The 115,343-nt window shown below is 61.2% G+C and carries 103 protein-coding genes (2 of these 103 only partly in view); 40 read left to right on the forward strand and 63 right to left on the reverse strand.

Annotated features, from left to right (window positions below; translation table 11 throughout):
* Both fdhD and ACWFVE_RS15730 read left to right on the forward strand, forming a co-directional pair.
* On the forward strand, positions 1-88 hold the final stretch of the coding sequence (gene fdhD, locus ACWFVE_RS15725; RefSeq protein ID WP_447530199.1) for a formate dehydrogenase accessory sulfurtransferase FdhD. Its footprint begins 764 nt before the window's first position; only the last 88 of its 852 coding nucleotides appear in the window; its start codon lies off the left edge, out of view; its stop codon occupies positions 86-88.
* Positions 64-306 carry a formate dehydrogenase subunit delta gene (locus ACWFVE_RS15730; RefSeq protein WP_447530200.1) on the forward strand — a complete coding sequence of 81 codons (243 nt, stop codon included), beginning with the start codon at positions 64-66 and terminating at the stop codon, positions 304-306. Before fdhD ends, ACWFVE_RS15730 begins: the two co-directional genes overlap by 25 nt.
* Positions 307-587: 281 nt before the next feature.
* Here ACWFVE_RS15730 and ureG read toward each other — a convergent pair whose 3' ends face one another.
* From ureG to ACWFVE_RS15765, 7 genes are all read right to left on the reverse strand, one after another.
* The gene (gene ureG, locus ACWFVE_RS15735; RefSeq protein WP_447530201.1) at positions 588-1,220 is read right to left on the reverse strand and encodes an urease accessory protein UreG; all 633 of its coding nucleotides are present in this window, start codon (positions 1,218-1,220) and stop codon (positions 588-590) included.
* Between the two features lie 22 nt (positions 1,221-1,242).
* The gene (locus tag ACWFVE_RS15740) at positions 1,243-1,926 is read right to left on the reverse strand and encodes an urease accessory protein UreF (RefSeq protein ID WP_447530202.1); all 684 of its coding nucleotides are present in this window, start codon (positions 1,924-1,926) and stop codon (positions 1,243-1,245) included.
* Positions 1,916-2,431, reverse strand: a complete 516-nt coding sequence (ureE, locus tag ACWFVE_RS15745; protein WP_447530203.1) for an urease accessory protein UreE — start codon at positions 2,429-2,431, stop codon at positions 1,916-1,918. The genes ACWFVE_RS15740 and ureE overlap by 11 nt, the downstream gene beginning before the upstream one ends.
* A 148-nt stretch (positions 2,432-2,579) precedes the next feature.
* The gene (gene ureC, locus ACWFVE_RS15750; protein ID WP_447530204.1) at positions 2,580-4,292 is read right to left on the reverse strand and encodes an urease subunit alpha; all 1,713 of its coding nucleotides are present in this window, start codon (positions 4,290-4,292) and stop codon (positions 2,580-2,582) included.
* Positions 4,289-4,609 carry an urease subunit beta gene (locus tag ACWFVE_RS15755; protein WP_447530205.1) on the reverse strand — a complete coding sequence of 107 codons (321 nt, stop codon included), beginning with the start codon at positions 4,607-4,609 and terminating at the stop codon, positions 4,289-4,291. Before ACWFVE_RS15755 ends, ureC begins: the two co-directional genes overlap by 4 nt.
* A 108-nt stretch (positions 4,610-4,717) precedes the next feature.
* A complete protein-coding gene (locus ACWFVE_RS15760; protein ID WP_447530206.1) occupies positions 4,718-5,020 on the reverse strand; it encodes an urease subunit gamma in 303 nt (100 codons plus the stop codon).
* Between the two features lie 24 nt (positions 5,021-5,044).
* Entirely contained in the window at positions 5,045-5,929 is an 885-nt protein-coding gene (locus ACWFVE_RS15765; protein ID WP_447530207.1) for an urease accessory protein UreD, read from the reverse strand.
* A 372-nt stretch (positions 5,930-6,301) separates the two neighbouring features.
* Here ACWFVE_RS15765 and ACWFVE_RS15770 point away from each other — a divergent pair, with 372 nt between their 5' ends.
* The 3 genes from ACWFVE_RS15770 (at position 6,302) to ACWFVE_RS15780 (ending at position 8,681) form a co-directional block, all read left to right on the forward strand.
* Positions 6,302-6,640 carry a hypothetical protein gene (locus ACWFVE_RS15770; RefSeq protein WP_447530208.1) on the forward strand — a complete coding sequence of 113 codons (339 nt, stop codon included), beginning with the start codon at positions 6,302-6,304 and terminating at the stop codon, positions 6,638-6,640.
* Positions 6,641-6,807: 167 nt separating this feature from the next.
* A complete protein-coding gene (locus tag ACWFVE_RS15775) occupies positions 6,808-7,209 on the forward strand; it encodes a DUF2946 family protein (RefSeq protein ID WP_447530209.1) in 402 nt (133 codons plus the stop codon).
* A gap of 95 nt (positions 7,210-7,304) precedes the next feature.
* Positions 7,305-8,681, forward strand: a complete 1,377-nt coding sequence (locus tag ACWFVE_RS15780) for a PepSY-associated TM helix domain-containing protein (RefSeq protein ID WP_447530210.1) — start codon at positions 7,305-7,307, stop codon at positions 8,679-8,681.
* Between the two features lie 19 nt (positions 8,682-8,700).
* Here ACWFVE_RS15780 and ACWFVE_RS15785 read toward each other — a convergent pair whose 3' ends face one another.
* On the reverse strand, positions 8,701-10,071 hold the full coding sequence (locus ACWFVE_RS15785; protein ID WP_447530211.1) for a diguanylate cyclase: 1,371 nt from the start codon (positions 10,069-10,071) through the stop codon (positions 8,701-8,703).
* Positions 10,072-10,309: 238 nt separating this feature from the next.
* Here ACWFVE_RS15785 and ACWFVE_RS15790 point away from each other — a divergent pair, with 238 nt between their 5' ends.
* From ACWFVE_RS15790 to nadS, 8 genes are all read left to right on the forward strand, one after another.
* Entirely contained in the window at positions 10,310-11,281 is a 972-nt protein-coding gene (locus ACWFVE_RS15790; protein WP_447530212.1) for a metal ABC transporter solute-binding protein, Zn/Mn family, read from the forward strand.
* 63 nt (positions 11,282-11,344) lie between these two features.
* Positions 11,345-12,076 carry a metal ABC transporter ATP-binding protein gene (locus ACWFVE_RS15795; protein ID WP_447530213.1) on the forward strand — a complete coding sequence of 244 codons (732 nt, stop codon included), beginning with the start codon at positions 11,345-11,347 and terminating at the stop codon, positions 12,074-12,076.
* A gap of 3 nt (positions 12,077-12,079) precedes the next feature.
* Positions 12,080-13,171 carry a metal ABC transporter permease gene (locus ACWFVE_RS15800; protein WP_447530214.1) on the forward strand — a complete coding sequence of 364 codons (1,092 nt, stop codon included), beginning with the start codon at positions 12,080-12,082 and terminating at the stop codon, positions 13,169-13,171.
* Entirely contained in the window at positions 13,168-14,088 is a 921-nt protein-coding gene (locus tag ACWFVE_RS15805; RefSeq protein ID WP_447530215.1) for a metal ABC transporter permease, read from the forward strand. Before ACWFVE_RS15800 ends, ACWFVE_RS15805 begins: the two co-directional genes overlap by 4 nt.
* Positions 14,089-14,202: 114 nt before the next feature.
* Positions 14,203-14,652, forward strand: coding sequence for a type II RES/Xre toxin-antitoxin system antitoxin (parS, locus tag ACWFVE_RS15810; RefSeq protein WP_447530216.1), 450 nt, complete (start codon positions 14,203-14,205; stop codon positions 14,650-14,652).
* Positions 14,649-15,113 (forward strand): RES family NAD+ phosphorylase, encoded by a 465-nt coding sequence (locus tag ACWFVE_RS15815; protein ID WP_447530217.1) that lies wholly within the window; start codon positions 14,649-14,651, stop codon positions 15,111-15,113. Before parS ends, ACWFVE_RS15815 begins: the two co-directional genes overlap by 4 nt.
* Before the next feature lie 110 nt (positions 15,114-15,223).
* Positions 15,224-15,562 carry a type II toxin-antitoxin system RelE/ParE family toxin gene (locus ACWFVE_RS15820; protein WP_447530218.1) on the forward strand — a complete coding sequence of 113 codons (339 nt, stop codon included), beginning with the start codon at positions 15,224-15,226 and terminating at the stop codon, positions 15,560-15,562.
* Positions 15,559-15,843 (forward strand): NadS family protein, encoded by a 285-nt coding sequence (gene nadS, locus ACWFVE_RS15825; RefSeq protein ID WP_447530219.1) that lies wholly within the window; start codon positions 15,559-15,561, stop codon positions 15,841-15,843. The genes ACWFVE_RS15820 and nadS overlap by 4 nt, the downstream gene beginning before the upstream one ends.
* 73 nt (positions 15,844-15,916) lie before the next feature.
* Here the strand turns inward: nadS and urtE are convergent, their stop codons facing one another.
* The 10 genes from urtE to ACWFVE_RS15875 all read right to left on the reverse strand — a co-directional run bounded on the left by urtE (position 15,917) and on the right by ACWFVE_RS15875 (position 27,714).
* Positions 15,917-16,627, reverse strand: coding sequence for an urea ABC transporter ATP-binding subunit UrtE (gene urtE, locus ACWFVE_RS15830; protein ID WP_447530220.1), 711 nt, complete (start codon positions 16,625-16,627; stop codon positions 15,917-15,919).
* Positions 16,627-17,463, reverse strand: coding sequence for an urea ABC transporter ATP-binding protein UrtD (gene urtD / locus ACWFVE_RS15835; protein WP_447530221.1), 837 nt, complete (start codon positions 17,461-17,463; stop codon positions 16,627-16,629). Before urtD ends, urtE begins: the two co-directional genes overlap by 1 nt.
* Positions 17,460-18,608 (reverse strand): urea ABC transporter permease subunit UrtC, encoded by a 1,149-nt coding sequence (gene urtC / locus ACWFVE_RS15840; RefSeq protein WP_447530222.1) that lies wholly within the window; start codon positions 18,606-18,608, stop codon positions 17,460-17,462. The genes urtD and urtC overlap by 4 nt, the downstream gene beginning before the upstream one ends.
* Positions 18,609-18,611: 3 nt before the next feature.
* Positions 18,612-20,219, reverse strand: coding sequence for an urea ABC transporter permease subunit UrtB (gene urtB, locus ACWFVE_RS15845; protein ID WP_447530223.1), 1,608 nt, complete (start codon positions 20,217-20,219; stop codon positions 18,612-18,614).
* A 73-nt stretch (positions 20,220-20,292) separates the two neighbouring features.
* Positions 20,293-21,600, reverse strand: coding sequence for an urea ABC transporter substrate-binding protein (gene urtA, locus ACWFVE_RS15850; protein WP_447530556.1), 1,308 nt, complete (start codon positions 21,598-21,600; stop codon positions 20,293-20,295).
* 364 nt (positions 21,601-21,964) lie between these two features.
* Positions 21,965-23,452: a tripartite tricarboxylate transporter permease gene (locus ACWFVE_RS15855; RefSeq protein ID WP_447530224.1), complete on the reverse strand. Its 1,488-nt coding sequence runs from the start codon at positions 23,450-23,452 to the stop codon at positions 21,965-21,967.
* A gap of 38 nt (positions 23,453-23,490) precedes the next feature.
* A complete protein-coding gene (locus ACWFVE_RS15860) occupies positions 23,491-23,973 on the reverse strand; it encodes a tripartite tricarboxylate transporter TctB family protein (RefSeq protein WP_447530225.1) in 483 nt (160 codons plus the stop codon).
* 123 nt (positions 23,974-24,096) lie between these two features.
* A complete protein-coding gene (locus ACWFVE_RS15865) occupies positions 24,097-25,107 on the reverse strand; it encodes a tripartite tricarboxylate transporter substrate binding protein (protein ID WP_447530226.1) in 1,011 nt (336 codons plus the stop codon).
* Positions 25,108-25,272: 165 nt separating this feature from the next.
* Positions 25,273-25,992: a response regulator gene (locus ACWFVE_RS15870; RefSeq protein WP_447530227.1), complete on the reverse strand. Its 720-nt coding sequence runs from the start codon at positions 25,990-25,992 to the stop codon at positions 25,273-25,275.
* Between the two features lie 45 nt (positions 25,993-26,037).
* Positions 26,038-27,714 (reverse strand): ATP-binding protein, encoded by a 1,677-nt coding sequence (locus ACWFVE_RS15875; RefSeq protein ID WP_447530228.1) that lies wholly within the window; start codon positions 27,712-27,714, stop codon positions 26,038-26,040.
* Between the two features lie 184 nt (positions 27,715-27,898).
* On the opposite strand from ACWFVE_RS15875, the gene ACWFVE_RS15880 reads away from it, so the two are divergent.
* The gene (locus ACWFVE_RS15880) at positions 27,899-28,585 is read left to right on the forward strand and encodes a DUF481 domain-containing protein (protein ID WP_447530557.1); all 687 of its coding nucleotides are present in this window, start codon (positions 27,899-27,901) and stop codon (positions 28,583-28,585) included.
* Positions 28,586-28,627: 42 nt separating this feature from the next.
* On the opposite strand, the gene ACWFVE_RS15885 is transcribed toward ACWFVE_RS15880, so the two are convergent.
* Genes ACWFVE_RS15885 through ACWFVE_RS15895 form a run of 3 tightly spaced genes read right to left on the reverse strand, consistent with a single transcriptional unit; the run spans position 28,628 to position 31,242 of the window.
* A complete protein-coding gene (locus ACWFVE_RS15885; protein WP_447530229.1) occupies positions 28,628-29,392 on the reverse strand; it encodes an ABC transporter permease in 765 nt (254 codons plus the stop codon).
* A 9-nt stretch (positions 29,393-29,401) separates the two neighbouring features.
* Positions 29,402-30,184, reverse strand: a complete 783-nt coding sequence (locus tag ACWFVE_RS15890; protein ID WP_447530230.1) for an ABC transporter ATP-binding protein — start codon at positions 30,182-30,184, stop codon at positions 29,402-29,404.
* Positions 30,184-31,242, reverse strand: coding sequence for an ABC transporter substrate-binding protein (locus ACWFVE_RS15895; RefSeq protein ID WP_447530231.1), 1,059 nt, complete (start codon positions 31,240-31,242; stop codon positions 30,184-30,186). Before ACWFVE_RS15895 ends, ACWFVE_RS15890 begins: the two co-directional genes overlap by 1 nt.
* Positions 31,243-31,563: 321 nt before the next feature.
* Between ACWFVE_RS15895 and ACWFVE_RS15900 the strand changes: the two genes are divergently transcribed.
* Positions 31,564-33,117, forward strand: a complete 1,554-nt coding sequence (locus tag ACWFVE_RS15900) for a BCCT family transporter (protein ID WP_447530232.1) — start codon at positions 31,564-31,566, stop codon at positions 33,115-33,117.
* A 13-nt stretch (positions 33,118-33,130) separates the two neighbouring features.
* On the opposite strand, the gene hglS is transcribed toward ACWFVE_RS15900, so the two are convergent.
* The 5 genes from hglS to trhO all read right to left on the reverse strand — a co-directional run bounded on the left by hglS (position 33,131) and on the right by trhO (position 40,105).
* Positions 33,131-34,492 (reverse strand): 2-oxoadipate dioxygenase/decarboxylase HglS, encoded by a 1,362-nt coding sequence (hglS, locus tag ACWFVE_RS15905; RefSeq protein ID WP_447530233.1) that lies wholly within the window; start codon positions 34,490-34,492, stop codon positions 33,131-33,133.
* A 157-nt stretch (positions 34,493-34,649) separates the two neighbouring features.
* On the reverse strand, positions 34,650-35,474 hold the full coding sequence (locus ACWFVE_RS15910) for a flagellin N-terminal helical domain-containing protein (protein WP_447530234.1): 825 nt from the start codon (positions 35,472-35,474) through the stop codon (positions 34,650-34,652).
* A gap of 129 nt (positions 35,475-35,603) precedes the next feature.
* A complete protein-coding gene (gene ybiO / locus ACWFVE_RS15915) occupies positions 35,604-37,982 on the reverse strand; it encodes a mechanosensitive channel protein (RefSeq protein ID WP_447530235.1) in 2,379 nt (792 codons plus the stop codon).
* A 201-nt stretch (positions 37,983-38,183) separates the two neighbouring features.
* A complete protein-coding gene (locus ACWFVE_RS15920) occupies positions 38,184-39,008 on the reverse strand; it encodes an IclR family transcriptional regulator (protein WP_447530236.1) in 825 nt (274 codons plus the stop codon).
* A gap of 149 nt (positions 39,009-39,157) precedes the next feature.
* Complete coding sequence (gene trhO, locus ACWFVE_RS15925; protein WP_447530237.1) at positions 39,158-40,105, reverse strand: oxygen-dependent tRNA uridine(34) hydroxylase TrhO; 948 nt, start codon at positions 40,103-40,105, stop codon at positions 39,158-39,160.
* A gap of 226 nt (positions 40,106-40,331) precedes the next feature.
* Here trhO and ACWFVE_RS15930 point away from each other — a divergent pair, with 226 nt between their 5' ends.
* Positions 40,332-41,018 (forward strand): pirin family protein, encoded by a 687-nt coding sequence (locus tag ACWFVE_RS15930; RefSeq protein ID WP_447530238.1) that lies wholly within the window; start codon positions 40,332-40,334, stop codon positions 41,016-41,018.
* A 161-nt stretch (positions 41,019-41,179) separates the two neighbouring features.
* On the opposite strand, the gene serA is transcribed toward ACWFVE_RS15930, so the two are convergent.
* A complete protein-coding gene (gene serA, locus ACWFVE_RS15935; RefSeq protein ID WP_447530239.1) occupies positions 41,180-42,424 on the reverse strand; it encodes a phosphoglycerate dehydrogenase in 1,245 nt (414 codons plus the stop codon).
* A gap of 255 nt (positions 42,425-42,679) precedes the next feature.
* Here serA and ACWFVE_RS15940 point away from each other — a divergent pair, with 255 nt between their 5' ends.
* From ACWFVE_RS15940 to dxs, 3 genes are read left to right on the forward strand one after another with little or no spacing between them, the layout of a single operon-like run.
* On the forward strand, positions 42,680-42,976 hold the full coding sequence (locus ACWFVE_RS15940) for an exodeoxyribonuclease VII small subunit (protein ID WP_447530240.1): 297 nt from the start codon (positions 42,680-42,682) through the stop codon (positions 42,974-42,976).
* Positions 42,970-43,863: a farnesyl diphosphate synthase gene (locus ACWFVE_RS15945; protein WP_447530241.1), complete on the forward strand. Its 894-nt coding sequence runs from the start codon at positions 42,970-42,972 to the stop codon at positions 43,861-43,863. Before ACWFVE_RS15940 ends, ACWFVE_RS15945 begins: the two co-directional genes overlap by 7 nt.
* A gap of 31 nt (positions 43,864-43,894) precedes the next feature.
* Positions 43,895-45,826 carry a 1-deoxy-D-xylulose-5-phosphate synthase gene (gene dxs, locus ACWFVE_RS15950; protein WP_447530242.1) on the forward strand — a complete coding sequence of 644 codons (1,932 nt, stop codon included), beginning with the start codon at positions 43,895-43,897 and terminating at the stop codon, positions 45,824-45,826.
* Between the two features lie 28 nt (positions 45,827-45,854).
* On the opposite strand, the gene ACWFVE_RS15955 is transcribed toward dxs, so the two are convergent.
* The 4 genes from ACWFVE_RS15955 to ACWFVE_RS15970 form a co-directional block, all read right to left on the reverse strand.
* A complete protein-coding gene (locus ACWFVE_RS15955) occupies positions 45,855-46,133 on the reverse strand; it encodes a MarR family transcriptional regulator (protein WP_447530243.1) in 279 nt (92 codons plus the stop codon).
* A complete protein-coding gene (locus ACWFVE_RS15960; protein WP_447530244.1) occupies positions 46,126-48,450 on the reverse strand; it encodes an FdhF/YdeP family oxidoreductase in 2,325 nt (774 codons plus the stop codon). The genes ACWFVE_RS15955 and ACWFVE_RS15960 overlap by 8 nt, the downstream gene beginning before the upstream one ends.
* Positions 48,451-48,644: 194 nt before the next feature.
* Positions 48,645-49,184, reverse strand: coding sequence for a hypothetical protein (locus tag ACWFVE_RS15965; RefSeq protein ID WP_447530245.1), 540 nt, complete (start codon positions 49,182-49,184; stop codon positions 48,645-48,647).
* 20 nt (positions 49,185-49,204) lie between these two features.
* Positions 49,205-50,374, reverse strand: coding sequence for a zinc-dependent alcohol dehydrogenase (locus ACWFVE_RS15970; RefSeq protein ID WP_447530246.1), 1,170 nt, complete (start codon positions 50,372-50,374; stop codon positions 49,205-49,207).
* A gap of 281 nt (positions 50,375-50,655) precedes the next feature.
* On the opposite strand from ACWFVE_RS15970, the gene djlA reads away from it, so the two are divergent.
* Complete coding sequence (gene djlA, locus ACWFVE_RS15975; RefSeq protein ID WP_447530247.1) at positions 50,656-51,423, forward strand: co-chaperone DjlA; 768 nt, start codon at positions 50,656-50,658, stop codon at positions 51,421-51,423.
* Positions 51,424-51,437: 14 nt separating this feature from the next.
* On the opposite strand, the gene ACWFVE_RS15980 is transcribed toward djlA, so the two are convergent.
* The 6 genes from ACWFVE_RS15980 to ribA form a co-directional block, all read right to left on the reverse strand.
* Complete coding sequence (locus ACWFVE_RS15980; RefSeq protein ID WP_447530248.1) at positions 51,438-52,487, reverse strand: homocysteine S-methyltransferase family protein; 1,050 nt, start codon at positions 52,485-52,487, stop codon at positions 51,438-51,440.
* Positions 52,488-52,718: 231 nt separating this feature from the next.
* The gene (locus ACWFVE_RS15985; protein WP_447530249.1) at positions 52,719-53,147 is read right to left on the reverse strand and encodes a response regulator; all 429 of its coding nucleotides are present in this window, start codon (positions 53,145-53,147) and stop codon (positions 52,719-52,721) included.
* Complete coding sequence (locus ACWFVE_RS15990; protein WP_447530250.1) at positions 53,147-54,469, reverse strand: sensor histidine kinase; 1,323 nt, start codon at positions 54,467-54,469, stop codon at positions 53,147-53,149. The genes ACWFVE_RS15985 and ACWFVE_RS15990 overlap by 1 nt, the downstream gene beginning before the upstream one ends.
* Complete coding sequence (locus ACWFVE_RS15995) at positions 54,466-56,121, reverse strand: sensor histidine kinase (RefSeq protein ID WP_447530251.1); 1,656 nt, start codon at positions 56,119-56,121, stop codon at positions 54,466-54,468. The genes ACWFVE_RS15990 and ACWFVE_RS15995 overlap by 4 nt, the downstream gene beginning before the upstream one ends.
* Positions 56,114-57,445 (reverse strand): diguanylate cyclase, encoded by a 1,332-nt coding sequence (locus ACWFVE_RS16000; protein WP_447530252.1) that lies wholly within the window; start codon positions 57,443-57,445, stop codon positions 56,114-56,116. Before ACWFVE_RS16000 ends, ACWFVE_RS15995 begins: the two co-directional genes overlap by 8 nt.
* A gap of 71 nt (positions 57,446-57,516) precedes the next feature.
* Entirely contained in the window at positions 57,517-58,152 is a 636-nt protein-coding gene (gene ribA / locus ACWFVE_RS16005; protein WP_447530253.1) for a GTP cyclohydrolase II, read from the reverse strand.
* 221 nt (positions 58,153-58,373) lie between these two features.
* Here ribA and hemE point away from each other — a divergent pair, with 221 nt between their 5' ends.
* The 7 genes from hemE (at position 58,374) to ACWFVE_RS16040 (ending at position 65,966) form a co-directional block, all read left to right on the forward strand.
* On the forward strand, positions 58,374-59,492 hold the full coding sequence (gene hemE, locus ACWFVE_RS16010; protein ID WP_447530254.1) for a uroporphyrinogen decarboxylase: 1,119 nt from the start codon (positions 58,374-58,376) through the stop codon (positions 59,490-59,492).
* Entirely contained in the window at positions 59,489-60,349 is an 861-nt protein-coding gene (speE, locus tag ACWFVE_RS16015; RefSeq protein WP_447530255.1) for a polyamine aminopropyltransferase, read from the forward strand. The genes hemE and speE overlap by 4 nt, the downstream gene beginning before the upstream one ends.
* An 84-nt stretch (positions 60,350-60,433) precedes the next feature.
* Positions 60,434-61,507 carry an amino acid ABC transporter substrate-binding protein gene (locus ACWFVE_RS16020; RefSeq protein ID WP_447530256.1) on the forward strand — a complete coding sequence of 358 codons (1,074 nt, stop codon included), beginning with the start codon at positions 60,434-60,436 and terminating at the stop codon, positions 61,505-61,507.
* A gap of 251 nt (positions 61,508-61,758) precedes the next feature.
* A complete protein-coding gene (locus ACWFVE_RS16025) occupies positions 61,759-62,784 on the forward strand; it encodes an amino acid ABC transporter substrate-binding protein (RefSeq protein ID WP_447530257.1) in 1,026 nt (341 codons plus the stop codon).
* Between the two features lie 82 nt (positions 62,785-62,866).
* Entirely contained in the window at positions 62,867-64,057 is a 1,191-nt protein-coding gene (locus ACWFVE_RS16030) for an amino acid ABC transporter permease (RefSeq protein ID WP_447530258.1), read from the forward strand.
* 16 nt (positions 64,058-64,073) lie between these two features.
* Positions 64,074-65,174 (forward strand): amino acid ABC transporter permease, encoded by a 1,101-nt coding sequence (locus ACWFVE_RS16035; RefSeq protein ID WP_447530259.1) that lies wholly within the window; start codon positions 64,074-64,076, stop codon positions 65,172-65,174.
* Positions 65,175-65,237: 63 nt separating this feature from the next.
* Positions 65,238-65,966, forward strand: coding sequence for an amino acid ABC transporter ATP-binding protein (locus ACWFVE_RS16040; RefSeq protein WP_447530558.1), 729 nt, complete (start codon positions 65,238-65,240; stop codon positions 65,964-65,966).
* Here ACWFVE_RS16040 and ACWFVE_RS16045 read toward each other — a convergent pair.
* Complete coding sequence (locus ACWFVE_RS16045) at positions 65,963-66,571, reverse strand: histidine phosphatase family protein (protein WP_447530260.1); 609 nt, start codon at positions 66,569-66,571, stop codon at positions 65,963-65,965. The two genes, ACWFVE_RS16040 and ACWFVE_RS16045, sit on opposite strands and share 4 nt — an antisense overlap.
* A 98-nt stretch (positions 66,572-66,669) precedes the next feature.
* Between ACWFVE_RS16045 and ACWFVE_RS16050 the strand changes: the two genes are divergently transcribed.
* The 5 genes from ACWFVE_RS16050 to ACWFVE_RS16070 all read left to right on the forward strand — a co-directional run bounded on the left by ACWFVE_RS16050 (position 66,670) and on the right by ACWFVE_RS16070 (position 76,348).
* Positions 66,670-67,101 carry a host attachment protein gene (locus ACWFVE_RS16050; protein ID WP_447530261.1) on the forward strand — a complete coding sequence of 144 codons (432 nt, stop codon included), beginning with the start codon at positions 66,670-66,672 and terminating at the stop codon, positions 67,099-67,101.
* Positions 67,102-67,418: 317 nt separating this feature from the next.
* Complete coding sequence (locus tag ACWFVE_RS16055; RefSeq protein WP_447530262.1) at positions 67,419-69,530, forward strand: methyl-accepting chemotaxis protein; 2,112 nt, start codon at positions 67,419-67,421, stop codon at positions 69,528-69,530.
* Positions 69,531-69,801: 271 nt separating this feature from the next.
* Positions 69,802-71,907: a methyl-accepting chemotaxis protein gene (locus ACWFVE_RS16060; RefSeq protein ID WP_447530263.1), complete on the forward strand. Its 2,106-nt coding sequence runs from the start codon at positions 69,802-69,804 to the stop codon at positions 71,905-71,907.
* Positions 71,908-72,184: 277 nt separating this feature from the next.
* Complete coding sequence (locus ACWFVE_RS16065) at positions 72,185-74,296, forward strand: methyl-accepting chemotaxis protein (RefSeq protein WP_447530264.1); 2,112 nt, start codon at positions 72,185-72,187, stop codon at positions 74,294-74,296.
* Positions 74,297-74,488: 192 nt separating this feature from the next.
* On the forward strand, positions 74,489-76,348 hold the full coding sequence (locus ACWFVE_RS16070; RefSeq protein WP_447530265.1) for a methyl-accepting chemotaxis protein: 1,860 nt from the start codon (positions 74,489-74,491) through the stop codon (positions 76,346-76,348).
* Positions 76,349-76,370: 22 nt separating this feature from the next.
* Here the strand turns inward: ACWFVE_RS16070 and ACWFVE_RS16075 are convergent, their stop codons facing one another.
* Complete coding sequence (locus tag ACWFVE_RS16075) at positions 76,371-77,297, reverse strand: LysR family transcriptional regulator (RefSeq protein WP_447530266.1); 927 nt, start codon at positions 77,295-77,297, stop codon at positions 76,371-76,373.
* Between the two features lie 172 nt (positions 77,298-77,469).
* Here ACWFVE_RS16075 and ACWFVE_RS16080 point away from each other — a divergent pair, with 172 nt between their 5' ends.
* Positions 77,470-78,246: a ferredoxin--NADP reductase gene (locus ACWFVE_RS16080; RefSeq protein WP_447530267.1), complete on the forward strand. Its 777-nt coding sequence runs from the start codon at positions 77,470-77,472 to the stop codon at positions 78,244-78,246.
* A 191-nt stretch (positions 78,247-78,437) separates the two neighbouring features.
* On the opposite strand, the gene glnK is transcribed toward ACWFVE_RS16080, so the two are convergent.
* The 3 genes from glnK to ACWFVE_RS16095 all read right to left on the reverse strand — a co-directional run bounded on the left by glnK (position 78,438) and on the right by ACWFVE_RS16095 (position 80,628).
* On the reverse strand, positions 78,438-78,776 hold the full coding sequence (gene glnK, locus ACWFVE_RS16085) for a P-II family nitrogen regulator (protein WP_227389979.1): 339 nt from the start codon (positions 78,774-78,776) through the stop codon (positions 78,438-78,440).
* 188 nt (positions 78,777-78,964) lie between these two features.
* Positions 78,965-80,212 carry an ammonium transporter gene (locus ACWFVE_RS16090; protein WP_447530268.1) on the reverse strand — a complete coding sequence of 416 codons (1,248 nt, stop codon included), beginning with the start codon at positions 80,210-80,212 and terminating at the stop codon, positions 78,965-78,967.
* 77 nt (positions 80,213-80,289) lie between these two features.
* A complete protein-coding gene (locus ACWFVE_RS16095) occupies positions 80,290-80,628 on the reverse strand; it encodes a P-II family nitrogen regulator (protein ID WP_447530269.1) in 339 nt (112 codons plus the stop codon).
* A 335-nt stretch (positions 80,629-80,963) separates the two neighbouring features.
* Between ACWFVE_RS16095 and ACWFVE_RS16100 the strand changes: the two genes are divergently transcribed.
* From ACWFVE_RS16100 to ACWFVE_RS16115, 4 genes are all read left to right on the forward strand, one after another.
* Positions 80,964-81,356, forward strand: coding sequence for an accessory factor UbiK family protein (locus ACWFVE_RS16100; RefSeq protein ID WP_447530270.1), 393 nt, complete (start codon positions 80,964-80,966; stop codon positions 81,354-81,356).
* A 218-nt stretch (positions 81,357-81,574) separates the two neighbouring features.
* Entirely contained in the window at positions 81,575-83,704 is a 2,130-nt protein-coding gene (locus ACWFVE_RS16105) for a TonB-dependent receptor (RefSeq protein WP_447530271.1), read from the forward strand.
* Between the two features lie 127 nt (positions 83,705-83,831).
* A complete protein-coding gene (locus ACWFVE_RS16110) occupies positions 83,832-84,692 on the forward strand; it encodes an ABC transporter substrate-binding protein (RefSeq protein WP_447530272.1) in 861 nt (286 codons plus the stop codon).
* 145 nt (positions 84,693-84,837) lie between these two features.
* A complete protein-coding gene (locus ACWFVE_RS16115; protein ID WP_447530273.1) occupies positions 84,838-86,349 on the forward strand; it encodes a YifB family Mg chelatase-like AAA ATPase in 1,512 nt (503 codons plus the stop codon).
* A gap of 508 nt (positions 86,350-86,857) precedes the next feature.
* Here the strand turns inward: ACWFVE_RS16115 and ACWFVE_RS16120 are convergent.
* The 9 genes from ACWFVE_RS16120 to ACWFVE_RS16160 form a co-directional block, all read right to left on the reverse strand.
* Positions 86,858-87,496 carry an Imm43 family immunity protein gene (locus ACWFVE_RS16120; RefSeq protein WP_447530274.1) on the reverse strand — a complete coding sequence of 213 codons (639 nt, stop codon included), beginning with the start codon at positions 87,494-87,496 and terminating at the stop codon, positions 86,858-86,860.
* 443 nt (positions 87,497-87,939) lie between these two features.
* Entirely contained in the window at positions 87,940-88,785 is an 846-nt protein-coding gene (locus ACWFVE_RS16125) for a sulfurtransferase (RefSeq protein WP_447530275.1), read from the reverse strand.
* 187 nt (positions 88,786-88,972) lie between these two features.
* A complete protein-coding gene (locus tag ACWFVE_RS16130) occupies positions 88,973-90,046 on the reverse strand; it encodes a porin (protein WP_447530276.1) in 1,074 nt (357 codons plus the stop codon).
* Between the two features lie 171 nt (positions 90,047-90,217).
* On the reverse strand, positions 90,218-90,511 hold the full coding sequence (locus ACWFVE_RS16135; protein WP_447530277.1) for a hypothetical protein: 294 nt from the start codon (positions 90,509-90,511) through the stop codon (positions 90,218-90,220).
* Between the two features lie 163 nt (positions 90,512-90,674).
* Positions 90,675-92,279: an ABC transporter ATP-binding protein gene (locus tag ACWFVE_RS16140; protein WP_447530278.1), complete on the reverse strand. Its 1,605-nt coding sequence runs from the start codon at positions 92,277-92,279 to the stop codon at positions 90,675-90,677.
* Positions 92,280-92,288: 9 nt separating this feature from the next.
* A complete protein-coding gene (locus tag ACWFVE_RS16145) occupies positions 92,289-93,221 on the reverse strand; it encodes an ABC transporter permease (protein WP_447530279.1) in 933 nt (310 codons plus the stop codon).
* A 12-nt stretch (positions 93,222-93,233) separates the two neighbouring features.
* On the reverse strand, positions 93,234-94,160 hold the full coding sequence (gene oppB / locus ACWFVE_RS16150) for an oligopeptide ABC transporter permease OppB (RefSeq protein WP_447530280.1): 927 nt from the start codon (positions 94,158-94,160) through the stop codon (positions 93,234-93,236).
* A gap of 64 nt (positions 94,161-94,224) precedes the next feature.
* Positions 94,225-95,811 carry a peptide ABC transporter substrate-binding protein gene (locus tag ACWFVE_RS16155; RefSeq protein ID WP_447530281.1) on the reverse strand — a complete coding sequence of 529 codons (1,587 nt, stop codon included), beginning with the start codon at positions 95,809-95,811 and terminating at the stop codon, positions 94,225-94,227.
* Between the two features lie 137 nt (positions 95,812-95,948).
* The gene (locus ACWFVE_RS16160) at positions 95,949-97,439 is read right to left on the reverse strand and encodes a peptide ABC transporter substrate-binding protein (protein WP_447530559.1); all 1,491 of its coding nucleotides are present in this window, start codon (positions 97,437-97,439) and stop codon (positions 95,949-95,951) included.
* A 479-nt stretch (positions 97,440-97,918) separates the two neighbouring features.
* On the opposite strand from ACWFVE_RS16160, the gene ACWFVE_RS16165 reads away from it, so the two are divergent.
* Positions 97,919-99,088: an MFS transporter gene (locus ACWFVE_RS16165; protein WP_447530282.1), complete on the forward strand. Its 1,170-nt coding sequence runs from the start codon at positions 97,919-97,921 to the stop codon at positions 99,086-99,088.
* Positions 99,089-99,098: 10 nt separating this feature from the next.
* Here the strand turns inward: ACWFVE_RS16165 and ACWFVE_RS16170 are convergent, their stop codons facing one another.
* The 3 genes from ACWFVE_RS16170 to ACWFVE_RS16180 all read right to left on the reverse strand — a co-directional run bounded on the left by ACWFVE_RS16170 (position 99,099) and on the right by ACWFVE_RS16180 (position 102,214).
* Entirely contained in the window at positions 99,099-99,854 is a 756-nt protein-coding gene (locus ACWFVE_RS16170; protein WP_447530283.1) for a glutaredoxin family protein, read from the reverse strand.
* A gap of 102 nt (positions 99,855-99,956) precedes the next feature.
* The gene (locus ACWFVE_RS16175) at positions 99,957-101,114 is read right to left on the reverse strand and encodes an MFS transporter (protein ID WP_447530284.1); all 1,158 of its coding nucleotides are present in this window, start codon (positions 101,112-101,114) and stop codon (positions 99,957-99,959) included.
* Between the two features lie 59 nt (positions 101,115-101,173).
* Complete coding sequence (locus ACWFVE_RS16180; protein ID WP_447530285.1) at positions 101,174-102,214, reverse strand: alpha/beta hydrolase; 1,041 nt, start codon at positions 102,212-102,214, stop codon at positions 101,174-101,176.
* 193 nt (positions 102,215-102,407) lie between these two features.
* Between ACWFVE_RS16180 and ACWFVE_RS16185 the strand changes: the two genes are divergently transcribed.
* On the forward strand, positions 102,408-104,597 hold the full coding sequence (locus ACWFVE_RS16185; protein ID WP_447530286.1) for a malate synthase G: 2,190 nt from the start codon (positions 102,408-102,410) through the stop codon (positions 104,595-104,597).
* A gap of 86 nt (positions 104,598-104,683) precedes the next feature.
* On the opposite strand, the gene ACWFVE_RS16190 is transcribed toward ACWFVE_RS16185, so the two are convergent.
* The 6 genes from ACWFVE_RS16190 to ACWFVE_RS16215 are packed head-to-tail and all read right to left on the reverse strand — an operon-like array spanning position 104,684 to position 109,824.
* A complete protein-coding gene (locus tag ACWFVE_RS16190; RefSeq protein ID WP_447530287.1) occupies positions 104,684-105,430 on the reverse strand; it encodes an SDR family NAD(P)-dependent oxidoreductase in 747 nt (248 codons plus the stop codon).
* A 3-nt stretch (positions 105,431-105,433) separates the two neighbouring features.
* Positions 105,434-106,285, reverse strand: a complete 852-nt coding sequence (locus ACWFVE_RS16195) for a fumarylacetoacetate hydrolase family protein (protein WP_447530288.1) — start codon at positions 106,283-106,285, stop codon at positions 105,434-105,436.
* On the reverse strand, positions 106,282-107,280 hold the full coding sequence (locus ACWFVE_RS16200) for an aldo/keto reductase (RefSeq protein WP_447530289.1): 999 nt from the start codon (positions 107,278-107,280) through the stop codon (positions 106,282-106,284). The genes ACWFVE_RS16195 and ACWFVE_RS16200 overlap by 4 nt, the downstream gene beginning before the upstream one ends.
* Positions 107,277-108,071, reverse strand: a complete 795-nt coding sequence (locus ACWFVE_RS16205) for an amidohydrolase family protein (RefSeq protein ID WP_447530290.1) — start codon at positions 108,069-108,071, stop codon at positions 107,277-107,279. The genes ACWFVE_RS16200 and ACWFVE_RS16205 overlap by 4 nt, the downstream gene beginning before the upstream one ends.
* The gene (locus tag ACWFVE_RS16210; protein WP_447530291.1) at positions 108,071-108,505 is read right to left on the reverse strand and encodes an RbsD/FucU domain-containing protein; all 435 of its coding nucleotides are present in this window, start codon (positions 108,503-108,505) and stop codon (positions 108,071-108,073) included. The genes ACWFVE_RS16205 and ACWFVE_RS16210 overlap by 1 nt, the downstream gene beginning before the upstream one ends.
* Entirely contained in the window at positions 108,502-109,824 is a 1,323-nt protein-coding gene (locus ACWFVE_RS16215) for an enolase C-terminal domain-like protein (RefSeq protein WP_447530292.1), read from the reverse strand. The genes ACWFVE_RS16210 and ACWFVE_RS16215 overlap by 4 nt, the downstream gene beginning before the upstream one ends.
* A gap of 98 nt (positions 109,825-109,922) precedes the next feature.
* Here ACWFVE_RS16215 and ACWFVE_RS16220 point away from each other — a divergent pair, with 98 nt between their 5' ends.
* Positions 109,923-110,636 carry a FadR/GntR family transcriptional regulator gene (locus ACWFVE_RS16220; RefSeq protein WP_447530293.1) on the forward strand — a complete coding sequence of 238 codons (714 nt, stop codon included), beginning with the start codon at positions 109,923-109,925 and terminating at the stop codon, positions 110,634-110,636.
* Positions 110,637-110,652: 16 nt separating this feature from the next.
* Here ACWFVE_RS16220 and fucP read toward each other — a convergent pair whose 3' ends face one another.
* The 3 genes from fucP to ACWFVE_RS16235 form a co-directional block, all read right to left on the reverse strand.
* Positions 110,653-112,179, reverse strand: coding sequence for an L-fucose:H+ symporter permease (gene fucP, locus ACWFVE_RS16225; protein WP_447530294.1), 1,527 nt, complete (start codon positions 112,177-112,179; stop codon positions 110,653-110,655).
* Positions 112,180-112,650: 471 nt separating this feature from the next.
* The gene (gene paoC, locus ACWFVE_RS16230; protein ID WP_447530295.1) at positions 112,651-114,834 is read right to left on the reverse strand and encodes an aldehyde oxidoreductase molybdenum-binding subunit PaoC; all 2,184 of its coding nucleotides are present in this window, start codon (positions 114,832-114,834) and stop codon (positions 112,651-112,653) included.
* Positions 114,835-114,837: 3 nt separating this feature from the next.
* Positions 114,838-115,343: the 3' portion of an FAD binding domain-containing protein gene (locus tag ACWFVE_RS16235; protein ID WP_447530296.1), read on the reverse strand. 445 nt of this gene lie beyond the right edge of the window; 506 of the gene's 951 nt are visible here — the last part of the coding sequence; the start codon falls outside the window, past its right edge; its stop codon occupies positions 114,838-114,840.

The raw sequence follows: 115,343 nt of genomic DNA on the forward strand, positions 1-115,343 counted from the left end.
CCGCGGCAACCGCCATGTGATCTACCACCGCCCAAACGCGGCGCACCCTCAAGGAGACGCGTCATGTCGGCCAACGACGACAACCTGATTCATATGATCAACCAGATCGCCGCCAACCTGGGCGGCGGGCGCAACGAAGAGGCTACCGCAGAGGCCACCTGCCGCCATCTCGAAACCTTCTGGGCCCGCGCCATGAAAAAGCGCCTGGTGGAGAGCCTTCAACGAGAAGAGACCGGACTTTCACCGGCCGCTCACCGGGCGGCAACGTTATTGGCCGATCGGCTCGATAAGCGTCAGGCAAGCTGAAAATCTACTTTGAAACAACAACGTCAAAAAAGCTTCAAGCGCCATTTTTTTCTTTGTGAGCGACTATTTAGCCTCAAGAAACGACTAATTCCGGCGATAAAATACGCTTTATAACCTGGGTTAAGGTGATTGAGAGCCGTGGCGTCCACTGTGTGCGTGTGGTGGCCAAGGATGGCCCGTTTGGACAAGGACTGCACCACACGCTTTTAGGCCGCTCTGACCATTTAACCGCCTGGTCAGAGCGGCCTTTTTATTATGGGAGAAGCGGTATTGAAACCCGCTTACGCCGTGGCATTTTGGCCGCGGCGCTCCTCCAGCATCCCTTTATCGAGAATGAAGCGGATGATCTCCTCGAGACCTACGCCATCGTACAGGTTCGTGAACACGAAGGGCCGCTCGCCGCGCATCATCTTCGAGTCTTTCTCCATTACCTCAAGTGAGGCGTGCACCTGCTCGGCAATGTCGATCTTGTTGATGATCAGCAAGTCGGATTTGGTGATCCCCGGGCCGCCCTTGCGCGGAATCTTGTCGCCGGCGGAGACGTCGATCACGTAGAGCGTGAGATCGGAAAGCTCCGGGCTGAAGGTCGCGGACAAATTATCGCCGCCGGACTCCACCATCACCAGTTCAAGCCCCGGGTGGCGCGCCTGCAGGTCGTCGATCGCCGCGAGATTCATCGAGGCGTCCTCGCGAATCGCGGTGTGCGGGCAGCCGCCGGTCTCCACGCCCAGAATCCGGTCCGCCGGGAGCGCGTCGTGCTTGAGCAGAAAGTCCGCGTCTTCACGGGTGTAGATATCGTTGGTCACCACGGCGATGTCGTAGTGATCGCGCAGCGCCAGGCAGAGTTGCTTGAGTAGTGCGGTCTTGCCGGAGCCTACCGGGCCGCCGACCCCTACGCGTAAACAGTGTGTCATGTCGTTCTCCTCGATCGGTCCATCAGCTTCTAAAAAGCCGCGAATATTGGGTTTCGTGCAGGGCACTGGCCAGCGCCACGCCGGGCAGTATCGGCCCCAGTGCATCGTCATCGAGCACCAGCGCTGCGTCTACCGCTTCCACTAGCGCGGGGCGCAGCCGCTCGATGATGCGCTGGGCCGCGGTGTGGCCCAGGGGCAGCGCCTTGCAGGCCACCGCCAACTGATTTTCGAGCCACGCCCAGCCAAAGCCGATCAGCGCCCGGCGCGGGCTAACCCCGCGCCGGTGGGCGGTGTAGGTAAAGAGCGTCACGTAACCGGCCTGTTCGGGCAGAAGCCCGGCCTGGGGCAGCAGCTCGAGGCTTGCCAGCAGGCGCTTGAGTGACGCCCCCAAACGGCTATCCTCGGCGGCCAGCTCGAAGGTTTCCCGGGTGGCGGCGAGCCACGCGTCCCACTCGGCTATGGCGGTGCTGTCGTCTTCATCGAACGCCTTGAAAAGCCTGGCGATGACCGGCAGTTCGCAGCGGGTCAGGCCGTCTTCCAGCACGCCCTCCAGCCACGCGGCCAGGCTCGTCTCGTCGCTCACCCAGCCAAGCTCGAAGGCGCTTTCCAGCCCCTGCGAAAACGCGAAGGCCCCGATGGGCAGCGCCGGGCTTACCAGTTGCATCAACCCCAAAAGGGCCAGGTCGCTGTCGGCGTCAATGCTCATGGGCGTGATCGTGATGGTCGTGGCTGTGTCCGTGATCGTGCGAGTGGCCGTGGGAATGCCCGCCCACCTGATTGTAGGCGCCGGGCTCGGGGTCGAAGGTGGCCTCCCCGTGCTCGAGCGTCGCTCCGAGTAGCGTGGCCAGTTCCTCCAGCACGTGATCCGGCGGAAAGCGCACCCAGCCGCCCTGGGCGTCTTCACCGAGGGCCAACTGTACGTGGCGGTTGCCCAAGTGGTAGGCCAGCCGCGCCAAGGGGAGGTTTGGGGCAATGCGCGCGGTGACCACCGGCTCGATGGCGGCGCGCACGCGGATCACCTCGCCGCTTTCGGCTTTCAGCCCCTCGCCGCTACGCAGCACCGGGCCGCGGTCCAGAAACAGCCCCAAGGCCCGGCCGCCGTCGCTTTCTGCTTTCAGGCGACCGCGAATGCGCAGCTCGAAAGGCAGCGTCAGCGTGTCGGTGGCCGCGCTTTCTTCCACTGGGCCGAGGCGTTCTATCAGTTTGAGCATGCTCTTGTCCTTTCTCGATCCATGATGGCTGAGCCGGGGGTAGGTCGTAGAGAGGGTCTTTTGCCAGGGATGGCAAAAGTAGCGTACAGGGACGTATTTACAGCGCCCTCTCGTAGGCCTACCCCCGGCGCCCCACACGGCAGCCCATTCAAAACAAATGATACCGCTGGGCCAGCGGTAGCTCCGTGGCGGGCTCGCAGGTCAGGAGCTCGCCGTCGCAGCGCACTTCATAGGTTTGCGGGTCCACGCTGAGTTCCGGGCAGGCGTCGTTGAGCTTCATGTCCTTTTTACGAACGCCGCGCACGTTCTTGCACGGCGATAGCGCGCTTTGCAGCCCCAGGCGCTCCTTGATGCCCGCGTCGATCGAGGCCTGGCTTACGAAGTTGAACCGGGTCTGGCTCGCCGCGCGGCCAAAGGCGCCGAACATGGGGCGGTAGTGCACCGGCTGCGGCGTTGGGATCGAGGCGTTGGGGTCGCCCATGGGGGCGGCGGCGATCATGCCGCCTTTCAAGATCAGCGAAGGTTTCACGCCGAAAAATGCCGGTTTCCAGAGCACCAGATCCGCAAGCTTGCCGACCTCGATGGAGCCCACTTCATGCGCGATGCCGTGGGTGATCGCCGGGTTGATGGTGTACTTGGCGATATAGCGCTTGGCGCGCAGGTTATCGGCGCCAAGCTGCTCGTCTTCGGGAAGCAACCCGCGCTGGGTTTTCATCTTGTGGGCGGTCTGCCAGGTGCGGCACACCACTTCACCCACCCGGCCCATGGCCTGGGAGTCCGAGGCGATCATCGAGATCACGCCCAGGTCATGCAGAATGTCTTCAGCGGCGATGGTTTCCCGGCGAATGCGCGAGTCGGCGAAGGCGACGTCTTCCGGGATGTTCGGGTCCAGGTGGTGGCACACCATCAGCATATCCAGATGCTCGTCGATGGTGTTCACCGTGTAGGGGCGCGTCGGGTTGGTGGAGGACGGCAGCACGTACTCCTTGGCGCAGGCCGTCAGGATATCCGGCGCGTGGCCACCGCCCGCTCCTTCGGTGTGGTAGGTGTGAATGCCGCGCTCCTTGAACGCCGCGAGCGTATCCTCCACAAAGCCCGACTCGTTGAGCGTGTCGGTGTGAATCGCGATCTGCACATCGTACTTTTCGGCTACGCTCAGGCAGTTGTCGATCGATGCCGGCGTGGTGCCCCAGTCCTCGTGAAGCTTAAGGCCCATGGCCCCGGCTTCGAGCTGGGCTTCCAGGCCTTCCGGCAGGCTGGCGTTGCCCTTGCCGAGCAGGCCGATATTCATGGGCAGGTCGTCCACTGCCTGGAGCATCTTGCCGATGTGCCAGGCGCCGGGGGTGCAGGTGGTGGCGTTGGAGCCGGTGGCCGGACCGGTACCGCCGCCCAGCATAGTGGTCACGCCGCTCATCAGCGCCTCTTCCACCTGCTGGGGGCAGATGAAGTGGATGTGGGCATCGATGCCGCCGGCGGTGAGAATCTTGCCTTCCCCGGCGATCACTTCGGTGCCGGGGCCTACGACGATCTCGACGTCCGGCTGGGTGTCCGGGTTACCGGCCTTGCCGATGGCGGCGATGCGCCCGGCCTTCAAACCGACATCCGCCTTGACGATGCCCCACCAGTCGACAATCAATGCGTTGGTGATCACGGTGTCCATCACCGCCTCATCGACGCGCTGGCTCTGGCCCATGCCGTCGCGGATCACCTTGCCGCCGCCGAACTTTACTTCGTCGCCGTAGTGAGTCGCGTCGCGCTCGACCTCGATCCACAGCTCGGTGTCGCCCAGACGCACACGGTCGCCCACCGTGGGGCCGTACATATCGGCGTAGGCCTGCCGGCTAATCGTGTTGCTTGTCATTGTTTGTCTCCCTCCAGCGCGCCCATCACGTCTCCGCGAAAACCGTAGATCTCGCGCTTGCCAACGAACGGAATCAGCGTGACTTCCCGGGTCTGGCCCGGCTCGAAGCGAATGGCGGTGCCTGCCGCCACGTCCAGACGAAAACCGCGGGTCTTGTCGCGATCGAACACAAGCGCCGGATTGGCCTCGGCAAAGTGGTAGTGCGACCCCAGCTGCACTGGCCGGTCGCCGGTATTGGCGACCTCCACCGTGATGCGCTCGCGGCCCACGCACAGTTCGATATCGCCCTCTTTTAACTGATATTCGCCAGGAATCATGGCGCTCTCCTGTTTTTTGTGACAGGTGAGTAGTGAATGGTAAGTGGTGAGTGGTGGTATCAACCCCATGATTCACGCATACGCAAAGCACTACTCACGATTCACGATTCACACAATCGGCGTATGCACGGTCACGAGTTTCGTGCCATCGGGAAACGTGGCTTCGACCTGCACCTCGTCGACCATCTCGGCCACGCCTTCCATCACGTCCTCGCGGCTGAGGATCTCGCGGCCAAAACTCATCAGCTCCGCCACGCTCTTGCCGTCGCGGGCGCCTTCGATGATCTCGAAGCTTATTAGCGCCACCGCTTCCGGGTAGTTGAGCTTCAGGCCACGTGCGCGGCGCCGCTCGGCTAGCTGGGCGGCGGAAAACAGCAGCAGCTTGTCTTTGTCTCGTGGGGTCAATTCCATGGGGCGTCGTCCTTAAAAGAGAGATTACGTTAACCAAATACGCGGCGTATGGGCCTCGCGCTCGATCAGGCGCGGGCGCAAAAGCCGCCAGGCTTGCTCGCAAAGCGCCCAGGCTTCATTACGTGATTGGCCCAGAAAACGCAGCAGCAGCACATTGTGGCGCTGCGTGACCGCCCAGTGGGGGCTATCCGGGAGCGCCTCGCGCAGCGCCTCGACGGCTTGCTGATTATCATCGAGCCCCACCGCCCACAGCGTGGCCTGCACGGTGGCACCGCCCTGGCCCCAGCGGCCCACAAAGCGCGGATGTAATGGGTCCAGCGGCTGGCGCTCGAGCCATAGGGGCTTGCCGTCCTGGGTCAAACGAAAGTGCTGCTCGATACGCCCGGAAACGAACGGCAATTCGCTTGCCGGGCGGCCCAGCGCCATGACTTCCCAACCAAGGCATTTAGCACTGCCGTGAAGGGCGATATGGGTGTGCTGCCCGCCTTTCGAGCCATCAAAAGCAATGGTTTCCTGGGGCAGCCACTCGAGCACCGCGCCGTCGTCCACGGTGAGCTCGGTACGCTGGGTCCAGGCCACACCTTGGCTGTCCGCCTTATAGAGCTTGTTGGCCGCGGGCGTGGTCAAAAGCGCGTGGGCGCCGGGCTCAATATGGGCGCTAATGGTCAGCGCATCGCCGCTGACCAGGCCCCCGGGTGGGTGCAGCACGTACACGTGGCACGCCTGCCCGCGGCCTTCCGGGTAGAAGGGGCGCTGCACGCGAAGCGGGCCCTGATGGCGCGCCTGGACCAGACGCGTGGCGCCGTCGCGGTGGGCGAACACCAGGCCCAGTGAAGCCGCCCAACGGCGACTTTTATCGAAGCGGTGGCCGGAAGACGCGAGCGAAGGTGCGCTATCGCATAAGGTCATAGGAGCTGTCGCTTTTGTCCGTTAAACAATCCGTTCACCTGGAAATGCAATTAATGCGCCAAAATGGTGAAACGCCTCGGCACGTGCTCGAATCCAGCATTGGAACGCTATCTCAAGAATCGCGGCTATCTTCTCGCACCAAAAAAGAACAAATAAACACTATCGCGCACCAAAAAGTGGCAGCGCTGCTGGCGTGATGCACTGTTTGCATAACCCTTTTGACGCCAGGGCCGACTGTTTGCCCTGCGCATTCAATGTTGGGCACTCGCTAAAGTTACTAGACAACCTTTTCCTGTAGCGTTTATATAAGAAAGCTTGCCAAAAGCTAATCAAGCTTCGCCTTTAACCAGCCATCTTTAAAGAGTCTTATTCATGAAACTATCCACGTTGTTGACCGCTAGCCTGCTACTTGGCGTGATGAGCAGTTCCGTTGCTGCAGAGCCGCTGCCCGAAGGCGCCGTCCAGCCAGGCACCCTTGCCAACCAGCAGTTGATGCAAGATGCCATGACCGGCGTTGCCGCCAAGGTCGACATGATGGGCTGCGACACCCCCGAAGAGCTCTATCCTTATGTGATGGCCATGCCCGAGGGAAGTGAGGGCGCCCAGCAATGGAAGGAGCTTTGGATGGTGCAAGGCTGCGATAGCGAGTTTCCTGTCGAAATTCGCTTCAGTGAAGCGGGACCCAACGCCGCCGATTACGTGATTGAGTAACGCTATCGCCGCTGGCGCTTTCGATTCTTGACCAGTCGGCACGCACGCCGCCTGACGGCCATGTGACAAAAGACCACCTGGGCAATACTGTCCATTGGGCAACTTTGCGTTACGATCTAGCCACTCCCCCGCCAACGACCTCGTGGCTCATCAGGATAGATCGCTTCGTGCAGTTACAACGCTCAACAGGCAAGCACTGGTATCGCATAGCGCTTTGTATGGCGCTGGTTGCGATGCTGTTGCTGCTGGTGGGCCCGCTGATCTCACAGCTTCAAGCGCATGATCATGCCCACCACAGCGACCATCACGCGCATTCAGGGCTGGGTCACGAAGGCCATCACGCCCACCACGGGCAGCCGCCAGCCCCAACCGAGCCGATCTTCACCTGGTTTCACGAGTGCGGCTACTGCTCGATCTGGCAGCAGTTCCCCACTGCCCACGCGCTTTTGCCCACCATTGCCCGGCAGGCGTTCATTCACCAGGCCCCCTTGCCGCAAATGCCGTTGCAGGGGTTCGCCTCCCTCGATCACTACCGTCACGCACCTCCCCGCGCACCGCCGGCTGCCTAGCGACTCGTCTCTATTTCTGATCGCCTGACGGCTTTTGACCGCCAGGCGCTTGTCGCTATCAAAGCGCCCATTAATCGGGCGCTCGAGGATCCGTGATGTCATCCCACGCCACTACCCCGTCGGCGGCGAAAAAGCCGTTCGATATGTACCTCGCCGTCTGGCGCTGGCATTTCTATGCAGGCCTTCTGGTCCTGCCGTTTTTGATTATGCTGTCGATCACCGGCGCACTTTATCTCTTTCATCATGAGATCGACGCCATCGTTCACGCCGACGTCAAACGCGTGGAGGCTCGAGCGAGCACCGCTGCGCCCTCGGCGCTGGTGAGCGCCGCGCTTGAAGCACAGCCGGGCACCGCCCTGAAGTACACCGCCCCGGCCACTCCGGAAAGCTCGGCGGAAATCACCGTGCGCACCCCACAAGACGAGCGCCTGGCGGTGTATGTAAACCCCTACACCGCCAACGTGCTCGGCACGCTGGACGACCAGGGCACCCTCATGTGGACGGTGCGCACCCTACACAGCCTCAAGTTTTTCGGCGCCACGCCGCGCAAGCTTATTGAGATCACCGGCGGCTTTGCGATTCTGCTGGTGCTGACCGGCATTTATCTGTGGTGGCCACGGCGCCAGGCGAAAGGCGGTGTGGTCAGCGTGCGCGGCACGCCGAAAAAGCGGGTTTTCTGGCGCGATTTGCATGCGGTGACCGGGCTGTTCGTCGGCGGCTTCATCCTGTTTCTGGCGATCACCGGGATGCCCTGGTCCGGGGTGTGGGGCGGCCAGGTGAACCAGTGGGCCAATGGCAATAACTTTGGCTACCCCGCCGGCGTGCGGGTCGAGGTGCCGATGTCCGAGACGCGCCTGAGCGAGCAAACGCCCACCAGTTGGTCGATGGAGCAAGCGCGCATCCCCGAATCCAGCGCGACCACTCCAGCTGCGGCCCAAGCGAGTATCGGCCTGGACGAGGCCGTGGCGGCCTTCGAGAGGCTCGGCCTGCATGACGGCTTCGCAGTGAGCCTGCCGGGGAGCGCCACAGGCGTGTACACGGGCTCTGTCTACCCCAACGATTCAAGCCAGCAGCGCGTGGTACATCTCGACCGATACAGCGGCGAGCCGCTTCTGGACATGAGCTACAAAGACTACGGGCCGCTGGGCCGCTGGCTGGAGTTCGGCATCAGCGTCCACATGGGTCAGGAATTCGGCCTGGCGAACCAGCTGGTGTTTCTGGCGGTGTGTATCGCCATCATCGGGCTATGTGTGTCCGCCGGTGTGATGTGGTGGAAACGCCGCCCGAAAGGGGGCGTCGGCGTGCCGCCACTGCCTGCGGATAAACGCGCCTTTCGCGGCATCATCGCCATTCTGGTAATCGGCGGGGTGCTGTTTCCGCTGACCGGTGCGGCGATTGCCGTGATGCTGGTCATCGACTGGTTTTTGGTTCGCCCGTTGCAGGAGCGCCGTTTCACATCTCGCCAAGTGTGAAGGCGCCAGGACGTTCAGGCTAGCCGTTATCCGCCATCACGACCCGATTACGCCCGGTGTGTTTGGCTTTATAAAGCGCCTCGTCGGCGCGTTGGATCGTGCGCTGGTAGTCCGGGTGGCCATCGTACAAGGCGAGGCCGAAGCTTGCGGTGACGTTGAGCAGCGTGTCGGCGCCGACCAGCATGGACTCCTTGGCAATGGCCTGGCGCAGCCGCTCGGCGAACAGGCGGCTGCCCTCGGCGCAGCTATTGACCAGCACGATCAAAAACTCCTCGCCGCCCATGCGGAACACATAGTCGCCGCCGCGGGTGGAGCGCTCCATGATACTGGCCACATGCTGCAGCACGTGGTCGCCGGCTTCGTGACCAAAGCGGTCGTTGATCGACTTGAAGTGATCGATATCGAGCATCAACAAAACGAACTGCTTGCCGGATTGGCGGGCAAGCTCGATTTCGCGGCCAAGCACCACCGGCAGGAACTTGCGATTCAGTAGCAGCGTCAAGCTATCGCGCCCGGCCTCCAGCTGGGAGGCGCGCTTTAGCATGTCGTCCAGCAGCATCAAAATGCTGCGAATACCGTCACGAATACTGGCAAGCGCTGCCTGGCGCTGCTCCGCCTCCGGCCGGGCCAGCTCGGGCAGGGTTTGGTGGTCGATCCGCTCGATGCAGCCGGTGATACTCCCGATCTCGGGTACGCCTTCGAACACGTGGCTTGCCTTGTGAAAATACCAGAGCCCAAACTCGGAGCTCGCAAGAGGCAGCAGGGTTTGAACCGGCTGCTGCGAGGCCACGGCATACATCAGCGTATTCTCCCAATCGAGCAGCGCCGAACGCTGCCGCTCGCGCTCATCGCCAATATTTTGCGTGAGCGTAAAGAGCTTGTACGCCTCTTCGGTACGCGCGTTGCGCTCGCTGGCGACCGAGTAGGCGTAGCTCATGATCTCCATGGCCATATCGATCGTGTCAGAAACGTAAATAGCGGCGCGGCCCGCCGTGTGCGCTTCGCAAAGGTCCTCTTCGATGCGCTGATAAAAAGCCTGTTTTAGCTGGCGGGCACCGCCAAGAACGAGGTTGACCGGAATATCGACCCGGGCATGAATCTGGCCGATCTTCTCCTGCTGCTCTACCAATGCCAGTAAATCATCGTGCTCCTCGCTGAACATCGAAATCAGCCAGCGCTGCATCGAAGGATTCAAGCGCTGCTTGACCTGGTCATGGGACAGAAACAGCTTGGCGTGAGGGTCCTCCATCATGGTGTGGTAGAAATGGTGGGCGAACGGCTCATGATAGGCGTAGACCAGTTGAGCCACTGCCTGGCGTACCGACCTGGGCGTACGCTCTTGAAGCGTCTCCCACTGGGTCACTAGCTGGTACTTATCTTTATAGCGCATCGTCCACCCCGCCAATTAAGATTAATTAGACCAAACGATAACATTAACAAAAATTCGCCTGAGGTTTTTTTATCCACATCATGGTTTGCGCACATTTTTAGTTCGGTGAAGGACGCGGCGGCTTGACATAATTTTTGTAAGGCAAGAAACTTAGCAAAGGCTATACTTCTTACTGCATGTAAAATAAATTGCGCAGTGCAATGCACGGTTTCTTTTCATTCGATGCCCGGAGGTATCCATGGCACTAAAACGCGCGATCATGGCGTTGGGGCTTTTGCCGCTAAGCTCGCAGGCCCTGGCCGAGGAGCCGCTGAACGTGGTGGCGACCATCGGCATGATTGCCGATGTCGCCCAGCAGGTGGGCGGCGAGTGCGTTAGCGTCGAGGCCATGATGGGCCCGGGGGTCGACCCACATCTTTACCAGGCCAGCGCCAGCGATGTGGCGCTACTGCGCGGCGCCGAGCAGATTCTCTACTCCGGCTATTCGCTGGAAGGCCAGCTCGGCTCGGTGCTGGAGAACTTCTCCAAACGCACACCGACTTTGGCCGTGGCCCCGGCCTCGATCGGCGAGGACGCGTTGATCAGCGCCCAGGGGGCCTACGGCGTCGACCCGCACCTGTGGATGGATATCTCACTCTGGGCGCAGATCGTACCTACGCTGAGCGACACCTTGATAGAGGCGCGGCCTGAGTGTCGTGATGCCATCGAGGCCAACAGCGAGCGCTACCAGGGCGAGCTTTCGGCGCTTCACGAATGGGTCAAGGAGAGCATTGCCAGCATTCCCGAGCAGCAGCGCGTGCTGGTCACCGCCCACGATGCGTTTAGCTACTATGGCCGCGCCTACGACATCGAGGTCGAAGGCATTCAGGGTATCAGCACCGAAACCGAAACCGGCATTGCCGATATCCGCAGCATGGCCAATAGTGTGGTAGAGCGCGGCGTGCCGGCGGTGTTCGTCGAAAGCACGATCAACCCGCGCACGATTCAGGCGGTGATCGACGCAGCCAAACAGCGCGGCCACGAGGTGAGCGTGGGCGGCGAGCTTTATTCGGACGCCATGGGCGATACGGGCACCGTCGACGGCACCTATATGGGCATGCTTTACCGCAATACCCAGCATATCGTCGAGGCGCTGGGCGGTACCCTTGCCCCGCTGCCCGACACGCTGGATGAGTGGGCAAGCCAGTGGCAGCTCGACCAACAGGGATAAAAGGCACGCTTAATGGCAATACCCGCAAACGCTGAGCCGGCCCTCAGTATTAACAACTTGACCGTGAGCTACCACAATCAGCCCGTGCTTTGGGATATCGATCTGGATATCCCGGCGGGCGTGATGGCGGGCATCGTCGGCCCCAACGGGGCGGGTAAAAGCACCCTGATCAAAAGTCTTCTGGGGCTGGTGCCGTCGCTTTCCGGCGAGGTAAAGGTGCACGGCAAGCCCTATGCGGCTCAGCGCAAGCGGGTGGGCTACGTGCCCCAGCGCTCGAGCGTGGACTGGGACTTCCCCACCACCGCGCTGGATGTGGTGACCATGGGCCTTTACGGGCGCCTGGGCTGGTTCAAGCGCCCGGGCCGTAAAGAGCGCCAAGAGGCGATGGAGGCGCTCGAGATGGTGAGCATGAGCGAGCTTGCCCACCGCCAGATCAGCCAGCTCTCCGGCGGCCAGCAGCAGCGGGTGTTTCTGGCCCGGGCGCTGGTGCAACAGGCGGATGTCTACTTTCTGGACGAACCCATGGCCGGGGTGGACGCCACCACCGAGCGGGCGATCATCGATATCCTGCGCCGTTTGAGAGACGCGGGCAAAACCCTGATCGTCGTCCACCACGATCTGCAAACGGTAAGCAGCTACTTTGATTGGCTACTGCTTTTAAACGTGCGGGTGATCGCCGCCGGCCCGGCCGACGAGGTCTTCAAGATCGACCACCTGCGCCAGGCCTACGGCGGCCAGATCGCCCTGCTGGGCGACAGCGAATCATTGATGTTTCCCGCCTCGAAAGTGACCTGACCCATGGACTGGCTCGCGCTCTTATCGGACTACACCTTTCAAAACGTGGTGATCGGCGCCTCGCTCTTGGGCCTGATCAGCGGGCCGCTGGGCTGCTTTGCGGTACTGCGCCGCCAGAGCCTTTTGGGCGACGCCATCTCCCACGCGGCCCTGCCCGGCATATGCTTGAGTTTCATCATCACCGGCAGCCGTGACATCGGCGGCATCATGCTGGGCTCGCTTGCCACCGGCTCGCTCGCCGCGCTCATCATGCTGCTGCTCACCCGCAAAAGCAGCTTGAAAACCGACGCCGCCCTGGGCGTGTGCCTAAGCCTCTTTTTTGCCGTCGGCATCGTGCTGCTCACCTACATTCAGGGCACCAGCAATGCCTCCCAGGGCGGGCTCGAGGCCTTTCTCTTCGGCCAGGCCGCCGCCACGCTGCGCTCGGATCTTTGGGTGATGGGCGGCGTAACGCTGGCGACTCTCACGCTGCTCGCCGCCTTCTGGAAGCAGGCCAAGCTGGTCACCTTCGATGCCGAGTACGCCCGCACCCTGGGCATGCCCGCCACGGCCATCGAGGCCACGCTCACCGCCATGGTGGCACTCGCCGTGGTGGTCGGTTTGCAGATGGTCGGGGTGATTCTGATGGCGGCGATGATCGTCGCCCCGGCAGCGGCGGCAAGGCAATGGAGCCGCCACCTGGGCACGATGCTGGCGATTGCCGCGGGGGTGGGCATCGTCAGCGGCGTATCCGGGGCGACGATCAGCACGCTGTCCCGCGGGCTCGCCACCGGCCCGCTGATCGTACTGACCGCCACGACCATCGTGCTACTGTCGCTTGCGCTGGCCCCGGGCCGCGGTCTTTTGTGGGGAATGATGAAACACTACCGCCAGAAAACCGAGCTGCAACAGCAGCAGCTGCTCTACACGCTTTATAAACACCCGGCCAGACCCGCGCCACACCGTTTGTCCTTGAGCGCGTGGCTAACGCTTGCCCGGCTCAAGCGCCAAGGGTATCTGGCCCACTCGCAAGATGAGGCGGGCTGGGGGCTGACCGCTTCCGGCCAAGCCAAGGCCCGGCAGGTGGTCGCCACGTTCGAGGAGGTCGCTCCATGATCGAGGCGCTACTCGACAGCACCGCCCTGCCGATCATTCTGGTCGGCGCCATGGTGGGCATCGCCTCTTCGGCGGTGGGCACCTTTTTGGTGCTGCGTGGCAACAGCATGCTGTCGGATGCCATCAGCCACTCGATCGTGTTCGGCATCGTCATCGTCTGGATACTCACCAAGCAGCAAAGCGGGCCGGTGCAGCTCATCGGCGCCGCGCTGACCGGGCTTTTGACAGTATTTCTCACCGAGGCGCTCGCCAACACCAAACGCGTGAAGCAGGACGCCGCCATCGGGCTGGTGTTTCCGGCACTGTTCTCGATCGGCGTGCTGCTGCTCAATATCTACGCCCACGACGTGCACATCGACACCCACACGGTACTGCTGGGGGAGATCGGCTTCGTTTGGCTGGATACCGTCGACATGTTTGGGCTGCCCATTCCCCAGGCGCTGGTGTCGATGAGCGTGATGACGCTGCTCAATTATGCCTTTATCGGTGTTTTTTATAAGGAGCTGAAGCTCGCCACCTTCGATCCGGCGCTTGCCAAAACCTTTGGCTTCATGCCGACGATCCTGTTCTATGGTCTTTTGATGCTGACCAGCTCCACCGCCGTGGCCGCCTTCGACGCCGTCGGCGCGGTGCTGTTCATCGCCTTTGCGATCGTCCCCGCCTCCGCGGCGTACCTGCTCACCGACCGCCTGTGGATGATGTTCATCATCGGCGCGCTGATCTCGATTGCCTCGAGCATTGCAGGCTATTACCTGGCCGTGCATTTGAACGTGTCGATCGGCGGCATGATGGCGGTAATGACCGGCGTGTTCCTGATCCTCGCCTTTCTGGGCGGGCCGCGGTATGGGCTCGCCACCCAAGTGCTCAAACGCCGCCGGGCGCGCCAAGCGCCGGTGGAGCCGCCGCCGACCTCATAAAAGGCGGCAGGAACGTCAAGCGCCAGGCAGCGCGGTCAAAGCCTATCGCTTGACAGCAACGACGTTCGCGCCTATACCATTTGATAGCCCACAGACATATCAAGTGAAAATCCAATGAATACGTCCTTTACTCAATACCAGCCCCCCAAAGCGCTGGCTGCCGGTTTCTGGCAGCAGGTTGGCCTGCCCGCCCGTGGTCGCAAACTGCATGAGCTATTGCATGAAGGCGTGGAATACCGGGTTTACCCTCAGCTTGCCAGGGTATCGGGTATCGAGCAAAAGGCCCTGGCAGGCTATGTGGATATCCCCCCGGCCACGCTGAGCCGCCGTGCCAAATCGGGACGTTTCAAGATGGCGGAAAGCGACCGGCTTTACCGCTTCGCCGAACTCTTCAAGGCGGCGCTGGATCTGTTCGAAGGTGACGCCGAGAGCGCCCGCGCCTGGCTGCTCAAACCCAACGTGGGCCTGGGCGGGCGCAGGCCGGTGGAAATGAGCGCGACCTCCGCCGAGTATCAAACGGTGCTGAACCTGATTGGCCGGCTGGAGCACGGAGTGACCGCGTGAGCGAGGTTCAGGCGTACAGGCTGGTCAAGCGCAAGTACCAGGAGACCGCCTTCGATGGCGAGGGCGCACGGCTTTACGGCGGGCGTTGGAACAGCCCCGGCAACACCTGTGTGTATGTGGCAAGCTCCGAGTCGCTTGCGCTTCTCGAAAGCATGGTGCACCTGGAGAGCTATCGTCTGCTCAATGCCTATGCACTACTGCGCCTGACGCTACCCGCCGAGAGCATTCTACGCGTTGGTGTAGAAGACCTCCCCGACAACTGGCAAGAAGCACCGGCACCCGCAGAAACCGCGGAGCTGGGCGACGGCTGGCTGGCATCAAAACAAAGCCTGGTACTGGCGCTACCCAGCGTAATCGTACCGCGGGAACTCAACTACATGCTCAACCCGGCCCATCCACTATTCGATCAAATGACGACCACCGCCGAAGAACTCTCTTTTCAAGCCGATCCCAAGCTTTAAGTTATCAAGATCGCTACAGCATGGCTGTTGATCTACATCACTTCTGATAAAAACACTTCAAAGAGTGTACTTTGTACACTAAGATATTTGAGTAAATAAGGAGGGCCGGTGTGAGCCATGCGATCGACTTCATTGAAACTTCGTTATTCACTAAGCAAATTCGTGAGCTGGCGACGGATGATGAGCTGAAGGAGCTTCAAAGGGAGCTGATTGCACAACCAGATAAGGGTGATGTCATCCAGGGAACCGGCGGGCTCCGTAAAGTTCGCATGGCGATAGACGGGCAAGGTAAAAGTGGCAGCGTTCGGGTTATCTACTTTTTGGCTACGATCGAAGCGATCTACCTGGTACTTGCCTACCCTAAAAGCGCTAAAGACAGTCTAACGTCCTCCGAGAAAGCCGTTTTGAAAAAGCTGACAAAGCAGTTAAAAGAGGAGCGCGCCCCGTGAGTATTTTTAACGAACTCAAGGACTCCCTGGAAGAAGCCGTCCAGATCAAGGAGAAGCGATCCCCCGCGTCTCGCGTGACGCGTTTCGAGGTAGCGGATGTCAAACAGATCCGCACCGCGCTGGATGTGTCCCAAGCGGAGTTTGCCCAAGCGATGGGCACCAGTGTGGATACCGTCAAAAGCTGGGAGAGCAAGCGGCGCAACCCCACCGGGCTAGCAGCCAAGGTGCTGGCGACCATTCAGGAGAACCCGGCCTTTTATCAGGCACTGAAAGCCCACTGATTTTTCAACAACCACACGCCAGCCAAATGACAGCCGTGTGGTTGGTAGCACGCGCAAACCGGGTGTGGATAACTCAAACCGTCAGGTGCGTCTTGATCAGCTCCTGGGATAGCTCCCCGATCTCGCCTTTGGCCACCGGGCGGCCGCGGTCCATGATCACGAAGCGGTCGGCGTATTTGCGCGCAAACGGCAGTTTCTGCTCGACGAGCAGCACCGTGAGGCCATCCTCTTCGATCAGTTGGCGAATCACCTGGCCGATCTGGGCGACGATGTTGGGCTGAATGCCCTCCCCCGGCTCGTCGAGGATCAAGAGTTTGGGTTCGATCACCAGCGCCCGGCCGATGGCGAGCTGTTGCTGCTGGCCGCCGGAGAGATCGCCGCCGCGGCGGTGCTTCATCTCCTGGAGCACCGGGAAGAGTTCGAAAATCCGCGCGGGGATCTTCTTCAGCCCGTCGCCGCGGGCGGCCAGGCCCGTACGCAGGTTCTCTTCCACCGTCAGCATCGGGAAAATCTGCCGGCCCTGGGGCACGTAACCAATGCCCAGCCGGGAGCGCGCCTCGATCGCTTTTTTGGTCAGTTCGATCTCGCCGGTATCGCCGCCCTGGTAACGAAGCTGGCCACTTTTCACCGCGACCTCGCCCATGATGGCTTTCATCAGCGTGGTTTTGCCCACGCCGTTGCGGCCCATTACGCAGGTGCATTGCCCTTTGGGTACCTCGAGATCGAGATCCCAGAGCGTGTGGCTTTCGCCGTAGAACTGGTTGAGTTTGTCGATGGCGAGCATCAGGCGGCCTCCTCGTCGTCGGCACCCAGGTACACCTCGACCACTTTAGGGTCACTGGCGACCTGATCCATGCTGCCCTCGGCCAGCACGCTGCCCTGGTGCAGCACGGTCACCTGGCGGGCGATGGAGCGCACGAAGCCCATGTCGTGCTCGACCACCACCACCGACTGCTTGCCGGCAAGCCCGGTGAGAAGCTCGGCGGTGCGCTCCATCTCCTGCTCGGTCATCCCGGCCACGGGCTCGTCCACCAGCAGCAGGCGCGGGCGCTGCATCAAGAGCATGCCGATCTCGAGCCACTGTTTCTGGCCATGCGAGAGAATGCCCGCCGGCTGAAAACGAAGCTGAGTCAGGCCGATGGTCTCCAGCACTTCGTCGATGCGGTCCCGGATCTCGCCGGTCATGCGCGCGGTGAGCGTCGGTAGGATGCGCTTGTCCGCGGCCATGGCGAGCTCCAGGTTCTCGAATACGCTGAGCGCCTCGAACACCGTGGGCTTTTGAAACTTGCGCCCGATGCCGAGGCTCGCGATCTCCGGCTCGTTCATGTTCAAAAGGTTGTGGCGGCTGCCGAACCAGACGCTACCCTCGGTGGGCCGGGTCTTGCCGGTGATGATATCCATCATGGTGGTTTTGCCCGCCCCGTTGGGGCCGATGATGCAGCGAAGCTCGCCGTCGTCGATGGTCAGGTTCAGCTTGTCGATCGCCTTGAAGCCGTCGAAGCTGACCGTGACGTCTTCCATGTAGAGAATCGGGCCGTGACGCACGTCCACCTTCGAGGCCTGCGGCGTCATGAAATCGAACACCCGATCGCGGGCTTTCAGCGACTCTATAAAGCTCATGCGTTCGCCTCCCGGGGCTCACTGGATGAAGGGGTACGCCGCCGCGAAAGATGGGGCAGCAGCCCGGCCACGCCCTTGGGCAGCAGCACGGTGACCAGCACGAAGAGCCCACCGAGGGCAAAGAGCCAGGCGTCGGGCATCACGCCGGTGAACACGGTCTTGGCGTAGTTGACCAGAATGGCGCCAATCACCGCGCCATAGAGCGTGGCGCGGCCACCGAGGGCCACCCATAAAACGATCTCGATGGAAAACAGTGGCGCGAACTCGCTGGGGTTGATGATGCCCACCTGGGGCACGTAGAGCGCGCCGGCCACACCCGCGAGCATCGCCGAGACCACGAACACGAACAGCTGGAAGCGCTCGACCCGGTAGCCGATGAAGCGCGTACGCGCCTCGGCGTCCCGGGTCGCCACACACACCCGGCCCAGCTTACTGGTGACGATCGCCCGGCAGAGAATATAGCCCAGCGCCAGCGCCACCCCGGAGGCTATAAAGAGCCCGAGGCGCGTGTCAGAACTGCGCAGGTTGAAGCCGAGTATCTCGCGGAAATCCGTCAGGCCGTTGTTGCCGCCAAAGCCCATCTCGTTGCGGAAAAACGCCAGCATCAGCGCAAAGGTGAGCGCCTGGGTGATGATCGAGAGATACACGCCGGTGACCCGGGAGCGAAACGCCAGAAAGCCGAAGATCAGCGCCAGAAGCCCGGGCGCCAGCAGCACCATGGCGAAGGCGAACCAGGCCATGTCGAAGCCGTGCCAGTACCAGGGCAGGCTCTCCCAGTTGAGAAACACCATGAAGTCCGGCAGTACCGGGTCGCCGTAGGTGCCGCGCTCACCAATCTGGCGCATCAGGTACATGCCCATGGCGTAACCACCGATGGCGAAAAACGCCCCGTGGCCCAGGCTCAAAATGCCCAGATACCCCCAGACCAGATCCACCGCCACGGCGAGCAGCGCGTAGCTCAAGTACTTGCCGAACAGGTTCACCGTATAGGCGTTGATATGCAGCGCGCTGCCCTGGGGAACAGCCACGTGCAGCACGGTGACAATGATAAGTGCCGCCAGCAGCACGCCGAGGAAAATCTGCGTGGCGCGTTCGCCAAAGGGGCGGGGGAGCCAGAAGCGGCTCGAGGTTGAATGCAGGCTCATCGCTTAACCCTCCGCCGCGCGGCCCTTCTGCGGGAAGAGTCCCCGCGGGCGCTTTTGAATGAACAGGATAATGAACACGAGCACGATGATCTTGGCGAGTACCGCCCCGGCCCAGGGCTCGAGGACCTGATTGATGACACCCAGCGAGAGCCCGGCCACCAGCGTGCCCCAAAGATTCCCCACGCCGCCGAACACCACCACCATGAACGAATCGATAATGTAGTTCTGACCGAGGTTCGGCCCCACGTTGGTGAGCTGAGAAAGCGCCACGCCGGCAAGCCCAGCCACACCGGAGCCCAGCGCAAACGTCATGATATCGACTCGAGTGGCGCGAATGCCCATGGAGCGCGCCATGGCGCGGTTCTGCGTCACGGCGCGCACCTCTAACCCCAAGCGCGTGCGGCGCATGACCAGCATCAGCCCGGCAAATACCAACAGCGCAAAGCCCATGACGTAAAGGCGGTTGAGCGTGAGCGACAGCGCGTCGTTGATCACCAGCGAGCCACTCATCCACTCCGGGGTGATCACCGTGCGGTTGAGCGGCGATATCACCGTGCGCACCAGCTGCTGAAGAATCAGGCTGATACCGAAGGTGGCCAGCAGCGTTTCCAGCGGGCGGCCCTTCAAGAACTGGATCACGCTGCGCTCGATGGCAATGCCGGCAAGTGCGGCCACCAAAAAGCCCGCCGGTATCGAGAGAATCAGCGCAAGGCCGGGTTGTCCGGGCAACAGCTGCTGCATCATCCAGGTGGTGTAGGCGCCGAGCATCATCAGCTCGCCGTGGGCCATGTTGATCACGCCCATCACGCCAAAGGTGATCGCAAGCCCAATCGCCGCGAGTACCAGCACTGAGCCCAGGCTCAGGCCGAAGTAGAGCGTCTCGACGCCGCGGTTGATCTTGAGGCTCTGCTCGATGTTACCCAAGGCGTTGCGCGCTGCCTCGGCCACCGCCGGATTATCGCCGCTCGCGGCGCGGTTCAAGGCCACGCGAGCGCGGGGGTGCAGGCTGCCCGACAGCGTCTCGACGCCCTCCATCTCGCCGTTTTCTGCCTGGTAGATCGCCAGCGCCTGAGTCAGACGCCGACGCACGTACTCGTCTTCCGCGTCGTCGATCACCGGTGCGAGCGTGTCCAGAAGCTCGCTATCCACTTCCCCCAACAGGCGCTCGGCGGAGGAGCGCCGGCGCTCCACGTTGGGCGAGTAGAGATCCACCACGGCGATAGCGCTTCTAAGCTGGTTACGCAGCGCGTTGTTGATGCCGATGCGATCCAGCTCGCGACGCGACATTTCGCCGAGCGCCTCGCCGCTCAGGGCGTCTTCCACCGGCCAGTTGCGCCCGGTATTGTTCAGAACGACCACGAAGCGACCGTCGTCGGTGCGCTGCAGGCGGCCATCCAGAAGTGCCTGAAGCCACTCCCGCGCGCGCTCGTCGTCGCTTTGCAGGATGGCGGTAATCGCCTCGCCCTTGTCGCGGTAGGAGTCCACGTCCAGGGTTTCGAGCAGCGCGTAGCCGGGGTCGTCGTTGGGCGGAGTGGCGTTGGTTTGCGCCGAGGCACTCGGCAAAAAGCCGGCCAGCAGGCACAGCAGCGCCCAGAAAAGGAAACGCCTCATCGGGTTCTTCCTTTGAGTATGAGTAAGAGATGGCGTGCCCCGGGCCGCTTGCGCGACCCGGGTGAGGGGTGGGTTACTCGGCCAGCGCTTCTTCGGCTTCCTCGGAAGCGGTGCTGCCACCGCAGGAGCCGTTCACCACGTTGAAGTTGCCGCACTCCATGGGCTTGCGCCAGTCACTGATCAAATCGCGAGAACCGGGCAGGTAATCCGACCAGGCGTCGCCGGCCACCGTAGAGGGCGTCTGCCAGACGATGTCGAACTGGCCGTTGTCCTGCACCTCGCCGATCAGCACCGGCTTGGTGATGTGGTGGTTGGGCATCATCGCCGCATAGCCGCCGGAGAGATTCGGTACGGTGACGCCGATGATCGCGTCTTTCACCGTATCAACGTCGGTGGTGCCCGCCTTGCGCACGGCTTCCGCCCACATATTGAAGCCAATAAAATGCGCTTCCATCGGGTCGTTGGTCACCGACATCTCGTCGCCGGTGTGCTCGATCCAGGCGTCGATGAAGTCATAGTTCTCGTCGGTGTCCACGCTCATGAAGTAGTTCCACGCGGCCAGGTGGCCGACCAACGGGCCGGTGTCGATACCGGAAAGCTCCTGCTCGCCTACCGAAAAGGCGATGACCGGAATGTCGGCGGCGTCGATGCCCTGGTTGGCAAGCTCCCGATAAAACGGCACGTTAGCATCGCCGTTGATGGTGGAGACTACGGCGGTACGCTTGCCCTCTTCGCCGAAGCGGCGGATCTCGGAGACGATGTTTTGCCAGTCCGAATGGCCGAAGGGCGTGTAGTCGACCATGATATCTTCGTCCGCCACGTCGTGCTCATCCTTCAAGAAGGCTTCGAGAATACGGTTGGTGGTACGCGGGTAGACGTAGTCGGTGCCGATCAGCGCAAAGCGCTCGATGCCCACTTCATTGATCAGATATTCAACGGCGGGAATCGCCTGCTGGTTGGGGGCAGCACCGGTGTAGAAGACGTTTTCCGAGGACTCTTCGCCTTCGTACTGTACCGGGTAGAAGAGCAGGCCATTGAGCTCTTCTACCACCGGCAGCACCGCCTTGCGCGAAACGGAGGTCCAATTGCCGAAGATCACGTCCACCTCTTCCTGGGCGAGCAGCTCGCGGGCACGCTCGGCGAACAGCGGCCAGTTGGAAGCCGGGTCGACCACTACGGCCTCAAGATCCCGGCCCAGCAGCCCGCCCGCGTCGTTTTGCTGCTCGATGAGCATCTCGACAGTGTCTTTCAGCGTCGACTCGCTGATCGCCATGGTGCCGGAGAGCGAGTGCAGAATGCCGACCTTGATCGGGTCGTTATTTTCCTGAGCCACGGCCTGGGCGCCGGCGCCCATGACGGCGGCAGCCAGTAGCGAGGTCATGAAACGGCGAGAGAGAGGATGCGTTAGCTTGGCCACTTGGATCTCCTTGCGCCCTTTGGGGAGGGCTCGTTATTTGAGCGGCGGGCCTTGTGGTGAAAACCCGCGAGGTATCGCTTATAACGGCTGCAAGGTGTGCGCCAATGTGGGCCACGCCAACCAAAAAGCATTTATATCAAAGAGCTAAATACGACCAACCACGCTTCTGAGAGCGCGTTCGCACCAGCGCGGCGCGGCGTCGTTGAAAAACTGCACTCTCGATATGCACCAAAACGAGCGCCTGCACCACAAGGACTCAATGGGCCATGCCCCGAGAACACGCATAAAAAAAGCGCCCGAAGCGGGCGCTCAAAAGGGGAAAACTCGATTACGCCGCGCGCTTGCGGCGCTTTTTGAGTAGCGGCAGCAAAAGCGACAAAAGCGCGATGGCGAGCAGCGAGAGCGAAATGGGCTTCTCGACGAAGGTCATCCAGTCGCCGCCGGAGATCTGCAGCGCCCGACGCATGGACTCCTCCATGATATTGCCCAGAATCAGCGCAAGAATTAGTGGCGCGGCGGGAAAGCCGAACAGCCGCATGCCAAGACCCAGCAGGCCAAATCCGAGCAGCAGCAGTAGATCGAACACGCTGAAGCTCATGCCGTACACGCCGATCATGCAAAATATCAGAATCAGCGAGAGCAGCATCGCCCGGGGTAGATCGAGTATCTTGGCGATCAAGGGAATCAGCGGCAGGTTGAGCACCAGCAAGAAGATGTTGCCCACGTACATACTCGCCACCACGCCCCAGAACACGTCCGGGCGCTGTTCGAGCATCATCGGACCCGGAGTGACACCCATGACCAGAAGCGCGCCCAGCAGCACCGCCGTGGTGCCGGAGCCGGGGACACCCAGGGTCAAAAGCGGTACGAAGGAGCCGGTACAGGCGGCGTTGTTGGCCGCTTCCGGCGCGGCTACGCCCTTGATGTTGCCCTTGCCGAAGGTATCGCCGTCTTTGGCGATGCGTTTTTCCATGCTATAGCCCAGAAACGAGCCGATCGTGGCGCCCGCGCCCGGCAGCACGCCGGTGAAAAAGCCCAGCACCGAGCTTCGGCTAACCGGCCCGGCGATCTGCCCCACTTCCGAGCGGGTAAGCTTGAGCGAGCCGATGGCGTTACGCGGCGCTTCCTTGCCACCGCCGCCGCGCAGCAGCATGTAGAACACCTCGGCCAGGGCGAAGATACCCAGCGCCACCACCAGGAAATCGATGCCGTCGAGCAACTGCGCCGAGCCAAAGGTGAAGCGCTCGGTGCCGGTTTGCATGTCGATGCCCACGATCGAGATCATCACCCCCACCACGGCGGCGATCAGGCCTTTCACCAGGGATTTGTCCGAAAGCGAGACTACCGCGGTCAGCCCCAGCACCATCAGCGCGAAGTACTCCGCCGGGCCGAAGCTCACCGCCACTTTGGACAGAAGCGGCGCCACCAACATCAGAAAGACCACCGAGACCGTACCGCCCACGAACGACGAATAGGCGGCAATCGCCAGCGCCTTGCCCGCCAGCCCCTGCTTGGCCAAGGGGTAGCCATCGAAGGAGGTGGCCACGGTGCCCGCGACCCCCGGGGCGTTCAAGAGGATCGACGAGGTCGAGCCGCCGAAGATGGCGCCGTAGTACACCCCGGCCATCAGGATCAGCCCCGAGGAGGGTTCCATCGAGAAGGTGATCGGAATCATCAGCGCCAGCGCGCTGATCGGCCCCAGGCCCGGTAGCATGCCGATGATGGTACCGGCAAACACACCGGCGAAAACGTAGGCGATATTGATCGGCTCGAGCGCGATGCCAAAGCCGTACATGAGATTGTTCAAGGCATCCATGGGCGTGTCTCTCGTTAGCAGCGTTTAGACGACGGCGCTTAAATCGGCAGTATGCCGGTGGGCAGGTAGACGTCCATCACCCGCGTCATCAACAGATAAAGCCCCAGCACCACCGCCAGCGACACCGCCAAGTTCACCCCATGACGGCGGTAGCCGTAGTAGGCGGTTAGGCCCACGCACAAAAGCAGTGAGGCCACCACGAAACCCAGCGGCACGAGCAACAGCGCGTAGGCGGCGATCGCCACCGAGGTCACGATCACTCTGGCCCAGGGTTTCAGCAGCAACGGGCCTCGTTCGGCCTCTTCATCGATCTCGTCGCTGCCGGCAATCGGCGCCGGCTTTTCGAAAAACAGAAACCCGGCCAGCAGCAGCAGTGTCACGCCAAGCGCTTTGGGAAACAGGTCCGAGTCGACCGGGCGCGGCAACGGAAACGTCGGCACCTGCCAGGCCATGGCCAGATACGCTGCCGCGAACACGGCAAGCACGAGGGCCAGCCACTGATTGGTGTTTAATCGCGTCATGAGGAGTCTCTTTCAAAAGAAGGGCCGCGAAGGTAGGGCTAGCGCCCGCCTCTCAGGCCAGCGTTTCAGGCACACGACCCCGGCAGCCCATGCGGCCACCAGGGTCGTAACGCGACGGCCGTTTTACTGGCGCAGAAGGCCCAGGTCGCTTAGCACGCTGCTGAACTGCTCCTGCTGCGCGTCCAGGAAGTCACCGAACTCGTCGCTGTCCTGGTAGGCGTCGATCCAGCCGAGCTGATCCCGGGCTTCTTGCCAACCGTCGGTCTCGAGCATCTCGGCGAAGAGCTCTTCGTAGTAGGCGACCGCCTCTTCGGGCATATCCGGGGTACCCATCACGCCGCGCCAAATATCGAAGGTGTAGTCCACACCCTGTTCCTGGTAGGTGGGTACATCGGCAAGCCCGCCGCCCAGGCGCTCCGGCGAAGAAACGCCGAGGGCACGCAGTTGGCTGCCTTCACCCAGCTGGCCAACGGATTCGCCGGCACCGGTGATCACCGCTTCGACGTGACCGCCCATCAGGTTGGTCATGGCGTCGCCGCCGCCGGAAAAGGGGATGTAGTTGACGCTGGAGGCGTCGAGCCCCGCCGCCGAGGCCACGCCCGCCATGGAGATATGATCCATCGAGCCCGGCGCACTGCCGCCGCCCACACTCAGGTTGGGATTCTCTTCAAGCGCTGCGAACAGGTCGTTGAGGTCCTGATACTCGGAATCCTCGGCCACCAAAATGATCGAGTAGTCGGTGATCAGCCGCGCCACCGGGGTGAAGTCGGTGTGATCGTAGCGCGAGGCACCGGCCAGCGGCACCAAAATGATGGGCGGGCTGGTGGCGAAGAGCTTGTGGGGGTTGCCGTCGTCGCGGGCGATCTGCGCCCAGGCAACCGCCCCGCCGCCGCCGGGGACGTTGATAGCGGCGTAGTTCTCGTCCGCCAGGCCTTCCTGTTGGATGACGCGAGACACCGTACGTACCAGGGTATCCCAGCCGCCGCCCGGGTTGGCGGGGGCGATGAATTCGACGGATTTACTCGGCGTCCACTCCTGAGCCTGAGCGGAGGACCCCGCGGCGGCCAGCAGGGCAGCGGGCAGGGCCAGCAGAGCGAGACGCTTTAAGGGCGTGGCCTTTAAAAACAGAGTCATGGCGTTCTCCACGTGTCGGTGTTGTTATGATCTATACGTCGCGAACGTTAGAAGACCCAGGCGGGCCGAAACAAGCTTGTGGTCATAAACGCTAAAAAATTCTTTGTGGGCATTTTGTTCATTTTGTTCACGCCCGATAACCGATGCCTTGGAAGATGGACCGCTTCAGGATAGCGCGGTGGTATCCAGGAGCCGGTAGCGCCGCTCCGGGCGCCCCACATCGCCGTAGCCCAGCTCGGCGACGACGCGCTGCTCGGCGACCAGAAATTCCAGATAGCGCCGCGCCGTCGAGCGGCTAGCACCCAGGGCGTGGGCGACCTGCACCGCGGTCAGCGCCGAGGCATCCGCGGCCAGCGCGGCCACGACGCGATCCAGCGTCAACCGGTCGATGCCCTTGGGCAGCGCCTGGGGCTCGGCTTTATGAGCGCTTTCGGGCGTGAGCCTGGCCAGCACCTGGTCCAGCTCCCATTGGTTCATCTCCCCGCGGCTCGCCATGGCTTCACGCTCGCGGCGAAAGCGAGTCAGCATCCGGGTCATCCGCGAGGCCTCAATGGGTTTGATCAAATAGTCGAATACGCCGCCGCGCAGCGCCTCGGAAATCGTCTCCACCTCTTTGGCCGCGGTCACCATGACGATATCCACGCGGGTGTAGTGCCGGCGAATGGTCCATAGAAGCTCCAGCCCCTCGACATCGGGCAGGTAGGCATCCAATAGCACCAGATGAATCGAATCCGACCGGGCGTCGAGCAGCGCCTTCGCTTCCCGGGCCGTGCGCGCGGAGCCGGCCACGTAAAACCCGTCGCTCTGTTCGATGAAGGCCTGGTGGATATCGGCGATGCGAAAGTCGTCTTCGACGACCAGAATGCCGTACTGCGTATTAGTCATGCCGTGTCCCCTTCGGCGTTATCTTGTTATCACTCGACGCGCCCCTCAAGGCGCGGTACTGCAAAGCGAGCGATCCAGCACGGCGATAAAGCACGCCCCGCCCAGCTCGCTCTCTTCCAGCGTGACCGCTCCGCCGTTTTGGCGGCAAAGCCTGGCCACCAGGGCAAGCCCAATGCCCCGGTGGCTGCCGCTCTTGGTCGAAAAACCCTCATCAAAAATGGTGCTCGCGTGCTCGGGTGCCACACCGGCGCCGTTATCTTCCACCTCGATCAGTAACTGCTCGCCCAAATCCGTGAAAAAAAGCCGCACGGTCGGCGTACTCGCCAAGGGCCCATTGAGCGCGGCAAAGCAGGCGTTGTCGAGCAGATTGCCGACCACGCTCATCATCACTTCCTGGCCGCTTGGCGTAAGCGGCTGAGAGAGCGAGCTTTGCTCGTCGATTTCGAGCGCAACGCCAAGCTCGCGGGCCCGGGTCAGCTTGCCCAAAAGCGTACCGCTTAGCACCGTATCGGCGACATGGGCTATCAAAAAACTCATTTGCGCTTGCGCGCGCTCGGTCTCCTGATGAATCAGCTTGAGCGCCTCCTGGGTGCGTTCGAGCTGCAAGAGCCCGGAGATGGTATAGAGCTTGTTGGAGAACTCATGGGCCTGGGCGCGCAGCATGTCCACATCGCGGCTTGCCTGGGTCAGCGCCTGGGAAAGGTCGATGATTTCCCGCCGGCTTCTAAAGGTCGCCACCGCGCCTTCGATGTCGTCGCCGTCGAGAATCGGCACGCGATTGACCACCACCGGATGATCGCCAAGCCACATCTGCTGATCGAACTCCTGCTCGCCGTTTTTGAGCACTTCAAGAAGCCGGGAATTCGGGACGACTTCGCGAATCGGCTGGCCCAGCAGCACGTGGTCGTCGGGAAGCTTTAGAAAGCGGCGCGCCTGCTGGTTGACCAGCGTGATATGACCTTCCCGGTTGACCGCCAAAATGCCCTCGTGGATGGACTGCAGGATGGCCTCTTTTTCGATTGCGATGCGCGCAATCTCGTAGGGTTCGAGCCCCAAAATCACTTTTTTGAGATGCTGGGAAAGCCAGTAAGCACCGGCAAAGCCGAGCAAAATCATCAGCGCCACCAGCACCCAGCTCAGGATGGTATAGCGCGCGGCGTCCAGGGCCACTCGGTCGGTCATGAACCCCACCGACACCAGGCCGATGATATTGCCCTCATTATCCCAGATGGGCGCCTTGCCGCGCATCGCCGTGCCCAGCGTCCCCGTGGCTTCGGAAATATACGACTGCCCGTAGATCAGCGCCTGTTCGTTGTCGCCGCCGACCATGCGCTGGCCCAGGCGCTCGACCACCGGGTGGGAATAGCGAATCGAGCGGGCGTTGCCCACCACCACGTAGCGCGCGCCGGTCTCCTGGCGCACGCGCTCGGCCAGCGGCTGGATGATGCCCGCCGGGTCCGGCGCGGCGAAGGCCTCGACGATACTCGGCATCCCCGCCACGGTTTTCGCGACGGCCAGCGCCCGCTCGCCCATCTGCTGGGTGACGATATCGGTCTTGCGATGGTTGAGGTAGGCGCCCTGGGCCAGCAGCATCCCGGCCAGCAAAAACCCCACCAGCAGCATCACCTGCAGGCGGAAACTGCGTTTATACCAGCGGCGCCTGGAACGCGGCCGCCGGGCGGGATTGAGATCGGCAAGCGAGCGGGGCCGGGAAGTCGTCATAAGGGGAACTCAACGTGCGCGGTGGCGTCATTATGGCACGCAGCGCGAAGCCACGGTAACCTATGGCGCTTTTGCCTACCCGAGCGCTGGCTCGCTTTCGTCAATTTCAGGGAAAAAAGCTAACGTGCTTACTTTATTAAGAAGCAGTGTGCTGGTGAGTTGGCCGCTTTTTGCAGGCGTGGCGATGGCCAATCCGTTCTACGCCCCGCCGCCGCCGGAAGAGGCTTCGCCGAATTTCACCGGCGATGCCGAGCTTGGTTTCACCCATCTTTCGGGCAATACCGACAGCCAGACCCTGATCGGCAAGACGCGCCTGACCTGGCTGACCGGGGATCTGACCCATTCGCTGCGCGGCGAGGTGCGCAACGTCACCAAGGACGGCGAAACCAGCGCCGAGCAGTACCTGCTGGCCGGGCGCGAGCGCTTCGATTTCAACGGCCCGCACTATCTTTTTGGCTTTGCTCGCTGGGAGAAGGACCGCTTTGCCGGCTACGACCAGCAGCTCTCGGTGATCGGCGGCTACGGCCGCCAGCTGCTATCCGGCGAACCCCATTCGCTTTCGCTGGAGGCGGGGCCTGGCTACCGCGACGACCGGCTGCGCGACAACGATAACGAGCGCCTGGCAGTGGCCTACAGTGCGCTGGCCTACCGTTATGGGTTTTCCGAGTACACCGAGTTCGAGCAGGAGATGTCCGTCGAGTACACCGACTCCAACACCACCTCGCGCTCGTTTACCTCGCTGACCGCTCGGGTGAGTGCGCGCATCTCCATGCGCCTGTCCCACGAGATCAAACACAACTCAGAGCCGCCGGAAGATGCCAGCGAGCGCACCGACAACACCACCAGCGCCTCGCTTTTGTACCGCTGGTAGCGCTCTATCCTCCAAGAGCCGCTTCTACGGGCCACGACGGCCTTATTGACCGCGGTGCGCCCAGCCGGTCATACGCTTTTCAAGCACCGCGAAGAGCTCGTACATCACCATGGCCATGGCGCTGATCACGATCAAGCCCGCAAACACCAGCCCCATGCGCATCTGCGAGCCCGCGCTCATCATCAAGTAGCCGATCCCCTGGTTCGAGGCCACGGTTTCCGAGACCACCGTGCCCACGAAGGCCAGGGTAATCGCCACCTTCAGCGAGGCGAAAAAGTAGGGCAACGAGCGCGGCAGGCCGACTTTCAAGAGCACATCCATGCGCCGGGCGCCCAGCACCCGCAGCACGTCCTCCATTTCCGGCTCGAGCGTGGCAAGACCGGTGGCCACGTTGACCACGATGGGGAAAAAGCAGATCAAGAATGCGGTCAGAATCGCCGGCACGGAGCCGATGCCGAACCACACCACCAGGATAGGCACGAAGGCCACCTTGGGAATGGCGTTGAAGCCGACCAGCAGCGGGTAGCAGGCATTATACAAAAAGCGCGACGAGCCAATGATGAAGCCAAGCGCGAGCCCCACGGCCACCCCCAGGCCAAAGCCGATCAGGGTGGTCCAGAAGGTTTGCCAGGAGTGGACGCCGATGGGCCCGGCGTAGTCGATGAGCGCTTGGCCGGTGTCCAGGGCGCTGGGGAAGATGAAGCTCGGCACATCGAAAAGCCGTACGGTGACTTCCCACACCACAATCAGCACCAGCACGGCGATCCAGGGCGCCAGGCGTTCGGCGGTTTTACTCGGTCGTTTCATGAAAGAGCCTTAAGTTGCGCGCACATCGCCGATCCGGCCACGCAGTTCGTGCACCAGATCGATAAAGGGCTTCTCGTAAGTGGATTCGATCGAGCGCGGGCGAGGCAGATCGATCGCGCGTTTTTCGATCACCCGGCCCGGGCGCGGGCTCATCACGTACACCGTATCCGCCAGAAACGCCGCCTCACGCAGATCATGGGTGACCAGCACCACGGTGAAGCGCTGCGCCTCCCATAAATCGCGCAGTACGCACCAGAGCTCCTCCCGGGTGAAGGCGTCCAGCGCCCCGAAGGGCTCGTCGAGCATCAAAAGACGCGGCTGGTGAATCAGCGCCCGGCAAATCGAGGCGCGCTGCTGCATACCGCCGGAGAGCTGCCAGGGATATTGGTCCTCAAAATCGGCCAGGCCCACGGTATCGAGAAGCTTGCGCGCCCAGCCGACGAACTCCTCGCGGCGTTTGCGAAACTGGTGGCGGTAGGGTTTGACGATCTCCAGCGGCAGAAGCACGTTATCGAGCGTGGTGCGCCAGGGCAGCAGGTTGGCGTTTTGAAACGCCATGCCCGATATCTTGAGCGGCCCGGTCACGGCGCTGCCATCCACGCTTATCGCGCCGCTGGTGGGCGCGTGAAGGCCGGTACAGAGCTTCATGAAGGTCGATTTACCGCACCCCGATGGCCCCACGAAGGCGACGAACTCGCCCTCAGAGATATCCAGATCGATGGCTTCGATGGCGTTATCCACCCCGTCATAAGAGAGGCTGACGTCATCGAAACGGACGAACGCTTCCGACATTACTCGGCCTCCAGCCACATCCGCTCATCGACCGGCGGCAGGTAACGCGAGGTAAAGACCTGCTCATTGGTCGGCGTCGAGGGCAGCTCGAACGCCTCGGCGACCAGCGCAATGGCCTGCTCCAGACGCTCGCCGTCCACATCGCCGACGCCGTTTTCGCGGGCATCCGCCGTATCGACTACGCTATCGAGCGCCAGTTTTAGCCGACGCGTTTCCATCTCGACGTCGATCAAGCCGTCGCGGTTTTGCACGTATTGGATGGCCGCTTCCGGGTCGTCCATGGTTTCTTGCAGGGCGCGGTTGAAAGCGCGCAGAAAGCCCTCGACCGCCTCCGGGTGCTCCTCGGCGAACGCCTGGCTTGCGATGATGGCATTGCCGTAAAGCGGCACCCCGTACGCCGGGAAGGGCATGATGGTCAGCTCCTCCTCGGCCAGGCCGCGCTCCTCCAGGTTCAAGAGGCTGGTAAAGTAAAAGCCGGTGATCGCATCGACATCGCCCCGGGTGAGCAGCGTTTCCCGTAGGGTCGGGTCGACGTTTTGCCACTCGACCGCGTCAGACTCGAGGTCGTTGGCGCTGGCAAAGATCGGCCAGGCGCGGTAGCCGGTATCGAAGGCGGGGGCGGCGATGGTTTTACCGTCCAAATCCTTTGGTGTTTCGATGCCGCTGTCCTTGCGCGCGAAGACCGCCGCCGGAGTGCCGTCGTAGACGATATAGACGCCCTGAATGCCCGGGCCCTCCGGATTCTCGGCGAGAAATTCGATCAGCGCGTTGAGATCGCCAAAGCCCATTTCGTAGGCCCCGGAGGCGACCCGGTTGATCGCCCCGGCGGAACCGCTGCCCGAGTCGATCTGAACGTCCAAGCCTTCATCGGTGAAATAGCCCTTCTCCTCGGCCATCAAAAAAGGCGCCGCCGGGCCCTCGAAGCGCCAATCCAGTTGAAAGCGAATGGGCGTGTCGGCCATGACCGAGGCGGGCAGCAGCAAAAGCGCGGCAACGCCCGCCCAACGCGGCGAAAAAGCATCTTTGTGTGTCTGAAGGGGGAAGAAACAGCAAGCCATGGTGAGCACCTTGTATACAATCAAACGAGTCCTGAGCTCTGCAGCAACGCTGCCATTATTTGGCTTGCTCATTAAAATCAGGCAGTTAAACGAGGCCTTTCAAAAAGTCGCTCATCCTTATTGCACCAAAAAGGTGCTGATGAAATTATTTATCGCACCAATGCAAAACACGTTAGACTTTGGTCTACACCGCTTGTATACTAAGCGCTGTTTCCTGTCCTCGCGCCATTTCCCCAATGGCGCTTTTTTTTATCCAGATTTTGCCAACGTTCTACGCAAAACAAACGGCTTTCTCTCGTCCCACCAAAGGTGTTCTTCTTGATGAATAAACCGGCTCACGACGGTGAAAGCCGCAAGCGTTCTACGCTAGGCGATCCCATCGTATTAATCCTAAGCATCGGATTTATCGTGCTTTTTCTAGCGCTCTCGTTTTACGACCTGGACCTGGTCGCCGAATCGATCAAGCAAGGCTTTGTCTGGAGCGCGCTGACCTTCGGCACCTACTTCCAGTTTTTGATGCTGGTGACGTTCTTCATTGCCATTGGCCTTGCGCTGACCCCTGCGGGTAAAGCCAAGATCGGCAATCTGGATGCACCAGAGTTGAGCACGTTCAAGTGGCTTTCGATCATCCTCTGCACGCTGTTGGCCGGCGGAGGCGTCTTTTTTGCCGCTGGCGAGCCGATCTACCACTTCGTGGTCGTGCCGCCCGCCTTCGATACCGAGCCCGGCGTTGCCGCGGCGGTGCCCGGGGCGCTGGCCCAGTCGTTTACCCACTGGGGGTTCGTCGGCTGGGCGATTTTGGGCTCGCTCACCGCGATCGTGTTGGCCCACGCCCACTACGTCAAAGGCCAGCCGCTTCAGCCGCGCACCCTGCTCTACCCGGTTTTTGGTGAGCGCCTGATGCGCGGCCCGCTGGGCGGGGTCGTGGATACCTGCTGCGTGCTGGCCGTAGTGGCGGGTACCGTGGGGCCGGTCGGCTTTCTGGCGACCCAGTTCAGCTATGGGCTGCAGGATCTGTTCGGGCTGCCCAATAACTTCGTCACGCGGCTTGTCATACTCGGTACGCTCGCGGTGGTGTACGTGCTCTCCTCGGTGAGCGGGGTGCACAAGGGCATGCAGTTCCTGAGCCGCTTCAACGTCATGCTGGCGCTGGCCATCGGTGGGGTCATCTTTTTGTTCGGTCCGACGCTTTTTCTGTTCAACAGCTACTTTGCCGGTATGGGCACATACCTGGGCGACTTCTTCAAGATGGTCACCACGACCGCGGAAACCGCCCCGGCGGATTGGATGCAGTGGTGGATCGTTTTCTTCTATGCCTGGTTCATCGCCTTTGCGCCCTTGATGGCGATTTTCGTGGCGCGGATCTCGCGTGGACGCACCATCCGCGAGATGATTCTGGCCGTCGCGGTCATCGCGCCCATCGCCACCACGGTCTGGTTCACGCTACTGGGCGGCTCGGGCATTTATTACCAGCTAACCGGCGCGATCGATTTGACCGAGGCCCTACAAGGCTTCCAGTTCGACATTGCCACGCTCACGGTGGCCCAAGCGCTACCCGGCGGCACCTGGATGGCCCTGGCGATCCTGCTGCTGACCACCATCTTCGTGGCCACCACCGGCGACTCCATGAGTTACGCCATCGCCATGGTCGGCGCGGGCCACGACGAACCCAGCCGCTTTCTGCGGGCGTTCTGGGGCGTCATCATGGCGGTCATGGCAGCGGTGCTACTGGCGATGCGTGAAGGCCAGATCGCCGCGCTCCAGCAGTTCATCGTGATCACCGCGGTGCCGGTATCGCTGATTCTGCTTCCCTCGCTCTGGAACGGCCCCCAGGCGGCCTACGCCATGGCGCGCGAGCAGGGCATCATCGACTAGCCACCCCACCCAATCAGGCCTTTAGCGCGCGCACTACCGCCTGCATGGAGGCCCGTTCACGCTCGGCGTAAAGCGCCAGTTCGTCGATGACCGGCGCCCCGAGCGCCTCTTCGAACGCCTGGCGGTTGGCGTTACCGGCATAGGCCGCGTTTTCGCCACCGCCCAGGTTGGATTGAAAGATGCCCGCCGCACTCACCGGTAGAAAGTCCTCGTAGGTGATCGGTTGGGCCTCGACCAGCCCCTGATGAATCAGCGTTTCGATATCGCCACTGTGCTGGCCGCTGGCCGCCCGGCCTGCGTCGGTCAGGCGGTAGTGGAAGTAACCCAACCCTTCACGGCGCATTTCCTCGAAGCTATCGGGCATCGTTTCAAACGCTTGGCTCATCACTGCCTGGTAGGCGTTATTGTCCAACCCCTGAGCCCGCGTGCGGCCTTCGCTCAAAAGCTGGTCGTACAGCGCCCGACCCTTGGGCGTCAGGGCCATGCCGCGCTGTTCGATTTCACCAAAGCGGGCGGTGTGTTTGCCCTCGGTAGCACCGCTAAAGCGGATCGACTCTTCCAGCGCTTTAAAACTGGTTTGCCGCAGCAAGACGGGGCACGCCCGCGGCGGCGGCCCTTCGATCACTGCCTTTGGATTCATGCCTTCATGGGGCATGCGCCGCTGCACCTCGTCGATATCCAGCGTGCGCGGCGTCAGGTGGTTGATGTGCGGGCCGTGAAAGCAGACGACATCGGCAATCAAGCGGTGCTCATCGTGAAGCGCCTGGTAGGTGTCCAAATCGACCGTGCTTTCCTGATGCCAACGGAAAGTCTCCAGTGCCTCGGTCACGAAGGCCTCGGCCTCTTCCTCGCTCAAACCGCCCTGGGTTTCGAAACGCTCGATCAACGCCCGCGCTTTGGGGGTAAAGATATCCCGCTCGGCCAGAATCGCCTCGGCGCGGGCTCTGAGCGTATCGCTTTCGATCAGTTCCATGCGCAAAAGCGAGGTAAAGACGCGAAAGGGGTTACGGGCCAGGGCAGCATCGTCGACGGGGCGAAAGGCGGTGGAGTGCACCGGCACCCCCGCTTCAGAGAGATCGTAGTAGCCCACCGGGTGCATACCCATCACGGCAAACAAGCGGCCGAGCATGGCCAGCTCGTCGGCGGTGCCTACGCGAATGGCGCCATGGCGCTCGACGCTTAGCCGGGTCAGCTCGCCCTGGGCTTGTAAACGCCGGCGAAGTCTCGGCTGACACTCGAGCGTCTCCTTGTTGACCTGATCGACCAGCCTCAGGAGCGTGCCGTACTGTGGCACCTCCGCTTGGTACATGGCCGACATCGCCCTGGAAAAACGGTCGCGAACCTCATCGGTGGATAGAAACGAGCTTTGAGCCATGGCGCTGCCTCACTTTGTTGTAGGGAGATTCCCCTTATCAAAGCAAACAAGTGTGGCGCACCACAAACGAAATAACACGCGGCGCCCTGCTTTCGTCAGTGGCGTCGAGTGATCTTTTAGAAGTCAGGCTCGAAAGGACGGCGTGGGACGCTGGGGGTTACAGCCCTTCCAACAATCGCAAGATCATTTGCGGCTGTTGGTTGGCCTGGGCCAGTATAGCGATGCCGGCCTGCTGGAGAATCTGCGCACGCACCATATTGGAAGCTTCCCGGGCGTAGTCGGCGTCCTGAATGCGTGACTGGGCAGCGGAAAGATTGACGATACTGTTGTCGAGGCCCTCGATCACACTCTCGAAGCGGTTTTGCGTAGCGCCGAAGTAGCTTCGCTGGCGGTCGAGCTTGCCAATCGCCTCATCCAAAAGCGCCATGGGCTTGGGCTTGTCCGTAGCCTGCCCTTGAAGCACGCTAAAACCCTCGAGGCCCAGCGCCTGACGGTCCATCGACACCATGCGCACGCTGATGCTGTCGCCTGAGTTGGCGCCGGTCTGGATGGAAAATTCCCGGGTGCCGCCAAGCAGGTTGTTGCCGTTGAAGTTAGTTTGGCCCGCGATGCGGTCGATCTCGTCCAGGCGCTGGTCGATCTCGTTCTGAATCGAGCGTTTGTCCTTGGCACTGTAGGTGTCGCTTGCGGCCTGAACGCTGAGTTCGCGGATGCGCTGCAGGTTATCGTTGATTTGATTCAGCCCGCCTTCGGCGGTTTGCACCAGGGAGATACCGTCATTGGTATTGCGAATGGCCTGGCCCATGCCGCGCATTTGCGCCCCCATACGGTTGGCAATCGCCTGCCCGGCCGGGTCATCCTTGGCGCTATTGATCCGCAGCCCTGAAGAGAGCCGCTGCATGGAGGTCTGCATCATCTGCTGGCTGGTGCGTAGATTATTCTGCACCAGCAGCGACGACATATTGGTCTTGAGGCTGAACATGGTTGCGGTGTATCCCTGGATGAACGCCTGATGAATGTATCGGCCTTCGCCTGGAAAACATGAGCAGGCACCGCAAACGCAGCAGGGCCGCCCGAAGGCGGCCCTGCTGGTCTTTCATTTTAGATACGTTTACGTATCGTCGGTGTCCTCGACGTCGTCGTGGTGCGGCGTCTTGTGGTCCGCTTCGCTTGTGTACTGGCTGGGCGCCGCGGATTCGGAGACCGGCGTTTGCACCGCGCTCTTCTCTTTGGCGGTCGAATCCAGAATGCGCAGGTTCGCGGGCGGCGCTTTGCCGTCGCGGTCCTCGCCGAAGTAGAGCGTGGTATGCGGGAACGGGATCTCGATACCAGCTTCGTCGAAGCGCATCTTGACCAGGCGGTTGTAGGCACGGCCTATGCCCCACTGATCGCCCGGCGTGGTCTTGATCACCACGCGAATGTTCACCGAGCTGTCCGCAAGCGCCGTCACGCCGGCCACGGTCATATCCGCCAGCAGCTTGAAGCCATGCTCTTCACTCGCTTTAAGATCTTCAAACGCGAGCTGCAGCTGTTCGATGGCGTAATCGATGTTTTCACGGTAGGCAATACCGTACTCACCCACGTGGTTACCGTACTCGCGCATATAGTTGGAGACGGTATCCACGCTCGAGAACGGTACGACGTGGTAGGTGCCGGAGAGATCGCGAATTGCCACCGAGCGAATGCTCAGACGCTCGGCGGTGCCGGTGACGCCGCCCACGGTGACCACATCGCCGGTGTTCATGGCGTTTTCGATCTGAATGAATACGCCGGTGATCACATCCTGCACGAGCTTCTGGGCGCCAAAACCAATGGCCAGACCCAGCACACCGGCACCGGCAATCAGCGGGCCGATATTGATGCCGATTTCAGACAGCACGATCATGCCGGTAATCGTCACCATGGCCACCGCCAGGGCGTTACGGAAAAGGCTGAGTAGCGTTCTGGCCCGGGGCGAGGGTTCGCCGCCGCCGGTTTCCGGGTTGAGCTTGTGCTCGATCAGGCTGGCAAGGCCGAGCCAAACCCCTAGCGCCACGATCAAAATCACCGCGATGCTGATCAAACGGCCCACGATCAGCGCGCCGCGCTCGGAGGCATACCAGCCGGCCAGGTTGAAGGCGCCCCAGGCATCCAGCACCACCATGACCACGGCCACCAGGATGATCGTGCGTAGCACGCGAAGCGCATTGGGCACGTAGCTATTGAGGCGATGCTCCAGCATCGGAAGCTTGCGGCGCAGATCCTCGGAAAGCTGGATACGCCGGCCGATGGACTGGGTCAAAAAGCTCGAGAGCAGAATCCCCACCACGACCGCGACCAGGGTTTTGAGCGTGGCGAACAGCACGAAGGGCAGCGCGTCGCCCGGGCGCACCAGGGTCAGCACGAATACGATGAGGAAATAGAGCAGCGCGAACAGGTGCCAGGTCCGGGCGAACAGGTTCAGCGAAATACGGCTGGCCGTCATCGTGGTGCGGCTGCCCATGCCGTGCAGGTTATCCCGCAGGCGCACGCGGTTTTTAAGCACCACGGTCACGGCGTAGATAAACGTCAGCACCATGATCAGCGTGCCGACCGCTTGGCCAAGCGTGGGCGTGATATAGAAGTTGATCAGCGGCACCACGACCATCAGACCGTAGCCGACCATACCCACCAGCCGGGCGATCCAGCTGTTCCAGTAGGACGCTTCCGGCGCGGAAATAGGTAGCAGGCGCAGGCCCTCGTAGCGCGACGAGAAGAGCATACGAAACGCCGCCTTGATTAGCTCGATGATCAAAAAGGCGTTGAGGAAGAGCGACGCGCGCGTGGAAAGCTCGCCGGTTTCACCGACTGCAAACGTCGCGACCAAATTACCCACGACGTAGGAGGCGCCAATCAGCAGCGCATCGACCACGGCGGCAATCGCCACACAGGCCACCAGGCGCAGTATCGAGGAGGCCCCTTCACCGGTTTGCGACCAGCCGCTAAGCCGTGTGAATATCGATTTCGCCAGCCGTCGAAACACCATGAAGACGACGAAGGTGGCCGCAATCACTATCCCCAGGTTGATCGCCGCGCTGATGAAAGCGGCGGTATCGAAACTACCGCTGCCGCCCTGGCCACTAAACAGGCCACCGACGATGCCGACCGCCTGCTCGAGCTGCGTGCCGACATCCCCCACTACCCGGCTGGTCAGCTCGGCGAGCTGGCGGGGCAAGGAAACGTCCTCGGGCGCGACGTTGCCACCGGCGGCGGCGGCCTCCGGGGAGAGCTCCTCGTTGAGCTCGCCGGGAAGCGTAGAGGCTTCGCTTCGCAAACGCTCGATGAGCTGCTGGCGGGACTGGTCGTTTTCAAGAAGGTTGGCTAGCGCCTCGTAGGAGGGTGGCGCTTGGGTATCGGCGCTTGCTGTTTCTTCATCGGCACCGAGCGTGGTTTGCGCCAGCGCCGGGCTTATCATGACGAAGAGCGCAAGCAACCAAACGCTTAGCCCGAATAATGAACGTAGTGGCCTCACACCGGAGTCTCCCTTTAGGTGGTGTAGTAATTGCAATCCAACGGCTAAATCGCCTTACGCACAGCATAGCGTGCATGGGGCGTTTAAAGCGGCTGATTTTTCAGGCCGCAGCGTAGCATGAGTTAAAAAACGCTCGTTACACAAAATTGATCATTTTCAAGGTCGCCCGACACTTGCCAACGCGCGGCTGACAAAGCGCTGTCACGCATCCGGCAGCCGCCCGCCGAGCTTGGCGGTGATGTTGTTGGCCGCCTCGCGCACCAGCGCCCCAAGCGTCAAAAGGCGCTCTTCGGGGATACGCGTCATGGGCCCGGACACCGAAATCGCCGCGACCGGCATGCGCCGCTCGTCGAAAATGCACGCCGCCACGCAGTGAAGGCCAACGGCGTGCTCCTGACGGTCGCAGGCAAAGCCCTGAGCGCGAATGGTGCGCACCTCTGTCTCCAGTGCGTCGGAGTCAAAAAAGGTATTGGGGGTCACCCGTGCGAGCGCCTCGCCTTTTAAAAGCTCGCTGCGCTCGTCATCGCTCATGCCGGCCAACAGCGCCTTGCCCACACCGGAGGCGTGAAGCGGCGCGCGGGAGCCAAGACGGGTGATCATGCGCATCATCTGAGGGGATTCATGCTGGGCGAGAAACACGGCCGTGGCGCCATCGCGAATACCCAGGTTGGCGGTTTCGCCGGTTTCGAAGGTGAGCCTTCTTAGAAACGGGCGGCTGGTGGCGACCACGTCGCGGGCCTCCAAAAAGCTGTTACCGATGCGAAAGGTTTTGACATCGATGCGCCAAAGCCCCTGTTCGCTCTCCTGGGTCACGAACCCCTGGCTTTGCAGCGCTTGAAGGAGCCGATGGGCGGTCGAGGGGGCGAGCTCGGCCTGTTCGGCAAGCTCTGAAAGGGCCAGCCCCAACGGGCTTGCCGCCAGATGTTCGAGCAGCGTTAGGCCACGTACCAGCGACTGACTGTGCCCGCCGCTTGCTTTTGCGGTGCCTGCCGGGCGTCCCACTGACCTGCGCTTGGCGTCACTCACCGTGCTCTCTCCTTACTCACTTGCGGCGCAAAGCGAGCAGGATAACGCGAGCCGTGGGCCGGTGTCGCGTTTACGGAAATAAATCCCATTCTGGCGGGCAGGGGTACAACAGCGCCGGGCGGCGCTGTCGATGAGGGCAGCGCTAGCGCTTAGGCCCTTTTACGCTGGTCATGGCCCAGCGGATGGGGTTCGCCGCGGGCCTTGGCCAGCTCGATCTGGCGCTGGCGCTCCCGGGCGGCGGCGCGGGTCTTCTCGGGCAGCGAGTCGATGCAGTGCGGGCAGCTAATACCCGGCTCATAGGCCGAGCTTTGCATGTCTTCTTCGGAAATCGGCCGGCGGCAGGCGTGGCACTGCTCGAAAGCGCCTTCGCTAAGATCATGACGCACGGTGACCCGGTTATCGAACACGAAGCACTCGCCGTGCCACAGCGACTTCTCTTCGGGCACCTTTTCCAGATAGTTCAGCACGCCGCCCTTGAGGTGATACACCTCCTCGAAGCCTTCCTTGAGCATGAAGCTCGAGGCCTTTTCGCAGCGGATACCACCGGTGCAAAACATGGCGACTTTCTTGTGCTTGGCCGGGTCATAGTGCTCGCGCACGTAGTCGGGAAACTCCCGGAAGGAAGTGGTTTTCGGATCGATGGCGCCGTCGAAACTGCCGATCTCCACTTCGTAGTCGTTGCGCGTATCGATGACCAGTACTTCCGGGTCAGAAATCACGTCGTTCCACTCTTCGGGCTCGACGTAGGTGCCCACGGTGTCGTTGGGGTCGATACCGTCGACGCCCAAAGTGACGATCTCTTTTTTAAGTTTTACCTTGGTGCGGTAGAACGGCATCTCGTCACAGAAGGACTCTTTATGGTCGATATCGGCCAAACGTGGGTCGGCGGTGAGCCAGACAAGCAGCGCGTCGATCCCTTCCCGCGGGCCTGCCACGGTGCCATTGATGCCCTCTTTGGCGATCAGCAGCGTGCCTTTTACGCCGTTATCGGCCATGGCCTTTCTGAGCGGCTCGCGCAGGGCTTCGAAATCGTTCAGGGTGACGAATTTATACAGCGCGGCCACCACGATGGGCGCCGCCGAGGCAGATTGGGTCATCGAACTCTCCAGGTAGTCGCCCTCGTAAAGGGCGGACCGGGTTAAAAACGCGCCCATTCTAGCGCAAACCACCGGGCGCTTGAACGCCGACACGTTGACGCAGGTCAATCGCGCCCCAAAAAGCGTCATTCGTCGATTTTATCGACGTTAAAGGCTCAAAAGCTTCACCACCGGGGGCATTCTCCCGGCGTATAGTGAGCGTTTGCCCGTTCACCCAGGAATTCTCATGAAGATTCGCCGCTCCCTGGAGCGCGGCTACGCCGACCACGACTGGCTGCGCTCGTACCACACCTTCTCTTTTGCCAACTACATGGACCCGGCGCATATGGGCTTTCGCGCCCTGCGGGTCATCAATGAAGACCGGGTCAAACCGGGCTACGGTTTTGGCACCCATCCCCACCGGGACATGGAGATCATCTCCTACGTGCTCGAAGGCGAAATGGCCCACGAGGACAGCATGGGCAACGGGGAAATCATGCGCCCGGGCGATGTGCAGCGCATGTCCGCCGGCACCGGCGTGCGCCACAGCGAGTACAACCATTCCAAAACCCAAGGGCTGCACTTTCTCCAGATCTGGATCGAGCCGCTAAGCCGCGGCATCGCGCCGAGTTACGAGCAAAAAGCGTTTTCCACGGCGTTTCGCCAGGGGCAGTGGCGCCTGCTCGTCTCTCAAAACGGGGACGATGACTCGGTGAGTATCCACCAGAGCGTCAACCTCTACGGCGGCCTGTTCGATGGCGACGTCGGCGCAGTGCCGCCCCGGCGCCACGTTTGGCTTCATGTGGTGAAAGGCGAGCTGACGGTCAACGACACCCGCCTTGAAGCCGGGGACGCCGCTGCCCTCACCCCGGACGAGCCGCTTGAACTGGGTGACGCCGTCAATGCCGAGGTACTGCTGTTCGATTTGGCCTAAGCCCAACGCCAAACGGCCTCCCGAAGGAGGCCGTTATATCTGCCGTGCCGAGCCGCCCGTAGCGAGCGTCTTTCGCCAGGGAGGGCGAAAGTAGCGCCCAGGGAAGGGTTCACAGCGCCCTCGCATAGGGCGGGTCGGCACGGCCCTCGGGACAAGGCCGTTTAGCTATTTTGCGATGAGTAGAGCACGCGGATTTTCAGCGTATGCTCGACCTGCTTGAGCGCCTCGAGCGCCTGCGGGCCGTAGGCCTTGTCCACGTCGATCACCACGTAGCCGACCTTTTCGTTGGTCTGCAGGTACTGGCCCGAGATGTTGATGCCGTTTTCCGAGAGCACGCGGTTGATCTCGGAGAGCACACCGGGCACGTTATTATGAATGTGCAGCAGGCGGTGCTTGTCCGGGTGCGCGGGCAACGCCACTTCGGGAAAGTTGACCGAGGTGATGGTGGTGCCGTTGTCGGAGTAGGTGGTGAGCTTTTCCGCTACTTCGACGCCGATATTCTCCTGGGCTTCCAGGGTCGAGCCGCCGATGTGGGGTGTCAGGATCACATTCTCCAGCCCGCGCAGCGGACTTTCGAACTCCTCGCTATTGCCCTTGGGCTCTACCGGAAAGACATCCACCGCCGCGCCGTTGAGATGACCCGATTTGATCGCCTCGGCCAGCGGCTCGATCTCCACGACGCTTCCGCGGGAGGCGTTGATCAAGATCGCCCCCGGTTTCATGGTCGCGATCTCTTTTTTCCCTACCAACCAGCGGGTGGAGGGTAGATCCGGCACGTGCAGGCTGATCACGTCCGCCCGGCCCAGAAGCTCTTCAAAGCTACCGACCTGGCTTGCGTTGCCCATGCCAAGCTTGGTGATCACGTCATAATAGATGACGTTGAAGCCCAACGACTCCGCCAGCACCGAGAGCTGTGCGCCGATGCTGCCATAGCCGACGATCCCGAGGGTCTTGCCGCGGGCTTCGTGGGAGTTCTTCGCCGACTTCAGCCAGCCGCCCTGGTGGGCTCGGGCGTTTTTCTCCGGGATACCGCGCAGCAGCATGATGGCTTCCGCCAGCACCAGCTCGGCCACCGAGCGCGTGTTGGAGTACGGCGCGTTGAAGACCGCCACACCGCGCTTGAGCGCAGCGTTAAGATCCACCTGGTTGGTACCGATACAGAAACAGCCAACGGCGACGAGCTTCTCGGCGGCGGCGAACACGCGCTCGTTGAGCTGCGTACGCGAGCGAATACCGATGAAGTGGACATCGCGGATTTTCTCGATCAGCGCCTCTTCGTCCAGGGACGTGGGCAGATGCTCGATATTTTCATATCCGGCGTTGCGAAAATTGTCCACCGCGCTCTGGTGGACGCCCTCGAGTAGCAGGATTTTTATCTTGCTCTTGTCCAGGGACGTTTTGGCCATGGCTGAATCAACCCCTATGCTCGGCGAAGCGCCGTTTATCGGTTCATGAAAGGCCATCATGGTAGCATGACAAGGCCCCTTCCCGGCGGCCCGAGTGGATGAAAAGTGTGCGTTTTCAAAATGAACGAGACGCACGTTGAAAGCTCGGCGTAGCCCTGGGCAGGCGCCACCCCCTGGCCTGGGTGTATACTGTGCCCTTAACAGTAGGCACACTCGAAGCCCAGGCAAAGGGCGTCAATAGGTAGGCATGGGTCAATGAGCGATAGCACTCCCCCCGCACAGGATTTCGCCGCCACGGTTTCCCAACTGGAAACCCTGGTGGAGCGGCTTGAATCAGGCGAGCTCTCCCTGGAGGAGGCGCTGACCGCCTTTGAAGAGGGCGTAACGCTGACTCGCGATGCCCAAAAGCGCCTCGACAGCGCGGAGCTCAAAGTACGCGCGTTAAGCGAAGACGGTGATGGCAAGTTGAGCATGACGCCCTTCGATGGCCCGGCCAGCGCGCCAAGTGATGCCCCCACTGAGGACGACGCCGAGGACACGCCCCCATGGTAAGCGAAAGCCCCATGCGCCTAAGCGCGCACCGCGAAACCAGCAGCGCCCGGGTCGATGCCACGCTAAACGCGCTGTTCGACCAGAGCACTGCCGTTGATGCCCGTCTGGAGGCGGCGATGCGCCACGGCCTGCTGGTGGGCGGCAAGCGCCTGCGCCCACTGCTGGTGTATCTGGCGGGTCGGGCACTGGGTGCCGAAGAGCAGCCGCTGGACGCCCCGGCGGCGGCCATCGAGTTGATTCACGCCTACTCGCTGATCCACGACGACCTGCCTGCCATGGACGATGACGACCTGCGCCGTGGCCAACCCACGGTACACAAGGCGTTCGACGAAGCCACCGCCATTTTGGCCGGCGACGCCCTGCAGGCGCTGGCCTTTGAAGTGCTGGCGCGAACTCATCACCCGCGTCTGGGGTCCATGGTGACGACCCTGGCCACGGCCTCCGGGCGCCAGGGCATGGTCGCCGGCCAGGCGCTGGATTTGGCCGCCGTGGGCGGGCTGCCCGATGTCGCCTCGCTTGCCCACATGCACGCCCATAAAACCGGTGCGCTGATCGAAGCCGCCGTACGCCTGGGCGGGCTTGTCGCCGTCGAGGAAACCGACCCACGGCTTGCAGCACTGGCTCACTACGCCCGCGCCATCGGGCTCGCTTTTCAAATCCACGACGACGTCCTGGACGTGACCGGCGATACGGCGACCCTTGGCAAGATATCCGGCGCCGACGCCTTGCGGGCCAAGCCCACCTACTCGAGCCTTTTGGGCCTTGAAGGCGCCAAGCGCAAGTCCCGCGAGCTCATCACCGAGGCCACCGCCGCCCTTGCGCCGCTAGGTGAAAGAGGCGCCCCCTTGGCCGAGCTCGCCGACTACATGATCGAGCGCGACCATTAACGATGCCTGTACAAAAAACGACCGTGACACCATGCCCATGAAGCTGTTCGACGAGATTTCCCGCGAGCGCCCGGCCACGCCGCTGCTCGACTCTTTTGACCATCCCGCGGCCCTGCGGGCCATGAACGACCGTCAGCTGGCCGAACTGGCCGACGAGCTGCGCGCGTACCTTTTATATAGCGTGGGGGTCTCCGGCGGGCACTTTGGCGCAGGGCTTGGCGTGGTCGAGCTAAGCGTGGCGCTACACCACGTTTACAACACCCCCAGCGACCGGCTGGTGTGGGATGTCGGCCACCAGGCCTACCCGCACAAGATTCTGACCGGGCGGCGCGAGGCCATGACCGGCATTCGCCAGCACGGCGGCCTGGCCGCTTTCCCCCGCCGCGCGGAGTCCGAATTCGATACCTTCGGCGTGGGCCACTCCAGCACCTCGATTTCCGCCGCGCTCGGCATGGCACTGGCCGCCCGCGCCCAAAACGATGAGCGCCGGGTCTGCGCGATCATCGGCGACGGTGCCTTGACCGCCGGTATGGCGTTCGAAGCGCTGATCCACGCCGGCCACGTCAACGCCAATATGCTCGTGGTGCTCAACGACAACGAAATGTCGATTTCGGAAAACGTCGGGGGCTTGGCCACCTATCTGGCGCGCATGCTGGCAAGCAAGCCGTATCTTAAGATGCGCGAAGAGGGCAAAAAAGTGCTCTCCCACCTGCCGGGAGCGCTCAAGCTTGCCAAGCGCACCGAAGAGCACATGAAGGGCTTCGTCAGCCCCGCCACGCTGTTCGAGGAGCTCGGCTTCAACTACGTGGGCCCGATCGACGGCCACGACCTGGAAGCGCTGACCGACACCCTGAGCGCGCTTCGCGACCAACCCGGCCCCCAGTTTCTGCATATCAAAACCGTCAAGGGCAAGGGCTTTCTGCCCGCCGAAGCGGACCAGATCGGCTATCACGCGATCACCAAGCTTGAAAAGCCCAACAAGGCGGCAGCGCAGGCCCAAAAGAGCGCCGCCCCCGCCGCGCCGAAGCAGAAGTACTGCAATGTATTCGGCAACTGGCTTTGCGATATGGCGGCCGCCGACCAACGCCTGATGGGGATTACCCCGGCCATGCGCGAAGGCTCGGATCTGATCCGCTTTTCGAAAGAGTACCCGGCGCGCTACTTCGACGTGGCGATCGCCGAGCAGCACGCGGTGACCCTGGCCGCCGGCATGGCCTGTGAGTCAATGAAGCCGGTGGTGGCGATCTACTCGACCTTTTTGCAGCGCGGTTACGACCAGTTGATTCACGATGTGGCGGTACAGGGGCTCGATGTCACCTTCGCCATCGACCGCGCCGGGCTGGTGGGCGAAGACGGCCCGACCCACCACGGCAGCATGGATATTTCGTTTTTGCGCTGCGTGCCCAACATGGTGCTGCTGGCTCCGGCGGACGAAGCGGAGTGCCGCGCCATGCTGAGCGCCGCCTACTATCACGAAGGCCCCGCCGCGGTGCGCTACCCCCGCGGCACCGGCCCCGGGGTGGCGACTCCCGAGCATCTGGAGCCCATGACCATCGGCCGCGCCGAGCACCGCCGCCGCGCCGACGAGGGCGAAGGCCCCCGCATCGCGCTGCTCGCCTTTGGCAGCATGAACGGCCCGGCACAGGAAGTTGCCGAGACCCTGGGCGCCACGCATATCAACATGCGCTCGATCAAACCGCTGGATCATCAAATGGTGCTGGAGGCCGCCGCCGAGCACGACCTGCTGGTGACGCTTGAAGAAAACGTGGTGGCCGGCGGCGCGGGGAGCGCCGTGCTGGAGCTGCTGCACGCCGAAAATATCCAGGCGAACGTGCTGACGCTGGGCCTACCGGACAGCTTCGTCGAGCACGGCACCCCGGACGAGCTCTTGCGCGACTGCGGGCTGGATGCACCGGGTATTCAGGCGGCGATCGAAAAACGCCTGGCTTTGCTGGCAAAATAAACGCCCCACCCACGCTAAAGAGCCGGCGTTAAAGCCAAAGCGAGGCGTTCAGGCGTACTCGTAGCGCGGGCCCCGGCCCGGCGGCGGGATCAATCACCACCCAGCCCTCGGTTTCGAGCTCGGCGCAGGCGCGGCGAATCAGGGCGTGCTCGATCTCGAGGCGCCGCGCCAGTTGGGCGGTGGAAAGCGCGGCCTCCCCGGCCACTCGATCCAGCGCCACCAGCACCAGCGCGCTGAGCGTGTCGAGCTTTGGATGGGCGCGCTGGAGCGCTTTTAGCGCGCTGTTTAGATCCTGGTCATCAGGCAATGCGGGCGCTGGGCTCCAGGCGGATGGCGATGGATTTATACGCCGGGGTGTGACTGCCGTCGCCCTTGTGGGAGAGCGGCACCAGCGGATTGGTCTCCGGGTAGTATGCCGCCGCACACCCTTTGGGCGTATCATACGCCACGACCTTGAAGCCCTCGACGCGGCGGGTTACGCCATCGTCGGACTCGCCCACCAGGTCGACCCACTGCCCCGCTTCGACGCCCAGACGCGCGATATCGGATGCGTTCAAAAACACCACCTGGCGGCCGTTCTCGATGCCGCGGTAGCGGTCGTTGTAGCCGTACACCGTGGTGTTGTACTGATCGTGGGAGCGCATCGTTTGCAGCGTCAGCCAACCGTCGCGTTCGGCCATTTGTTGATGGATGACGCGCTCCGGGAGCGCTTCGCTCGAGAACACGGCCTTGCCGCTTTCGGTAGGAAAGGTGAGCTCGGCGGTGGGGTTGCCTAGCCAAAAACCGCGCGGCACGCGCACCCGCTCGTTGAAGTTATCGAAACCGGGAATCACCGCTTCCACGTGATCGCGAATCACGTCGTAATCCTCGCGCATCGCCGCCCAGTCCACCTTCTCGCTGCCCAGCAGGTGCTCGCCAAGCTTCGTCAAAAGCGCGATCTCGGAAGGCAGATCATCGCGTGCCGGGCGGTTGATGCCGGCGGAGCCGTGCACCATGCTCATCGAGTCTTCGACGGTGATCAGTTGGGTCTTGCCGCCGGTCTTGTCGATTTCGCTGCGCCCCAGGCACGGCAGAATCAGCGCTTTCTCGCCGGTAATCAGGTGGCTGCGGTTGAGCTTGGTGCTGATGAAGGCGGTCAGCCGGCACTGGCCCATCGCCGCCTCGGCCACCCCACTGTCCGAAATCGCCCGGGTGAAGTTACCCGCCAGGCCGATGAATATCTTGCCGGGCGCGTCGCGCATCGCCTCCACGGCGGCGACGGAGTCCACGCCGTGCTCCCGGGGCATCGGCGTTTTGTAGCGCGCCTCCAGGGCGTCCAGCAGCTCGTCAGTGGGCTTTTCGAAAATGCCCATGGTGCGGTCGCCCTGCACGTTGGAGTGGCCGCGCACCGGCGAGGTACCGGTGCCGGGCCGGCCCATATTGCCGCGCAGCATCAATACATTGACGATTTCGCGCACGGTGGGCACCGAGTGCACGTGCTGGGTAATGCCCATCGCCCAACAGATAATGGTCGCGTTAGAGCGGGCGTAAAGCTCGGCGGCCTGGCCCATTTCGTCGCGGCTCAAACCGGACTGCGCCTCCAGCGCCGCCCAGTCGGTCGCATCCACTTGCGCCTTGTAGGCCTCGAACGCCTCGGTGTGCTGGTCGATAAAGGCCTCATCCAGCACCGATTCGCCGCTTTCCTCGCGCTCGAACAGCGCCTTGGCAATACCGCGCAGCGTGGCCATATCGCCGCCAAGCTTCGGGCAGAAGTAGTGGGAGCTGATCCGGTGGCTGCCGCCCCGCAGCATCTCCAGCGGCTTTTGCGGGTCGGCGAATTTCTCGAGACCCCGTTCGCGCAGCGGGTTGAAGCTTGCGATAGTCGCGCCGCGCTCGGCGGCCTCGCGCAGAGTACCGAGCATACGCGGGTGGTTGGTGCCCGGGTTTTGGCCAAACACAAAAATCGCCTCGGCGTGCTCGAAGTCTTCCAAGCGCACGCTGCCCTTGCCGGTGCCCAGCGCCTCTCCCAGCGCCACACCGCTGGCTTCGTGGCACATGTTGGAGCAGTCCGGCAGGTTGTTGGTCCCGTAAAGCCTGGCCAGCAGTTGGAACACGTAGGCCGACTCGTTACAGGCCTTACCCGAGGTATAGAAGATGGCGTCGTCCGGCGTGGGCAGCGCCTTGAGCTCGGCGGCGATCAGCTCGAGGGCGGCGTCCCACTCGATGGGCTCATAGTGGTCGGTCTCGGCATTATACGCCATGGGCCCGACCAGCCGGCCCTGATCCTCCAGCCGGTAGTCATCCCAGGTCTTGAGCTCGGTGACGCTGTGTTTGGCAAAAAAATCGCGCTTGACCTTCTTGGCGGTCGCCTCCCAGGTCACCGCTTTCACGCCGTTTTCGCAAAACTCGAAGGAGGAGCCGTGTTCCGGGTCGCCCCAGGCGCAGCCGGGGCAATCGAAGCCATCGGGCTGGTTGATTTTGAAAAGCGAGCGGGCATTGGCCGCCGGTGAACGGCTGTGCAGCAAGTGCTTGCCCACCGCCTTGAGCGCCCCCCATCCGCCGGCCGGGCTATGGTACTCGCCCACGTCAGGGTCGTGTTTGGCCGCTTTTTTCGTGTCCGCGGTATCAAAAGTGGGCGAGGCCATCATGTATCTCCAAATGTCGTCTTTGCAGACGCCACGCCCCCAAGAGCGGCGGGCGCCTTTATAGGCGTAACGTTCGAGTAAAATCCGGGCGGGGTCAAGCGCCCAGGCCGGGTCTGGCCGTTTAGAAAAGGCTAAAACTCGGACGCTTTTGGGCTGTCCGAGTTCTGGCCATTAGAACTATAAAGAACGTAACGTTAACGCGGCGGGGTGGGGAGTGCGTCTTTCATGTCGTTGGGCACGTCAAAACCGCGCGCCGCTCCCCGGGCGCTTGCCAAACCGCCGGGGAAACCGCTTCGGTGGCGAAAGTCCGGCGTAACGCCGCCCTGGTAGGCATGGCGCTGAGAGAGCGCTTTGGCGCACCACAGGTCGACGGCGGTCAGCACCCCCACTGCGGTCAGTGCCAAGTAAATATTCTGGCGCCTGGGGTTGTGGCGGTCCTGCAGGGCATAGGTGAGCGCGGCCAGGTCCAATACATCGCCGCCTAAACGGCTCCATACCGCCTGGGTAGGGTTTGCCGATAACGACCCGATGCCGCTTGCGATCTCGCGAACACCGCCGGCGCGCATCCGTCCATTAACACCTTTCATGCCCAGTGCACCGCTGAGCTTTTTCGGCGCCAGCAGCTTATAAAGCCCGATGCCCAGGCTCAGCCAGCCAAGGCCCCGCGCCACCCGGTCGGCCCCGCTCATCGAACGGGTCATACGCCTGGGCGTACGGTTTGGATAGTTTGCCATCACAACCTCCCTTGGCTCGTTTACGGCTTGAGAATGACCTTGATGCACCCATCCTGCTTTTCGCGAAAGGTGTTGTACATTTCAGGCCCCTGGTCCAGCCCAACGGAGTGGGTAATCACGAAAGAAGGATCGATCTGGCCTTCGTCGATCCGGCGCAGAAGATCCTCGCTCCAGCGGTTCACGTGGGTCTGGCCGGAGCGTACGGTCAACCCCTTGTTCATGAGCGCGCCGATGGGAAACTTGTCGATCAACCCACCGTAAACGCCGGGAATCGACAGCACCCCGGCCGGCCGGCAGACGTAGATCATCTCGCGCAGCACGTGGGAGCGGTCGGATTCCAGCATGACCGCCTGCTTGACCCGATCGTAAGCCGAGTCCAGTGACCGGGTGGCGTGGGCCTCGAGCCCGACGGCGTCGATACATTTTTCGGGCCCCTTACCGCTGGTCAGCGTTTGCAGCCTCTCCAGCACACTCTCTTGGTCGAAATTGATCGCTATCGCCCCGCCCGCTTGGGCCATGGCAAGGCGCTCCGGAACGTTATCGATCACCACCACCTGCTGGGCACCGAGCAGCACGGCGCTGCGTACGCAGAACTGGCCGACCGGCCCCGCCCCCCAGATCGCCACCGTATCGGTGGGCTGGATATCGCACTGGACGGCGGCCTGCCAGCCGGTGGGAAAGATATCGCCCAGAAAGAGCACCTGCTCGTCGGTGAGCGAGCTGGGCACCTTGATATGGGTGCTATCGGCAAAGGGTACGCGCACGTATTCGGCCTGGCCGCCCGCGTAGCCGCCGGTCAAGTGGGAGTAGCCGAAAAGCCCGGCGCCGGCATGGCCAAAGGCTTTGTCCGCCAGGCCCTTATTGCGGTTGGAGCGCTCACAGGCCGAGAAATTGCCGCGCTGACACTGAGGACACTCGCCGCAGGTGATGATGAACGGCACGACGATACGATCGCCCACTTTGAGTTTCTTATTGTCGTGCCCCACTTCCATGACCTCGCCCATGAACTCATGGCCGAGCACGTCGCCATTTTCCATGGCGGGGATAAAGTGGTTATAGAGGTGCAGGTCAGAGCCACAGATCGCGCAGCTACTGACGTTGATGATGGCATCGCGAGGATGCTCTATTTCCGGATCGGGAACCGTGTCATAACGGACATCGTTCTTGCCGTGCCAACATAGTGCTTTCATGGTGGCTCTCCTGAAAGGGTTAGCCATGGCCGATGCCATGCCAGCTATCACTATAGTGCACCCCCTAAAATAAACGTTTAACAAAGGATAAAAGCGAAGGTAGTGGCGACCAACGGCCCCGCTTTTAGGCCTCGTACCGGTGAGCATGCGTTTAAACAAACGTCGCCGGCTACAGGCACTTAAAACGAATCCTTCTATAATGACGCCACTGTCCAATATAGCGGCGCTGAAAGTGATAAATTCGTTCACCGCCTCTTTTCCATCGACCGCTTGAGAGTACTATGACGTTTTTGCTTATTTCGACGCTGCTGTTTGGTTTGCTGGGCCTGGCCATTTTTGGCCCCATTGGCCTGCTGGTCGGTGGCGGGGTTGGCTTTTGGATCGCCCAGCGCGCGATACGCCGACTGATCACCGCCCGCCGCCAGATCGAACAGGGCTATCTGGAGTCGGTCTTCGCCGTGATGGGGTGCCTTTGCCAGGCCGATGGCCGCGTTAGCGACAACGAGCGAGACATCGCCGAGCGCCTTTTCAGTCAGATGCAGCTAAGCGATGCGCTGCGCGCCCAGATGCGCACCGCCTTCGAGCGCGGCCAGGCGGACAGCTTCGACCTGGACGCAGAACTTGGCAAGGTAGGCCGTTTGACGCAGCGCCAGCCGGCGCTACGCCAGATGTTCGTGCAGGTGCAGCTCAGCGCTATCGCCGCCGATGGTGAGATTCAAGAAAGCGAACACGCCATGATGATGCGCGTGGCCCAGGGCATTGGCTGTAGCGAAACCGAAGTACGCCAAATCGAGGCGATGATGCAGCGCGCCTCCGCCAACGCCGCGGGTACTAGCGAAACCTCCCTCGAAGACGCCTACCGAGTACTCGGCATTAGCGAAGAGGCCAGCGACGCCGAGGTCAAAAAAGCCTACCGGCGCCTGATGAGCCAAAACCACCCGGACAAGTTGGCCGGCAAAGGCTTGCCCGAAAGCATGCGCGACATGGCCCAGCAGCGTACCAGCGAAATCAGCAACGCCTACGAGCGGATCAGCCGCGCCCGGGAGTGAGCGCAAGCCCTTGATCAGGCCTTTTCGCCCAGCGCGGCAATATGCGCCGGCAAGCGCTCGTGACTTCCGTACATGAAGTGGTTCTCCATGCGCTCGGCAAACTGCGCGGCGCCGGGCTCGCGGCCAACGGCCATGGCCACTTCGCGTATGTGCATGGGCGCGGCGCCACAGCAAACGCCCAGATAGTTGACGCCGCTATCGAAGGCCTTGCGAGCAAAGGCGCCTAGCTCGTAGCGGTTGCAGAACAAGGGGTCCAGCGCGGTGGGAAAGGGACGCCCGTGAGGCGACGGGCAACTGCACCCTTGGGTGTCGGAAAGATTGAAAAAGGTGGGTTCCTGGGCGGTGGTGCGAAAGGTCACCGGCAGTGCCGCGACGTGACAAGACACCGCCTCGCGAATCTGCTGGATCCAGTCCAGCATGGTATCCGGCCCCCTAAAGCAGTTCAGGCCGACCACGCTGGCGCCGTTTTGCTCGAGCGCCACACAGGTCTCCAAGATGCCGGGGCCATCGATCATTTGATTCTCGGCCATCGGCGCCAGGGTGATGACCGCCGGCAGCCCCTTGGCCTTGATCGCCTCCAGCGCCGCCTGGGCTTCACCGGCGTAATAGAAGGTTTCGCCGATGATGAAGTCCGCGCCCTCCTCGACGGCCCACTGCACCATTTCATCGAACATGGCGCGCACGCTCTGCTGGGACGCCGGATCCTGAGGGTCCCATACGTTACTGTTGGAAATGTTACCGGCCATCAGGTTGCCGGGCTGATCATCGGCCACCTTGCGGGCGATTTTGAGCGCGGCCCGGTTCAAGGGCTCCAGCAGCTCCTCTTTACCGATCACGCGCATTTTTTCGCGATGCCCGTTATAAGTGAACGCCTGCACGATGTCCGAGCCCGCGTGTTGGAAATCGCGGTGCAATGCTTCCAACGCGTCCGGGCGCAGTAACGCCACTTCCGGGACGAACTCCCCCGCCGAGAGGTAACCGCGGCGTTCGAGTTCGAAAAGAAAGCCCTCAGCGCAGATAAGCGGGCCGTCATCGAGCCGCCGGGTGATCAGGTCTTGTACCATGGGGGAGTGCCTCCGAAATGAGCTTTATCGTCAATGAAGGCTCAGTTTGGCAGGCCTGGTCGGCGTAAAACCAATGAAAAATCCGCCCCATCAAAGTGAGCCGAATTCATCATTGGATATATGAACGAGAAAATTATAAATATACGTGTTCGGAACTGGCTTACGGCCTACAAAGCGCGCGTTCTGCCACCCCCGGCCGTGGCCCTCGCCACCGAGAAAGCTGCCAGGCGCTTAACCTGGCCGGCGCACCAGTGTCAGCCAGTAGTCTTCCAATGAGCGAATCGAGGCGACGAACTGCTCGATATCCATGGGTTTGACGATGAATCCGGCTGCCCCCAAATCATAAGAAGCGAAGATATCCGCTTCGGCTTCCGAGGTCGTCAACACCACCACCGGAATCTGGCGAAGCGTTTCCAGAGATTTGACGCTTTTCAAAAACGCCTTGCCGTCCATGCGCGGCATATTGAGATCCAAAAGGATCAGATCCGGCCTCGGTGCTGACGCGTATTTACCTTCACGGTGCAAAAACGCTAATGCCTCGACGCCGTCGCCGACATCGTGCACATCCACCAGCATATGGCCCTCCTTGAAGGCCATTCTGGCAAGATGCACGTCGGCGGGCTCGTCTTCCACCAATAGCACAACGAAATGTCCATCCATTACGGTTTCTCCCTGACCAGTGGCAAATCGAAGACGAAGCACGCCCCACCCGCCATGCCGTCCTCCACCGTTATACGCCCGTTCACCTTGCGCAGCATCTTGACGACTTTGGCAAGCCCTACGCCGGTACCGGGATATTCCTCGCTGTTAGGCACCAGCCGTGCAAACATCTCGAAGACCTGCTGACGGTATTCCGGCGCGATACCCTGGCCGTTATCCGCCACCCGGTACTGGACGCGCCCTTTTTTCACGCTGGCGCTAATCACGATGTCCAGCGGCCGTTCTGGATGGCGGTATTGCCAGCTATTGTGCAGCAGCACGTTGAACAACTGGGCAAGCTGCTTGTGGTTGAACCAGACCTCATAAAGCTCACCTTCGATGCGCAAGCTGCCCGCCTCGCGCAGGGCTGAAAGCGCGGGTTCGAACTGATAGAGCTCGTTGACCAGCTGCTCGACATCGACGCGCTCCGAGGGCGCGGCGACCGTCCCCACGCCCAGGTAGCACTGAACATCGCCGACCAGGTCCCTCAGGCGCTGGGCCTGGTCCGCGATAAAGTGAACCGCCAGCGCCTCGTTCGAGTCGCTCGGCGTTTGGGACGAGCGCTGCAACTGATGGGCGAAACTCACCAGCCGTCGACTCGGCTCCTGGAAATGGTGCGCCATGGCCTGGCTCAAGCGCTCCAATTCCTGGTTACGAAACGAAAGCTCGTCGATCAGTCGCATGTTTTCGCGCTGGGCTCTACGCAGGCGCCAAAGCGCCAGCGCCAACAGCAGGATCACGGCGCCCTGGGCCAACGCGCCGCCAATCCAGAACCAGCGGGCGCGTTCGCGAGCGCGGCTTAATTCAGCGCTTTGCAGATCCACCTGCTCCTCGACCGTCTCGACATAGCGTCTGCCCGTCGCGCTATCCACAGCACTCATATCGTAAATCGACGAGAGCATGACCGGCTCGCCGTTCAAGCTGTAGGGCTGAGAGTAGACCCCGACGATTTTGGTACTGCCATCGGCCAGACGGTGGCGGTAAACGAAGTGATTACGGTCCTGCTGGCTAGCGCGCTCGATCTCCTGACGTACCTGACCGGGGGTAAAGGTATTGATCTGATTGACGTTCATCCGCTCCAGGTCGGCGTAGCCGTAAAACTCGAAGGCGGCCGGGTTGGCGCGCAGGATATCGCCGTCCTCGACGGCCAACATCCACATCGGTGCAGGGCTTCGCATGAAGAACGCATCGAAATCGGTTTGTGCCCAGCCGTTGGAAGGGAGCAGCGCAAGCCCCATCAAAAGCGCAAGCGCTGTGCCAAGCCCACGGCCACTTATCCTCATGGCTTCGCCCCATGGCGCGGCAGCGAGACATGAAAACAGCTGCCCTGTCCCTCGCCCGCCGAGGTCACCCAGATTCGGCCCTGGTGGCGTTCGACGATCTTGCGGCATACCGCCAGCCCCACGCCGGTACCCTCGAACTGGCCGCGGGCATGCAGGCGCTGGAACACCTTAAACAGCCGCGGTATCTGGTCAGAATTGATCCCGATGCCGTTATCGGTCACCGTAATATGCCAACTGCCGGCGCGGCGGCGACGTTTGATCGCGACCTCGACCTCGACCGATTTATCGAGGGGGTGATACTTGAGCGCGTTGCCGATCAGGTTTTGGAAAAGCCGCGTCATTTCATCCTGGTTCGCGCTGACCTCGGGCCATTTCCCCTTGACGCTGACGGACGCCTGGTTATCCGCGATCGCCGGGGCAAGAAAATGGAGCGCCTCGTCGAGGGATTCGCGCAGCGAGAAAGTGGTAAACGGCTGGTCCTGTCGGCCCACGCGGGAGTACTCCAAAAGCGAAAGCAGCATATCGTCCATCCGCTTGGCGCCGTCACTCATGTAGTGCAGCATGGTGCTACCGTCGTCATCGAGCCGGTCGCCGAGGTGGCGCTTCAAAAGCTGGGCATAGCTGGTCACCATACGAAGCGGCTGGCGCAGATCGTGGGAGGCGGCGTAAGCAAAGTGCTCCAACTCGCGATTGGATTTTTCCAAGGATTCGCGGTAGTCGTCGCGCTCCTGTTGAAGCAGGTGAGAGGCCGTGATGTCGCGCAGGTAGCCGTGCCAAACCGTGCTGCCATCGTCCAGACGCTCGGGGTTGGAGCTCCCCTCTATCCAAAGAAGTCCGGCGTCCGGATGATTGACCCGAAACGTCAGGTTCCAAGGGCTGAGCGTCTCGGCGGAGGCGTTGATGCTGTCGGCCATCTTGTCCAGGTCATCGGGATGGATCGCCGCGAAGATTCGCCCTGCGTCTTGCTTGACCTGCTCGGCCGTCACGCCGGCAATATCCTTGATGCCCACACTCGCGTAGGGGATGCGTATCGTGCCATCGGTCCCCTGGAAGTACTGAAAAAGGGCGCCCGGCAGCAGCGCGCTCAGTTTGGTGAGGCGGTCGGTTATTACCTGGGCTTGGGCCTCGGCCTCTTTACGCTGGGTAATATCGATGTGCGTACCGGCCATCCATCGCGCATTGCCCGCCTCGTCTTGATCGACCACCCGGCCGCGCGCGTACACCCAGATATCGTGACCGTCGCGGTGGCACATGCGAAATTCGATGTTGTAGCTGTCGGTCTCGCCCTCGAGATGCGCGCGTAACGCCTGATGGGCGCGCGCCAGCTCCGCCGGATGGCAAAAGCGCTCCCAGGTCGCCACCGTGGTGGGCGTTAGCTCATCGAGTGTATAGCCGACCATCTCTGCCCAGCGCTCGTTCAAGCGTGTTTCACCGGTCTGAATGTCCCACTCCCAGGTACCGGCCGAGGTACCCCAAAGGATATGGTTCAGCGCTTTCTGCTGGCTTTTCAACCGAACTAAACGCTGGCGGCTGCGCCAATAGACCAGCCCCTGCAGTACGATGGAGAACACCAGAGCGACGGCCAAAAAAACGACCCAGGGCCAGCCGCTTTGACCGACGAGGGCTACAGATTGAAGGGGTTCGTTATTCATAATTGACACACACCTGGTTACGCCCGGCATTTTTCGCCTCGTAAAGGGCGCTGTCGGCCCGCGCCAGGGCACCGTCCGGAAGCGAGTCGCTGACCCGCATGCGCGCTACGCCAATGCTGGTGGTGACCTTGAGCGGTGAACTCACGCACTCCAGGGGCACCTGCATCGCCTCGATCGAGACGCGCAGCTTTTCCGCCGCTACCTCGGCGCCGGCCAGGTCGGTATCGGGTAGTACCACCACGAACTCTTCGCCCCCCAAACGTGCAAACACATCCGTTTGGCGCAACTGACGTGTCACGGTCGTAGAAAACTGCATCAATACCGCATCGCCTGCACCGTGGCCGTAGGTATCGTTAACGCTTTTAAAACGATCAAGATCCAGCATCACCACGCACACGCCGTGGTCGCCCTTGCGCTTCAAGCGTGCCAGCTCGCGCCTTGCAAGATCCATGAAGCTTCGCCTATTGAGCAGCCCCGTCAGTTCATCGTACATGGCAAGCTGGGTTAGCTGCGCCTCCATCGCCTTGCGTTCGCTGATGTTCTGTTGAACGCCGACCATCCTTAGGGGCCGCCCGTCGGCACTGCGACTGACCAGATGCCCCGACTCGAACACCCACACCCAGTGGCCATCCCGGTGGCGTATACGAAACTCGCACTGGTAATTGGGCTCTTCCCCTTGAGTATGACGCGCGATGGTGGCCTCGACCCGCTCGCGGTCCTCCGGGTGGATCTGGGCAAACCACTCTTCCACACTCTGCGGAACGTCGGCGTGCTCTCGCTGATAGCCAAGCGTTGCCAGCCAGCGATCGCTGTAGATAAACACGTTTTCCTGCAAAAGCCACTCCCATACGCCAAGCTTGGCGCCTTCGATTGCCGCGGCCATGCGCTCTTCCGAAATCACCAAACGCTGCTCGAGCTTTGCCCGGCTGATGGCGTAACGAATGGCGCGGTGGAGGGAGTCGGCGTCGATCTTGCCCTTGATCAGATAGTCCTGGGCACCGGCTTCGAGTACTTCGAGGGAAAAATCCGCGTCATCGAACCCGGTCAGCACCACAATGGGCACGCCGCTGGCGATTTGCTTACAGACCAGAACGGTCTGGATACCGCTGGCGTCGGAAAGGCTGAGATCGAGCAGGATGACATCCGGAAAGGAGGGGGCTTGCGTCAAAAAATCGGTGAGCCGAGCAAGGCTCTCGACCCAGGTGAGCGTGCTATCGCCATGATCGTACTTGAAGGTGTATTGGATCAGCGCCGCGTCGCCCGGGTCGTCTTCGACCAGCACTATCGATAACGGCTTTCCCACCTGTTTCGATAACTGTTTCATTGTTTGCCTTCTGCCAGTTCATCTGGCAAGACTGCTCAGAAGGCGGACAAGAGTCAAGCGTCGTCAATCACTCACTTTTTACGCTCGATATCCACATCCTCGGCCTGGGTAAAATCCCCCAGCGCCATCATGTGGCCAAGTTTGCCGGCCTTGGTGGCCAGGTACTGCTCGTTGTGCGGGTTGAGCCCGGTGGTAATGGGCAAACGCTCGGTCACGTTGACGCCGTCGTTGGTCAGCGCCTCGACCTTGCGGGGGTTGTTGGTCATCAGTTTGAGCGCCTGGATATTGAGATGCTCGAGCATCGGCACACAAAGATCGTAGCGGCGCATATCGGCACCAAAGCCAAGGCGCTCGTTGGCCTCGACGGTGTCCGCGCCCTGGTCCTGCAGGTTATAGGCGCGAATCTTGTTCAAAAGGCCAATGCCGCGGCCTTCCTGGCGCAGATACAAAAGCACCCCGCGCCCCTCTTCGGCGATGCGTTTGAGCGCCTCTTGAAGCTGATAGCCGCAGTCGCAGCGCATCGAAAACAGCGCATCGCCGGTCAAGCACTCGGAGTGCACGCGCCCGAGCACCGGGGCGTCGCCCGTCACATCGCCAAGCGTCAGGGCGATATGATCCTTGCCCGTTGCATCGTCTTCGAAGCCGTGCATAGTAAATGTAGCCCAAGGGGTGGGCAGCCGGGAGGCGGCAATGAAGCGAATGGTCACGGGTTACCTCGCAAATCGACCAGAGCCGGAAACGATGTGAGTAGGAAAAGAACTCGGTAGTTTACCAAAAAGCGGCGCCGGCCTCACGGCCTGCATCCATACAAGCGGCGATAAAACGGCGAAGCGGTCGCATTCTACCCGCCGCTCCCCGGTGAGCGCCGCTATCCTGATGCACACTACCTCGCCTACAATAGGGGCAAATTTCCCTAGAGCAGGCGTTTATGTCTTCTTCCGCTGTATCTCCTCCCCTTTTGCAAAACGACCGTTTTCTACGCGCCTTGGCCCGCCAGCCGGTGGACCGTACGCCGGTCTGGATGATGCGCCAGGCCGGGCGCTACCTGCCCGAGTACCGTGAGCGCCGCGCTCAGGCGGGCAGCTTCATGGACCTGTGCCGCAACCAGGATTTCGCCTGCGAAGTCACCCTGCAGCCGCTGGAGCGTTTCCCGCTGGACGCGGCGATTCTGTTTTCCGATATTCTGACGATTCCCGACGCCATGGGTCTTGGGCTCTACTTCGAGACCGGCGAGGGGCCGAAATTTCGCAAGACCGTACGCACGCCGGAGGAAGTCGCGGCGCTCTCCGTGCCCAACGCCGAGCGCGACCTGGACTACGTTATGCGTGCGGTATCCACCATTCGCCGCGAACTCAACGGCCGCATGCCGTTGATCGGCTTCTCCGGCAGCCCCTGGACGCTGGCGACTTACATGGTCGAAGGCGGCTCGAGCAAGGATTTCCGCCATCTGAAAACCATGCTCTACGACACCCCGGACACCATGCACCAGTTGCTCGATACCCTGGCCCACGCGGTGACCGACTACCTCAACGCCCAGATTCGCGCCGGCGCCCAGGCGGTACAGATTTTCGATACCTGGGGCGGCTCGCTCTCCACGCCGGCGTATCTCGAGTTTTCGCTTCGCTACATGGAGCAGATCGTCTCGGGCCTGATCCGCGAGCACGACGGCCGCCGCGTGCCGGTGATTCTGTTCACCAAAAACGGCGGGCAGTGGATCGAACACATCGCCTGCGCCGGTGCCGACGCGGTGGGGCTTGATTGGACCACCGAACTCAGTGACGCCCGCGATCGGGTGGGCCATAAGGTGGCGCTACAGGGTAATCTGGACCCCAACGTGCTGTTCGCCCGGCCCTCGGCCATTCGCGCCGAAGTCGCTCGGGTACTGGAAAGCTACGGGCACGGGCCGGGCCATATCTTCAACCTGGGTCACGGCATCAGCCAGTTCACCAACCCCGACCACGTCAGCGCCTTCATGGAGGCACTGCACGAACTTAGCCCCCAGTATCACAAGAACGACCACCCAAGCGACGCCGGAGAGGGCCGATGAGCGATTTCGATCAAGCGCAGTGGTTCACCGAAGTCTTCGACGCCCACGGCAGCGCGTTCTCGCTCAAAGTCAGCGAGAAGCTTTGGGATGTACAAAGCGCCTATCAGCACCTGGAAGTCTATGCCACCGAGACCTACGGCAACCTGTTAGTGCTGGACGGCTGCGTGATGCTCACCGACCGGGACAACTTCCTGTACCACGAAATGATCGCCCACCCGGCGCTTTTCACCCATCAGAACCCGAAGCGCGTCGTGATCATCGGCGGCGGCGACTGCGGCACGCTCAAGGAAGTGCTGCGTCACGACGGCGTGGAAAAAGTCACTCAAATCGACATCGACGAAGAGGTCACCAAGGCCTCCACGCGCTTCTTCCCGGCGCTGGTCGCGTCCAACGGCGACCCGCGCGCGGAGCTTTTGTTCGCGGACGGCGTGAAGTGGGTCGATGAGGCCGAAGACGAAAGCGTCGATGTCCTCATCATCGACTCCACCGACCCGGTCGGCCCGGCGGAAGGGCTTTTCAAGACCGAATTTCTGGCGCGCTGCCACCGCATTCTGCGTCCCGGCGGCGTGCTGGTGCAGCAAAGCGAATCACCGCTCTATCACAGTGGGTCGATCATTCGTGAACTGCGCGAAGACATGAAGTCGGCCGGTTTCGAGAGCGTGGCAACGCTTCCCTTCCCCCAGCCGGTTTATCCGTCGGGCTGGTGGAGCGTGACGCTGGCCGGCAAGGCGACAAACGTTGAAAGCTTTCGTGAAGAGGCTGCCGCGGAGCATGAAATGCCGCTACAGTACTACACGGTAGAGGCTCACCGCGGCGCCCTGGCGCTGCCACCGTTTATGCGCGCCGCTTTCGCTTAAATTCCCCAAAGCGACACGCACTGAATCGAGGCCGGGCACTGCTCGGCCTTTTTTGTAGCGCTTACCCACGCAAGGGACACAACAATGAACAAAGCGGATCACACAAGGGCAATCAAAAGGACCTTCACAAGGGCTATCCCAGGGGCCCGGGGTTGGCACATCAAACTGTTGACCGGGGCGGCGCTTTTGCTGCCCGGCCTGGCGCTGGCCACCACGCTTGAAACGGTGAAAGAGCGCGGCAGTCTGCGCTGCGGAGTCAACGCGGCCCAACCCGGCTTCTCGGCGCTGGACGACGAAGACACCTACCGGGGCCTGGATACCGACATTTGCCGCGCGGTGGCCGCCGCCGCCCTGGGGGAAGGCGCCAACGTCGAGTTCGTGCCGCTGGATTCGGTCGAGCGCTTCGCGGCGCTTCAGTCCGGCGAGGTCGACGTGTTGGCCCGCACCACCACCTGGACCTCTACCCGGGATACGACCCAGGGGATCCACTTCACCGGAGTGAGCTACTTCGATGGCCAAGCCTTCATGGTGGCAAGCGACCTGGGCGTACAGAGCGTAAGCGAGCTGGACGGCGCGGCGGTGTGCACCCAGTCCGGCACCACCAGCGAGCTCAACCTGGCCGACTACTTCCGGTTGAACGGCATGAGCTTCGATGCGGTGGTGTTCGACGCCCCGGAGCAGTCCATCGCTGGCTTCGAGTCCGGACGCTGCGACGTTTTAAGCTCCGACGCCTCGCAACTCTATGCCCAGCGCATGCAGTTGGCCGACCCGGACATGGCCATCGTTCTCCCGGAGACGATCTCAAAGGAGCCCCTGGGACCGGCGGTGCGCCAGGGCGACGATCAGTGGTTCAACATCGTTAAATGGTCGCTGTTCGCCATGCTCAACGCCGAGGAACTGGGCGTGAGCATGGCCAACGTGGACGAACAACTCGAATCCGAAAGCCCGGATGTGATGCGCCTACTGGGCCGCGACGGTAATTTCGGCGAGGCGATGGGCCTTAATGCCGACTGGGCCTATCAAATCGTCAAGCAGGTGGGTAATTACGCCGAGATGTTCGATCGCAACGTGGGCGCTGACTCAGCGTTTAATATCGGACGCGGGCTGAACGGGCTGTGGCGCGATGGTGGGCTTCAGTACGCCCCTCCTATTCGTTAGCCATTTTTACCCCACTCGCCTGTTTTCACTGGCCGATTCGGCAAGGTCCGCACGGCCAGTGCACCAAAGAAGCCCAACCAGTAGCCGAAGCTGCACTTTTTTGCAGCACAACTTTGGTCAAAAAGTTGCGGCTTTTGCGTTGAAAAGCGCTGAATGAGCCGATATATCCTTTCTGGCATCTTCCTTGCTAGCGTTATGTGCCGTGCTTCGGCATATATAACGAAATTTAATAACGAGGAAGGGAAACAACCATGATCAATAAAAAACACGTGGTACTGCTGGCTTCCGCGGGCGCCATCACCCTCTCCGGTGTGGCAAGCGTGCAGGCAGATGTCTTGGAAGATACGCGCTCACGAGGCGCTGTGCAGTGTGGCGTGAGTGATGGTTTGCCCGGTTTCTCCGCCCCGGACGACAGCGGCGAGTGGCAAGGCCTGGACGTTGACGTCTGCCGCGCCGTGGCCGCTGCCGTGCTGGGCGATGCCGACGCGGTCAATTACATCTCCCTGAACGCCGTCGAGCGCTTCACCGCGCTGCAGTCCGGGGAAATCGACGTGCTTTCTCGTAACACCACCTGGACCACCACCCGCGACACCACCCTGGGTCTGAACTTTACCGGCGTGACCTTCTACGACGGTATCGGCTTCATGGTCAACCGTGACCTGGGCCTTTCTGGTGCCGACGAGCTCGACGGCGCGGCGATCTGTATCCAGTCCGGTACCACCACCGAGCTCAACGTGGCGGACTACTTCCGCGCCAACGACATGGCGTTTGATCCGATCGTTTTCGACACCTCGGAGCAGACCGTGGGCGGCTTCCAGTCCGGGCGCTGTGACGTGCTGACTTCCGATACGTCCCAACTCGCCGCGCTGCGTATCCAGCTCGACGAGCCGGACAGCGCGATGATCCTTCCCGAGATCATCTCCAAAGAGCCGCTGGGCCCGGTGGTTCGCCAGGGCGATGACACCTGGTTCAACATCGTCAAGTGGTCACTATTTGCCATGCTCAACGCCGAAGAGTACGGCGTGACCAGCGAAAACGTCGACGACATGATGGACAGTGAAAACCCGGATATCGCGCGTCTTCTGGGACAGGACGGCAACTACGGCGAAGGCATGGGCCTTGAAGCCGACTGGGCGTACAACATCATCAGCCAGGTCGGCAACTACGCCGAAAGCTTCGATCGCAACGTCGGTATGGATTCACCGCTGGAGATCGAGCGCGGCGTCAACGCTCTTTGGAATGACGGCGGCTTCCATTACGCACCGCCGATTCGCTAAGCGTCTCGCTTGACCCCGGCCCGCCGCGCTAACACCCAGGCGGGCCGTTTGATTGATCCTGCCGTATTGCGGAGACGCTTTCATGTCAGTAAGACCCGATGCTCGCCCGGTGGGCCACAAGCCCCCTTTCTGGCGAGACCGCGCTAAACGCGCGCTCATTTTTCAGGTGCTGGTGGTGGCGGTCGTCGCCATCTTTTTGCTCTATATCGTGGGCAACACCCAGGACAACCTTTCCGCACGGGGTATCACCACCGGTTTTGGTTTTTTGGACAACACCGCAGGCTTTGGCATCGTACAGAGCCTGATCGATTACTCATCGCAAAGCACCTACGGGCGCACCTTCTTCGTGGGTCTGCTCAACACGTTGCTGGTGGGCGGCCTTGGCGTGCTGGCAGCGACCCTCGTGGGCTTCATCGTGGGCATCGCCCGGCTTTCGCCCAACTGGCTCATCGCCAAACTGGCCGCCGCCTATATCGAGATCTTTCGTAATATCCCGCTGCTTTTGCAGATTTTTTTCTGGTACTTCGCCGTTCTGCGCACCCTTCCCGGTGCGCGCGACAGCCTCGCCTTCGGTGAAGTCATGTTTTTGAACGTGCGTGGACTCTACCTGCCCGAGCCGCTGTTCGAGTCCGGCTTTGGATTGATCCCCGCCGCGTTTCTCGTTGCCATCGTGGCCAGTATCGCGCTGATCGTATGGAACAAGCGCCGCCACGAGGCCACGGGCAAGCGCCTGCCCGCCTACTGGATCGCCTTTTTGCTGATTTTGGGCCTGCCGCTTTTAGTGCTTTTAGCCACCGGCGTGCCAATCACCTGGGATGTGCCGGCGCTTAGCGGGTTCAACTTCCGTGGTGGTATCACCGTGATTCCGGAGTTTCTGGCGCTATGGCTGGCGCTTTCGATCTACACCGCCTCGTTCATTGCCGAAATCGTGCGTTCGGGTATTCAGGCGATCTCTCATGGGCAGACCGAAGCCGCCCAGGCGCTGAGCTTGCCGCGCAACCTGATTCTTCGGCTGGTGGTGATCCCTCAGGCGATGCGGGTGATTATTCCGCCGCTGACCAGCCAATACCTGAACCTGATCAAGAACTCGTCGCTTGCCACCGCCATCGGCTATCCGGATCTGGTGTCGGTCTTTGCGGGTACCACGCTGAATCAGACCGGCCAGGCCATCGAGGTCATCGCCATGACCATGGGGGTCTATCTAACGATCAGCCTGCTGGTCTCCATGTTCATGAACTGGTTCAACGCCCGCGTGGCGCTGGTCGAACGCTAGGGCGAGGGTAACAACCATGATTCACAATCAAACCATGATCGAGCAGCGCCCGGCCCCGAAAAGCACCGTCGGCCCCGTGGCGTGGCTGCGCGCCAATCTCTTCAACGGCCCGATCAATACGCTGTTTACCTTGATCGGCCTTTACGTGCTGTACCTTTTGGTGGTGCCCACCGTGCAATGGGCGATCATCGACGCGGATTGGGTCGGTACCACCCGCGAAGACTGCTCCCGGGAAGGCGCCTGCTGGGTGTTCATCAAGGCGCGCTTTACCCAGTTCATCTACGGGCTCTACCCCCGCTCGGAAATCTGGCGCGCCAATATCGTGTTCGTCGGCTTTTTCGCGCTGATCGCCTGGCTTGCCATTCCGCGCCTGCCGTTCAAGCGCTGGGTGGCGGTATTTGCGCTGCTGGTCTTCCCGGTGATCGCCTACGTATTGCTCCACGGCGGCTATTTCGACCTGCCGCGCGTACCCACGCACCGCTGGGGCGGGCTGATGCTGACCCTGCTGCTTGCCACCGTCGGCATGGTGGGGGCGCTTCCCATCGGCATCGTGCTGGCCCTGGGCCGGCGCTCCAACATGCCCATCGTCAAAAGCTTCGCGGTGGTGTTCATCGAGTTCTGGCGCGGTGTGCCGCTCATTACCGTGCTGTTCATGGCCTCGGTGATGCTGCCGCTGTTTTTGCCCTCGGAACTCAGCGTCGACCGGCTCATTCGCGCCTTGATCGGCATTACGCTGTTTCAAAGCGCCTACATGGCCGAGGTCATTCGCGGTGGGCTACAGGCGATTCCCAAAGGCCAGGACGAGGCCGCGGCGGCGCTGGGTATGACCTACTGGAAGCGCATGGGGCTGATCGTCATGCCCCAGGCGCTCAAGATGATGATACCCGGCATCGTGAATACCTTTATATCGCTATTCAAGGACACCACGCTGGTCATGATCATCGGCCTGTTCGATCTATTGGGCATCGTTCAAGCGGCGCTTTCCGACTCGCGTTGGCTGGGCTTCTCGATAGAAGGCTATGTGTTCGCCGCGTTCATGTTCTGGATTTTCTGTTTCAGCATGTCGCGCTACAGCCAGTATCTGGAACGCCGCCTCAACACCGGCCACAAGCGTTAACGCCGCCCTTAGGATTTCAAGGATAACCTCATGAGCGAAGCAGCTTTAAACACCCAGGACCAGATGGTCGAGATGCGCGGCGTCAACAAGTGGTACGGCGACTTCCACGTGCTGCGCGACATCGATTTCGAAGTCAAACGCGGCGAACGTATCGTCATTTGCGGACCTTCGGGGTCGGGCAAATCGACCTTGATTCGTTGCATCAACCACCTGGAAGAGCACCAAAAAGGCGAAATCGTGGTCGGCGGCGTGCCGCTGACCCAGGACGTCAAGCGTATCGAGCAGGTGCGCCGAAGCGTGGGCATGGTCTTCCAGCACTTCAATTTGTTTCCCCACCTGAGCGTGCTGGAGAACTGCTGCGTGGCGCCAATGTGGGTGCAGAAAAAGTCCCGCCGGGAAGCCGAAGCCCAGGCCATGCAGTATCTTGAGCGGGTGCGCATCGCCGAGCAGGCCCGAAAATACCCGGGCCAGCTCTCCGGCGGCCAACAGCAGCGCGTCGCCATCGCCCGCTCGCTATGTATGCATCCGGACGTCATGCTCTTCGACGAGCCCACCTCGGCGCTGGACCCGGAGATGATCAAGGAGGTGCTCGACGTCATGGTGGAGCTTGCCAACGAGGGCATGACCATGCTCTGCGTGACCCACGAAATGGGCTTCGCGAAAACCGTGGCCGACCGGGTGATCTTCATGGACCAGGGCCAGATCATCGAAGAGAACGCCCCGGAGCCGTTCTTCAACAACCCCCAGTCCGAGCGTACCCAGCTGTTCCTGAGCCAGATTCTCGGCCACTAGGCACCGCCGTTCGCCCCTATAAGGGTGATACTGGCAGGCAAAAGCGCAGGCTGCTCACGATGTTCGGTGAGCGGCCTGGCGTTTAGCGCAGTGAGCAGTATCTGCAACGGGTCGCCGTGGCTGACCAGCAACACCACTTCCCCTTCGAGGCGGCTCTCCATCTCCTCGATGACCGACTGCATCCGCGCCGCGACCTGGCGGACCGACTCCACCTGGTGCGTTTGGTGGTCGGCATTCTCGCCGTCCAGTGCCCAGACGCTTGGGTAAAAACGGTCGCCCTGGCCATCCAGTGAGCCAAAATAGCGCTCGCGCAAACGAGGCTCCTTTTCAAGCGAAAGCCCGAACGCTTCGGCCACACGTTGGGCGGTGTGGGTGGTGCGTAAAAAGTCCGAGTGGACGATGCGCGAAGGCGCCGGCCAGCGCCAGTCGGCCACCACCGCCGCAAGCTGGCGCTCGCCGGTTTCTGAAAGCCCGAACGCATTAAGGCCCTGGGCCGGCGCGCTGATGATGAGCCCCTGTTCGTTGGCCAGGCTATGGCCGTGGCGCATTAACAGGTAGCGGTTACGCCAGCGGCCATCGCGTTGTTCTCTCTGCTGATCGAGCATCTTTTGTACCGTATGAGTGAGCGAGGGGTTTCGTTTGACCTAACGCTAAACGCTTGCCATGTTTAATCAACCATTAACGACACGGAGGACGTTTGATTATGGCAACTTATATTGTGGTGGCAGATGCGGGCAGAGCGCGTATTTTTACCCACGCAGCCAACAAGCTCACGGAAAAAGAGAGCCTGGTACACGCCGAAGGGCAGATGCACGAAGGCGACCTGGTGACCGATAGCCCCGGCGCGGACGTACATACGTCCTCCTCCGGCGCGGCACGCTCCTCCGCCGAAGGCGGCGAAGCGCTCGAGCACGAAAACGAGATGTTCGCCAAGCAGGTCGTTAAATATCTGTTCGACGCCCGCACGAGCAACAAGATGGACGAGCTCATCCTGGTCGCCGCCCCCAAGTTCCTGGGGCTTTTGCGCGATAAGCTCGACAAGCCGACCCAGAAGATGGTGACGCATACGCTCTCGAAGGATTACAGCAAAGCCTCTGTCGATGATATCGATAAAGCCATCAGCAAGCTGAGCTAAACCCTTTAGCCCCTCGAGCGGCGCTTCTCCCAAAGTGGCGCCGCTCTCGTCGATCACCTGCCCCCCGACGACCCTTTCAAAGCTGTTTGCGACCCAATCCTTCCCCCCGCGCTGAAACGGCCCCCCGCGCTTCAAGAAATTACCTCGCTTGCCGATAAGCATTAAGTGATATAACTCATTCCCCCTAACAAAACATTGCCGCCCTGGCGACCAGGTCGCGCAAGGTGCGCAAGGCGCTGGAGAGCCTGACGCCTGTAAGCGACTTTAGCCTTGCAGAGCCGGTAACACTAATCTCAACGCTGCAGAGATAAAATAAAATGCATTTTAAATCTGTCCGTACGCTGATCGCGACCCTGGTCAGCGGCTGTATCCTGGTGGTCGTCGCCGTGCTGGTGATCTACTCGCTCATTACCAACGCGCGCTCTCAGGCGCTGGTAGAGGATGAAACCCATGCGCTGCTCGAACAGAACATCGGGGCCCGCCTGACCGCGATTGCGGCGGCCCAGGCCGAAGATATCCAGGGCGAGCTCGAACACGCCTTGACGCTGGCGACGTCGCTTGCGAACACCAATGCCATGCTGGGCCTGGAGGATGACGAGGGCCGCCCGCTCATGACCATGAGCCGCCGCGAGCTTTCGATGCTGATTCGCCAAACGGTAGTCAATAACCCGGACCTGCTCGACGCTTTCATTGGCTGGGAGCCCAACGCCTTTGGCAACGACGCGCTCTACGCCGGGCGAGAGGGATTAGGCTACGGCCCGGACGGGCGTTTTATGCCCTGGTGGTACCGCACCGAGAGCGGCGCCATCGAGGTGCTCGCGCTGGGTAGCGACATAGAAAACCAGGCGCGCGGAGACGACGGTATTCGCAAGGGGGAATACTATCTCTGTACCAAAGAGACCGAGCGCACCTGCGTAGTCGACCCGCACTGGTACGACTACAACGGCGAAAACCTGCTGGTGACCTCGTTCAACGCGCCCATCCTGGTCGACGGCGAGTTTCGTGGCAGCGCCGGTGTCGACCTTGCGGTCGATTTCCTTCAGGGGCTTCTGGAAGAGGCCAACCAAACCCTTTACGACGGTGCCGGCCAGATGCTGCTGGTCGCCTCCCAGGGGGCGCTTTCCGCCCACACCAGCGAGCCCGCCCTGCTGGGCGAAAACGCCGAGCAGGCGCTTCCCGCCGACCTGTTGCCCGACCTTGCCAGCGCCCGTCAGGGTCAGCCGGTTCGCAATCTCGACAGCGAATCCGACATGATCGAGCTCTACTGGCCGTTCGATGTCGATGAAAGCGGCAACCCCTGGGTGCTGATCATTCGCCTGCCGGAAAGCGCCGTCATGGCGGGGCTTAACACCATGCAAGCGCAGTTGAACGACCAGGGCCGGTCCTCCATGTGGGCAATGATCATCATGGGGCTGATCATTGCCCTGCTGGGCCTGCTGGTCAGTTGGCTACTCGGGAGCGGCATCTCGCGTCCGCTGCGCCACCTGGCCGACCGGATGCGCGATATCGCCTCTGGCGAGGGGGATCTGACCCAGCGCCTGCCGGTGCGCGGACGCAACGAAGCCGCCGAACTCGCCATCCAGTTCAACGCCTTCGCGGTCAAAATTCACGACGTACTGGTCGACGTGCGCGCCAGCAGCGAGTCGGTACACCACGCCGCCAGCGAAATCACCCAGGGCGGCCAGGACCTTTCCCGGCGTACCGACCAGGCGGCGGCCAGCCTCCAGCAGACCTCCACCGCGATGGAGGAGATCAGCAGCACCGTGGGCCACACCACCAGCGCCTCGAAGGAGGCCAGCGGCCTGTCACAAACCGCCTCGCAACTGGCGGAACGTACCAACGGCGCCTTCGGCCAGGTGGTGGTGACCATGAACGATATCCGCACGACCTCCGATGAGATCCAGGCGATCGTCAAGGTCATCGACGGCATTGCCTTTCAGACCAACCTGCTGGCGCTGAACGCCTCGGTCGAGGCCGCCCGGGCCGGCGAGCACGGTCGCGGCTTCGCGGTGGTCGCCGAAGAGGTGCGCATGCTCGCCTCGCGCAGCAGCGAAGCGGCGGCGGACATCCGCCAGCGCATCACGGCCTCCACGGAAAAAGTCGAAAGCGGCACGCAGCTGGTGCACCAGGCCGAGCAGGCCATGCATGAGCTGGCCGAAAGCGTGACCCGGGTGAACCAGATGCTGGGCGACATCAGCACCGCCGCCGCCGAGCAAAACGACGGTATCAGCCAGGTGAGCATTGCGGTGAATGACCTGGACCAGATGACCCAGCAAAACGCGGCGCTGGTCGAGGAGTCCACTACCGCCGCCGAGCAGCTGAAGGAGCAGGCAGAGCGCCTGGCCGAGCTGGTCGGCGGGTTTACGCTCGAAGCCACCTCGCCGTCTTCTTCGCCACAGCTTGCCCCGCCTACCCGGTCGGGCTTTTAAGCAGACCTTTTAGGGGCCCTTAGAGGGCCCCTTTTCATCCCCTAATACCGCAGACCCAATGTGGCGCGGCGGGCCGTTTAATCCTTCATTTCAAGTCAACGGTGCCAGCGCCGATAACCTGAAACGAGCGCTATCACATTTTAAGGGGCGGTCATCACACCAGCGCCAGGCAGACTCAGAAAGCCTTACGCTGTTTTCTCCTGCCCAGGGTTACCCCATGGAAGGAAGCGCTAACACCCCTTTTCACTGGCCTGCTTCTTAAGGATCGATTATGCATTTTGGCTCGCTGCGAACTTATATGCTTGCGCTCGCGACTCCTTGCCTGCTGGCGATTGTGGCAGCTCTGGTGATCTACAACCTGGTGGCCACGACCCGCACGGCACAAACCATCGACGAGCACACCCGCGACCAAGCTCAAACAGCGCTGAATGCCCGCCTGAACGCGATCATCGAGGCCCAGGGCGAGCGTATCCAGGCCGAGCTGGATAGCGCCTTGCAAACCGCCGAGTCGCTAGCGCGCACGAATGCACTCATGGGAGCCACCGATGCCGAAGGCGAAATAGCACTTTCGTTAAGCCGTCGTCAGCTTTCCAACCTTCTTCGTCAGACCGTTGCCGATAACCCGTCGTTACTCGATGTTTTCATCGGCTGGGAGCCCAACGCCTTTGGCGATGACGCCCTCTATGTGGGCGAAGAGCGGTACGGCCACGACGGCAGCGGGCGCTTCATGCCCTGGTGGTACCGCACCGAAGACGGCGAGCTGGCCGTGCTTCCGCTGGGCGACACCATGGATAGCCAAACCGTAATGGAAAGCGGCATTCGCGAAGGCGAGTACTATCTTTGCCCCAAAGAGACGCTCTCTCCCTGCGTGATCGACCCCGCCGTTTATGACTACAACGGCGAATCACTGCTGGTGACATCCTTCAATGCCCCTATTTTGGTCGACGGCGCATTTCGCGGCGTCGCGGGGGTCGATCTGTCGCTGAACTTCATCCAAACCTTGCTGCGCGAGGCGAACGAGGAACTTTACGGCGGCGCGGGCCGCATGATGCTGGTCGCAGGCCAAGGCGGTCTGGTAGCCGATACGGCCAATAGCGAAACCCTCGGTCAACCAGCACGGGATACGCTGAATAGCGACTTACTGGAAGGTATCGAGGCCGCGCAGTCCCAGGCGAGCTTGCGCAGTAATACCCACGATGGGATGCTGCAGCGCTACCACACCATTCAGATGGGCGATACCGAGCGGCCTTGGGTGCTGGTGCTAGAGCTTCCCGAAGACGTCGTCTTCGCTGGCATCAATGCGCTGCAAGACCTGCTCGGCGAACAGCGCGACCGAAACACCCTGGGCATGACGACCGTCGGGCTGGTGCTTGCCGCGCTGGGCATGCTAGCGCTTTGGTGGATAGGCGGACGTATTGCTCGCCCCCTGCGCCGCCTGGCCGACCGGATGCGCGATATCGCCTCCGGCGACGGCGACTTGACCCAACGCCTGCCAGTCAACGGCCGCGATGAGAGCGCCGAGCTCGCCACCCAGTTCAACGCCTTCGCGGTCAAGATTCACGACGTACTGGTCGACGTGCGCGCCAGCAGCGAGTCCGTTCACCACGCCGCCAGCGAAATCACCCAGGGCGGTCAGGACCTTTCCCGGCGTACCGACCAGGCGGCGGCCAGCCTCCAGCAGACCTCCACCGCGATGGAGGAGATCAGCAGCACCGTGGGCCACACCACCAGCGCCTCGAAGGAGGCCAGCGGCCTGTCACAAACCGCCTCGCAACTGGCCACGCGCACCAACAGCGCCTTCGAGCAGGTGGTCGTGACCATGGGCGATATCCGCACGACCTCCGATGAGATCCAGGCGATCGTCAAGGTCATCGACGGCATTGCCTTTCAGACCAACCTGCTGGCGTTGAATGCCTCGGTCGAGGCCGCCCGGGCCGGTGAACACGGCCGCGGCTTTGCGGTGGTGGCCGAAGAGGTGCGCATGCTCGCCGCGCGCAGCAGCGACGCGGCAGCGGATATCCGCCAGCGCATCACGGCCTCCACGGAAAAAGTCGAAAGCGGCACCCAACTGGTGCACCAGGCCGAGCAGGCCATGCATGAGCTGGCCGAAAGCGTGACCCGGGTGAACCAGATGCTGGGCGACATCAGCACCGCCGCCGCCGAGCAAAACGACGGTATCAGCCAGGTGAGCATTGCGGTGAATGACCTGGACCAGATGACCCAGCAAAACGCGGCGCTGGTCGAGGAGTCCACTACCGCCGCCGAGCAGCTGAAGGAGCAGGCAGAGCGCCTGGCCGAGCTGGTCGGCGGGTTTACGCTCGACAACGATTCGAGCGTCCATCCGCACGCTCTTCCCGCTCACTCGAACGATAGATAAGGGCCTTGGGCGCTGCATTTCCACCACTGTCAGTATCAGGGCCTTCCGGGAGGGCCCTGCACGCTCATTGTCGAGTAATCGTCATAAAAGCTTCAAGTCGCTTGGGTAAAGGTCGATAGATGATTATCGGCATAGACCACACGCTCTATTTGCTCCGCCACCTTCCTCTACAGGATGAACGTTCAATGCCGCACTCACTGCGTTTGCGCATCTTAACGGATGCCGTGTCAGCCTTACTCTCGCATCGCTTAACAAGCGGCTCAAAAGGGCGTTTGAAATGAATTTCAAATCCGTACGCACCCTCATCGCGATTTTGGTCGGCAGCTGTATTCTGTTGGTCGTGGTCGCGCTGGTCGTCTATTCGATCATCGCGAATGGGCGCTCCCACCAGCTGGTAGAGCGCCAAACGAAAGAGCTTCTCGAGCGCAATATCGAAGTCCGCCTGGATTCCGTTGCGGGGGAACAGGCCGAGCGCATCAAGGGCGAGCTGGAAAATGCCCTTATCCTGAGCGAAAACCTGGCACGCACCAACGCCTTGATGGGCGTGACCGACGAATCCGGCCGCCCTTCCTTGTATCTGAGCCGCCGCGAACTCTCCCAGGTGATCCGCCAGACCGCCATCGATAACCCGGAACTGCTGGGCACCTATATTGGCTGGGCGCCGGATGCGTTCGGGCGTGACGAGGTCTTTGCCGGCCGTGAAGAGCTTGGCTACGGTCCGGATGGCCGCTTTCGTCCTTTGTGGTTCCGCGACGATAGCGACAACGTCGTGGTGCTTCCTCTCGATGAGAGCATGGAAAGCGAAACGCGCCAGCCCAACGGTGTCCGCCAGGGAGAGTACTACCTTTGCCCGCGCGATACGCTGACCACCTGCATCGTGGACCCGGTACCCTACGACTACGATGGTCAGGTCGTCATGGTGACCTCGTTCAGCGTACCCATACTGGTCGACGGTGAGTTCCGCGGCGCCGCCGGTGTCGATCTATCGGTCAACTTCATTCAATCCATACTGCTGGAAGCCAATCAGTCGCTCTACGACGGTGCCGGCGAAATGGCCTTGATCGCGTCGGGCGGCTCTCTAACGGCGCACACCGCGCACCAGGAGGCGCTCGGCCAACTCAGTAGCGACGTACTCGACGCGTCCCTGCAATCCTCTATTCAAAGCGCCCAGGCGGGCGAGCCCGTACGCCGCTATGACCGCGAACAGGGTGTCATCGAGCTTTACTGGCCCTTTACCATCGGCGACATCGACACGCCCTGGGTGTTAATGCTGCGTCTGCCGGAAAGCGCGGTCATGGCCGGCCTGCAAAATCTGCAGGACGAACTGGGCGAGCAGGCCAATACGTCCATGTGGGGCATGATTCTCATGGGTCTCTTGATTGCGCTGGCCGGCCTTTTTGTCAGTTGGCTGCTGGGTAACAGCATCTCCCGCCCGCTGCGCCACCTGGCCGACCGGATGCGCGACATCGCCTCCGGCGACGGCGACTTGACCCAGCGCCTGCCGGTGCGCGGGCGTAACGAAGCCGCCGAGCTCGCCATCCAGTTCAACGCCTTTGCCAATAAAATCCACGATGTGTTGGTCGACGTACGCGCCAGTAGCGACTCCGTTCACCACGCCGCCAGCGAGATCACCCAGGGCGGCCAGGATCTTTCCCGGCGCAGCGACCAGGCGGCGGCAAGCCTGCAGCAGACCTCTTCCGCCATGGAGGAGATCAGCAGCACCGTGGGCCACACCACCAGCGCCTCGAAGGAGGCCAGCGGCCTGTCACAAACCGCCTCGCAACTGGCCACGCGCACCAACAGCGCCTTCGAGCAGGTGGTCGTGACCATGGGCGACATTCGCACGACCTCCGATGAAATCCAGGCGATCGTCAAGGTCATCGACGGCATTGCCTTCCAGACCAACCTGCTGGCGCTGAATGCCTCGGTCGAGGCAGCGCGCGCCGGCGAACACGGCCGCGGCTTTGCGGTAGTGGCCGAAGAGGTGCGCATGCTCGCCGCGCGCAGCAGCGACGCGGCGGCGGACATCCGTCAGCGCATCACGGCCTCCACGGAAAAAGTCGAAAGCGGCACGCAGCTGGTGCACCAGGCCGAACAGGCCATGCATGAGCTTGCCGAAAGTGTCACCCGGGTGAACCAGATGCTGGGCGATATCAGCACCGCCGCTGCCGAGCAAAACGACGGTATCAGCCAGGTGAGCATCGCGGTGAGCGACCTGGACCAGATGACCCAGCAAAACGCGGCGCTGGTCGAGGAGTCCACCACTGCCGCCGAGCAGTTGAAGGAGCAGGCGGAGCGCCTGGCCGAGCTGGTCGGTGCCTTTACCCTGGCTGATGAGCGTACTGGTCGCGAGCAACACGCCTCGCCGCTCTCCTTGCCCGGCCGGTAAACGGGCCGCTTTGACGCTACCCGGTACTCATCGAGGGCCTCCACAGGAGGCCCTTTTTTTATGGGGCCAGACTGCAGAAAATCGTTCACTAAAACTAAAGTCGCATCCCACAATGCCGATAGAAGGACATTCCCATTATTTCAAGACCGAATGGTCTACTCATTTACCCTCCTCCCTGACAGAGACCACGCCATGCTTTCTTCGCTACGCATGCGCATTTTGATAATCACCCTGGTGGTGATTACTTTAGCGCTCACGATCAACGCCGCGGTCAGCTACCTGACGCTAAAATCCCACAACGACAAGCAAGTGACCCAGCAGCTTGCCTCCATCTCCCAGGGCAATGCGCTGGCGCTCGAAGAGTGGATAGCGGCGCGGTCCTCCATGGTCGAAGCGGCGCGTGGCCCCGTGCTGACCGGTGATCCTCTTACACACTTAGTGCAGCTGGCAGATTCGGGAGGTTTCATAGCCGCCTTTTTCGGCCAAGTCGATGGTAGCCATCTTTCCTCCGACGGCTGGATACCAGGCGATGACTACGACCCTCGTCAACGTGGCTGGTACCAAGCCGCCGTTAACCAGGACAGCACCATTGTCACACTTCCCTACCTGGACGATAATAGCGGTCAGTTAGTGGTTACCTTGGCCTCCCCGGTCAAGCGCAACGGCCGTCTCGTGGGCGTGGTCGGCGGCGATGTCGAGATCGACAACCTGATCGAACAGGTCAACGCCATTCAGCCGACCCCGTCGAGCTTCGCCTTTCTAAGCAGCGGCGGCGAAACCCTGATCGCCCACCCGGATGCGGCGCTGACGCTTCAGCCGCTGACCGCGCTTAGTCAAACCCTCAGCCCGGCGACCATCGAGCGGCTCAACGCAACGCGTAACGCCTGGGAAGACATCGAGATCGATGGCCGACACAAACACATCGCCTCCACGCCCATTGCAGGCACCGATTGGGAGCTTAGCGTGGCGCTTGACGAGCGCGAAGCCACGGCGGGCCTGCGGGCCATGATCAGATCGGCGCTGGTGGTGCTGCTGATCATTCTCGTCGTCACGGCCTTACTGCTGAGCGTGTGGCTCAAACAGATGTTCAAGGGGCTCGAGCGTGCCCGGGACGCGCTGGACGATATCGCCAGCGGTGAAGGCGACCTGACCCGCCGCCTGCCCGAGCAAGGGCGCGACGAAGTGGCCCAAATCAGCGGCGCTTTCAACCGCTTCGTCGACAAGATGGAGTCGGTGTTGCTCGACGTTCGCACCAGCAGCCAATCGGTGCACCATGCGGCCAGCGAGATCGCCACCGCTGGCCAGGATTTGTCGCGGCGTACCGACAACACCGCCGCCAGCCTGCAGCAGACCTCCGCCTCCATCGAGGAAATCACCAGCACCGTGCAGCAAACCGCGGCGTCTTCGAAAGAAGCCAACAAGCTCTCGCAAACGGCGTCGGAAGTCGCCAATGAAGGCGGGCAAGTGGTCGCGGGTGTGGTGACCACCATGGAGGAGATCACCACGGCCTCGGACAAGATCGGTGAGATCGTCACCCTGATGAACAGCATCTCGTTTCAGACCAACTTGCTGGCGCTGAACGCCTCGGTGGAAGCCGCGCGCGCCGGCGAGCACGGTCGCGGCTTTGCCGTGGTGGCCGAAGAAGTGCGCATGCTGGCCAGGCGCAGCAGCGATGCGGCCAACGATATTCAAAAGCTGATCGAGGATTCCCAGAGCAAGGTGAATAACGGCACCACTCTGGTGCGTAACGCCGGCGCCACCATGAAAAGCATCGTGGAACACATCACCCGCGTGTCCGACGTGCTCGAGGAAATTACCGCCGCGACCGGCGAGCAGAGCGACGGTATCAACCAGGTCAACATCGCGGTGGCCGACCTGGACCGCATGACCCAGGAAAATGCCGCCATGGTGGAGGAGTCCACCACCGCCGCCGAGCAGCTAAAAGAGCAGGCGAATCACCTGGCCGTGACGATCGGCAGCTTCAAGCTGTCCGAGCGCGCAAAACCGCCGCTGACGGAGAATCAATCCACGCGCTCGCTGCCGTCGTTCTAACCCTGAGCCCGAACCTTTCCTTCTAGGGCACCGGCGGTAGCGCGATATCGTCGCTGCGGCTGGCACCGGCGGTCATCTCGCGACACAGGCGCAGAAACTCGCGCACGCCGGTGGTCAGGTACTTGTGACGGTGCCAGATGAAGGTGAACTGGCGCTTCAAATCCAATTCCGGTGTGGGCAGCTCGACGAGGCTTCCCCGCCGGAAGGCGTCGCGCAGCGCAAGTCGCGAGACGCAGCCGATGCCAAGGCCCGACTCCACCGCACGCTTGATGCCCTCGGTGTGCTCGAGCTCCAACAGCGTATTGAAGCGGCTGCGGCGATGTCGGGCGGCATGCTCCAACGTCATGCGCGTCCCCGAGCCCTCTTCGCGCATGATCCAGTCCTCGCGTAAAAGCTGCTCGAGTTCCAGATGCTTGCGCCCGGCAAGCGGGTGGCGCGGTGAGCAGAACACGCATAGTTCGTCCTCGACCCAGGGCTGGCTGACGATCATCTCGTCGTCGCACTGCCCTTCGATCAAGCCCAAATCCAGCGAGTGCTGGCGCACCCCTTCGATGATATGACGCGTATTACGCACCGCCAGCCGCACACGGCTGCCGGGGTAGCGCTGCATGAAGTCGCTGATCAAAAGCGTGGCCAGGTAGTTGCCGATGGTCAGCGTCGCCCCTACTTCGAGCGCCCCCACGCCCTTCTGGCCGCGCAGAAGCTCCTCCACCTCTTCGGCCCGGTCCAAAAGTGCCACCGCCTTGGGCAGCAGTTGAAAGCCCAAGGCGTTGAGCTTTAGCCGCTTGCCCAGCCGGTCGAGCAGCTGACAGTCGAACTGGCGCTCGAGCTCGGTAAGCGCCGTGCTGGTGGCGGATTGGGACATGGCAAGCGCGCGCGCCGCCTTTGAGACGCTTTCGTGCTGGGCGACGGCCACGAAGACCTCGAGCTGGCGTAACGTATAGTGCATACCCGGCCTATATCGATTTTACGGATAACGTTTATCAGTATAATTGACTTAACAGATATGCGCTTGCTGTTTAGACTTGGCGGCAACATACCTAACCGCTCTTATTCTTTTTGAGAATATGAAATGCGAATGAGTCCTTACTCGCGTCGTCATTCGCACCCAAGGAGTTGTCATGAGCAAGTTTGCCCTGGAAGACGTGCTGAGCGTCCATCACTGGAACGATACCCTGTTCAGCTTTCGTACCACGCGGGAGCGCAGCCTGCGCTTCAAGACCGGCCAGTTCGTCATGATCGGTCTGGAAGTGGACGGCAAACCGCTAATGCGCGCCTACTCCATCGCCAGCCCCAACTATGAAGACCACCTCGAATTCTTCAGCATCAAGGTACCGGACGGCCCACTCACCTCGCGCCTTCAGCACCTTCAGGTGGGCGACCAGATCATGGTGAGCCGCAAGCCCACCGGCACGCTGGTGTGCGACGACCTGCTGCCCGGGCGCAATCTCTACATGCTCTCCACCGGCACGGGCCTGGCGCCGTTCATGAGCCTGATTCAGGACCCGGAAGTCTACGAGCGCTACGAAAAAATCGTGCTGGTTCACGGCGTGCGCGAAGTCTCGGAGCTCGCCTACGCCGACTTCATCACCAAGGAGTTGCCCGCTCACGAATACCTGGGCGAAGAGATCGCCGAGAAGCTCGTCTACTACCCCACGGTGACCCGGGAAGAGTTCCACACCATGGGGCGGCTGACCGACCATATTCGCAGCGGCAAGATTTTTGAGGACACGGGCCTGCCGCCCATCGACCCGCGCCAGGATCGGGCGATGATCTGCGGAAGCCCGGCGATGCTCGACGACACCAGTGCGCTGCTCGACGAGCTGGGCTTGAATATCTCGCCGCGCATGGGCGAACCCGGCGACTACGTGATCGAGCGGGCGTTTGTCGAGAAGTGATGGGCTGGTGAATGGTGAATGGTGAATGGTGAATGGTGAATGGTGAATGGTGAATGGTGAATGGTGAATGGTGAATGGTGAATGGTGATGTTCGGCGCCACCTTCATCGCGATACCAACAAAAAACCCCTGCTGGAGATACTCCGCAGGGGTTTTTTACTACTCACGATTCACGACTAACTATTTACCCCTTTATACCGCGTCCTTACCGGTTTCGCCGGTACGGATACGAATGACCTGCTCCAGCGGCATGACGAAAATCTTGCCGTCGCCGATTTTGCCGGTATTCGCTACTTGGGTGATGGCCTCGATGACCTGTTCGGCGAGCTCGTCGTCGACAGCCACTTCCAGCTTCACCTTGGGTAGAAAATCCACCACGTACTCGGCGCCGCGGTAAAGCTCGGTATGGCCTTTCTGACGGCCAAAGCCTTTGACTTCCGTTACGGTAATCCCCTGCACGCCGATGTCCGAGAGGGATTCGCGTACGTCATCAAGCTTGAACGGCTTGATAATGGCTGATATGAGTTTCATGGTGACATCCTCTCGCTTGCTGTCCGATTGTTGTGGGGCAGACGTTCACAACGACGAAACCGTTGCCCGCTTCCCCAAGCATACACCGCTACCGCCAGAGAATAAAAAAGCCTCCCACGAGGGGAGGCCGTAAGCTCACTATGTTGCGTCGTTGTAAATGCCACATCGTTGTAAAAGGACCGCTTTGGTTATTTCTTGACGCTGAACTCCGGGTAGGCTTCCAGACCGCACTCGGCGATATCCACGCCTTCGTACTCTTCCTCTTCGCTGACGCGGATGCCCATGAGGGCTTTCAGCACCAGCCAGACCACCAGGCTTGCCGCGAAGACCCAGCCGAAGATACCGACGATGCCGATCAGCTGCGCGCCGAAGGAGGCGTCACCGTTATTCAATGGCACGGCGAGCAGGCCCCAGATGCCCACGACCCCGTGCACCGAAATCGCACCGACCGGATCGTCCAGCTTGAGCTTATCGAGTGTGACGATGGCCGCCACGACGATCAAACCACCCACGGCGCCAATAGTGGCCGCCCCCACCGCGGTGGGAGAAAGCGGGTCGGCGGTGATCGCGACGAGCCCTGCCAGCGCCCCGTTGAGCGCCATGGTGAGATCTGCCTTACGGAACCACAGCTTGGCGAGTACCAGCGCGGCGAGCACGCCGGCGGCGGCGGCGGCGTTGGTATTCACGAACACCTGGGCGACGTTATTGGCCGAGGCGACATCCGACAGTTTGAGCTCCGAGCCGCCGTTGAAGCCAAACCAGCCCATCCACAGGATAAAGGTACCGAGTGTGGCCAGTGGCATGTTGGCACCAGGAATGGCGTGAATGGCGCCGTCACGACCGTACTTGCCCTTACGCGGGCCCAAAATCAGCACGCCCGCGAGTGCGGCGGCCGCACCGGCCATGTGCACGATGCCGGAGCCGGCATAGTCGGAGAAGCCGGCCGCGTCCAGCCAGCCGCCGCCCCAGGTCCAGTAGCCTGAAACCGGGTAGATGAAGCCGGTCATCACCACGGCAAAGGCCAAAAACGCCCAGAGCTTCATGCGCTCGGCCACCGCGCCAGAAACGATGGACATGGCGGTTGCCACGAACACGACCTGGAAGAAGAAGTCAGAGCGCATAGCGTAGTAGGGCGCGTCTTCACCGCCGCCGAGCACCGCGTCCACGCCGTTTTCAGCGCCGATCAAAAAGCCCAGGCTTGGCAAAAAGCCGCCTTCGCCGCTGGAGTACATGATGGTGTAGCCCACCAGCAGGTACATGGTGCAGGCGATGGCAAACAGCGCGATATTTTTGGTTAGAATTTCCGCGGTGTTCTTGGAGCGCACCATACCGGCTTCCAGCATTGAGAAGCCGGCAGCCATCCACATGACCAACACGCCGCAAATCAAAAAGTAAAACGTATCGAGCGCGTAGCTCAGATCGGTTACCTCGTTCATGAGTCGTTCCCCGTCTACTAAAACGTTGTATCAAGCAAAAATGCTCACAAAATCGCCGTGTGACTTATTGGTTCGGGTTATACGGCGTCGGCACCGCGCTCGCCGGTACGAATACGAATGACGTCTTCAAGCGGCGTGACGAACACCTTGCCATCGCCAATTTTGCCGCTGTTCGCCGCGCTGCAGATCGCATCGAGCACGCTGTCCAGGCGATCGTCGTCGACGGCGATCTCCACCTTCACCTTGGGTAGAAAATCCACGACGTACTCGGCGCCGCGATAAAGTTCGGTATGGCCTTTTTGACGCCCAAACCCCTTTACCTCGGTCACCGTGATCCCCTGCACACCGTTATCGGCAAGTGCTTCACGGACATCGTCGAGCTTGAATGGCTTGATGATAGCGGTGATGAGTTTCATCCCGGAGCTCCCCTGCTGGATAAATAGCGGCGCCGCCGCCTGAAATTAATGCCTTGCCTCGATAATGCGCATACCGTGCCATTCATTAAATTTAAATAATAAATCAGCCACTTAAGCCTGAAGCCAAGGTAAACCGCGCGCTTTGCCATGCGCTAACCCGGTGCATGGCAAAGCGGACGCACTATAAGAGTGCGCCCGCCAAACCACATCGCTTCATTTTGATGCAACCAAAAAAGTCGCCGTCCAAACGCACGTGAAACATGCGTATTTCGCTTGGGTTGCGTATCCTTACGAGAAAGCCGTTCACATTTATGCGTTCGTATCAGGAGATAGCCATGGCGACCCAAGACCGCATTAGCCGACTCGCACAGCAAATTGGCGACCGCTTGCAAAATGCCTCTCACGCACCGGAAGACATTCAAAAAGGCGTACAGCAAGTCATGCGCGGCGCGTTTGATCGCATGGAGCTGGTGTCCAGGGAAGACTTCGATATTCTAATGGATGTGCTCCAACGCACCCGCTCGCGGGTCGAAGCCCTGGAGCGCCAGGTGGCCAACCTGGAAGCCTCGATCGACGCAAGCCAGGCCGATAAGGCAACGCCCATGGAAGCCGAGGCGCAGACCACGCCGGCCCCCCAAGAGCCCGCCAAAAAGACGCCCAAGCCGCGCGCCTCTTCCGCCAAGGCGGCCAAGGATGCCACGGGCTCGGTGGACGATCTGGGCGAGTAGCTCGTTGCAAGATGCCCTTGAGAAGTCTTTTATAACAGCATCTTAGGGCAATCACTCTAAAAGCGACGCGCGGCTTATTCCCTTTGCCGCGCGGGCACGCTGATGTTCGAAGCGCCGATCCACACAGATTGATATAAAAAATGAGAACACCTATCATTGCGCTTTGCAGCGTCGATGAACGGCGTTCTATCAATAACAATCTGCTTTCTGGATCACTCATGACTCGCTATGTCGCCCTAAGCGCCGCTTTGTTGAGCGGTACTTTCCCCTTGATGGCCCTTTCTCAATCCCAATCGACCAGTAACGCGGAACCCGTGGCCCAGGACACGCTGGTGGTAGTCGGTTCACGCACGCCCACCCAAATCAGCCAGATCCCGGGGGCGGTACACGTGGTCGAAGGGCCCGAGCTGCAGCAGCAGATCAACGCCGGGGGCGATTTGAAAACGGCGCTGGGCCGGCTGGTGCCAGGGCTGGATTTCGGCCCCCAAGGGCGCACTAATGCAGGGCAGAACATGCGCGGGCGCAGCGTTCAGGTGCTCATCGACGGTGTATCGCTGAATAACTCCCGCGGTCTGTCGCGTCAGTTCGACGCCATCGATCCATTCAATATCGAGCGCGTCGAGGTGCTGTCAGGCACCAGCAGCTTGTACGGCGGTGGCGCGACGGGCGGCTTGATCAACATCATCACCAAGCAAGGCGAGCGCGGCGGCCCCCACTTCGAGACCCAAGCGAGCGTCACCAGTGGCTTCAACACGCGCCACGATCTCGACCGGCGCCTTTCCCAGTCGGCCAGCGGCGGTAATGAAACGGTACAGGGCCGCATTGGCGTATCCTTGATGGAAAACGGCCGCCAGTACGACGCCGGGGGCGATGAAATCTTCCCCGATATCGCACAAAGCGACCTGCAGGACAATCGCCAGCTGGATATCCTCGGCAACCTACGCGTCGAGCTTGACGACGAACAGACGCTGATGCTCAGCGGCCAGCTTTATGACTCCGGCAAAGAGGGCAACCGCGGCGTCTACTACCCGAATTTGGCCGCCCCCACGCCGAACCTCGACGGCGCCGATATCCGCGACGGCTTCACCGCGGATCGCGAACCGCGTACTGACCGCAAGATGGTCAGCGCAAGCTACCACCACGCCGACCTTTTGAATCAGAATTTCTACCTGCAGGCGTTTCATCGGGAGGAGGAGTCGAGTTTTTACCCCTTCCCCTACGCCGCCCAGGACGGCGGTTACTACTTCGCCGCCTCTCAGCAGAACACCCAGCTTAGCGGCTTGAAGGCTCTGTTCTCGGCAGATCCAAACGACGATCTCAATGTGACCTACGGCGCGGACCTGGACCGGGAGTCGTTTGACGCCTCGCAGATGCGTTTCGATCGCGCCGCAAGCGATAGCTCCGGCGGGCTCGTACAGCGCGCCGATCGCGTCACGCCCCGCTATCCGGGTTTCGATATCGACACGCTGGCGCTGTTTACCCAAAGCGAGTGGTGGGCCACGGACCAGCTTCAGCTCAGCGGCGGCATTCGCCACCAACGCATGGACGTGGACATCGACGATTTCAACGACGTGCCCGGCGGTTCCAGCGACTACGACGTCACGCTCTATAACGCCAGTGCCCTGTATGATTTCGACAACGGCCATCAGAGCTGGCTGGGCTACTCGGAGGGCTTCGAGCTGCCCGACCCGTCCAAGTATTATGGCCGCGCCGGGCAAACCGTGGCGGACAACCCGCTGGACGGTATCAAGACCCGGCAAGTCGAGCTTGGCTGGCGCTACCAGGGCGGCGACTGGTTAACCCAAGCGGCGGTCTACTACGCCTGGTCGGACACCGCCATGGAGCTCGACGACGATCTCAATGTGACCCAGATCGACGACGACCGCCGCGACTACGGCCTGGAAGCCTCGCTCACCCGCTTCATCGGCCACCACTGGGAAGTGGGCGGCACCCTGCACGCGCTGGCCTCCGAACGCAAGGTAGATGGCAGTTGGCAGGACCGCGGTATTACCGTAGCCCCTTACCCCTCCCAGGACAGCCTGACCGCCCACGTGGCCTGGCAGGATGACGCGCGCACGCTGCGCCTTCAGGGCAGCCACGCCCGCCAGTACGAAGACGCCGAGGGCGATAGCATCGACAGCTTTACCACCTTCGATGTGATCGGAAGCCAGCAGACCGATATCGGCACCCTGAGTTTGGGAATCAGCAATCTGACCGACAAGCAGTACTCCACGCCCTGGGGCCAGCGCGCCGTGGGCTTCTATTCGCCCAACTATGGGCCGGAGTATCTCTACGACTACCAGGCCCGGGGGCGTACGTTCACCCTAGGCTGGTCGCTTGAGTACTAGAGCGCAGCTCAAAGGCCACGTCCGCGTTTCGTCCAGGCTAGCGGATGGGCGTTTTAGCGCGGCGTGGTTTGCACGCAAGAACGATTATCGTTTAAATACCGGCTGACTCTTCAAGCGACGCCTCGTCATGCGCTCTAACGCCACCACGACTTTCATTCGCGGCCTGCTCTTCGTAGCGGGCCTGCTGCCGTTGACCGCCCAGGCCCAGTGGGCCACCCTCGATTGGACCATTGCCGAGACGCTTTTGGCGCTCGACGCCCCGGTCAGCGGCGTCGCCCAGATCCCCGCCTACCACGACTGGGTCGGCGAGCCGCGCATTCCCGATGACGTCACCGACCTGGGGCTTCGCCAGCAGCCCAATTTCGAGCTGATGGCGCAGTCGCCGCCGGAAGGCTTTTTGATATCGCCCATGTTCGAAGGGCTGACGCCAAAGCTTGAGCGCATCGCTCCCGTCACTTCACTTCCGCTCTACTCGCCGGGCGCGGACACCTGGCAGGAGATCATCGACTTCACCCATCGCCTGGGCGAGCAGACCCGGCGCGAGGCGCAAGCGCGCGCGCTGGTCGACGACACCGAGACACTGCTGGAAAGCCTGCGCAGCGACGTCCCGACGGCCACGCCGCCGCTTTTGATGATTCAGTTCATGGACGCCCGCCACGTGCGGGTATTTGGCGCGAACAGCCTCTACAGCGCGGTACTGGAGCGGCTGGGCCTTGAGAATGCCTGGCAGGAAGGGACCAACGCCTGGGGGTTTTCACTGGTCGGGGTCGAGGCGCTCGCGCGCCATACTGAGGCGACGCTGCTGATCATCGACCCGATCCCCGCCGGGGTGGAAGACGCACTGGCCCGGAGCGGGCTCTGGCAGCACCTGCCCGCCATCGAAAACGACAACGTCATTCGCCTGGCACCGGTATGGAGCTTCGGGGCGCTGCCCTCGGCCCAGCGCTTTGCTCGGGAGCTGAGCTCGGCGCTGTCGCATAGCGAGTGAACAGCCACCCGACCGCGTCGCCCTCTCGGCTAAACGATTTGCGTTTGACTTGCCCCTAATTTCCCCTGGCGCCTACCCAGCACGTGCCAAATACGTTAAGTTTAATTTTCAAAAGAAAAATTAGACATCTGCACAGGGGGCGGGGATGACGCTTGCCATTGTCAATACGCGTGCCGGTGTGGGGCTTGACGCCCCGGCGGTGCAGGTCGAGGTACATCTGGCCAACGGCCTGCCGGGGCTGACCCTGGTCGGCTTGCCAGAGGCCGCCGTGAAGGAGAGCCGCGAGCGAGTGCGAAGCGCGCTGGTCAATGCGGGCTTCGATTTCCCCAATACCCGGCGCATCACCCTGAACCTGGCCCCGGCGGATCTGCCCAAGGAGGGCGGGCGCTTCGACCTGCCCATCGCGCTGGGCATTCTCGCCGCCTCCGGCCAGTTGCCGGTCGATACGCTGGAAGACATCGAGTGCGCCGGTGAACTGGCCCTGGACGGCAAGCTGCGCCCGGTGCCCGGTATCCTGCCGTTTGCAATGGCCACTAAAACCGCCGGGCGCAAGCTGATCGTGCCCCAAGCCTGCGCCGACGAGGCCGCCCTTGCGGGTAACGGCCTGGACGTGCTGCCCGCCGCGTCGCTTTGGGAAGTGGTCGCTCATCTGCTGGATCAAACCCGCATCACGCCCCATGTGCTACCGGCCCCGCCGAAGGCAAAAAACCCGGCGCCGGACCTTTGTGACGTGCGCGGCCAGCACCAGGCGCGCCGGGCGCTGGAAGTCGCCGCCGCCGGGGGCCACAACCTGTTGCTGGCGGGCCCGCCGGGCACCGGCAAAACCATGCTGGCCAGCCGCCTGCCGGGCATTTTGCCGCCATTGAGTGAAGACGATGCCCTACAGGTCGCCGCGGTGCGCTCGGTATGCGGGCTGGCACTAGAGGCAGACTGGGGCCAGCGGCCCTTTCGCCAACCCCACCACAGTGCCAGCGCCGCCGCGCTGGTGGGCGGCGGCTCGAAACCCAAACCCGGCGAAATTTCGCTTGCCCACATGGGCGTGCTGTTTCTGGACGAGCTGCCGGAGTTCTCGCGAAGCGTATTGGAAGTGCTTCGTCAGCCCCTGGAAACCGGGGAAATTCATCTGTCACGCGCCAGTCACGAGCGCCGTTATCCAGCCAGGTTCCAGTTAGTGGCCGCCATGAATCCGTGCCCGTGCGGGCATTTGGGTGACCCACGCAGCCGCTGCCAGTGCACCGCCAGCCAGATCCAGCGCTATCAGGCGCGGCTTTCCGGCCCGCTTCTCGACCGTATCGACCTGCAGGTAGAAGTGCCGGCGCTTCCGCCGGAGCAGCTCACCGCCCAGACCCAGGGCGAATCGTCTGAGGCGGTGCGCGAGCGCGTAATGGCGGCCCGAGCGCGTCAGATGGCGCGTGGCGCGCTCAACAGCCAGCTCAGCGGCAAGGCCCTGGAAGCCGCCTGCGATTTAAACGACGAAGAGCGCACCTGGCTTGCCGGGGTGCTGGAACGCCTCAAACTTTCGGCGCGAGCCTACCACCGGGTGCTGCGCGTGGCGCTAACACTTGCGGATTTACAGGGCGAACCCAAACCCGGCCAACCGCACCTGATCGAGGCCATCGGTTACCGACAGTTGGACCGGCTGTTGAAGGGTGGCTGAGGGTCATTGGCGCTAATTTTTCCGGAGTGGAATTAGGCGCAGACGAGCTTGATTGGGTTAAATCGAGAGGGTGCTGTTTAAGGAAAATAGGAGTTTATTTTTTGGCTTAGACATTTTCCACCCAAACTTATTGGGCTCAATTTATCCAACCCTAGCGACTTTAATTACTCCTATAAAGCTACAAAGCGGAATGAATCTATAAAAACCTATAGAGCTACTTATTAGACTAATAAAAGAAGACAGCATTGTATGAACAAAACTGTAACTTCGCAAAGAAGACAGCTTAACCTCATAGCTTATTCCGAACCAGCAGGGTGGAAGGCTTGTTAGTAAAGTGCAATTTTGTTTGATTCAGTGTCTCGTAAGTGCAGGTAAATAGAGCCAATTTTTTTCGAGACCATCTCTAACACCTATTAACCTGAAAACCTTCAAAGGGATTATTTGATGTATGTCAAATAAATGAGATGGATCCTTAACCATTCTATTACTATTGCTCCGAACGATATTTTTAAATAACAACTTCGCCAATGACTCGGCACCTTACCAAACCAAAAGAATTCGCTAGATTCTCTTCAAGCAACGACTGGTAAATTTCATCACTCATAAAGAAAACATTCCATATGGTATCTTCTATCCAGATGTCCAAGCCATTCAATGCTTTATCACTTAAAGCAATAGCTTCTTTAATACCAGCTGAGGATGGCGTCCAACCTTCTACATATGGATGTCTATCAACTTTAGGAGAATATTCAGGAAGGAAGGTGTCTTTTCTTTCACTGAAAATTAAACAGAAGTATTTACCTTCTATTTGAGTTTCTTGATCATGGTGATATAGTTCTACGGGGTGTAATCGTGTGCGCCCTAGTTCAAAAAGTTCAAGAATTTTCGCGATTTTATTCGACACTATACAGTACCCTGCCCCATGAAAAACATTAGGGAGTTTTTTTGGAGCCTGTTTGGTTCCACAATACATTTTCGAAGGGAGTTGATCGCTGGGAACATATAAAGCTTTTGAAATATTTGTCCTTACCTTCGCTGCGGATTCTTGATCAATCAGAGAATCATCGCTGTCGAAGTGAAATACTTTTTGTGAGTTTGTAAATACGTACGAAGCCCAAACAGAGGTTTCTAAAGTCTGAGGATTCATGATATCTCCATAGGCATAGAGGAATTTTAAAAGTCTTAATAATCAATAGCTTAGATTTTTAAGTCGTTATTCTATACCGGGTGAATCATATATTTGCATGACATTTATGTCCATGTGGCATTTTGATATAAATAACTATAAGAACTTTTAAAAAGATAATTTTTCTCTATCGCTTCATAATATTGGCCATTGGAGCGGCTCAACTACTTTTGCAATCAAAGCTACTTATAACTAAAACACTCTAACTTATAGATTTTAATAATATCTAGTAAAGTTCTCTTGTCAGGTATAAAAATTGAAACAGTATTTACAGTCTTTACATGGCCGGAGGCTATTACTTACGTACCCTCGGGTTTATTACAGCTATTCACTCAGCCGCACCTGATCGAGGCCATAGGCTACCGGCAGTTGGAACGGCTCTTGAAAGGCGGCTGAGGGTTACGTTAGCTGCGAGGCGTATCTTCTGCGTAGCGCCCGCTCATCACCCAAGCCGTCCAGGAACCATCGAAAAGCGAAAGGTGTTCGTAACCGGCAAGCTCGGCCGCGACCCAGAGGATACAGGCCGTAATACCGGAGCCACAGCTGAAGGTCAGGTGATCCGACGGGTAAAGCGCTTGGCCGAGCATGAGCCGTGAGATCTCTTCCGGGCTCTTGAAGTGGCCCTTTTCCAGAACCTCTGTGAAGGGAAGGTTATGTGATCCCGCAATATGCCCACTGGGAAGCTCGGGGCGGGGCTCGGCCGCTGCGCCGGAGAAGCGTTCGCCGCTTCGGGCATCTACCAGCTTGAAGCGTGGCTTTGCAATATTGTCGCGGACGTCATCGACGCTCATCACGCTGCTATTGGCCTTGAGTACCGGTGGTGCGGCCAGCGGCTTCGGCGTCGTATAGCCCTGCTGAACCGGCAGCGACTGGGCCAGCCACTCGGTCAAGCCGCCGTCGAGCAGGCTCACGTTGGTAAAGCCTGCCTGGGTCAGCAGCCAGTAGGCCCGAGGGGAGGAGTAAACGCCCCGGTTATCGTAGATGACGATGTCGTCCTCGGGCGCCAGACCGAGCCTTCTGCACGCCTCTTGCAAGCTCTCCAGGGCGGGCAGCGTATGGGGAAACGCCCCGTTGGGATCGGAAAAAACCTGCTCGATATCGAATTCGATCGATCCGGGTATTTTACGGTCATCCTGCGCGACGTAAGCCGCGATAGGGCTATTGGGTAGCGAGGCATCCAGCACTTTGGGCGGTGCGTCACCGTTCAGGCGATCCCAAAGATGTTGGGCGGCGAGCAGAATATCGGACATGAAAGGAAGCTCCCGTTGGTTGGTACATTGACTATACAACGCTCACCGGGCACCGCGCGCGGCCAATTTAGGGGCCAGTGCATTACGTGAGCGAGCCTGGCCAGCGCCGGCAAGCGGTGGCGGTTTGACACAAAAAAACCCCGCTCGAAAAGCGGGGCAAAAAGCTAGTTAGCGAGCGGGACAGCGCCTAGTAGTTGTAGCGCACCAGCAAAGAGGTGCTGTTGGCGTTAATGTCGTCGCCATTGGCATCTTTGGAGTCGTCCAGGCTGTACTCCGCCGAGAGGATCAGGTTGTCGTCCATCAGGAAGTAAGCGCCGCCCAGCAGGTAAAAGGCGTTACGGGCGCTGGAGTCGTCATCTTCCAGGCGGTTGAAGCCGGAGTAGAGCTCGAACTTGCCAGGGCCTACGTTTTCGAAGGTGTAGTGGGCTACGCCTTCATAACCCCGCGCAGTATCGACGATGCCGCTGCCCTGCTCTTCCAGGCCGGAAAAGGTGCTATCGAACACCGTATCGCGGTACTCACCGGCGGTCAGCGCGAAGTACCAGTTGCCCGGGGCATAGTTAGTGCCAAACAGCGCTGCGTTGGCATCGGCGCTGCTATCTGAGCCGCTATCCAGGGTGCTGTCGATATTGCTGTGCTGCACGGCCACGCCGACGTTCCAGTCATCGGTCACCGCGTAGCGGGCCACACCCTGGGCGCCGTACTTGCGCTTGAAGCGCTCGATGTTGCTGTACTCGGGCACCTCGGCATCGAATTCGCTGCCTTCGATCTGATACATCAGACCCACGGTGAGCTTGTCGTAGGTGTTCTGCCAGGAGATCGCGTTGTCGGCGCGCCCCAGGCCGTTTTCGCCACCATCGCCACTGAAGCCCGCATTGAAGCTACCCTGGGCGGCGGCGCCGTTGATCCAGAAGTAATCCGTATACCAGGCCAGCATGTCGTACCATAGCGACCACTGTTTACCGATCAACACCGTGCCGTGCTCTTCGCTGCTCACCCCGGTATAGAGCAAACGCTTGAAGCGGTCGTTGGTGCCATCGGTAAAAAACGGATCGAAGCCCCATTCCGCGCGGGAGATCGTCGACCAGCCATCCGCCAGGTTGTACTCGTGCACCACGTTGATACGCGAGCCCGCATTTTTAGGATCGTTGTCGTTCTCGACGCCGTTCAAAAACGTGCTGGCGGCGGCAATCCTGCCCCCAATCTGTAATCGCGTCTCGGCGGTTTCGTACACCGTCGCCGCCTGGGCCGACTGGCTCATGGCCACTGCTGCGAGTACGCCTGTCACTGCAAAAGGTTTTATACGGTTAAGCATTTTTTGTATCCCTGACTTTATTTAATTTTATATAAATATTCCTATAAGCCAATCTATAGCGGCTGGGCCCATTTTTCGTACACCCGCCCTGCTGTCGCAAGCCGCTAAGCTATTTGGCTATCGCTCGTCTCTGATGCGGGCAGCGTACTCTTCAAGGGAAATGACGCCATCGGCATTGGTGTCATAAAGGTTAAAGCTGCCGCTAATTTCAGAGGAAGAGGAGGCTTCCGTCGGGTCGATCACGCCATCGCCGTCGGTATCCAGGCGATTGAACGCAGCTCTTACATCCGCCGGTATGGCATTTTGGGTCTTGGCTTCGGCAAAGCTGCCCTCGCCATCCCCATAGGGCAGCTGTGAGCAGCCCCCGAGCAAAATGATGGATCCCGTGACTAATGCTATTTTTATCTTCATTACAACGCTTCTCCTGTCGTTCATTTTAGTTTTACTACGCATCGGCAGCCGCTCACCGGGATAACCCCTCTCCCCCGGCCGCCGACCCCTCACGCCATGGCGTACCACGCCCTGGCACAAGTTCTTTCAAGTCGTCTTTTTTGTTGGCACATCAAGCGACTTTTCAAGCGACTTGGTCGTCATTAAGAAAGGCAGCCTCGAGCAGCGCCTGGGTATAGGGGTCCTGAGGACGATCGAAGATCGCCTCGGTGCTGCCCTGCTCCACGACCCGGCCCTCTTTCATTACCAGCACGTTATCGGCCAGGGCCCGGACCACGGCAAGGTCGTGGCTGATAAACAGATACGTGAGCCCGTACTTTTGCTGCAGATCGCGCAGTAGGCGAATCACGCTCATCTGCACCGAGCGGTCGAGCGCCGAGGTCGGCTCGTCGAGCAGCAAGAAGTCCGGCTTTAAAATCAGCGCCCGGGCGATGGCGATACGCTGGCGCTGGCCGCCGGAGAACTCGTGGGGGTAGCGCTTGCGCATCGCCGGGTCCAACGACACTTCTTCAAGGGACTCGATGACCCGTTCTTCCCGCGCCTGGCGGCCGAGTTCGGGGAAGTGGACCTTGAGCCCTTCGCTAATGATCTCGCCGACGGTCAAACGCGGCGAAAGCGAGCCGAAGGGGTCTTGAAAGACCACCTGCATGCGCGAGCGCAGCGGGCGCATTTGCGACTTGTCGAAGCCGGTGATGTCGGTATCTTCAAAGCGCAGGCGCCCGTCGCTTTTCAAAAGCCGCAGCAGGGCGCGGCCCAGGGTGGACTTGCCGGAGCCGGACTCACCGACGATGCCCACGGTCTGCCCGCGGCGCACGTCGAGACTGATGCCATGCACCGCCTGGAAGTACTCGTTCTTGCCGAACAGGCGTTTACGCACCGTAAAGCGCACCTTCATGTCGTCGGCTTGTAGGATGACCGGCGCGTCGTCGGCCACCGGCAACTTGCGCCCGCTGGGCTCGGCGTCGAGCAGCATGCGCGTGTAGTCGTGCTGGGGCGCGGTGAACACCTCTTCGGTCGTCCCGCTTTCCACCAGCTCGCCCTGGCACATCACGCAGACCCGCTCGGCAAAGCGACGCACCAGACCCAAATCGTGGGTGATGAATAGAATCGCCATGCCGTACTGTTTTTGCAGGTCGCGCAGCAGATCGAGGATCTGCGCCTGAACGGTGACATCGAGGGCGGTGGTGGGCTCGTCGGCGATCAGTAACCGCGGCTCGCAGGCCAACGCCATGGCGATCATTACGCGCTGACGCTGGCCACCGGAAAGCTCGTGCGGGTAGCTCGCTACGCGCTTGGTAGGCTCGGGAATACCGACCTGGGTCAACAGCTCGACCACGCGGCTGCGTACGGCGCTACCGCTCATCTTGCGGTGCTTTTTGAGGACCTCGGCGATCTGACGGCCAATCGGGTGGAGCGGATTGAGCGAGGTCATCGGCTCCTGAAAGATCATCGAAATATCGTTACCCAACAGGCTTCGCATCCGCGCATTGGAGGCCTCGACCAGGTTCTCCCCTTCAAAACGGATCGCCCCGGAGATCTTCGCAAGGCTCGGCAACAGCCGCATCAGCGCGGTAGACGTCACCGACTTGCCCGACCCCGACTCGCCCACCAGCGCCAGGGTCTCGTTTTCGGCAATGCTGAAGCTTACGCCTTTAACCGCCGAGACCGTGCCGTTGGGCAGCTCGAAATCCACCTTGAGGTTATCGACTTCCAGTAAAGCGTTGGACATCCTGGCCTCCTAGCGGGTACGTGGGTCGAGGGCGTCGCGCAGCCCGTCGCCCAGAAAATTGAGACAAAAAAGCGTTACGGCCAAAAATACCGCGGGCACAATCAGCATCCAGGGGGCCCCTTGCATGTTGGAGGTCCCTTCGCTGATCAAAACGCCCCAGCTGGTCAGCGGCTCTTGAACGCCCAGCCCCAAAAACGAAAGGAAGCTTTCGAGCAAAATCACCTTGGGCACCGTCAACGTCACGTAGATGATCACCGGCCCGATAGAGTTGGGAATCAGGTGGCGGGTAACGATCTTGGAATCCTTCACGCCGAGCGCCTGGGAGGCCTCGACGAACTCGCGGCGCTTGAGCGCCAGAGTCTGGCCACGCACGATACGCGCCATATCCAGCCACTCGACGGCGCCGATGGCGGCGTAGATCAGCAGGATATTGCGCCCCAGTACCACCATGAGCAGGATGACCAAAAACATGAAGGGCAGCGAATACATGATGTCGACAAAGCGCATCATCAGGTTATCGACCCGCCCGCCCAGGTACCCGGCAATGGCGCCGTAGAGCACGCCGATCACCAGGCTTACGAAGGTCGCCACCAGTGCCACGGAAAGCGAAATGCGCCCCCCATAAAGCGTGCGCGTCAATAGATCGCGGCCGTTGGCATCGGTGCCCAGCAAGTGAAACCCTTCGGTGGTGGGCGGCACGCCAAAGGCGCTCCAGTCCACTTCGGCAAGCCCCCAGGGCAGCAAAAACGGGCCAACAATACACACCAGCGCAATCAGCGAAAGCACGATGATACTGGCCATGGCGGCGCGGTTTTGGCGCAGCCGGCGCCACGCTTCCTGGCCCAGGCTCTCGCCCTTGAGCGGCGCTTTGGGCGGGTTGGGGCCATCGCCGCCAACGCCGTTACCCGGCTGCTCGTCAGTGGCGTGATAAGTAGAGGTCATAACGCGCTCCGTTCAATCGTCATAGCGGATCTGGGGGTCGAATAGCGAATAAAGGAGATCGACGATCAGGTTCATCAAGACAATCAGTACGCCGTAGAACACCACCGTTCCCATCACCAGGGTGTAGTCCCGGTTGAGCGCGCCCTGGACGAAGTAGCGGCCAATGCCCGGCAACCCGAAGATCTGCTCGATCACCACGGAGCCGGTGATGATGCCCGCAATCGCCGGCCCGAGATAAGAGAGGATCGGCAGCATCGCCGGGCGCAGGGCGTGGCGCAGAATCACCTCGCGCTCGGTGAGTCCTTTGGCCCGGGCGGTGCGGATAAAATGACTGCCCAGCACCTCGATCATCGAGGCGCGCATCATGCGGGCAATATAGGCGATCTGCTGAATCGCCAGCGCGACCACGGGAAGCACCAGGTTGGGCAGCGCGCCGCCGTTCCAGCCGCCCACCGGCAGCCAGCCCAGCACGATGCCGAAAAACAGCGCCATCAGCGGCGCAATCACGAAGTTGGGGACCGCAATGCCGCCCAGCGCCACCCCCATCAGCGTGTAATCCACCGCGCTGTTGCGCTTCAAGGCCGCAAAGACCCCCATGGGAATCCCCAGCAGCAGCGCCAGCACGATCGCCAGCGCACCGAGCTGAAGGCTGACCGGAAAGCCCTGGAGCAGCAGGTCGCTGACCGAGAAGTCCTTGTAGACGAACGAAGGGCCGAAATCGCCCTGGGCGAGGTTGCCCATATAGCGCAGGTACTGCTGCCACAGCGGCTCGTCCATGTGATAGGCGGCCATCAGGTTGGCCTCGATCTCCGGCGGCAGTTGGCGCTCGCCATCGAAAGGCCCGCCCGGGGCCATGCGCATCAAAAAGAACGACAGCGTAATGACGATCAGAAGCGTCGGGATCGCCATGGCAAGGCGTTTGGCAATATAAGTCAGCATGCCTCTGCCCTTTTTGGCTGACGATCGTGCAGGCCAGGTGCGGCGTGGTGTGCCATCTCGGTGTCTACTCCTCGAGCGTGATGTAACGAAGCGGGTGAACGTCCAGCGGCGTGGCGTGCCAACCGGAAACGTTAGGCGAGACCAGCGCCAAATTGACGTAGTCATAAAGAGGCAGCAGCGCGTAGTCGTCGAGCAGCATTTGTTCGGCCTCGGTCAGCACCTCGGCCCGCGCCTCGGGGTCGAGAATCGCATCGCTGCGCGCGACCAGTTCGTCGTATTCGGCGTTATGGTAGCCGGTGCTGCGCGCCGAGGTGCCGCCGTCGCTATAGGCATTCAAAAAGTCGTAGGGGTCGTCGATGGTGGCGACCATGCCGTAGCGGGCCAGCTCGAAGTTGCCTTCATTGATGTTGGCAAAGTGGGTGGCGGCTTCGCTGTTGTTGAGCGACACCTCGACACCCAATGGCTGCCACATGGCGGCAATGGCCACGGCAACCCGGCGGTGATCGTCCAGGGTGTTGTAGCGCAACTCGACCTCGAGCGGGTTATTCGGCCCGTAGCCCGCCTCGTCCAGCAGCTGCCGGGCGCGCTCGAGGCGCTCGTCCATGGGCATATCGGCAAACGCCATTTTACCCTGAGTGCCGCCCGAGGTCGCCTGAGGGACAAACCAGTAAGAGGGCACCTGTCCCATGCCCAAAATCTGGTCGGCGATCACTTCGCGGCGGCTGGCGAGATTAAGCGCCTCGCGCACGCGTACGTCGCTGAAGGGGCTGCCCTCTTCCATGTTGAACATGTAGAAGTAGCTGGCGACCATCGGGCTCACCTGCAGCGCATCCGCCAGGTTTTCCTCGATCCAGCCGAACTGCTGGCCGGGCACGCCGCTATAGCTGATATCCAGTTCCCCCGCGCGGTAACGGGTCAGCGCCGCACTGGCGTCTTCGATGGGGTAGAAGATCGCCTCGTCGAGGGCGACGTCGGCGGCAGCGTAGTAGGCCGGGTTTTTCGCCAGGGTGATATGATCCTGAGGCTGCCACTGCTCAAGCTTGAAGGGTCCGCTCACCGGCGTCTGCCCCGGGGTGATCCAGCGCTGGCCCTGTGCGGTCACGTAATGTTCGGGCAGCGGCGCGGCCTCGGGCATCGCCAGCGCCTGCATGAACCAGGCGGCGGGCTTGGCGAAATGAATGCGCAGGGTGTGTTCATCCAGCGCTTCAACGCCCAGGCTTTCCGGCTCGGCCTCGCCAATATTGACGGCGTGAGCGCCTTCGATGGGGTAGTAAAGCTGGGCATTGTGCGCGGCAATCTCGGGGCGCAACAGGCGGCGCAGGCTGTAAAGCGCATCATCGGCGGTAATCTGCTCGCCGTCGGACCACTCGGCGCCCTCGCGCAAGTAAAGCGTCAGCGTGTCACCCGCCTCGTTCATTTCCCAGCGCTCGGCCAAACCCGGCACCAGCTCGCCTTCGGGGCCGTAGCTCACCAGGGTTTCGAACATCTCGCGGATGATGCGGGACTCCCAGACACCACTGGAGCGCTGCGGGTCGAGGGTACCCGGCTCCGCGCCGTTGTCGATACGCAGCGTCGCGGCCTGGGTGCCAAGGCTTGTAAGGGCCAGGGTCGCGGCACCGACGGCCACCGCCAAGCGGGTTAAATGGGACATACAGCCTCCTTTGTTTTAACCGGCTGAATCCTTTGGGACACGCACGGCTTCGCCGGCCTGGTGAGGCAAAAGCGATTAAAATCGGGAAATTGGCACTTTGAAGGCAAGGCCGGTCGTACCGGCCTTGCGAGCAGTGACTACTCGTCGAAGCTTACCCAGCGCGACGGATGGTCGTCCTGGATATTGTTCTCCCAGCCGGAGAGCGCCGGATTGACCAGGTTGCGGCTGACGTAGAACATCAGCGGCGCAAAGGCGTCATCCTCGAGGGCCATCTGCTCGGCCTGCTCGAGAATGGCCTGACGCTCGTCGAGGTCCTGGGTCTGCGCCGCTTCGTCCATCAAGGCGTCGAACTCGGGATTGCTGTAGGCGCCGTAATTGTTACCCACGCCACTTTGCAGCAACACCAGGAAGTTCTCGGCGTCGTTGTAGTCGGCAATCCAGCCAGCCCGAGCGACATCGAAATCGCCTTCGGCGATGGACTGGTAGTGCACCGTCGCTTCGGAGTTGATCATCTCGACATTGACCCCAAGCGGGCGCCACATGGCGGCGATGGCCACGGCAATGCGCTGGTGCTCATCGTTGGAGTTGTAACGTAGGCGCAGATTAAGAGGATTGCTTTGGCTATAGCCCGCCTCTTCCATCAGTTCCTGGGCGCGGGCCATACGGTCATCGAAGGACTCGTCGGCAATCGCCATCGGCTGCTGCTCGTAGTGGCTGGTGCCGGGCGGCACCAATGAGAAGGCGGTCTCGAAGGTGCCCTTCATCAGCTGCTCGGTGATCACGTCGCGGCGAATCACCAGGTTGAGCGCCTCGCGTACCCGCGCGTCCGTCGTCGGGTGGCCGTCGCGGTGGTTGAACACGTAGTAGTAGGAGCCCTGGTAAGGCGCCATCTGGGTGGCGTCGGGCAGGTTCTCCATGAGCCATTCATAACGCTCGGAATTATAGTCCCGAATGATATCCAGTTCGCCGGCACGAAAGCGCGAGATCGCCGCATTGCGGTCTTCGGTGGTGTGGAACACCACGCCGTCCAGGCTCACGTCGTCCGCGTCGTAGTAGGTCGGGCTCTTCTCGGTGGTGATGGTGGACTGCGAAATCCACTCGACCGGATGGAAGGCGCCGTTGGAGGCTATATGATCCAGATCGATCCAGCGCCGGCCGTGCTCTTCCACCAAATGCGCAGGCTGCGGGTAGGCGGTGTAGTGGGTCAGAAGCTGGGTAAAGTAGGGCGTCGGATGATTGAGCTCGACCTTCAGCGTGCGCCCGTCATCGAGCGACTCTACGCCCAGGGCCTCCAGCGGCTCTTCGCCCAAATTGACGGCCCGTGCGTTGACGATCGGGTAAAGCATGTAGGCGTATTTGGAGGCGTTGGAGGGGTTGAGCAATTGACGCCAACCCACCACGAAGTCTTCGGCGGTGACCGGCTCGCCGTCCGACCAGACCGCGCCTTCACGCATCTGGAAGGTGTAAGTCAGGCCATCGTCGGAGATCTCGTAATCCGTTGCCATGCCCGGCTGAAGTTCGCCATCCGGCCCTTCTTTGAAGAGGCCTTCGAACACATCCATGAGCACCTGGGACTCCCAAACACCCCCCGAGACCTGGGAGGTATCGAAAGACGCAAGTTCTCCCATCACGCCAATATCCAGTGTCTCAGCTTGAACCGATTGGCTCGCGAGGGCTGCAGACGCGATAAATACCGCAGTGGATAGGGCACGTTTGTGCATACCGCTTACAAGGCGCATAGTGATCTCCCAAGGATCTGATAAATATGGCTTATCTGGTTGTTGTGATATCGATAGGCGTGCGCTTGAAACGCTAGATCAGCTGGTTGCGCTGATGTTCTTTTTTAAGGATATTATGGTTTTTTTAATTAGCCGTCTAGCCAATGAAACAAATAATTCTCTTGAATAACTAATAACACAGGTTATTTACTTTAACCTAAACAAAACTTGGCCATTTAAACCAGTCAGCGATAATCGAACGATAAAATCACGTTGAGTGAACAGATTGACGTGTAGAAACCCGGCCGCGCCCGGGCCGCTGAGCGCCTTGCTTTTAGGTAGTATGGGGCGACACCTCGCCACCCTCCCTACTGGTACAGGAAGCGGCCATGCGGCTTTTAATACTCGCAAGCTCCACGAGTGCTTTTTTCAACCTGTACCAGTTACAGGCGATCTACCCCTGGCTTGCAGGCCGGCTCGATGCCAGCCTCACTCAGGCAGGTTGGCTCAACATGGCCACTCTTTTTGGCATGATGCTAACCGCCCCCTTTGCCAACCGCATTACTCGGGGGCGCTCCTCGTATAGCGCCATTTTGATGGGGGTCGGGCTTTTGATCGCGCTGAATGTCCTGCTGGCGTTCAGCACTACGCTGAGTGTCACCTGGTGGCTTCGCGTGGCCCAGGGCGTGGTCTTGCCCTGCGTTCTGACGTCTACCGTCGCGCTGCTGGCCCAGGCCGACAACGAGGCGCAGCGCGCCCGCCGGGTCGGTTTTTTTGTGGCCGGCACCATTATCGGCAGCACGTTAAGCCGCTTTTACCCCGCCTGGGCGCTGGATGTATTCGCCTGGCGCGGCGGGTTCTTGAGCTGCGCGGTACTTTTGGGGCTTTCGTGGCTGGCCATCTTCCGGCAAACGCAAACACAGCCGCTTAAGCTGGCGCCGCCGAGCGAGCAGGCGCCTTACCTTCAACTGCTCAAAAAGGCGCTTTTGGAGAACCGCCTGGCGGTGGCGTACTGCGTGGGCTTTACCCTGCTCTTTACCCAAAGCGCTGTCTTTACCGTGTTGGGGCTGCGCCTCGCCCAAGCGCCCTTCAACTACTCCTCTGCGCAGATCGGGCTGGTCTACCTTGCCTCCCTGCCCGCCATCGCCGCGGTCATCGCCAGCCCCAGGCTCTATCGAAACAGCAGCGAGACGCGCTTCTTTTTGCCCTTTACCGCGCTGCTGTGGGTGTCGCTGGCGTTCGCTAATACCGGTTTTTACACGAGCCTTTTAAGTGTCGGGCTCTTTGCCATTAGCACCTACCTGCTGCAAACGCTAACCACGCGTATGGTAAGCCGGGCGCAGTGCGTGCCCGCTTCGTTTGCAAGTGGCCTCTACCTTACTTTCTACTACGCCGGTGGCGCCCTGGGCGCCACGCTTGCCGCCTTCTGCTACAGCCATTGGGGCTGGGCGGGGGCCCTTGCGCTGGTGGGGGTAGTGCACGTGCTTACCCTGGTGTCGGTGCTTGCGCTGCTGGCCGCGGGCCGACGCCGAGACGCCCGCGCCGGCAAGAGCGAATAAACCGTGCTTTTTAGCCCAGCCACATGCGCAGCGGCATCCAAAGGCCCATGCCCACCATCACCAGGTTTTCGGTCAATGACACGAAACCCAGCGGCACGTTGCTGCCCCCGCCCACGCAGGCGCACTTGAGTTCGCGTTTGTCGATGTAAACCGCCTTGAAAACGGAGACCGCCCCCACCCCGCCGACGAAAAGCGCCAATGGCGCGGCCAGCCAAATAAGCGCCCCGGCCAGCATCAAAAGACCGGCCAGGGTTTCGATGAAAGGATACACGTAGCCGTAGGGCACGTAGCGCTGAGCGAGCAGGTCGTAGTTGACGAACATGGTGCTGAAACTTTCCACGTCCTGAAGCTTTTGCAGGCCAAGCAGCACCATCGCCGTGGCGATGGCGTACTCCGGCATACGCGCGCCCAGCAACGTGCCCTGAGCGGCCCAGCTCACGGCCAGGCCGATCAACAAGGCCACGGCGAAGATCGCCAGCACCGGGCGGTAGGTGGTGGCGTTGGGGTCGCGCACGCGCAAACCTAGATGCTTGCGTACGTCTTCGTAACCGCCGATGCGCGTGTCATTGATATAGGTCTGGGGCGTGGTCTTGACGTCTTCCCGCGCCTTGAAGGCGTCGATCTCCTCGCGGGAGGTCAGCCAGTGATCCTCCACCGTAAAGCCCTTGCGCTTGAGAAGATCCACCGTTTTCACACCAAACGGGCAGCGGTGGGTGGTCATGTTCATACGATAGACGCGGGCCGTGCCCTGGGTAGTACTTGCCATCGTCGCCTCCTGAAGGGGTCTTCGAGTTCATGGGGTTCGTCAATAAGCGTAGAACCTATGGGCAACACATGGGTCAAGGCGCGCCGGCCCCGGGGAGCAGGCTTAGCGCGCGCGATGGCGGCGCAACGTCAGAGCGAACCCCAGAAGCCCGGCTATGGGCCCTGGCACTAAAAGCCAGGCCGCGTCCAGGCCGGTGCGCTCGAATAGGGCGGTGATGGCGGTAATCGACACCACGGTGATGGCAAAGCCGATAGCGTTCAAAATGGCCAGCGCCGCGCCGACGATGGCCGGCGGGCAGGCCCTGGCCGAAAGCGCCGAGAACTGCGGCGAGTCCGCCACGACCGCCGCGCCCCACACCAGCAGCAGCGCCAAAAGCGCCGCCGGGGGGAGCTGACGCCAGAATAGCGCGAACAGCACCGCGCAGAGACACGACAGCGCCAGCGCCGCCAATGCCACCGGCGCGCTGCCAAACCTTCGCGAAAGCGCCCCGCCCAGCAGACACCCCAGCGCCCCGATGCCGATCACACCGAAGGCCAAGCCCGAAATACCCAGGCCCGGGTAGGCGCCAGGCAGCACCGAGCTTGCCACCAGCAGCGGCACCAAAGTCCAGAAAGCATAGAGCTCCCACATATGGCCAAAATAGCCCCAGGCCGCCGCACGAAAGCGGGGGACCTTGAATGCCTCGATCACACGAATACGCCTGGCACCGGGCTTGGGCCGCGCGGGCAGGTGGGGCCCATCGCCCAACCAAAAAATCAACGCCGCCCCCAAAAGCGCCAGCAGGGAAGACGCGCTGATCACCACCTGCCAGGCAATCTCGGCCCCCAACTGTTTGAGGCCGTGGGGCAAGGCGGTGCCCAGCGTGAGCATGGCGACCAGCTGGGCAAGCGCCTGGCCGGTGCGCTCTGGCGCCCAGCTCACCACCAGTTTCATGCCCACCGGGTAGATCCCCGCCAGGCTCAGCCCCACCATAAAGCGCCAGAAAAGCGCGTCCCCAAGCCCCTGCGCCCCCCAGGCAAACAGCGCGTTAAAGAGTGCCCCGGCCAGCGCGCAGCCAACGAACAGGTGGCTGGCTCGAAAGCGGTCCGCCAGCCCCGTAAGCGCCAGCGAGAGCGTGCCCAGAATGAAACCGCCCTGCACTGCGCCGGTTAGCCAGCCAATATCCGTGGCGCTCACGCTCCAGACGCGCATCAGCTCATCAAAAGCACTATTGGCACTAAACCACAGGGAGGTGCCCAGCAACTGAGCGAAAGCGATCACGGCCACCGGCCTTTTGGCCAAAAAGCCCGGCGGAGAAAAGGCTCGTCGTGCCATGCGCTTTAGGGCGCCAGCGCTTTGGAAGAGGCCGCCTTCTTGCCGCGACCTCTGCGTTCGGGCTCGGCGGGAAACTCGGTATCCACCCGGTCGATGAAATCTTCAAGCTCTGAAAAAAGCGCCTGGCGAATGGTCGCGGCCTCGTTCACCAGATGGTGGCGTGCCTCGGGGTGGCGATACACCGTCGCCTCGGGCAGCTTGTCGGCCAGGATTTCGAGATTGCGCTCCCAGTCCACGGTCATGTCCTGCTCGCCTTGTAAAATCAGCGTGGGCAGCGCCAGCGGCTCGAACGCCAGCAGCCTGGGAATCCAGCGACGCATGGCCGAAATCCAGGCAACGCTGAGCCGCTCGGGCTGCAGCGGGTCCTGGTCGCGCAGAAACGCGGTGAAGGTTTCGTCGGTGGAGTTGGGGCGGTACTTGCGGGGCAGCTCTTTTACAAAGGGGCTGGCGATTAGATGCACCCAGCTGGCTTGGCTCCAGCGCCAGGGGCGCACCAACGGTGCCAGCAGGACGATACCCGCCCAGCGGGCCGCTTCGCGTTTTTCCAGGGCGTCGGTGATCAGAATGGACCCGCCGGTACTTTGACCAATGCCGACCCAAGGCGTGGGCGCCAAGCTCGCCGCCTGCAGCGTCTTTTTTAAGTGGGTAAAGCAGTGCTGATAGTCGCTGAACTCGTTGATTTCCGCGCGGGGGCCGCTGGAAAGCCCGTGACCAGGCAAATCCCACAGCACCACCAGCCAGCCCTTGTCCAGCAGGCTTTTCAGAAGGTGACGATAAAGCCCGAGGTGATCGAAATAGCCGTGCACCACGAAGATGGTGCCCTTGGGCGCAATAGGACTCCAGACCTGACACCACAAATTGAACTGCCCGGTGTCGATAAACCCGGCGTAGACCGAGGGCGTACTCTCGAAAAGGGTGTCGAGCTGGTAGTGCTTAAAGTAGCTTTTCACCGCCTGCGTCAGCGCCGTCCCCGGCGCCAGGTAGTGCAGCGCCGGGGCATCGCTTGTCTGGCGGAACACCTCTGATAAATGATCGAACTCGTGCATTACCTGTCTCCCTGAACGGCCATGTAGCCTGCTTGGCCATTGCGCGCGCTATTATCATTTAGTCGAGCACGGCGGCGCTTTAACGACTACGCTATTTACACGCCCCAGCGTTTATGGAAGTATTTTCCATAAATACTCATTGATACGGGCCGTGGCCCCTTCAACCCCACGGGCACCTTCACAGGAGAGACCCATGAGCGAGCGTATCACGCGCCACCGTCTACAGGTGGCCGCCAGCCTGGACCGTTTTATCAGCGAACACGCCCTGCCGGGCACCGGTATCGACGAAAACGCCTTCTGGTCCGGCGTCGATGCCTTGTTCTTCGATCTTACCCCGAAAAACCAGCGCCTGCTGGAAGAGCGCGAAACGCTGCAACAAGCCCTCGACGCCTGGCACAAGGAGCATCCCGGCGCGATCAACGACATGACCGCCTATAAAAGCTTCCTTAAAAAGCAGAATTACCTGGTGGACGCCCCGGCCAACGTTAACGTTACAACGGCCAACGTCGATCGTGAAGTCGCCATTCAGGCAGGCCCGCAGCTGGTCGTACCGGTCAGCAACGCCCGTTACTCGCTGAACGCCGCCAACGCCCGGTGGGGAAGCCTCTATGACGCGCTCTACGGCACCGATGCGATTTCCGAAGAGGACGGCGCCGAGAAGGGCACGAGTTTCAACCCCAAGCGCGGTGAAAAGGTCATCGCCTACGCCCGCGGCGTGCTGGACCGCGCAGCCCCCCTGGCCACCGGTTCCCACCGAGACGCGGTCAAGTATAGCCTGCGCGACGGCCACCTGGTGGTGACCCTGGAGGGCGGGCGCGAAACCGGCCTGAAAGATGCCGGCAAGCTGATCGGCTTTAACGGCGACGAAAGCGCGCCAAGCGCAGTGCTGCTCTCCAACAACGACCTGCACCTCGAGATTCAGATCGACGCGACGGATTCGATCGGCAAGACCGACCCGGCGGGGGTGAAGGATGTCGTGGTCGAAGCCGCGCTGACCACCATCATGGACTGCGAAGACTCCGTCGCCGCGGTCGACGCCGAAGATAAAGTCGGCATTTACAGCAACTGGCTGGGCCTGATGCGCGGCGATCTGGAAGAGAAGATCGAAAAAGGCGACAAGACGACCACGCGCACGCTCAACGCCGACCGCACCTGGCAAACCACCGAGGGCGGAAGCGTCACGCTTCCCGGCCGCTCGCTGATGTTCGTGCGCAACGTGGGCCACTTGATGACCACGCCGGCCATTCTGGATGAAGACGGCAATGAATTGCCCGAAGGCATTCTCGACGCCGTCATGACCTCGCTGCTCGCACTGAATGATTTGAAAAAAGACGCCGACCAGCCGCGCAACTCCCGCGCAGGCTCGGTCTACATCGTCAAGCCGAAGATGCACGGCCCCAAAGAAGTGGCCTTTGCCAACGAACTCTTCAGCCGTGTGGAAGATATCCTCGGCATGAGCCGCGACACCCTGAAAATGGGCATCATGGACGAAGAACGTCGCACCACGGTGAACCTCAAGGCGTGTATTGCCGAGGCGACATCAAGAGTGGTGTTCATCAACACCGGCTTTTTGGACCGCACCGGCGACGAAATGCACAGCGCCATGGAAGCGGGCCCGATGGTGCGCAAGGGCGACATGAAGTCTGCCGCCTGGATCACCGCTTACGAAAAGAACAACGTACAGGTGGGCCTGGCCTGTGGCCTGCGCGGCCGCGCCCAGATCGGCAAGGGCATGTGGGCCATGCCGGATCTGATGCACAACATGCTCGAGCAGAAAATCGGCCACCCGAAAGCCGGCGCCAATACGGCCTGGGTGCCCTCGCCCACCGCGGCGGTGCTCCACGCGCTGCATTACCATCAGGTGAAGGTCGCCGACGTTCAGCGTGAGCTTGAAAGCCAGGGCGAAACGGACCTGCTCGATGAGCTACTCACCGTGCCGGTCGCCGAGGACACCAACTGGTCGGATGACGAGATTCAGCAGGAGCTGGATAACAACTGCCAGGGGATTCTGGGCTACGTGGTGCGCTGGGTCGAGCACGGCGTGGGCTGCTCCAAGGTGCCGGACATTCACGATGTCGGCCTGATGGAAGACCGCGCAACGCTGCGTATCTCCAGCCAGCACATCGCCAACTGGCTGCACCATGGCATCGTCGATGAAGCCCGCGTGCAAGAAACGCTCAAGCGCATGGCCAAGGTCGTCGACGAGCAGAACGCCGGCGACGCGAGCTACACCGCCATGAGCGCCGACTTTGACGGCTCCACCGCCTTCAAGGCGGCGTCTGACCTGATCTTCAAGGGCCGCGAGCAGCCCTCCGGTTACACCGAACCGCTACTCCACGAGTGGCGCCAGGTGCATAAGAAAAAAGCGCACAAGGCGAAGTAACACTACGCCACTACCGGGTGCGCTCATTGCCAACGGCCCTCAAGGTTTTCCTTGAGGGCCTTTTTTGGGTGATACCGTTTGGGGCGTTACCTGGGCCTCAGCCTCAGAGCCTCCATCCCCCCATCGACGGGCAGACAGACCCCGATCGACGAGCGATTGCCAGGGTCGGCCAAATACACGACCGCGCGCGCCACCTCCTCGGCGCTGACCAGCCGGCCATGGGGCTGACGTGCTTCCAGCGCTCGCCGCTCGGCGGCCGGGTCATCGGCCTGCTGCAAAAGCCGCGCTACCCAAGGCGTATCGACGGTACCAGGTGCCACGCAGTTAACACGAATACCCTCCCGTACATGATCGGCGGCCATGGCCCGTGTCAATGAGAGCACCGCGCCTTTGGTCGCAGAATAGAGCGTGCGCTGCTGAAGCCCCGCCGTGGAAGCGATCGAGGCCATATTGATGACCGAGGCCGCACTCGATTTTTTCAGATACGGCAACGCCGCACGCGTCACACGCGCCATGCCAGTCACATTGATATCCCAGGCCCTGGACCACTCTTCATCCGAATTATCCGCGATACTCCCTTGCGCCCCGATACCCGCGTTATTCACCACGATATCCAGGTGCCCAAAATGCGCTACCGCCGCCTGAACCGCCGTCTCCACCGAGGCGCTGTCAGCGACATCGCACGGATGCCAAAAGTGCTCGTTTTCGGGATTCGTGACATCCAAAACGGCGACCTGGGCGCCTTCCTGCGCCAAAAGTTTGGCGATTGCCGCACCAATCCCCGAGGCGCCACCGGTCACCAGCGCGACCAGACCTTCAAAGCGTGTCTGCATGATCTACTCCTCCCAGGCGCGGTAGACCTGGCGTTGACGCCCCAATCCGTCGATCTCGACCTCGACCACATCGCCTGGCTTCAAATAGGAAAAGCGCCCCGAAACCGCCACGCCTTCGGGCGTCCCTGTGGATATCACGTCACCGGGCTCCAACTGCATATACTGGGAAAGATCGCGTACGATCTCGGCGCAGTTAAAGATCATGTCGGAGGTGCTAGAGTCCTGACGCGGCTCGCCATTGACCCAGGAGCGAAGCCTGGCATCGTTAGGGTTAAACGCGTCGGGCGTAATCACCCACGGCCCCAGAGGCATATAGCCCGGGCAGCACTTGCCCTTGCTCCACTGGCCCCCGGATAACTCCAGCTGAAACGTTCTTTCGGACAGATCGTTGGCCAGCACATAGCCGCCTATATGGCTCGCCGCTTCTTCAACCGATCCGCAATAGGCGGCTTGGCTACCGATAACGATACCCAGCTCGACCTCCCAATCGGTTTTCTCGGAATGGCGTGCAATGGTGACGGTATCGTTGGGCCCGGCGATGGTATTCGGGGTCTTGAGAAAGACGATAGGCTGTTTGGGGGGCTCGGCACCGGACTCGGCAGCATGCGCGGCGTAGTTCTGACCGATGCAGATGACGGCCGAAGCGGTAGCCACGGGCGAGGCGTAACGAACGTTTTCATCGAGGGCAACGGGGGTTAGACGGCCTTCCTGCGCCAGCTTTGCGAGCTTTTCGACACCGCCTTTGGCCCAGAAAGCCGGGCCAAAGTCACCCAGCGGCGATGCATCGTAGAGCTTGCCATCGATCTCGGCGAGCGGTACTTCGTAACCGGGTTCACCACGGCGTAACAGTTTCATACTTCCTCCTGTAGCAGGCCTTGCGCCTGTAGATCGTTCCAGAAAGCTTCGGGTATCGACGACGACGCTAGCGCAAGGTTGCCCTGCACTTGCGCGGCCGAACGCATACCCGCCATGACATTGACGACGGCCGGGTGCCGCCGTGGGAATTGCAGCGCTGCCTCGGGAAGGGACACGCCATGATCACGCGCCGATTTGGCGAGCCGGCGGGCCCGATCCAGTGCCCATTGAGGTGCCGGCCCGTACTCGTACCACGCACCAGCGGGCGGTTCTTCCCGCGCAAGCAGCCCCGAGTTGAAGACCCCGACGGCAACGACCCCAACGCCTTTCGCGTGGCAAGCGGTCATCAACCCGGCCTGCTCTTGTTCGAGCAGGGTATAGCGGCCGGCCAGCATGATCAGATCGGGATTGGCGTGGTCGACGAAACGACGCAGCATCGCAGCATCCTTTGAACCGACTCCCCAGGCCTTGATGACGCCTTCATCACGCAGCCGCTCCAGCATCGGCACGGCGCCGCCAAGCGCCTCGCTGAAACGGTCCGTTGGCTCCTCCGGGTCGTGAATCCAAAGAATGTCGACCGCCTCGAGCCCAAGACGCCCAAGCGAGGCCTCGAGACTGCGCTCGACGCCCCGAGCGGTGTAGTCGCGCACCCGGGTCAAATGATCGGGTACCCAAAAACCGTTATCGCGATCCGTTCCTTGAGGTGCGGGGTTCTTGTCCAGCAACCGGCCGACTTTGGTAGAGATCACATAGTCGTCTCGTGGCCGCCCATCCAGCGCTTTGCCTAGTCGCTTTTCGGAAAGACCTAGCCCATAGTGAGGTGCCGTATCGAAGAATCGCAGCCCGTTCTGCCAGGCCGTTTCGACAGCGCCCAGACAATCTGCCTCATCGACTTCCTTCCCCATATTCCCGAACTGCGCCGTCCCCAAGCCCAGCCGGCCAAACGCGCCGCGAAGTTTCTCCGGCAAGCGATCATCGAGTGTGTGCGTCGTCATTTGGCTGGCCTCCTTGCATAAATATGCAGCGCGTTTTTCTCTGCGATGACCGAGTGCCACTCGGCGGGTAGACGTTCGAGCACACGTAAGCACCAGTCGTCAGGGTTTTGGCTTACGGGGCGGTCGCTGCCCAGTAGGCAGCGCTGGGGTCCAAAGAGCCTTGTGGCCTCCCCCACCACGCTGGCCGTGGCCTGGGTCAATTCCAGCGAATCGCGGCACTGGGCGGGCAAACCCGAGAGTTTGCAGTGAACGTTGGGTAACGCGGCAAGGTGCGCCATATCGCGGCGCCAGTCGTTCATGGCCTGCTCATCACCGACTTCAGGCTTCCCCATGTGATCCAGCACTACCGTAAGCTCGGGCACCTGCTTGAGCAGATCGGTAAGCGCCGGCAGCTCCGCTGCCCGGACGCACGCATCGAAAGGCAGACGGTGGTCAGCGAGCAGCTTCATTCCTGCTAAAAGGTTCGGGTCATCGAAGAGGTCTCTATCCTGTAAGAGCCGGCGTATCCCCACCACGCCGGGTAGCGCCGTGATCCTTGCAAGCTCCGCGGCAACTTCTGGCGCCTCGAGCGCTACGCTCGCCACCACGCCATGGACACGGGTATCACGGGCGGCGACGTCGCTTAGCCAGTCGGCTTCCTGCCCAGGATCGTCGGCATCGGCTTCGACCAGCACGTACCGGCGGTCATTAAACTCATCGGGAACGCTGGCTTTAGCAGGCAGACCTGCATCAAACAGCCATGAGATGGGGACGCTCGATGTATCCCAGACGTGAAGATGGGTATCGATCATCAGGGCACCCCCACCGTGAGCAAGAGATTCGAATAGGGCCGCGATTCTCCGGTAGCGACGAGCAGACAGACCTGTGGCTCGCTGCAAGCCGCATAGAAATCCATCCGCTCCAAACTCGACCACCCAACGCCAGAGCCGCCGCCATGAAGGTGCCCCTCGAGCAACCCTTGAAACTCCCTGACTGCCTCGGAGGCATCGCCACTGGCGGTTTGCATGTAGGTGGCGGCCTCGATGTGAATCGTTGCCGCAATGGCTTCCAGCACCTTCGAAGCCGGCACCATTCCCTCACAAAGGTTCAGATACACTTTCACGGCCCCCGGCGAAACTCCGGTCGAGTGCGGATAGAGCGCATCGGCGATGAGCACTTTTGCGCCATGCCCGGCTTTAGCAAGGACGCAAATCAACTCCGGGTGCAAAATGGCTCCCTTTATCATTGCTTAGCCTCCGCTTGCCGCTTCGCCCACTCGCGACCTTCCGGCCAAGCCCAGTCTGCCAAGGACGCCGCCTTGATTTCCGCCGAATAGCCGGGCGCATCGGGTAGCAGGTAGGCCCCATTTTTCACATGGCAAGGGTCGACGAAGTGCTCGTGAAGATGATCGACGTACTCGGCGACCCGCCCTTCCACCGGACCCGACACCGCAATGTGATCGATCATCACCAAGTGGCTGACAAGCTCACAAAGCCCTACGCCGCCGGCATGCGGACAAACGGGCTTGGCAAACTTTTTGGCCATCAACAACACGGGGATGATTTCGTTGACACTGGCGAGGCGGCAGGAGTCGATCTGGACGAAGTCCACCGCCTCGGCTTGTAGCAGCTGCTTGAAAAGCACGCGATTCATGCCGTGTTCGCCCGTGGCAACACCGATCCCCTCCGGGCGAACGCCGTCTGCGATAGCGCGGTGGCCCAAAACGTCATCCGGGCTGGTCGGCTCTTCGATCCAAAGCAAATCATGGTGGGCAAGCTCTCTTACCCGCTGGATGGCTTTTGGAACATCCCATATCTGATTGGCGTCGATCATCAGCGATACATCGGGACCGATCGCTTTGCGCGCGATACTCAGCCGGCGCTCGTCATCAGCGGGGTCGGCGCCCACCTTGAGCTTGATGTGCCGGTAGCCCTCTCTAACGGCTTCACGACAAAGCCTTTCGAGCTTTTCATCAGAATATCCCAACCAACCCGCCGAGGTGGTATAGCACTGGGAACCCTGCTCTTTTAGCTCGGCGATCCGCTCCTGTTGATAAGGCCTTTGCTCCTCGAGCATGGCGACGGCTTCGTCGGCGGTCAGCACCTCGGAGAGATAGCTCAAGTCGAGGTTATCGACGAGCCTGGCGGGCTCCATCTCGCAAACGAATTGCCAAAGCGGGAGCCCTGCGCGGCGGGCCGCCATGTCCCATACCGCATTCATGACGGCGGCGCGGGCCAAGTGAACGACGCCTTTATCCGGCCCAAGCCAGCGAAGCTGAGAGTCAGAAGCCAGTTCGCGATAGACGTGGCCTGGACTATCGCACAGCGCGTTTGCATCGCGGCCAATGAAACGGTTAGCTAATGCCGCGATGGCGCGAAGACAGATATCGTTCCCGCGGCCTATGGTAAAAGTGAACCCACACCCATAAAGTGCGGCATCGTTCGTCACCAGCGTGAGATAAGCAGCGGAATAGTCGGCATCCTTATTGACGGCATCGGATCCGTCGCTACTATCCGACGTAGGAAAACGAAGGTCGACGAGGTCGATCGAGGTCACGGTCGCCATAGAGAAAACTCCAATTCATATGATGTATTTGACTCTAGCCTAATGCCTGGAGTCACTCCAAACCCTTTCCAACTTACCGCCGGCACTCGGATCCGTTTATGAGCAGAGATAACCCAGCAGGCGAGGCTGCACGCCGTCCCTCACAAAACGAAGTGGTCGTTCAGGGCATCCAGGACATGATCACCGCCAGGGAAATAAAACCCGGGGACCGGCTTCCCGTGGAGCCCATACTGGCCGAGCGTTTCAATGTGTCACGAAGCTCGCTTCGAGAAGGCGTAAGGGCACTCGCCGCCATGGGCATTCTCGAAACACGGCAAGGTTCGGGCACCACCGTCACGACACTCGACCCCCATTTGCTGTTGAAGCCGCTGGAGTTCTGGGCAAGCATCCAGGGCGACAAGTCCTCGCACGACCTGCATGCCGTGCGCCAGGCGCTCGAAATCGAATCCGCTGCGACCGCCGCTTCGCGCCGGACCCCGGAAGACATCGAAGCACTCCGACGCCTCATTGAAACCGCAGAACCCGCCATCAAAGCCAAGGATCACGAAGCCGCCATGACCATCGATTTGGAATTTCACCTTACGGTGGCCAAAATCTCTCGAAACCCGATCCTTATCGCCTTGCTCGAAGCACTCTCACGCCCAACACTTCGAATGAGAACCTGGCAGTCCATCTACCGAGCCGGCCGTCTCGACACCACGCACCACGAGCACCTTGCGATACTGAACGCGATTGCCGCTGGTGACCCGCTTTCCGCGCATGCGGCGATGCGTACGCACCTGGCCCAGGTAGCCATCAATCTGGAAGACTAGCTTTTAGCGCCTTCGCTCAAGCGAGATCCTCATCACTGGCCGATACGGCAACGGGATTGCGCAACGTATAAACACCGTAGGCAGCAACCACCAGGAAACAGCCGGTAACCACCAGATAACTCACCCTTGCCGACGTCATATCGATGATCCAGCCCTGTAACGGCGGAATGAGCGCACCGCCGACGATCGCCATGACCAGGCCTGCGGCACCGTATTTGGTATCCTGGCCAAGCCCTGTCAGAGCAATGCCATAAATCGTGGGAAACAGCAGCGAAATACAGGCACTCAGCAATACGAGCGCCACGGCACCGGCAATGCCGCTATTGATGACGGCGAATGTCGAAAGCGCCACGCCAAGCACACACATGAATGTCATCAACTTGCGGGGATCGATACGCCCCATTAGCCCCACCATGAGAAAACGGGAAAACAGAAAAACCAGCAGAGAGGCCTGGAGCCAGTAACCGGCGACCGTGTTACTCACCCCCAGATTCCCCGTCACGTAGTGGATCGTGAACGTCCAGATACAGGTTTGTGCGGCGACGTTGAAAAACTGAGCGATGACGCCAAACGAGTAGCGCCGATTTGCCATCAGGCGGCCCAAGCGCGTGCCGGGCAACGTCGCTACCTTGTCGGTTTTATCAGCCATCAGCCCCTCGCGCTTCGGTACGCGCACCATCGCGATCGCAACCGCGATCGCCACGTAAAGCAGCGCCAGCGTGATATAGGGCCCCATGACCGCCTGTAGCTCGGCTGACTGCATGCTCTCGAGCTCTTGCTGCGAGAGCGCCGCGCGATCTACAGCGGTAGCCGGATTGACGTGGGGCAAGATGAAAATGGCGGCCAGCAAAACACCCAGGTTGGAGCCGATGGGATTAAAAGCCTGGGCGAAGTTCAAACGGCGCGTGGCATTCGCACCAGGCCCCATCGCCATGACATAAGGGTTGGCCGACGTCTCCAGGATCGAAAGTCCTGCCGCCAAGGTAAATAGCGCCAAGAGAAAAACGGAATACATCATGACGATCGACGCGGGGAAAAACAGAAACCCACCGGTCGCGGCAAGCAAAAGCCCTATGAGCACGCCTCCCTTGTAACCAAGCTGGGAGTTGATCCAGGCCGCCGGGATCGCAAGCGCGAAATACGCCCCGTAGTAGGCGAATTGCACTAACGAAGACTGGAAGGCGCTCATCGAGAACACCGAACCAAAGACCGATACCAGCGGATCGGTCAAATTGCCCGCCAACCCCCACGCCGCAAAGCAGGCGACGATCAGCAGGAAAGGTAAGCGCATACCGCGATGAAGAAACGACTCTTTTTTCTCGTTGAGTCGTTCTGACGCCGCGGCCCTGTTGGCATGAGGTTGCATACGTAGCTCCTTATTGTATTTTTTAAATTCGTATGATGAATTTGTCTTTAAACGTAAACTAGCTAAGCCCCCTCGAGATGGCAAGTCCAGCGAGGTACGCCATTCGTCTAATTCAGCAAGACATCGGCCAGTCAGCTCTATCCAGTCACCTCTATAGAGGGCTGTCTTGGCGAGCATTTATCGGGATGGAGAAAAGGCAGCCGCTTGGTAGCACCTTCTGGAAAACGGCTATCGGTCATCAAACGGCTTAAAAGCGTCAGGACCACGACAATGACCGCCATGAGCATCGAGCCGACCGAGCCATTTTCCAGGCGCGGCATTTCACCCGCCATGTGGCGAGAAAAGAGGTGAGATAAAAGACGCGATAATGCGCCAGGAGAAAGACCAAAAGCACTTGCATGGGGGGGGAAGGTGGAGACCCGTTGGACTTTACCGATGGTGGGCTTTACGTGGCCGTTTTAGACCGGTCCGGTATCGTTGGCGGGGGGGCCAGCAGTCTAAATCTCCGTTTAGGGGGCATGACGCAATCGCCCACGCCTGGCTGAACAAGCCTGGCGTGGGCGTGGATCGAGTTACAGCTTTTGAGCAAGCGGCTACGCGCGCCCGGTGGCGCACGTCACCGCCCGCTACACTGGCGCTTAAAGTGGCTTAAGAGACAGCGGGCAATTTATCGAGCATACGATCCAGCGTCAGCGGGTAGTCGCGAAGGCGAATGCCCGTGGCGTTGTACATGGCGTTGGCCACCGCCGCGGCGCCGCCGCAAATGCCCAGCTCCCCGACCCCTTTGGCTTTCAAGGGGGCAGAGGCGCCGTCCTGGGTGTCCAGAAAGATCACGTCCTGGTCGGGAATGTCGGCGTGAACCGCGATCTCGTAACCGGCGAAATCGTGATTGGCGAAAAAGCCCCGCGCGGTATCCACGGTCAAACTCTCCGTCAGCGCCGCGCCGATCGACATGGTCATGCCGCCCAGCACCTGGCTGCGCGCGGTGATCGGGTTCAGAATACGCCCGGCATCGCACACCGAAAGCATGCGACGAAGCCGCGTTTCCCCGGTGTAGGCGTGTACCGCCACTTCGACGAAATGCGCCGCGAAGGTGCCGATTTCCAGGTCATCCTTGAAATCGCCAAAGTGCAGCGTATCTTCGCCGACGATCTCTTCGCCCGAGGCCACATCGCGCAAGGCAACGCTTTTATCATCGGTGATCACCTGGCCGTTCTCGAAGCGCGCCGATTCGACCCCCAAGCGCTTGTTGATCTCGCCTTGTAGCGCCAGGCACGCCGCGTAAACCCCGGCAGTGACACTGGCCGCGCCCATCTGGCCGCCGGAGCCCGAGGCCGTGGGGTAGGCGCTATTGCCCAGACGCACTTCCACATCGTCCATTTCCAGCCCCATGGTTTCCGCAGCGGTCTGGGCGATGATGGTGTAGGAGCCGGTGCCGATATCGGTCATATCGGTTTCGACGATCACACGGCCTTCGCTAAGGCGTATCCGCGCGCCGGAATCCAGAGTGGGGGCACCGCGGTAGGCACCCGCCACGCCCTGGCCGATCAGCCACTGCCCTTCACGCTGCCCGCCGGGGGTGGTGTTGCGCGAGGCCCAGCCGAACGCCTCGGCGCCCTTGCGCAAGCACTCCACGAAGTGGCGGTCGCTGTAGCGCTTTTCGGGCTCTTCCGGGTTGACCTGGGTGTCGTTGAGAATCCGAAACTCCACCGGATCCATACCGAGCTTCTCGGCCATTTCATCCATGGCGATCTCGAGTACCGCAAGCCCCGAGGCCTCACCGGGGGCGCGCATGTCGGCGGATTCCGGCAGGTTCATGTCGATGGCGTGATGCGCGGTGCGGCGGTTTTCGCCGGCGTAGAAACAGCGCGTCTGATTGACCGCGTCTTCGCCGCCGCCGCCGGGCAGCGTATGGGAGATCGCCGCGTGGTCGAACGCGGTAATGTGCCCATCCTTGTTGGCGGCGATGCGCAGCCGCTGCACGGTGCCGGAGCGATGGGTGGCGTTGTTGAAGATGAACGAGCGCGGTAGCGCCACTTTCACCGGCCGGCCGGTCTCTTTCGAGCCCAGAGCCGCGAGCACGGCGTCGACCCGCAGCCAAAGCTTGCCGCCGAAACCGCCGCCAATGTAAGGGCTCTCCAAACGGATGTTTTCCGGGTCCATCTCGAAGGTGGTCGCCAGCGCCTGATGGGTCCACTCGATCATCTGGTTCGAGGTCCAAAGCGTCATGTGCTTGCCATCAGTCCAGTCCGCGATGGTCGCGTGGGGCTCCATCATCGCGTGGCTTTGCGAGGCGGTGTGGTAGGTCTCGTCAAGGGTGACCTCCGCGCTATCAAAGGCCGCGTCCACATCGCCCACGTGGGAGACCACGTCGCTGTCCTGAAGGCGCTTCCAGGCATCGTCCAGATCGAACTCGCCAGGGGTTTCCTCGTACTCCACCTCGATGAGCGAGACCGCCGCACGGGCCTGCTCCAGGGTGTCGGCCACGACCACGGCAATCGCCTGATGATAGTGCTCGACGATGTCGCCGCCGAAAAGCTTGGCCACATTGCTTTCAGGGCGGGGCAGCTCCTTGATATCGAGCGTCGTGATCACCGCCGCCACCCCTTCGGCATTGCGCGCTGCCGTGGCATCCATGTGGGTGATACGCCCTTTGGCGATGCTCGACCCCATCGGATAGCCGACTAGCGGGTTCTTGGCCACGTCGTGACGCTCATAGGCGTAGGGGGCGGTGCCGGTCACCTTGAGCGGACCGTCGATGCGCTTATGCGGTTTGCCGATGAGTCGCGCCCGGTCGAACAGGTTATCGTCGGTTGGCTGATTAAAATCCATACATCACTCCTTGGCCAGCAGGGCAGCAAGCGTACGTTCGGCAAGCGTCAGCTTGTAGGCGTTTTCCTCGGTGGGGCGGGCGCCGTCCAGCAGCTTCGCCATCACCGCTTGGGCACCGTTGCCCAGCTCGGCATCAGCGTCCTCGCGACGCCAGGGCTTGGGTGCCATGCCACCAAGCGCCACGCGACCCTTGCCGTCGTCGGTTTCGATCAGCGCCACCGACACCAGGGCAAAGGCGTAAGAGGCACGGTCGCGCACCTTGTAGTAACGCTGGCGTCCACCGACCGGGGCCGGCAGTACGACGCCGGTGATGATTTCACCTGGTTCGAGCGCGTTTTCCACCTCGGGGGTGTCGCCGGGCAGCTTATAAAACTCATCGAGGGTGAGCCTGCGCGTTTGCCCTTGGGGCGTGGTGGTTTCCACCTCGGCGTCCAGCACGCGAAGCGCAACCGCCATGTCCGAAGGGTGCGTCGCGATGCAGTGATCGGAGGTCCCGATCACGCCCAGTT

It is taken from the genome of Vreelandella mediterranea (genome assembly GCF_970647075.1).

Coding starts and splice junctions, on each gene's coding strand:
- ACWFVE_RS15730 (WP_447530200.1), top strand. CDS start 64: ATGTCGGCCAACGACGACAACCTGATTCATATGATCAACCAGATCGCC.
- ureG (WP_447530201.1), bottom strand. CDS start 1,220: ATGACACACTGTTTACGCGTAGGGGTCGGCGGCCCGGTAGGCTCCGGC.
- ACWFVE_RS15740 (WP_447530202.1), bottom strand. CDS start 1,926: ATGAGCATTGACGCCGACAGCGACCTGGCCCTTTTGGGGTTGATGCAA.
- ureE (WP_447530203.1), bottom strand. CDS start 2,431: ATGCTCAAACTGATAGAACGCCTCGGCCCAGTGGAAGAAAGCGCGGCC.
- ureC (WP_447530204.1), bottom strand. CDS start 4,292: ATGACAAGCAACACGATTAGCCGGCAGGCCTACGCCGATATGTACGGC.
- ACWFVE_RS15755 (WP_447530205.1), bottom strand. CDS start 4,609: ATGATTCCTGGCGAATATCAGTTAAAAGAGGGCGATATCGAACTGTGC.
- ACWFVE_RS15760 (WP_447530206.1), bottom strand. CDS start 5,020: ATGGAATTGACCCCACGAGACAAAGACAAGCTGCTGCTGTTTTCCGCC.
- ACWFVE_RS15765 (WP_447530207.1), bottom strand. CDS start 5,929: ATGACCTTATGCGATAGCGCACCTTCGCTCGCGTCTTCCGGCCACCGC.
- ACWFVE_RS15770 (WP_447530208.1), top strand. CDS start 6,302: ATGAAACTATCCACGTTGTTGACCGCTAGCCTGCTACTTGGCGTGATG.
- ACWFVE_RS15780 (WP_447530210.1), top strand. CDS start 7,305: ATGTCATCCCACGCCACTACCCCGTCGGCGGCGAAAAAGCCGTTCGAT.
- ACWFVE_RS15785 (WP_447530211.1), bottom strand. CDS start 10,071: ATGCGCTATAAAGATAAGTACCAGCTAGTGACCCAGTGGGAGACGCTT.
- ACWFVE_RS15790 (WP_447530212.1), top strand. CDS start 10,310: ATGGCACTAAAACGCGCGATCATGGCGTTGGGGCTTTTGCCGCTAAGC.
- ACWFVE_RS15800 (WP_447530214.1), top strand. CDS start 12,080: ATGGACTGGCTCGCGCTCTTATCGGACTACACCTTTCAAAACGTGGTG.
- ACWFVE_RS15805 (WP_447530215.1), top strand. CDS start 13,168: ATGATCGAGGCGCTACTCGACAGCACCGCCCTGCCGATCATTCTGGTC.
- parS (WP_447530216.1), top strand. CDS start 14,203: ATGAATACGTCCTTTACTCAATACCAGCCCCCCAAAGCGCTGGCTGCC.
- urtE (WP_447530220.1), bottom strand. CDS start 16,627: ATGCTCGCCATCGACAAACTCAACCAGTTCTACGGCGAAAGCCACACG.
- urtD (WP_447530221.1), bottom strand. CDS start 17,463: ATGAGCTTTATAGAGTCGCTGAAAGCCCGCGATCGGGTGTTCGATTTC.
- urtC (WP_447530222.1), bottom strand. CDS start 18,608: ATGAGCCTGCATTCAACCTCGAGCCGCTTCTGGCTCCCCCGCCCCTTT.
- urtB (WP_447530223.1), bottom strand. CDS start 20,219: ATGAGGCGTTTCCTTTTCTGGGCGCTGCTGTGCCTGCTGGCCGGCTTT.
- urtA (WP_447530556.1), bottom strand. CDS start 21,600: ATGACCTCGCTACTGGCTGCCGCCGTCATGGGCGCCGGCGCCCAGGCC.
- ACWFVE_RS15855 (WP_447530224.1), bottom strand. CDS start 23,452: ATGGATGCCTTGAACAATCTCATGTACGGCTTTGGCATCGCGCTCGAG.
- ACWFVE_RS15860 (WP_447530225.1), bottom strand. CDS start 23,973: ATGACGCGATTAAACACCAATCAGTGGCTGGCCCTCGTGCTTGCCGTG.
- ACWFVE_RS15865 (WP_447530226.1), bottom strand. CDS start 25,107: ATGACTCTGTTTTTAAAGGCCACGCCCTTAAAGCGTCTCGCTCTGCTG.
- ACWFVE_RS15870 (WP_447530227.1), bottom strand. CDS start 25,992: ATGACTAATACGCAGTACGGCATTCTGGTCGTCGAAGACGACTTTCGC.
- ACWFVE_RS15875 (WP_447530228.1), bottom strand. CDS start 27,714: ATGACGACTTCCCGGCCCCGCTCGCTTGCCGATCTCAATCCCGCCCGG.
- ACWFVE_RS15880 (WP_447530557.1), top strand. CDS start 27,899: ATGGCCAATCCGTTCTACGCCCCGCCGCCGCCGGAAGAGGCTTCGCCG.
- ACWFVE_RS15885 (WP_447530229.1), bottom strand. CDS start 29,392: ATGAAACGACCGAGTAAAACCGCCGAACGCCTGGCGCCCTGGATCGCC.
- ACWFVE_RS15890 (WP_447530230.1), bottom strand. CDS start 30,184: ATGTCGGAAGCGTTCGTCCGTTTCGATGACGTCAGCCTCTCTTATGAC.
- ACWFVE_RS15895 (WP_447530231.1), bottom strand. CDS start 31,242: ATGGCTTGCTGTTTCTTCCCCCTTCAGACACACAAAGATGCTTTTTCG.
- ACWFVE_RS15900 (WP_447530232.1), top strand. CDS start 31,564: ATGAATAAACCGGCTCACGACGGTGAAAGCCGCAAGCGTTCTACGCTA.
- hglS (WP_447530233.1), bottom strand. CDS start 34,492: ATGGCTCAAAGCTCGTTTCTATCCACCGATGAGGTTCGCGACCGTTTT.
- ACWFVE_RS15910 (WP_447530234.1), bottom strand. CDS start 35,474: ATGTTCAGCCTCAAGACCAATATGTCGTCGCTGCTGGTGCAGAATAAT.
- trhO (WP_447530237.1), bottom strand. CDS start 40,105: ATGACCCAATCTGCCTCGGCGGCGCCCATCGTGGTGGCCGCGCTGTAT.
- ACWFVE_RS15930 (WP_447530238.1), top strand. CDS start 40,332: ATGAAGATTCGCCGCTCCCTGGAGCGCGGCTACGCCGACCACGACTGG.
- serA (WP_447530239.1), bottom strand. CDS start 42,424: ATGGCCAAAACGTCCCTGGACAAGAGCAAGATAAAAATCCTGCTACTC.
- ACWFVE_RS15940 (WP_447530240.1), top strand. CDS start 42,680: ATGAGCGATAGCACTCCCCCCGCACAGGATTTCGCCGCCACGGTTTCC.
- ACWFVE_RS15945 (WP_447530241.1), top strand. CDS start 42,970: ATGGTAAGCGAAAGCCCCATGCGCCTAAGCGCGCACCGCGAAACCAGC.
- dxs (WP_447530242.1), top strand. CDS start 43,895: ATGCCCATGAAGCTGTTCGACGAGATTTCCCGCGAGCGCCCGGCCACG.
- ACWFVE_RS15960 (WP_447530244.1), bottom strand. CDS start 48,450: ATGGCCTCGCCCACTTTTGATACCGCGGACACGAAAAAAGCGGCCAAA.
- ACWFVE_RS15965 (WP_447530245.1), bottom strand. CDS start 49,184: ATGGCAAACTATCCAAACCGTACGCCCAGGCGTATGACCCGTTCGATG.
- ACWFVE_RS15970 (WP_447530246.1), bottom strand. CDS start 50,374: ATGAAAGCACTATGTTGGCACGGCAAGAACGATGTCCGTTATGACACG.
- djlA (WP_447530247.1), top strand. CDS start 50,656: ATGACGTTTTTGCTTATTTCGACGCTGCTGTTTGGTTTGCTGGGCCTG.
- ACWFVE_RS15980 (WP_447530248.1), bottom strand. CDS start 52,487: ATGGTACAAGACCTGATCACCCGGCGGCTCGATGACGGCCCGCTTATC.
- ACWFVE_RS15985 (WP_447530249.1), bottom strand. CDS start 53,147: ATGGATGGACATTTCGTTGTGCTATTGGTGGAAGACGAGCCCGCCGAC.
- ACWFVE_RS15990 (WP_447530250.1), bottom strand. CDS start 54,469: ATGAGGATAAGTGGCCGTGGGCTTGGCACAGCGCTTGCGCTTTTGATG.
- ACWFVE_RS15995 (WP_447530251.1), bottom strand. CDS start 56,121: ATGAATAACGAACCCCTTCAATCTGTAGCCCTCGTCGGTCAAAGCGGC.
- ACWFVE_RS16000 (WP_447530252.1), bottom strand. CDS start 57,445: ATGAAACAGTTATCGAAACAGGTGGGAAAGCCGTTATCGATAGTGCTG.
- hemE (WP_447530254.1), top strand. CDS start 58,374: ATGTCTTCTTCCGCTGTATCTCCTCCCCTTTTGCAAAACGACCGTTTT.
- speE (WP_447530255.1), top strand. CDS start 59,489: ATGAGCGATTTCGATCAAGCGCAGTGGTTCACCGAAGTCTTCGACGCC.
- ACWFVE_RS16020 (WP_447530256.1), top strand. CDS start 60,434: ATGAACAAAGCGGATCACACAAGGGCAATCAAAAGGACCTTCACAAGG.
- ACWFVE_RS16025 (WP_447530257.1), top strand. CDS start 61,759: ATGATCAATAAAAAACACGTGGTACTGCTGGCTTCCGCGGGCGCCATC.
- ACWFVE_RS16030 (WP_447530258.1), top strand. CDS start 62,867: ATGTCAGTAAGACCCGATGCTCGCCCGGTGGGCCACAAGCCCCCTTTC.
- ACWFVE_RS16035 (WP_447530259.1), top strand. CDS start 64,074: ATGATTCACAATCAAACCATGATCGAGCAGCGCCCGGCCCCGAAAAGC.
- ACWFVE_RS16040 (WP_447530558.1), top strand. CDS start 65,238: ATGGTCGAGATGCGCGGCGTCAACAAGTGGTACGGCGACTTCCACGTG.
- ACWFVE_RS16045 (WP_447530260.1), bottom strand. CDS start 66,571: ATGCTCGATCAGCAGAGAGAACAACGCGATGGCCGCTGGCGTAACCGC.
- ACWFVE_RS16050 (WP_447530261.1), top strand. CDS start 66,670: ATGGCAACTTATATTGTGGTGGCAGATGCGGGCAGAGCGCGTATTTTT.
- ACWFVE_RS16055 (WP_447530262.1), top strand. CDS start 67,419: ATGCATTTTAAATCTGTCCGTACGCTGATCGCGACCCTGGTCAGCGGC.
- ACWFVE_RS16060 (WP_447530263.1), top strand. CDS start 69,802: ATGCATTTTGGCTCGCTGCGAACTTATATGCTTGCGCTCGCGACTCCT.
- ACWFVE_RS16065 (WP_447530264.1), top strand. CDS start 72,185: ATGAATTTCAAATCCGTACGCACCCTCATCGCGATTTTGGTCGGCAGC.
- ACWFVE_RS16070 (WP_447530265.1), top strand. CDS start 74,489: ATGCTTTCTTCGCTACGCATGCGCATTTTGATAATCACCCTGGTGGTG.
- ACWFVE_RS16075 (WP_447530266.1), bottom strand. CDS start 77,297: ATGCACTATACGTTACGCCAGCTCGAGGTCTTCGTGGCCGTCGCCCAG.
- ACWFVE_RS16080 (WP_447530267.1), top strand. CDS start 77,470: ATGAGCAAGTTTGCCCTGGAAGACGTGCTGAGCGTCCATCACTGGAAC.
- glnK (WP_227389979.1), bottom strand. CDS start 78,776: ATGAAACTCATATCAGCCATTATCAAGCCGTTCAAGCTTGATGACGTA.
- ACWFVE_RS16090 (WP_447530268.1), bottom strand. CDS start 80,212: ATGAACGAGGTAACCGATCTGAGCTACGCGCTCGATACGTTTTACTTT.
- ACWFVE_RS16095 (WP_447530269.1), bottom strand. CDS start 80,628: ATGAAACTCATCACCGCTATCATCAAGCCATTCAAGCTCGACGATGTC.
- ACWFVE_RS16100 (WP_447530270.1), top strand. CDS start 80,964: ATGGCGACCCAAGACCGCATTAGCCGACTCGCACAGCAAATTGGCGAC.
- ACWFVE_RS16105 (WP_447530271.1), top strand. CDS start 81,575: ATGACTCGCTATGTCGCCCTAAGCGCCGCTTTGTTGAGCGGTACTTTC.
- ACWFVE_RS16110 (WP_447530272.1), top strand. CDS start 83,832: ATGCGCTCTAACGCCACCACGACTTTCATTCGCGGCCTGCTCTTCGTA.
- ACWFVE_RS16115 (WP_447530273.1), top strand. CDS start 84,838: ATGACGCTTGCCATTGTCAATACGCGTGCCGGTGTGGGGCTTGACGCC.
- ACWFVE_RS16120 (WP_447530274.1), bottom strand. CDS start 87,496: ATGAATCCTCAGACTTTAGAAACCTCTGTTTGGGCTTCGTACGTATTT.
- ACWFVE_RS16125 (WP_447530275.1), bottom strand. CDS start 88,785: ATGTCCGATATTCTGCTCGCCGCCCAACATCTTTGGGATCGCCTGAAC.
- ACWFVE_RS16130 (WP_447530276.1), bottom strand. CDS start 90,046: ATGAGCCAGTCGGCCCAGGCGGCGACGGTGTACGAAACCGCCGAGACG.
- ACWFVE_RS16135 (WP_447530277.1), bottom strand. CDS start 90,511: ATGAAGATAAAAATAGCATTAGTCACGGGATCCATCATTTTGCTCGGG.
- ACWFVE_RS16140 (WP_447530278.1), bottom strand. CDS start 92,279: ATGTCCAACGCTTTACTGGAAGTCGATAACCTCAAGGTGGATTTCGAG.
- ACWFVE_RS16145 (WP_447530279.1), bottom strand. CDS start 93,221: ATGACCTCTACTTATCACGCCACTGACGAGCAGCCGGGTAACGGCGTT.
- oppB (WP_447530280.1), bottom strand. CDS start 94,160: ATGCTGACTTATATTGCCAAACGCCTTGCCATGGCGATCCCGACGCTT.
- ACWFVE_RS16155 (WP_447530281.1), bottom strand. CDS start 95,811: ATGTCCCATTTAACCCGCTTGGCGGTGGCCGTCGGTGCCGCGACCCTG.
- ACWFVE_RS16160 (WP_447530559.1), bottom strand. CDS start 97,439: ATGGGAGAACTTGCGTCTTTCGATACCTCCCAGGTCTCGGGGGGTGTT.
- ACWFVE_RS16165 (WP_447530282.1), top strand. CDS start 97,919: ATGCGGCTTTTAATACTCGCAAGCTCCACGAGTGCTTTTTTCAACCTG.
- ACWFVE_RS16170 (WP_447530283.1), bottom strand. CDS start 99,854: ATGGCAAGTACTACCCAGGGCACGGCCCGCGTCTATCGTATGAACATG.
- ACWFVE_RS16180 (WP_447530285.1), bottom strand. CDS start 102,214: ATGCACGAGTTCGATCATTTATCAGAGGTGTTCCGCCAGACAAGCGAT.
- ACWFVE_RS16185 (WP_447530286.1), top strand. CDS start 102,408: ATGAGCGAGCGTATCACGCGCCACCGTCTACAGGTGGCCGCCAGCCTG.
- ACWFVE_RS16190 (WP_447530287.1), bottom strand. CDS start 105,430: ATGCAGACACGCTTTGAAGGTCTGGTCGCGCTGGTGACCGGTGGCGCC.
- ACWFVE_RS16195 (WP_447530288.1), bottom strand. CDS start 106,285: ATGAAACTGTTACGCCGTGGTGAACCCGGTTACGAAGTACCGCTCGCC.
- ACWFVE_RS16200 (WP_447530289.1), bottom strand. CDS start 107,280: ATGACGACGCACACACTCGATGATCGCTTGCCGGAGAAACTTCGCGGC.
- ACWFVE_RS16205 (WP_447530290.1), bottom strand. CDS start 108,071: ATGATCGATACCCATCTTCACGTCTGGGATACATCGAGCGTCCCCATC.
- ACWFVE_RS16210 (WP_447530291.1), bottom strand. CDS start 108,505: ATGATAAAGGGAGCCATTTTGCACCCGGAGTTGATTTGCGTCCTTGCT.
- ACWFVE_RS16215 (WP_447530292.1), bottom strand. CDS start 109,824: ATGGCGACCGTGACCTCGATCGACCTCGTCGACCTTCGTTTTCCTACG.
- ACWFVE_RS16220 (WP_447530293.1), top strand. CDS start 109,923: ATGAGCAGAGATAACCCAGCAGGCGAGGCTGCACGCCGTCCCTCACAA.
- fucP (WP_447530294.1), bottom strand. CDS start 112,179: ATGCTCGCCAAGACAGCCCTCTATAGAGGTGACTGGATAGAGCTGACT.
- paoC (WP_447530295.1), bottom strand. CDS start 114,834: ATGGATTTTAATCAGCCAACCGACGATAACCTGTTCGACCGGGCGCGA.